107 protein-coding genes, 4 tRNA genes and 1 CRISPR repeat array (2 of these 112 cut by a window edge) are annotated in these 112,716 nt (G+C 73.8%); of the genes, 63 read left to right on the forward strand and 48 right to left on the reverse strand.

From position 1 onward, the window contains the following. The 4 genes from JOE68_RS31850 to JOE68_RS16340 all read left to right on the forward strand — a co-directional run. Positions 1–822 carry the 3' portion of a PPE domain-containing protein gene (locus JOE68_RS31850; RefSeq protein WP_204843199.1) on the forward strand. Its footprint begins 471 nt before the window's first position, so only the last 822 of its 1,293 coding nucleotides appear in the window; its start codon lies beyond the left edge, outside the window; its stop codon occupies positions 820–822. Positions 823–939: 117 nt separating this feature from the next. Then, entirely contained in the window at positions 940–1,746 is an 807-nt protein-coding gene (locus tag JOE68_RS16330) for an ESX secretion-associated protein EspG (RefSeq protein WP_204843200.1), read from the forward strand. A 29-nt stretch (positions 1,747–1,775) separates the two neighbouring features. Further along, on the forward strand, positions 1,776–2,153 hold the full coding sequence (locus JOE68_RS16335; protein WP_204843201.1) for a sterol carrier family protein: 378 nt from the start codon (positions 1,776–1,778) through the stop codon (positions 2,151–2,153). A 36-nt stretch (positions 2,154–2,189) separates the two neighbouring features. Further along, a complete protein-coding gene (locus JOE68_RS16340; protein ID WP_204843202.1) occupies positions 2,190–2,522 on the forward strand; it encodes a hypothetical protein in 333 nt (110 codons plus the stop codon). Positions 2,523–2,526: 4 nt separating this feature from the next. Here JOE68_RS16340 and JOE68_RS16345 read toward each other — a convergent pair whose 3' ends face one another. Both JOE68_RS16345 and JOE68_RS16350 read right to left on the reverse strand, forming a co-directional pair. After that, the gene (locus JOE68_RS16345) at positions 2,527–4,512 is read right to left on the reverse strand and encodes an alpha/beta hydrolase (protein ID WP_204843203.1); all 1,986 of its coding nucleotides are present in this window, start codon (positions 4,510–4,512) and stop codon (positions 2,527–2,529) included. Beyond that, a complete protein-coding gene (locus JOE68_RS16350; RefSeq protein WP_204843204.1) occupies positions 4,509–4,823 on the reverse strand; it encodes a hypothetical protein in 315 nt (104 codons plus the stop codon). Before JOE68_RS16350 ends, JOE68_RS16345 begins: the two co-directional genes overlap by 4 nt. Before the next feature lie 124 nt (positions 4,824–4,947). Here JOE68_RS16350 and JOE68_RS16355 point away from each other — a divergent pair, with 124 nt between their 5' ends. From JOE68_RS16355 to arfB, 6 genes are all read left to right on the forward strand, one after another. Continuing rightward, positions 4,948–5,679, forward strand: a complete 732-nt coding sequence (locus JOE68_RS16355) for a maleylpyruvate isomerase N-terminal domain-containing protein (RefSeq protein ID WP_204843205.1) — start codon at positions 4,948–4,950, stop codon at positions 5,677–5,679. Positions 5,680–5,828: 149 nt separating this feature from the next. After that, positions 5,829–7,352, forward strand: coding sequence for an amidophosphoribosyltransferase (gene purF, locus JOE68_RS16360; RefSeq protein ID WP_204843206.1), 1,524 nt, complete (start codon positions 5,829–5,831; stop codon positions 7,350–7,352). A gap of 19 nt (positions 7,353–7,371) precedes the next feature. Continuing rightward, entirely contained in the window at positions 7,372–8,445 is a 1,074-nt protein-coding gene (purM, locus tag JOE68_RS16365; RefSeq protein ID WP_239562264.1) for a phosphoribosylformylglycinamidine cyclo-ligase, read from the forward strand. 123 nt (positions 8,446–8,568) lie between these two features. Continuing rightward, positions 8,569–9,063: a SigE family RNA polymerase sigma factor gene (locus tag JOE68_RS16370; protein WP_204843207.1), complete on the forward strand. Its 495-nt coding sequence runs from the start codon at positions 8,569–8,571 to the stop codon at positions 9,061–9,063. Continuing rightward, positions 9,060–9,752 (forward strand): hypothetical protein, encoded by a 693-nt coding sequence (locus JOE68_RS16375; protein ID WP_204843208.1) that lies wholly within the window; start codon positions 9,060–9,062, stop codon positions 9,750–9,752. Before JOE68_RS16370 ends, JOE68_RS16375 begins: the two co-directional genes overlap by 4 nt. 9 nt (positions 9,753–9,761) lie before the next feature. Beyond that, a complete protein-coding gene (gene arfB, locus JOE68_RS16380; RefSeq protein WP_204843209.1) occupies positions 9,762–10,190 on the forward strand; it encodes an alternative ribosome rescue aminoacyl-tRNA hydrolase ArfB in 429 nt (142 codons plus the stop codon). A gap of 129 nt (positions 10,191–10,319) precedes the next feature. On the opposite strand, the gene JOE68_RS16385 is transcribed toward arfB, so the two are convergent. Then, the gene (locus tag JOE68_RS16385; RefSeq protein WP_204843210.1) at positions 10,320–11,000 is read right to left on the reverse strand and encodes a response regulator; all 681 of its coding nucleotides are present in this window, start codon (positions 10,998–11,000) and stop codon (positions 10,320–10,322) included. Next, on the reverse strand, positions 10,997–12,565 hold the full coding sequence (locus JOE68_RS16390; RefSeq protein ID WP_204843211.1) for a sensor histidine kinase: 1,569 nt from the start codon (positions 12,563–12,565) through the stop codon (positions 10,997–10,999). The genes JOE68_RS16385 and JOE68_RS16390 overlap by 4 nt, the downstream gene beginning before the upstream one ends. Positions 12,566–12,698: 133 nt before the next feature. On the opposite strand from JOE68_RS16390, the gene JOE68_RS16395 reads away from it, so the two are divergent. The 6 genes from JOE68_RS16395 (at position 12,699) to JOE68_RS16420 (ending at position 18,740) form a co-directional block, all read left to right on the forward strand. Then, entirely contained in the window at positions 12,699–13,661 is a 963-nt protein-coding gene (locus JOE68_RS16395; RefSeq protein WP_204846136.1) for a Bug family tripartite tricarboxylate transporter substrate binding protein, read from the forward strand. A 137-nt stretch (positions 13,662–13,798) separates the two neighbouring features. Beyond that, positions 13,799–14,341: a tripartite tricarboxylate transporter TctB family protein gene (locus tag JOE68_RS16400; RefSeq protein WP_307819709.1), complete on the forward strand. Its 543-nt coding sequence runs from the start codon at positions 13,799–13,801 to the stop codon at positions 14,339–14,341. A gap of 1 nt (position 14,342) precedes the next feature. Beyond that, positions 14,343–15,857, forward strand: coding sequence for a tripartite tricarboxylate transporter permease (locus tag JOE68_RS16405; RefSeq protein ID WP_204843213.1), 1,515 nt, complete (start codon positions 14,343–14,345; stop codon positions 15,855–15,857). A 113-nt stretch (positions 15,858–15,970) separates the two neighbouring features. Then, on the forward strand, positions 15,971–16,954 hold the full coding sequence (locus JOE68_RS16410) for a sugar ABC transporter substrate-binding protein (protein ID WP_204843214.1): 984 nt from the start codon (positions 15,971–15,973) through the stop codon (positions 16,952–16,954). Next, complete coding sequence (locus JOE68_RS16415) at positions 16,951–17,958, forward strand: ABC transporter permease (RefSeq protein WP_204843215.1); 1,008 nt, start codon at positions 16,951–16,953, stop codon at positions 17,956–17,958. The genes JOE68_RS16410 and JOE68_RS16415 overlap by 4 nt, the downstream gene beginning before the upstream one ends. Further along, positions 17,955–18,740 (forward strand): ATP-binding cassette domain-containing protein, encoded by a 786-nt coding sequence (locus JOE68_RS16420; RefSeq protein WP_204843216.1) that lies wholly within the window; start codon positions 17,955–17,957, stop codon positions 18,738–18,740. Before JOE68_RS16415 ends, JOE68_RS16420 begins: the two co-directional genes overlap by 4 nt. 272 nt (positions 18,741–19,012) lie before the next feature. Here JOE68_RS16420 and JOE68_RS16425 read toward each other — a convergent pair whose 3' ends face one another. Together JOE68_RS16425 and JOE68_RS16430 are read right to left on the reverse strand one after the other, a co-directional pair. After that, a complete protein-coding gene (locus tag JOE68_RS16425) occupies positions 19,013–19,828 on the reverse strand; it encodes a hypothetical protein (protein WP_204843217.1) in 816 nt (271 codons plus the stop codon). Positions 19,829–19,940: 112 nt separating this feature from the next. Next, entirely contained in the window at positions 19,941–20,627 is a 687-nt protein-coding gene (locus tag JOE68_RS16430; protein ID WP_239562265.1) for a Crp/Fnr family transcriptional regulator, read from the reverse strand. Between the two features lie 348 nt (positions 20,628–20,975). Between JOE68_RS16430 and JOE68_RS16435 the strand changes: the two genes are divergently transcribed. Beyond that, positions 20,976–22,040, forward strand: a complete 1,065-nt coding sequence (locus JOE68_RS16435; RefSeq protein WP_204843219.1) for an NADH:flavin oxidoreductase/NADH oxidase — start codon at positions 20,976–20,978, stop codon at positions 22,038–22,040. 69 nt (positions 22,041–22,109) lie between these two features. Here JOE68_RS16435 and JOE68_RS16440 read toward each other — a convergent pair whose 3' ends face one another. After that, positions 22,110–22,295 (reverse strand): DUF3073 domain-containing protein, encoded by a 186-nt coding sequence (locus JOE68_RS16440; protein ID WP_204843220.1) that lies wholly within the window; start codon positions 22,293–22,295, stop codon positions 22,110–22,112. Positions 22,296–22,457: 162 nt separating this feature from the next. Here JOE68_RS16440 and JOE68_RS16445 point away from each other — a divergent pair, with 162 nt between their 5' ends. Then, the gene (locus tag JOE68_RS16445; protein WP_204843221.1) at positions 22,458–23,339 is read left to right on the forward strand and encodes a DUF8083 family protein; all 882 of its coding nucleotides are present in this window, start codon (positions 22,458–22,460) and stop codon (positions 23,337–23,339) included. Positions 23,340–23,772: 433 nt separating this feature from the next. On the opposite strand, the gene JOE68_RS16450 is transcribed toward JOE68_RS16445, so the two are convergent. The 5 genes from JOE68_RS16450 to JOE68_RS16470 all read right to left on the reverse strand — a co-directional run bounded on the left by JOE68_RS16450 (position 23,773) and on the right by JOE68_RS16470 (position 28,342). Then, positions 23,773–24,984 carry an MFS transporter gene (locus JOE68_RS16450; protein ID WP_204843222.1) on the reverse strand — a complete coding sequence of 404 codons (1,212 nt, stop codon included), beginning with the start codon at positions 24,982–24,984 and terminating at the stop codon, positions 23,773–23,775. Positions 24,985–25,287: 303 nt separating this feature from the next. Beyond that, entirely contained in the window at positions 25,288–25,869 is a 582-nt protein-coding gene (locus JOE68_RS16455; RefSeq protein ID WP_204843223.1) for an RsiG family protein, read from the reverse strand. A 60-nt stretch (positions 25,870–25,929) separates the two neighbouring features. Next, on the reverse strand, positions 25,930–26,778 hold the full coding sequence (locus tag JOE68_RS16460; protein ID WP_204843224.1) for a beta-keto acid cleavage family enzyme: 849 nt from the start codon (positions 26,776–26,778) through the stop codon (positions 25,930–25,932). A gap of 41 nt (positions 26,779–26,819) precedes the next feature. Further along, the gene (gene ygfZ, locus JOE68_RS16465; protein ID WP_204843225.1) at positions 26,820–27,911 is read right to left on the reverse strand and encodes a CAF17-like 4Fe-4S cluster assembly/insertion protein YgfZ; all 1,092 of its coding nucleotides are present in this window, start codon (positions 27,909–27,911) and stop codon (positions 26,820–26,822) included. Next, the gene (locus JOE68_RS16470; RefSeq protein ID WP_307819710.1) at positions 27,908–28,342 is read right to left on the reverse strand and encodes a Fur family transcriptional regulator; all 435 of its coding nucleotides are present in this window, start codon (positions 28,340–28,342) and stop codon (positions 27,908–27,910) included. The genes ygfZ and JOE68_RS16470 overlap by 4 nt, the downstream gene beginning before the upstream one ends. Before the next feature lie 34 nt (positions 28,343–28,376). Here JOE68_RS16470 and JOE68_RS16475 point away from each other — a divergent pair, with 34 nt between their 5' ends. Continuing rightward, positions 28,377–29,219 (forward strand): aminodeoxychorismate lyase, encoded by an 843-nt coding sequence (locus JOE68_RS16475; RefSeq protein ID WP_204843226.1) that lies wholly within the window; start codon positions 28,377–28,379, stop codon positions 29,217–29,219. Positions 29,220–29,264: 45 nt separating this feature from the next. Here JOE68_RS16475 and JOE68_RS16480 read toward each other — a convergent pair whose 3' ends face one another. The 9 genes from JOE68_RS16480 to JOE68_RS16520 all read right to left on the reverse strand — a co-directional run bounded on the left by JOE68_RS16480 (position 29,265) and on the right by JOE68_RS16520 (position 37,413). Further along, positions 29,265–31,817 (reverse strand): glycosyl hydrolase family 18 protein, encoded by a 2,553-nt coding sequence (locus JOE68_RS16480; RefSeq protein WP_204843227.1) that lies wholly within the window; start codon positions 31,815–31,817, stop codon positions 29,265–29,267. Positions 31,818–31,926: 109 nt separating this feature from the next. Next, a complete protein-coding gene (locus tag JOE68_RS16485) occupies positions 31,927–32,790 on the reverse strand; it encodes a 5-oxoprolinase subunit C family protein (protein ID WP_204843228.1) in 864 nt (287 codons plus the stop codon). Next, on the reverse strand, positions 32,787–33,392 hold the full coding sequence (pxpB, locus tag JOE68_RS16490) for a 5-oxoprolinase subunit PxpB (protein WP_204843229.1): 606 nt from the start codon (positions 33,390–33,392) through the stop codon (positions 32,787–32,789). The genes JOE68_RS16485 and pxpB overlap by 4 nt, the downstream gene beginning before the upstream one ends. A gap of 48 nt (positions 33,393–33,440) precedes the next feature. Then, positions 33,441–34,076, reverse strand: coding sequence for a heme-binding beta-barrel domain-containing protein (locus tag JOE68_RS16495; protein ID WP_204843230.1), 636 nt, complete (start codon positions 34,074–34,076; stop codon positions 33,441–33,443). A 239-nt stretch (positions 34,077–34,315) separates the two neighbouring features. After that, entirely contained in the window at positions 34,316–34,615 is a 300-nt protein-coding gene (locus JOE68_RS16500; protein ID WP_204843231.1) for a DUF1416 domain-containing protein, read from the reverse strand. After that, positions 34,615–35,460 carry a sulfurtransferase gene (locus JOE68_RS16505; protein WP_204843232.1) on the reverse strand — a complete coding sequence of 282 codons (846 nt, stop codon included), beginning with the start codon at positions 35,458–35,460 and terminating at the stop codon, positions 34,615–34,617. Before JOE68_RS16505 ends, JOE68_RS16500 begins: the two co-directional genes overlap by 1 nt. 28 nt (positions 35,461–35,488) lie before the next feature. Further along, complete coding sequence (locus JOE68_RS16510) at positions 35,489–35,926, reverse strand: DUF4395 domain-containing protein (RefSeq protein ID WP_204843233.1); 438 nt, start codon at positions 35,924–35,926, stop codon at positions 35,489–35,491. A 251-nt stretch (positions 35,927–36,177) separates the two neighbouring features. Beyond that, complete coding sequence (locus JOE68_RS16515) at positions 36,178–36,603, reverse strand: TlpA family protein disulfide reductase (protein ID WP_204843234.1); 426 nt, start codon at positions 36,601–36,603, stop codon at positions 36,178–36,180. Positions 36,604–36,609: 6 nt separating this feature from the next. Beyond that, entirely contained in the window at positions 36,610–37,413 is an 804-nt protein-coding gene (locus tag JOE68_RS16520; protein ID WP_204843235.1) for an LmeA family phospholipid-binding protein, read from the reverse strand. A gap of 345 nt (positions 37,414–37,758) precedes the next feature. Here JOE68_RS16520 and JOE68_RS16525 point away from each other — a divergent pair, with 345 nt between their 5' ends. The 11 genes from JOE68_RS16525 to JOE68_RS16575 all read left to right on the forward strand — a co-directional run bounded on the left by JOE68_RS16525 (position 37,759) and on the right by JOE68_RS16575 (position 48,010). Continuing rightward, positions 37,759–38,502, forward strand: a complete 744-nt coding sequence (locus JOE68_RS16525) for a response regulator transcription factor (RefSeq protein ID WP_204843236.1) — start codon at positions 37,759–37,761, stop codon at positions 38,500–38,502. Between the two features lie 64 nt (positions 38,503–38,566). Then, positions 38,567–39,445 (forward strand): mycothiol synthase, encoded by an 879-nt coding sequence (gene mshD / locus JOE68_RS16530; RefSeq protein WP_204843237.1) that lies wholly within the window; start codon positions 38,567–38,569, stop codon positions 39,443–39,445. A 195-nt stretch (positions 39,446–39,640) separates the two neighbouring features. Continuing rightward, on the forward strand, positions 39,641–40,756 hold the full coding sequence (gene pstS, locus JOE68_RS16535; protein ID WP_204843238.1) for a phosphate ABC transporter substrate-binding protein PstS: 1,116 nt from the start codon (positions 39,641–39,643) through the stop codon (positions 40,754–40,756). Between the two features lie 37 nt (positions 40,757–40,793). Further along, on the forward strand, positions 40,794–41,852 hold the full coding sequence (gene pstC, locus JOE68_RS16540; protein ID WP_239562267.1) for a phosphate ABC transporter permease subunit PstC: 1,059 nt from the start codon (positions 40,794–40,796) through the stop codon (positions 41,850–41,852). Beyond that, a complete protein-coding gene (pstA, locus tag JOE68_RS16545; protein WP_204843239.1) occupies positions 41,849–42,763 on the forward strand; it encodes a phosphate ABC transporter permease PstA in 915 nt (304 codons plus the stop codon). The genes pstC and pstA overlap by 4 nt, the downstream gene beginning before the upstream one ends. Positions 42,764–42,773: 10 nt before the next feature. Next, entirely contained in the window at positions 42,774–43,550 is a 777-nt protein-coding gene (gene pstB / locus JOE68_RS16550) for a phosphate ABC transporter ATP-binding protein PstB (protein WP_204843240.1), read from the forward strand. A gap of 283 nt (positions 43,551–43,833) precedes the next feature. Further along, positions 43,834–44,397, forward strand: a complete 564-nt coding sequence (locus JOE68_RS16555) for a DUF3558 domain-containing protein (RefSeq protein WP_204843241.1) — start codon at positions 43,834–43,836, stop codon at positions 44,395–44,397. 310 nt (positions 44,398–44,707) lie between these two features. Further along, positions 44,708–45,076, forward strand: coding sequence for a hypothetical protein (locus tag JOE68_RS16560; protein ID WP_239562268.1), 369 nt, complete (start codon positions 44,708–44,710; stop codon positions 45,074–45,076). Positions 45,077–45,083: 7 nt separating this feature from the next. Beyond that, on the forward strand, positions 45,084–45,656 hold the full coding sequence (locus JOE68_RS16565) for a DUF3558 family protein (protein WP_204843243.1): 573 nt from the start codon (positions 45,084–45,086) through the stop codon (positions 45,654–45,656). Positions 45,657–45,671: 15 nt separating this feature from the next. Further along, positions 45,672–47,219 carry a hypothetical protein gene (locus tag JOE68_RS16570; RefSeq protein WP_204843244.1) on the forward strand — a complete coding sequence of 516 codons (1,548 nt, stop codon included), beginning with the start codon at positions 45,672–45,674 and terminating at the stop codon, positions 47,217–47,219. Next, positions 47,216–48,010 (forward strand): ESX secretion-associated protein EspG, encoded by a 795-nt coding sequence (locus tag JOE68_RS16575; RefSeq protein ID WP_204843245.1) that lies wholly within the window; start codon positions 47,216–47,218, stop codon positions 48,008–48,010. Before JOE68_RS16570 ends, JOE68_RS16575 begins: the two co-directional genes overlap by 4 nt. Before the next feature lie 51 nt (positions 48,011–48,061). Here JOE68_RS16575 and phoU read toward each other — a convergent pair whose 3' ends face one another. From phoU to dusB, 5 genes are all read right to left on the reverse strand, one after another. Further along, the gene (gene phoU / locus JOE68_RS16580; protein ID WP_204843246.1) at positions 48,062–48,727 is read right to left on the reverse strand and encodes a phosphate signaling complex protein PhoU; all 666 of its coding nucleotides are present in this window, start codon (positions 48,725–48,727) and stop codon (positions 48,062–48,064) included. An 87-nt stretch (positions 48,728–48,814) separates the two neighbouring features. Then, a complete protein-coding gene (locus tag JOE68_RS16585; protein ID WP_204843247.1) occupies positions 48,815–50,656 on the reverse strand; it encodes an LCP family protein in 1,842 nt (613 codons plus the stop codon). Positions 50,657–52,696: 2,040 nt separating this feature from the next. Next, positions 52,697–53,554 (reverse strand): GGDEF domain-containing protein, encoded by an 858-nt coding sequence (locus tag JOE68_RS16590; RefSeq protein WP_204843248.1) that lies wholly within the window; start codon positions 53,552–53,554, stop codon positions 52,697–52,699. Positions 53,555–53,730: 176 nt separating this feature from the next. Continuing rightward, complete coding sequence (locus tag JOE68_RS16595; RefSeq protein WP_204843249.1) at positions 53,731–54,162, reverse strand: hypothetical protein; 432 nt, start codon at positions 54,160–54,162, stop codon at positions 53,731–53,733. A gap of 19 nt (positions 54,163–54,181) precedes the next feature. Beyond that, positions 54,182–55,321, reverse strand: a complete 1,140-nt coding sequence (dusB, locus tag JOE68_RS16600) for a tRNA dihydrouridine synthase DusB (protein WP_307819711.1) — start codon at positions 55,319–55,321, stop codon at positions 54,182–54,184. 231 nt (positions 55,322–55,552) lie between these two features. Here dusB and JOE68_RS16605 point away from each other — a divergent pair. The 9 genes from JOE68_RS16605 (at position 55,553) to JOE68_RS16645 (ending at position 65,670) form a co-directional block, all read left to right on the forward strand. Beyond that, positions 55,553–55,628: transfer RNA gene (locus JOE68_RS16605), tRNA-Lys, on the forward strand. Between the two features lie 261 nt (positions 55,629–55,889). Then, positions 55,890–56,108: a hypothetical protein gene (locus tag JOE68_RS16610; protein ID WP_204843251.1), complete on the forward strand. Its 219-nt coding sequence runs from the start codon at positions 55,890–55,892 to the stop codon at positions 56,106–56,108. A 184-nt stretch (positions 56,109–56,292) separates the two neighbouring features. Continuing rightward, positions 56,293–57,714: a helix-turn-helix domain-containing protein gene (locus JOE68_RS16615; RefSeq protein ID WP_204843252.1), complete on the forward strand. Its 1,422-nt coding sequence runs from the start codon at positions 56,293–56,295 to the stop codon at positions 57,712–57,714. A 190-nt stretch (positions 57,715–57,904) separates the two neighbouring features. Further along, positions 57,905–58,168: a hypothetical protein gene (locus JOE68_RS16620; protein WP_204843253.1), complete on the forward strand. Its 264-nt coding sequence runs from the start codon at positions 57,905–57,907 to the stop codon at positions 58,166–58,168. A gap of 49 nt (positions 58,169–58,217) precedes the next feature. Then, complete coding sequence (locus JOE68_RS16625) at positions 58,218–58,508, forward strand: transcriptional regulator (RefSeq protein ID WP_239562269.1); 291 nt, start codon at positions 58,218–58,220, stop codon at positions 58,506–58,508. A 602-nt stretch (positions 58,509–59,110) separates the two neighbouring features. Continuing rightward, a CRISPR array of direct repeats spans positions 59,111–60,664; the repeat unit is 28 nt; unit sequence GTCTTCCCCGCGCGAGCGGGGGTGTTCC. A gap of 593 nt (positions 60,665–61,257) precedes the next feature. Further along, positions 61,258–61,599, forward strand: a complete 342-nt coding sequence (locus JOE68_RS16630; protein ID WP_204843254.1) for a hypothetical protein — start codon at positions 61,258–61,260, stop codon at positions 61,597–61,599. Between the two features lie 601 nt (positions 61,600–62,200). Further along, the gene (locus tag JOE68_RS16635) at positions 62,201–63,673 is read left to right on the forward strand and encodes a double winged helix-containing putative transcriptional regulator (protein ID WP_204843255.1); all 1,473 of its coding nucleotides are present in this window, start codon (positions 62,201–62,203) and stop codon (positions 63,671–63,673) included. Position 63,674: 1 nt separating this feature from the next. Beyond that, positions 63,675–64,238, forward strand: coding sequence for a hypothetical protein (locus JOE68_RS16640; protein WP_204843256.1), 564 nt, complete (start codon positions 63,675–63,677; stop codon positions 64,236–64,238). Between the two features lie 577 nt (positions 64,239–64,815). Continuing rightward, positions 64,816–65,670 carry an exodeoxyribonuclease III gene (locus JOE68_RS16645; protein WP_204843257.1) on the forward strand — a complete coding sequence of 285 codons (855 nt, stop codon included), beginning with the start codon at positions 64,816–64,818 and terminating at the stop codon, positions 65,668–65,670. Here JOE68_RS16645 and JOE68_RS16650 read toward each other — a convergent pair. Continuing rightward, positions 65,667–66,683, reverse strand: a complete 1,017-nt coding sequence (locus tag JOE68_RS16650; protein WP_204843258.1) for an FAD-dependent monooxygenase — start codon at positions 66,681–66,683, stop codon at positions 65,667–65,669. The two genes, JOE68_RS16645 and JOE68_RS16650, sit on opposite strands and share 4 nt — an antisense overlap. A 56-nt stretch (positions 66,684–66,739) precedes the next feature. Here JOE68_RS16650 and JOE68_RS16655 point away from each other — a divergent pair, with 56 nt between their 5' ends. The 4 genes from JOE68_RS16655 (at position 66,740) to JOE68_RS16670 (ending at position 74,919) form a co-directional block, all read left to right on the forward strand. Continuing rightward, positions 66,740–67,294, forward strand: coding sequence for a TetR/AcrR family transcriptional regulator (locus JOE68_RS16655; protein WP_204843259.1), 555 nt, complete (start codon positions 66,740–66,742; stop codon positions 67,292–67,294). 148 nt (positions 67,295–67,442) lie between these two features. Then, positions 67,443–68,003 (forward strand): hypothetical protein, encoded by a 561-nt coding sequence (locus tag JOE68_RS16660; protein ID WP_204843260.1) that lies wholly within the window; start codon positions 67,443–67,445, stop codon positions 68,001–68,003. Further along, positions 68,003–70,009: an SPFH domain-containing protein gene (locus JOE68_RS16665; protein WP_204843261.1), complete on the forward strand. Its 2,007-nt coding sequence runs from the start codon at positions 68,003–68,005 to the stop codon at positions 70,007–70,009. The genes JOE68_RS16660 and JOE68_RS16665 overlap by 1 nt, the downstream gene beginning before the upstream one ends. Before the next feature lie 8 nt (positions 70,010–70,017). Then, on the forward strand, positions 70,018–74,919 hold the full coding sequence (locus tag JOE68_RS16670; RefSeq protein WP_307819712.1) for a DNA repair ATPase: 4,902 nt from the start codon (positions 70,018–70,020) through the stop codon (positions 74,917–74,919). Between the two features lie 98 nt (positions 74,920–75,017). Here the strand turns inward: JOE68_RS16670 and JOE68_RS16675 are convergent, their stop codons facing one another. Next, a complete protein-coding gene (locus JOE68_RS16675; protein WP_204843262.1) occupies positions 75,018–75,542 on the reverse strand; it encodes a hypothetical protein in 525 nt (174 codons plus the stop codon). A 438-nt stretch (positions 75,543–75,980) separates the two neighbouring features. On the opposite strand from JOE68_RS16675, the gene JOE68_RS16680 reads away from it, so the two are divergent. Together JOE68_RS16680 and JOE68_RS16685 are read left to right on the forward strand one after the other, a co-directional pair. Next, a complete protein-coding gene (locus JOE68_RS16680; RefSeq protein WP_204843263.1) occupies positions 75,981–76,808 on the forward strand; it encodes a glutamate ABC transporter substrate-binding protein in 828 nt (275 codons plus the stop codon). 218 nt (positions 76,809–77,026) lie between these two features. Beyond that, complete coding sequence (locus JOE68_RS16685; protein WP_204843264.1) at positions 77,027–77,230, forward strand: cold-shock protein; 204 nt, start codon at positions 77,027–77,029, stop codon at positions 77,228–77,230. Between the two features lie 105 nt (positions 77,231–77,335). On the opposite strand, the gene JOE68_RS16690 is transcribed toward JOE68_RS16685, so the two are convergent. The 4 genes from JOE68_RS16690 to JOE68_RS16705 form a co-directional block, all read right to left on the reverse strand. Next, the gene (locus JOE68_RS16690; RefSeq protein ID WP_204843265.1) at positions 77,336–77,644 is read right to left on the reverse strand and encodes a hypothetical protein; all 309 of its coding nucleotides are present in this window, start codon (positions 77,642–77,644) and stop codon (positions 77,336–77,338) included. A gap of 199 nt (positions 77,645–77,843) precedes the next feature. Then, on the reverse strand, positions 77,844–80,048 hold the full coding sequence (locus JOE68_RS16695; protein ID WP_204843266.1) for a heavy metal translocating P-type ATPase: 2,205 nt from the start codon (positions 80,046–80,048) through the stop codon (positions 77,844–77,846). Continuing rightward, a complete protein-coding gene (locus JOE68_RS16700) occupies positions 80,048–80,257 on the reverse strand; it encodes a heavy-metal-associated domain-containing protein (RefSeq protein WP_204843267.1) in 210 nt (69 codons plus the stop codon). The genes JOE68_RS16695 and JOE68_RS16700 overlap by 1 nt, the downstream gene beginning before the upstream one ends. Before the next feature lie 40 nt (positions 80,258–80,297). Further along, positions 80,298–80,693 carry a hypothetical protein gene (locus tag JOE68_RS16705; protein ID WP_204843268.1) on the reverse strand — a complete coding sequence of 132 codons (396 nt, stop codon included), beginning with the start codon at positions 80,691–80,693 and terminating at the stop codon, positions 80,298–80,300. 165 nt (positions 80,694–80,858) lie between these two features. Between JOE68_RS16705 and JOE68_RS16710 the strand changes: the two genes are divergently transcribed. From JOE68_RS16710 to JOE68_RS16725, 4 genes are all read left to right on the forward strand, one after another. Further along, positions 80,859–81,101, forward strand: coding sequence for a hypothetical protein (locus JOE68_RS16710; protein ID WP_121010399.1), 243 nt, complete (start codon positions 80,859–80,861; stop codon positions 81,099–81,101). A 240-nt stretch (positions 81,102–81,341) separates the two neighbouring features. Continuing rightward, positions 81,342–81,414: transfer RNA gene (locus JOE68_RS16715), tRNA-Glu, on the forward strand. Between the two features lie 13 nt (positions 81,415–81,427). After that, positions 81,428–81,501 (forward strand) — tRNA-Asp (locus JOE68_RS16720). Positions 81,502–81,536: 35 nt separating this feature from the next. Continuing rightward, positions 81,537–81,613, forward strand: a tRNA-Phe gene (locus tag JOE68_RS16725). Between the two features lie 177 nt (positions 81,614–81,790). Here JOE68_RS16725 and JOE68_RS16730 read toward each other — a convergent pair. Continuing rightward, positions 81,791–82,552, reverse strand: coding sequence for a protein phosphatase 2C domain-containing protein (locus JOE68_RS16730; protein WP_204843269.1), 762 nt, complete (start codon positions 82,550–82,552; stop codon positions 81,791–81,793). A gap of 63 nt (positions 82,553–82,615) precedes the next feature. On the opposite strand from JOE68_RS16730, the gene JOE68_RS16735 reads away from it, so the two are divergent. Further along, on the forward strand, positions 82,616–82,828 hold the full coding sequence (locus JOE68_RS16735) for a helix-turn-helix domain-containing protein (protein ID WP_204843270.1): 213 nt from the start codon (positions 82,616–82,618) through the stop codon (positions 82,826–82,828). Further along, complete coding sequence (locus JOE68_RS16740) at positions 82,825–83,352, forward strand: Clp protease N-terminal domain-containing protein (protein WP_204843271.1); 528 nt, start codon at positions 82,825–82,827, stop codon at positions 83,350–83,352. Before JOE68_RS16735 ends, JOE68_RS16740 begins: the two co-directional genes overlap by 4 nt. Here the strand turns inward: JOE68_RS16740 and yczE are convergent. Continuing rightward, complete coding sequence (gene yczE, locus JOE68_RS16745; protein ID WP_204843272.1) at positions 83,321–83,950, reverse strand: membrane protein YczE; 630 nt, start codon at positions 83,948–83,950, stop codon at positions 83,321–83,323. The genes JOE68_RS16740 and yczE overlap by 32 nt on opposite strands. 61 nt (positions 83,951–84,011) lie before the next feature. Here yczE and yczR point away from each other — a divergent pair, with 61 nt between their 5' ends. Then, positions 84,012–85,472, forward strand: coding sequence for a MocR-like transcription factor YczR (gene yczR / locus JOE68_RS16750; protein ID WP_204843273.1), 1,461 nt, complete (start codon positions 84,012–84,014; stop codon positions 85,470–85,472). Positions 85,473–85,894: 422 nt separating this feature from the next. Here yczR and JOE68_RS16755 read toward each other — a convergent pair whose 3' ends face one another. Further along, positions 85,895–86,968: a hypothetical protein gene (locus JOE68_RS16755; RefSeq protein ID WP_204843274.1), complete on the reverse strand. Its 1,074-nt coding sequence runs from the start codon at positions 86,966–86,968 to the stop codon at positions 85,895–85,897. Positions 86,969–87,206: 238 nt separating this feature from the next. Here JOE68_RS16755 and JOE68_RS16760 point away from each other — a divergent pair, with 238 nt between their 5' ends. After that, positions 87,207–88,310, forward strand: a complete 1,104-nt coding sequence (locus tag JOE68_RS16760) for a S8 family peptidase (RefSeq protein WP_204843275.1) — start codon at positions 87,207–87,209, stop codon at positions 88,308–88,310. 17 nt (positions 88,311–88,327) lie between these two features. Here JOE68_RS16760 and JOE68_RS16765 read toward each other — a convergent pair whose 3' ends face one another. The 7 genes from JOE68_RS16765 to JOE68_RS16795 all read right to left on the reverse strand — a co-directional run bounded on the left by JOE68_RS16765 (position 88,328) and on the right by JOE68_RS16795 (position 98,713). Next, entirely contained in the window at positions 88,328–90,487 is a 2,160-nt protein-coding gene (locus tag JOE68_RS16765) for a CHAT domain-containing protein (protein WP_204843276.1), read from the reverse strand. After that, the gene (locus JOE68_RS16770) at positions 90,484–90,906 is read right to left on the reverse strand and encodes a hypothetical protein (protein ID WP_204843277.1); all 423 of its coding nucleotides are present in this window, start codon (positions 90,904–90,906) and stop codon (positions 90,484–90,486) included. Before JOE68_RS16770 ends, JOE68_RS16765 begins: the two co-directional genes overlap by 4 nt. Next, a complete protein-coding gene (locus tag JOE68_RS16775; RefSeq protein WP_204843278.1) occupies positions 90,903–91,448 on the reverse strand; it encodes an RNA polymerase sigma factor in 546 nt (181 codons plus the stop codon). Before JOE68_RS16775 ends, JOE68_RS16770 begins: the two co-directional genes overlap by 4 nt. 96 nt (positions 91,449–91,544) lie before the next feature. After that, positions 91,545–93,752 carry an FtsX-like permease family protein gene (locus JOE68_RS16780; RefSeq protein ID WP_204843279.1) on the reverse strand — a complete coding sequence of 736 codons (2,208 nt, stop codon included), beginning with the start codon at positions 93,750–93,752 and terminating at the stop codon, positions 91,545–91,547. 824 nt (positions 93,753–94,576) lie between these two features. Further along, positions 94,577–96,868, reverse strand: coding sequence for an ABC transporter permease (locus JOE68_RS16785; RefSeq protein WP_204843280.1), 2,292 nt, complete (start codon positions 96,866–96,868; stop codon positions 94,577–94,579). Positions 96,869–97,505: 637 nt separating this feature from the next. Then, complete coding sequence (locus JOE68_RS16790) at positions 97,506–98,183, reverse strand: ABC transporter ATP-binding protein (protein WP_204843281.1); 678 nt, start codon at positions 98,181–98,183, stop codon at positions 97,506–97,508. After that, positions 98,180–98,713: a PadR family transcriptional regulator gene (locus JOE68_RS16795; protein WP_204843282.1), complete on the reverse strand. Its 534-nt coding sequence runs from the start codon at positions 98,711–98,713 to the stop codon at positions 98,180–98,182. The genes JOE68_RS16790 and JOE68_RS16795 overlap by 4 nt, the downstream gene beginning before the upstream one ends. A gap of 141 nt (positions 98,714–98,854) precedes the next feature. Between JOE68_RS16795 and JOE68_RS16800 the strand changes: the two genes are divergently transcribed. After that, positions 98,855–99,391 carry a CGNR zinc finger domain-containing protein gene (locus JOE68_RS16800; protein WP_307819713.1) on the forward strand — a complete coding sequence of 179 codons (537 nt, stop codon included), beginning with the start codon at positions 98,855–98,857 and terminating at the stop codon, positions 99,389–99,391. Between the two features lie 55 nt (positions 99,392–99,446). On the opposite strand, the gene JOE68_RS16805 is transcribed toward JOE68_RS16800, so the two are convergent. Continuing rightward, a complete protein-coding gene (locus JOE68_RS16805) occupies positions 99,447–100,652 on the reverse strand; it encodes a DUF445 domain-containing protein (RefSeq protein ID WP_204846141.1) in 1,206 nt (401 codons plus the stop codon). Positions 100,653–100,732: 80 nt separating this feature from the next. Here JOE68_RS16805 and JOE68_RS16810 point away from each other — a divergent pair, with 80 nt between their 5' ends. Beyond that, on the forward strand, positions 100,733–101,905 hold the full coding sequence (locus JOE68_RS16810; RefSeq protein ID WP_204843283.1) for a pyridoxal phosphate-dependent aminotransferase: 1,173 nt from the start codon (positions 100,733–100,735) through the stop codon (positions 101,903–101,905). On the opposite strand, the gene JOE68_RS16815 is transcribed toward JOE68_RS16810, so the two are convergent. Continuing rightward, positions 101,894–103,789, reverse strand: a complete 1,896-nt coding sequence (locus tag JOE68_RS16815; RefSeq protein ID WP_307819714.1) for an NACHT domain-containing protein — start codon at positions 103,787–103,789, stop codon at positions 101,894–101,896. The two genes, JOE68_RS16810 and JOE68_RS16815, sit on opposite strands and share 12 nt — an antisense overlap. 85 nt (positions 103,790–103,874) lie before the next feature. Here JOE68_RS16815 and JOE68_RS16820 point away from each other — a divergent pair, with 85 nt between their 5' ends. Then, positions 103,875–104,321, forward strand: coding sequence for a TFIIB-type zinc ribbon-containing protein (locus JOE68_RS16820; protein WP_204843285.1), 447 nt, complete (start codon positions 103,875–103,877; stop codon positions 104,319–104,321). A 326-nt stretch (positions 104,322–104,647) separates the two neighbouring features. On the opposite strand, the gene JOE68_RS31855 is transcribed toward JOE68_RS16820, so the two are convergent. Next, positions 104,648–105,769, reverse strand: a complete 1,122-nt coding sequence (locus tag JOE68_RS31855) for a methyltransferase domain-containing protein (protein WP_204843286.1) — start codon at positions 105,767–105,769, stop codon at positions 104,648–104,650. Between the two features lie 122 nt (positions 105,770–105,891). Here JOE68_RS31855 and JOE68_RS16830 point away from each other — a divergent pair, with 122 nt between their 5' ends. The 5 genes from JOE68_RS16830 (at position 105,892) to JOE68_RS16850 (ending at position 108,572) form a co-directional block, all read left to right on the forward strand. Continuing rightward, on the forward strand, positions 105,892–106,290 hold the full coding sequence (locus JOE68_RS16830) for a helix-turn-helix domain-containing protein (RefSeq protein WP_204843287.1): 399 nt from the start codon (positions 105,892–105,894) through the stop codon (positions 106,288–106,290). Positions 106,291–106,295: 5 nt separating this feature from the next. Beyond that, positions 106,296–106,961 (forward strand): hypothetical protein, encoded by a 666-nt coding sequence (locus JOE68_RS16835; protein ID WP_204843288.1) that lies wholly within the window; start codon positions 106,296–106,298, stop codon positions 106,959–106,961. A 109-nt stretch (positions 106,962–107,070) separates the two neighbouring features. Beyond that, on the forward strand, positions 107,071–107,361 hold the full coding sequence (locus tag JOE68_RS16840) for a DUF2516 family protein (protein WP_307820038.1): 291 nt from the start codon (positions 107,071–107,073) through the stop codon (positions 107,359–107,361). Then, positions 107,355–108,017, forward strand: coding sequence for an alpha/beta fold hydrolase (locus JOE68_RS16845; protein ID WP_307819715.1), 663 nt, complete (start codon positions 107,355–107,357; stop codon positions 108,015–108,017). Before JOE68_RS16840 ends, JOE68_RS16845 begins: the two co-directional genes overlap by 7 nt. A 9-nt stretch (positions 108,018–108,026) precedes the next feature. Continuing rightward, a complete protein-coding gene (locus JOE68_RS16850) occupies positions 108,027–108,572 on the forward strand; it encodes a type 1 glutamine amidotransferase domain-containing protein (RefSeq protein WP_204843290.1) in 546 nt (181 codons plus the stop codon). Positions 108,573–108,665: 93 nt separating this feature from the next. Here JOE68_RS16850 and JOE68_RS32250 read toward each other — a convergent pair whose 3' ends face one another. Further along, positions 108,666–109,427 (reverse strand): MerR family transcriptional regulator, encoded by a 762-nt coding sequence (locus JOE68_RS32250; RefSeq protein ID WP_204843291.1) that lies wholly within the window; start codon positions 109,425–109,427, stop codon positions 108,666–108,668. Positions 109,428–109,498: 71 nt separating this feature from the next. On the opposite strand from JOE68_RS32250, the gene JOE68_RS16860 reads away from it, so the two are divergent. Then, positions 109,499–110,047 (forward strand): YbaK/EbsC family protein, encoded by a 549-nt coding sequence (locus JOE68_RS16860; RefSeq protein WP_204843292.1) that lies wholly within the window; start codon positions 109,499–109,501, stop codon positions 110,045–110,047. Positions 110,048–110,075: 28 nt separating this feature from the next. Here JOE68_RS16860 and JOE68_RS16865 read toward each other — a convergent pair whose 3' ends face one another. After that, complete coding sequence (locus tag JOE68_RS16865) at positions 110,076–110,576, reverse strand: TetR/AcrR family transcriptional regulator (protein ID WP_204843293.1); 501 nt, start codon at positions 110,574–110,576, stop codon at positions 110,076–110,078. 61 nt (positions 110,577–110,637) lie between these two features. Here JOE68_RS16865 and JOE68_RS16870 point away from each other — a divergent pair, with 61 nt between their 5' ends. Further along, on the forward strand, positions 110,638–112,053 hold the full coding sequence (locus tag JOE68_RS16870; RefSeq protein WP_204843294.1) for an amidase: 1,416 nt from the start codon (positions 110,638–110,640) through the stop codon (positions 112,051–112,053). Here the strand turns inward: JOE68_RS16870 and JOE68_RS16875 are convergent. Further along, a protein-coding gene (locus JOE68_RS16875) for an LOG family protein (protein WP_204843295.1) crosses the window boundary here: on the reverse strand, positions 112,010–112,716 show its 3' portion. The gene runs 388 nt beyond the window's last position; only the last 707 of its 1,095 coding nucleotides appear in the window; its start codon lies beyond the right edge, outside the window — the gene reads right to left on this strand; it ends in the stop codon at positions 112,010–112,012. The two genes, JOE68_RS16870 and JOE68_RS16875, sit on opposite strands and share 44 nt — an antisense overlap.

Consider the following 112,716-nt stretch of genomic DNA (forward strand, 5'->3'; position numbering starts at 1 on the left):
ACGCTGGGCGAGTTCGTCCCGCCGCCGCAGGTCGTGATCGACACCCCGCCGCCCGGCGGTCCCGGCAGCTACAACCAGAGCAGCGCGAACTACGTCAGCTCGCAGACGTGGACCCCGCCGGGTGACGGCGGCGCCACGCGGCCGTCCTACGCGCCGCCCACCACGCCCGCGCCGCCCGTCGCGCCGCCGCCGGCCGTCGTCCCGCCGGGCGGCAACACCACCCCGTCGTGGGCGCCGCCGACGCCCCCGCCGCCCCCGCCGGTCCACGTCCCGCCGCCCGGTCCGGGCCCCACGCCGCCGCCCGGCGGCAACCCGCCGCCGCCCGGCCTGTGGCGCCCGCCGGCCGGTCCGGGCGTGCCGCCCAGGGGCGGCTCGCACGGCCCGACCAACCCCGTGCGCCCCGGCCTGCCGCCCGGCGCCCGCCCGCCCGGCGGCCCCGGCGCGGGCCGCGGCTTCGGCCCGGGTGCGCCCGGGATGCCCGGTGGTCCCGGGATGCCCGGTGGTCCGGGCGCGCCCGGCGGCCCCGGTGGGTCCGCCGGTGGCCCCGGCGCCGCCAACCCGAGCGGCGCGCCCGGTCGCGGCGGCCTGTCCGGCGTCGGCGGCTTCGGCCCCGGCGGCCCCGGCGGGCACGGTCCCGTCGGCGGTCCGGGCGCCGGTCGCCCCGGCGGTCCGGGCGCGGGCGGCGTGGGCGCCGGTCACGGCGCGGGGCAGGGCGAGGACGACGTCGAGCACAAGACCGCCGACTACCTGGTCGAGACGGACGACGTGTTCGGCGACGACCGCCTCGTCGCGCCGCCGGTGATCGGGGAGACCCCGCGGTAGCCGCCCGGCGGGCACGCGCGTGACGTCCGGGCCGGGTCCCCTCGCGGGGCCTGGCCCGGACCGGCAAGTGGCCCCGTCGTGGGGACGGGGCCGGTCCTCGGTCGACCGGGAGCAGCAGTGACCTATTTCGGGGGGCAGGCGGAGCGGGAGCCGATCACCCTCTCCGCCGAGGAGTTCGACGTCCTGTGGGAGCGGCTCGACCTGGGCCCGATGCCGTTGGTGATCAAGGTCCCGTCCCCCGGCAGGACCCACCGGGAGCGGGCCGAGCTGGAGCGCCGGGTGTGGCAGGGCGTCGGCGCGCGCGGCCTGGGCGGGCCGACCGGCCTGCACCCGGAGCTGGACCACCTGCTGCGGATGTTCTTCCGGCCGGAGCGCGAGGTCGACGGCCGGGTGTGGGTGGGCCGGAGCGTGCGCGTGCTGGCCGTGGCGAACGGCGACCGCGGCGCGGTGGCGACGCTGGCCGACGACCGGCTGGCGTTCCGCCGCACCGCGGGCAGCGGGCTGCCGTCGGCGGTCCTGGCCGCGCTCCCGGCGCACCCGGCGGGCACCGGGCACTCGGTGACGATGCCCAGCGCCGACCTGGAGGCCGCGGTCCGCGACTCCGACGGCTCGCCGAAGGGCCTGGAGAACTCGCTGCGCTCCTACGGCGTGCGGCAGGAGGACGCGGCGGCGCTGGTGAAGATGTTCACCGGCCTCGTGCACACCGGCAACTTCGGCGCGGCGGCCCGCGACAAGTACGGCAAGCGCTGCCGCCCCGACCGCGTGGTGGCCTTCTTCGACACCGAGGAGGGCCGCTACCTGCAGCAGCGCCGCACCTCCAACGGCAGCGCGCCGTGGAGCACGTTCAGCCCCACCGACTCCCGCCGGCTGGGCCACCAGGTGGCGGAGCTGCTCGGCGAGGCCGTGCGCGCGGCCGGGGCCTGACCGGCGCGGGCCGCCGCTACCCTGGTCCGGTGCCGCCCGGACCCGTCGACCCCCACGAGCTGCGCGCCGCCGTGGCCGCCGTCCTGCCGTGGCTGGAGGGCGCCGCCGACCGGCCCGGGCGCCCCGTCCTGGCCGCGGCGGTCCGCCTCAGCCTGCGCACCCTGGAGCAGGTCGCGCCGGGCCGCAGCGTGGAGGTCCGCGTCCCGCCGTTCGCCGCCGTGCAGTGCGTCGCGGGCCCCCGCCACACCCGCGGCACGCCGCCCAACGTGGTGGAGGCCGACCCGCGGACGTGGCTGCTGCTGGCGGTCGGGCGGCTGGAGTGGGCGGCGGCGGTGGACACCGGGGCGGTGACCGCGTCGGGCAGCCGGGCGGACCTGTCGGCGCTGCTGCCGGTGCTGCGGTTCTGACCACCGGGCGGGGCCGGGCCGGCTAGGCTCGACCGGGTGAAGGCGGCGAAGGCGGTCCCCGTGCTCCTCGCGGTCGGCGCGCTCCTGGTCGGGTGCGGCGGCGACGAGTGGTCGGGCGAGGTCCGGTTCCAGGTCACCCGGCTCAACCCGGCCTCCGGCGCGCAGCCGGCGTACGCGAACCTGGAGATCGACCAGGAGGAGCCGAAGTCGATCGAACCGGTGAGCACGCGCATCGCCGACCTCGACCGGCTGCCCGCGGGGGTCGCGGTCGGCGACGCCGTCGTGTGCCGGGTGCGGCAGTCCGACGAGAGCGGCTTCGACCAGCGGGGCGTGCGCACCGAGGTCGACTCCTGCCGCCGCCCCGACTAGCGCGCTAGAACCAGGACCCGATCGTCCTGTCCCACGCGCCGCGCGCGCCCTCCACGACGTCCCGGGTGCCCTCGACCACGTCGCCGACGCCGCCCGCGACGACGTCCACCGCGTCGTTCACGGCTTCCCGGCCGGTGTCGAGCAGGCCGGTGCCGGCCGCGGACCAGTCGCCGTTCCAGGCGTGGCGGCCGGCGTCGTAGAGCCCGGCGCCCGCGTCGCCGACGAGGTCCGCCGCGCCCACCGCGACACCGCCGACCGAGTCCACCACCGGGCCCACGACGGGCAGGTGCGAGCCGGGCAGCGAGGGGCCGAGCGGCGCGTCGTGCCACTTCTGCCCGGTGACCGAGCCGCCGTCGCCGGTGGCGATCCTGGCCAGGTTGTCCACCGACTCCGAGCCGGGGCGGTAGTACTGCGAGTGGGCGCCCAGGGCGGACGCGCCGTCGGCGGTGCCGAAGGTCCGCGCCCCGAACCGCTCGTCGTACGGGCCGGTCGAGGAGCCGTCCTCGGTGAACCAGGTGGAGCTGGTCCCCTGCACGACCGGGTCGTGCTCGGTCGCGCCGACGTAGACGTGCCCGGGGCCGGCCGAGAGCTGGTCGACGTGCGAGGCGCCCACGCCCGGCGACCCCACGAACGCGATGTCGTCCGCCGCGAGGCCGTTCATGCCGGCGTAGCCGACCGTCGTGGAGCCGTAGGAGTGGCCGATGACCGTCAGGTGCTGGCCGGGCGGGCCCGCCGCGCGGTAGCCGTCGACGTCGGCGACCAGGTTCGCCCCGCCCTCGCGGGCCTGCGCCGGGTCGTCCACCTCGCCGGGCGACCAGCCGGGGGCGTCGTAGCCGAGCCACTGGATGGTCGCGTTGCCCTCGGCGCCCATCGCGTGCCGCAGGTTGCCCGCCTGGTCGACGGAGAAGCCGTCCAGGGTCGAGCCGGTGCCCGGCACGCAGACCGCGAGGTTCCCCGCCGTGTCCGGGTCGCCGTAGGCGATGGCCGTCGCCCCGTCGCCGCGCGGGCCGTACGGGTCCCACGCCAGCACCCGGACGTCCGGCTCGCCGTCCGCGCCGTACCAGCCCTTCTCCCGCGCCAGCCGCTCGGCGTCGGCGATGCTCCGCTGGACCTTCTCGGCGTTCTCGGCCTTGGTGGCGGCCTCCTGCCGCTGCTCGGACAGCTCCGCGTAGCGCGGGTCGTTGAGCAGCTCGGTCAGGTCGTCGGACTTGGCCGGGTCCAGGCCCAGCTCCCGCGCGCGGGCGTCCAGCTGCTCCTGCAGCCGGTCGCGCTCGGCGGAGAAGCGCTGCCGGTCGTCCGCGATGCGCAGCCGGTTGGCCTCGTCGAGCACGTCGGACGGCAGCCCGCGCAGCCGGCCCAGCTCCTGGAAGTTCGCGCGCAGCAGCTCGTCGCGCTGCTGCTGCGACAGCGACCGCCACCACGCGGCGACCTGCCTGGGGTCGGCGCCCGGACCGGGCACGGCCGCGGTGGTGCGCGCCTGCCGCACGGCGCCCGCCCAGCCGGCGTCCCGCCCCGCGGTCTCCTCGAAGCCGGGCCGGACCCCGGCCAGGGCCGTCGCGTAGGAGCGCAGCACCTTCTCGTAGCCGTCGCGGACGTTGGACAGCTGCTCGTTCACCCGCGCCGCCAGCTCGCGGGTCCGCGCCTCGTCCAGCGCGGGCGACCGGCCGCGCCAGAACTCGATCAGCCGGTCCGCGCTGCCGCGCATCTGCGCGTACGCGCGGGAGGCGGCCTGGACGACCTCCGCGCCGGCGCCCAGCCGCTCGGCGGCCACGGCGGCCGACCGGCTCGACAGGTCCGCGCGGGCGCCGAACCGCTCCGCCGTGCCGCCCCGCCAGGACGACGCGGCGGTGCCCCCGCCGGAGGCCACGGCGTCGCCGGCCCGGCCCACCGCGCTGATCGCGCCGGTGATCGGGTCGGTGGCGGCGGCCACGCGCCCGGCGTCGCCGGACGCCAGCCGGCCGTAGAGGACCTCGGGGTCGACGTGGCTCACGCGAGGCCGCCTTCCAGGCCGCGGAACGAGCTGGTCGAGTCGTCGTCGGCGCGCTGGTAGGCGTCGGCGTTCTCGGCCAGGCCCTCGCCCGCGTCCCGGTACCAGGCCGACCCGCGGCGCAGGTCGTCGGACTGCTCGCCGGCCCACCGGGCCAGGGCGTCGGCGAACTCGGCCGCCGCGGGAACCCGGCCGAGCGCGTCCGCGTCGAGCCTGAGCATGGAGATCAGTTCCGCCCCGTCGCCGGTCGCGTCCGCGCCGTCGTGGAACTCCTTCGACGCCGCGCGCAGCGCCTCCGGTCGCACACCGAACACGATTCCCACCCTTCGTGCCGCCAGCCGCTCCGACGGTGCGACGCGCGGGCATCGGCGCCGGTTCCCCGCCCGAACGCGCCGCGGTGCGGCACGATGACCCGGACGACGAACCAGGAGGCGGCGCGTGGCCGGAGGTTGGAACACCCAGCGGTGGGTGGGGAAGTCCGCCGAGCAGGCGGCGCTGTTCCGCGCGGCGGTCGGGCGGGCCGACCCCGCCGCGGCCGTGCCCGGCTGCCCGGGCTGGACGTTCACCGAGCTGACCCTGCACGTCGGGCGGTTCCTCCAGACCTCGCTGGAGTACCTGCGCAGCGGCAGCACCGCGCGGCTGCGACCGCCACCGCCGCCGGTGGGCGCGGCGCCGCTGGAGTACCTGGACGCGCAGCTCGCGCAGGCCGCCGAGGTGCTGCCCGCGGTGCCCGGCAACCGGCCCGCCTGGACGTTCTCGCCCGCCTCCCCGGACCTGGCGTGGGTGTGGCACCGCCGCATCGCCCACGAGCTGGACCTGCGGCGGTGGGACGCCCAGGCCGCGCTGCGCGAGCTGACCCCCGGTGACGCGGACTTCGCCGTCGACGGCATCGAGGAGTCCCTCGGCACGCTGCTGGCCGCCAAGTACGCCACCGACGTGCCGCCGACCGCGAAGGGCACGGCGCTGGTGCGGCTGACCGACGTCCCGGAGGCGTGGGTGGTGGAGCTGGAGCCCGGCGCGGTGCCCGGGGTGCGCCCGGCGTGGCCCGGCGAGGCGACCGACCTCCTGATCACCGGCGAGGCGCAGGTCATGCACTACGGGCTGTGGGGGCGGGTGCCGCTGCGGGCGGAGGGCGATCGGGACGTGCTGAGCGCCCTCGAACTGGCCTGACGCCCGGACCACCCCCTCGTCGGCGGAGCGGTCCGGCGGGCCGTCGGCGTGCGTTTGGTCACTCCCCACCCCGTCCGATGGGGGTAGTGCACCCCTCGCGCGCCTTACACTCGGGGACGCAGCCCGATCTCGTCGCTAGGGAGCACTCGGTGGTCACCGACCCGTCAGCAACCGGCCGAATCGACACCGAAGAGCAGGAGCCCCGGGAGGAATGCGGGGTGTTCGGCGTCTGGGCGCCCGGTGAAGAGGTCGCCAAGCTGACCTACTACGGCCTGTACGCGTTGCAGCACCGCGGCCAGGAGGCCGCCGGCATCTCCGTCGGCGACGGCAGCCGGGTGGTGGTCTACAAGGACCTCGGCCTGGTCAGCCAGGTGTTCGACGAGCAGGTGCTGTCCTCGCTGCGCGGCCACGTCGCCGTCGGCCACTGCCGCTACTCCACCACGGGCTCCACGACGTGGGAGAACGCGCAGCCGACGTTCCGCACCACGGCCACCGGCTCCGGCCTGTCGCTGGGCCACAACGGCAACCTGGTCAACACCGCCGAGCTGCGGGAGCGGGTCCGCGAGGTGGGCGCGGACACCCGGCACGGCGCGACCACCGACTCCGACCTGGTGTGCGGGCTGCTCGCCGCCGCCGCGGCCGACATCGGCATCGAGCAGGCCGCGACGCAGCTGCTGCCGACCCTGCGCGGCGCGTTCTGCCTGGTGTTCTCCGACGAGTCGACGCTGTACGCGGCCCGCGACCCGCAGGGCGTCCGGCCGCTGGTGCTCGGCCGGCTGGAGCGCGGCTGGGTGGTGGCCAGCGAGACCGCCGCGCTGGACATCGTGGGCGCGTCGTTCGTCCGCGAGGTCGAGCCGGGCGAGCTGATCGCGATCGACGAGAACGGCCTGCGGTCGAGCCGGTTCGCCAACCCCGAGCCCAAGGGCTGCCTGTTCGAGTACGTCTACCTGGCCCGCCCGGACACGACCATCGCCGGGCGGTCGGTGCACGCCACGCGCGTCGAGATCGGCCGCCGGCTGGCCCAGGAGCACCCGGTGGAGGCCGACCTGGTCATCCCGGTGCCCGAGTCCGGCACGCCTGCCGCCATCGGCTACGCGCAGGCCAGCGGCATCCCGTACGGGTCGGGCCTGGTCAAGAACGCCTACGTGGGCCGGACGTTCATCCAGCCCTCGCAGACCATCCGCCAGCTCGGCATCCGGCTCAAGCTCAACCCGCTCAAGGACGTCATCCGCGGCAAGCGCCTGGTCGTGGTGGACGACTCGATCGTGCGCGGCAACACCCAGCGCGCCCTGGTGCGGATGCTGCGCGAGGCGGGCGCGGTCGAGGTGCACGTCCGGATCGCGTCGCCGCCGGTCAAGTGGCCGTGCTTCTACGGCATCGACTTCGCCTCCCGCGCCGAGCTGATCGCCAACGGCCTGGACGACGACGGCATCCGCCGCTCCATCGGCGCGGACTCGCTGGGCTACGTGTCGCTGGAGCAGCTCGTCGCGGCCAGCGAGCAGCCGAAGACGCGGCTGTGCGCGGCGTGCTTCGACGGCGAGTACCCGATCCCGCTGCCCGACGACGCGCTGATCGGCAAGCACCTGCTGGAGGGCATCCGAGGCGTCTCGGGCTCGGCCGCCCCGGTCCTGGCGAACGGGTACGGTGCCGAGGACGCCCTACAACGGCCCTGAAATGGATGCCAGCAGAATCATGGAAGCCAGTGACGTGACCGACACCGCCAAGGCCACCTACGCCGCCGCCGGAGTGAGCATCACCGCGGGTGACGAGGCGGTGGAGAAGCTCAAGCCGTGGGCGGCGAAGGCGCAGCGTCCCGAGGTCCTCGGCGGCATCGGCGGCTTCGCGGGCCTGTTCAAGCTGCGCCTGGACCGCTGGAAGGAGCCCGTGCTCGCGTCGTCCACCGACGGGGTCGGCACGAAGATCGCGGTCGCCCAGGCGCTGGACAAGCACGACACGATCGGCATCGACCTGGTCGCCATGGTGGTGGACGACCTGGTGGTCTGCGGCGCCGAGCCGCTGTTCCTGCAGGACTACATCGCGGTCGGCCGCGTGGTGCCGGACCGGATCGCGGCGCTGGTCAAGGGCATCTCGGAGGGCTGCGTGCTGGCCGGGTGCGCGCTGCTGGGCGGCGAGACCGCCGAGCACCCCGGCCTGATGGGCGAGGACGACTACGACGTCTCCGGCACCGGCGTGGGCGTCGTGGAGGCGGCCGGGATGCTCGGGCCCGACCGCGTGCGCGACGGCGACGTGGTGATCGCCATGGGCTCGTCCGGGCTGCACTCGAACGGGTACTCGCTGGCGCGGCACGTGCTGCTCGACATCGCCCGGATGCCGCTGTCGGGGCACGTGGAGGAGTTCGGCCGCACCCTCGGCGAGGAGCTGCTGGAGCCGACCCGCATCTACGCCAAGGACTGCCTGGCGCTGGCGGCGGAGGCCGAGGTGCGCACGTTCGCGCACGTCACCGGCGGCGGCCTGGCGGCGAACCTGGCCCGCGTGCTGCCCGCCGGCCTGCACGCCCGGCTGGACCGCGGCACGTGGTCCCCGGCCCCGGTGTTCGCGCTGATCGCGCAGCGCGGCCGGGTGGACCGCGAGGAGATGGAGAGGACGTTCAACATGGGCGTCGGCATGGTCGCCGTCGTCTCCCCGGAGGACGTCGACCGCTCCCTGGCCGTGCTGACCGCCCGCCACGTCCCGGCGTGGGTGCTGGGCGAGGTCGGCCGCTCCGACGAGCCCACCGCCCTGGTCGGCGACCACCCCAGGTTCTGACCCCGCTCCCGGCGCCGGTCGCCCGTGACGCCACGGGCGACCCGCGTCCGGTGATCCACCCCGGGTGACGGGCAACCTCCCGCGCCGGTCGGTCCGTATGTAGCGGCGACCGAGGGAGGCGAGTTGGACCGCGATCGCGAATTCGAGGAGTTCGTGGACGCCCGGACGTCGGTGCTGCGGCGGACCGCGTACCTGCTGTGCGGTGACTGGCACCGCGCCGAGGACCTGGTGCAGACGGCGCTGGCCAAGCTGTACGTCGCGTGGCCCCGCGTGCGGCGGGACGGCGCGGTCGACGCCTACGCGCGCAAGGTGCTCGTGCGGGCGGCGATCGACGAGTCGCGGCACGGGTTCCGCCGCCGGGAGACGGTGGTCGGGTCGCTGCCGGACAACCCGACGGCCGGCGACGCGCCCGCGGACCTCGACGTGCGGGGCGCGCTGGCCGCGCTCCCGCCCGGGCAGCGCGCCGTCGTGGTCCTGCGGTACTGGGAGGACCTGAGCGTCACCGAGACCGCCCGCCTCCTCGGTCGGACCGAAGGCACCGTGAAGAGCCAGGCGGCGAAGGGCCTCGCCGCGCTCCGGCGGCTTCTCGGCAGCCCCGCACTGGAGGAGCAGGTGTGACCGACATCAGGCAGGTGCTGGAAACCGCGTTCGACGACGAACCGCCGTCGAACCTCGACAAGTCCGCGATCGTCCGGGCCGGCCGCCGCCGGCTGGGCGCGCGCCGCGCCACGACGGCCGGCGCCGTGCTCGCCGCCGTGACGGCGGTGGGCGTGCCGGTCGTGCTCGCGGCGGGCGGCGGGGCGTCGGTGGCGCCGGTGGCGTCGCAGCCCGCCACCGCCGCGCCGGCGCCGGTCGGCTCGTCCGCGCGCAGGCCGCCGACCATCCAGCGCGCCGCCGAGCTGAGCGCGCTGCTGGCGAACTCCGGCGCGCTGCCGGAGATGCAGGTCCACCGGTGGTCCTTCGGCACCCGGGAGGAGGGGTACCTGGTGCGGGCGGAGCTGGGCGGCGGGCCGGCGGGTGAGCTGAACGTCCGCCTGGCCGACGAGCCGTTCGAGTGCGGCGCCGCGCCCGCGGACGACCGGGTGGACTGCGAGACCCGGCAGTACCGCGGTGTGCCGGTCGTGGTGCGGCAGTCGGGCGACGGGGCGTCGAGGTCGTTCAAGGTCTCGGCCAGGACCGCGGACGGCGGGGTGCTCTCGGCGGAGGTCGTCACCGGTGGCGCGGTCGACGGGCGGCCCGCCCCGCCGCAGCCGCTGACCTACGAGCAGGTGGCAAAGCTCGCGACAGTGCCGGGGGTGACGTTCTAACCTGGTCGCGTGGCCGAGGACCTGATCGTGACGCGGGCGCTGGTGGTGCCGGCGGCCGAGCTGAGCGAGCGCTTCTCGCGGTCCTCCGGGCCCGGCGGGCAGGGCGTCAACACGGCGGACAGCCGGGTCGAGCTGTCGTTCGACCTGGCGTCCTCGCCGTCCGTGCCGGAGTGGCTGCGGTCGCGGATGCTCGCCCGGCTCGGGCGCCGGCTGGTCGACGGCGTGCTGACCGTCGCGGCGAGCGAGCACCGCGCCCAGCTGCAGAACCGCGCGGCGGCCCGCGAGCGCCTGGCCCGCCTGCTGCGCGACGCCGCCGCGGCCCCGCCCCCGGTCCGCCGGGCCACCAAGCCCACCAGGGGTTCGCAGGAGCGCCGCATCGCCGCCAAGAAGCGCCGCGCGCAGACCAAGCAGGGCCGCCGCGGCGGTGGCTGGGACTGACCCGCGGGGCCCGCCGAACCCGGGCCCCGGGATCGGGCTGCGGGACCCGGCTGCGGGACCCGGTCGCGGGATCCGGTCGCGGGATCCGGTCGCGGTGTCCGCCGAGCCGGGGACCGGTCGGCGGGTCCGTCAACCCGCGGGCCGGTCGAGCCACACGTACCGCCGCTCGGGCCGCCCGGTGCCGCCGTACCGCAGCCGCACCTCCGCCCGGCCGGTCGCCACGAAGTGCTCCAGGTACCGGCGCGCGGACACCCGGGCCAGCTCGGTCGCCGAGGCGCACTCGCGCGCCGACACCCCGCCCGGCCGGTCCCGCAGGACCCGCTCGACCAGGCCCGCCGTCTGCGCGGTCAACCCCTTGGGCAGCGCGGTCGACGTGCGCGGCCGGGCGCCGAAGACCTCGTCCACGTCGGCCTGGCCCGCCGACGCCAACCGGCCCAGCCTGCGGTCCAGCGCGGCGAAGTGCGCGAGCCGGTCGCGCAGCGCGGCGTACTCGAACGGCTTGATCAGGTAGTGCAGGGCGCCGCCGCGCAGGGCGCTGCGCACGGTGTCGACGTCGGTCGCCGCGGTGATCACGATGACGTCCACCTCGTCGCGCACCGCCCGCAGCTCGCTCAGCACGCCCAACCCGTCCAGGTCCGGCAGGTAGACGTCCAGCAGCACCAGGTCGGGCCGCAGGGCGCGGGTCAGCCGCAGCGCCTGCGCCCCGGTGTGCGCGACGCCGACGACCTCGAAGCCGGGCGTCCGCGCCACGTACCCGCTGTGGACCTTCGCGACCATGAAGTCGTCGTCCACCACCAGGACCCGGATCACGCCGGCACCGCCACGGGCAGCCGGGCGGTGAACACCGCGCCGTCCTCGTTGTGCACCCGCACGCACCCGCCGCGCCGCAGGCAGGTCTGCCGGGTCAGCGCCAGGCCCAGCCCGCGCCGGCCCTGCTCGGCGGCCTTGGTGGTGAACCCGTGCCGGAACACCTCCTCCGCCAGCCCCGGCGCGACACCGGGGCCGGAGTCCCGCACCACCACGCGGACCTCGCCGTCGACCAGGCGCACCGAGACCTCGACCCAGCCGCGTCCGGCCAGCGCGTCCAGCGCGTTGTCCACGAGGTTGCCCAGCACCGTCACCAGGTCCGTGGACAGCACCTCGTCCACCGGCCCGAGCGCGCTGCCCGGGTCGAGCCGCAGCCCGATGCCGCGCTCGGCGGCCAGGCTCGCCTTGGCGATCAGCAGGGCCGCCACCGCCGGGTCGGCGATCCGCGTGCCCACCTCGGCGCGCCACCGGCCCTGCGCGCCGCTGATCCGGTCGATGAACCCGCGGGCCTCGTCGTACTCGCCCAGCTCGACCAGCCCGGCGATGGTGTGCAGGCGGTTGCTGAACTCGTGGGCCTGCGCGCGCAGGGTGTCGGTGGCGTGCCGGTTCGCGTCCAGCTCCTCCTGGAGCGTCATCAGCTCCGTGCGGTCGCGCAGCGTCACCACGGCGCCGTGCACGTCGAGGGGCATCCGGTTCAGGGTGAGCACCCGCCCCCGGCCCAGCACCAGCTGGTCGGCGCCGGTGGACCGCCCGGTGAGCACGTCGCGCAGCCGCCCGTCCAGGGCCAGGCCCGGGTCGTCCACGGCCCGGCCGACGACCTCGGGCGGCAGGTCGAGCAGTTCCCGGGCGTGGTCGTTGACCAGGGTGATCCGCTGGTGCGGGTCGAGCGCGACGACGCCCTCCTTGATGCCGTGCAGCAGCGCCTCCCGGTACTCCACCAGCGCGGTGATCTCGTGCGGTTCCAGGCCCAGCGTCTGGTTCTTCACCCGCCGCGCGAGCAGCAGCGACCCGGCCACGCCGATCACCAGGGCCGCGCCGAGCAGCCGCAGCGCGTCGTCCGGCGAGTCCAGCACACCCTCCCAGAACCCCGCCGCCCGCCGCCCGGCGGCGACCACGCCGAGCACCTCGCCGCCGTCGCCGATCACCGGGACGTGCGCCACCGTCGCGCCGTCCAGCTCGCCCACCCACGACCGGCCCCGCGGCGCGGTGCTGCCGCCGGTCGCCAGCGGCTCGCCGACCCGGCGCGGGTCGGGCGAGGCGAGGATGGTCCGGTCGGCCCGCGCGATGACGACGTAGCTCGCGCCGGACAGGCTCTGGGCGCTGGTGGCGAACGGGGCCAGCCGCGCGGGCAGCGCGCAGCAGGGCGCGGCCGGGTCGGCGAGCAGCGCCCGCACGCCGGGGGTGGCGGCCACGTCCTCGGCCACCGACAGCATCCGGCGCCCCTCGGTGGTGCGGAAGTTCTCCCCGGCCTGCACCACCGACAGCGCGCCCACCGCGCACAGCAGCGCCACCACGACGAAGAGCTGCCACCCGAGCAGCTGACGGGCCAGCGAACCGCGTCCACCCATCGGCACCTCCGTGACCACAACGACCAAAAGAACCTCAAGGCGCGCAAGCGGGACTTCACTGTCTACACGAGGGCACCATGTCGAACCACGCGGAGGAGAGGCGGAGGTCGCTGTGTCCCGGTGGAGCAACTGGCTGGCGGTGGCCGGCGCGCTGGCGGTGGTCGTCCTGGTGCCGCCGCTGCTGACGTCCGGCGCGGAACCCCAGGCGGGCCTGCGCGCCCTGCGGGTGCTGGTGCCCAACGCGCCCGGCGGCGGCTACGACGTCACCGCGCGCACCGCCGCGAAGGCCATGGAGGACGCGGAGCTGATCCGCACCGCCGAGGTGTTCAACCTGCCCGGCGCGGGCGGCACCGTCGGCCTGGGGCGGACGGTCGGCGAGCGCGGCAACGGCAGGCTCGTGATGTCCATGGGCCTCGGCGTGGTCGGCAGCGTCCACACCAACCGGTCCCCGTCGTCGCTGCTGGACACGACCCCGATCGCGAAGCTGATCGAGGAGCCGGACATCGTCGTGGTCGACCGGGACTCGCCGTACCGGGCGCTGGGCGAGCTGCTGGCCGCCTGGCGCGCCGCGCCGGGCTCGGTGCCGGTGGGCGGCGGGTCGTCGCCCGGCGGGCCGGACCACCTCGCGCCCATGCTGATCGCGAAGGCGGTCGGCCTGCCGCCCCGGCAGGTCAACTACGTCCCGTTCGACGGCGGCGGCGAGCTGCTGGCGTCGGTGCTGGGCGGGAAGGTCGCCTTCGGCGTGTCCGGCGTGGGCGAGTACCGCGACCAGATCGAGGCGGGCCGGCTCCGGGTGCTGGCGGTGACCGGCGGCGAGCGGCTGCCCGGGGTGGACGCCCCGACGCTGCGCGAGGCCGGGGTGGACGTGGAGTTCACCAACTGGCGCGGCGTGGTCGCGCCGCCCGGCATCACCGACGCGGACCGCGCGCGCCTGGTGGACCTCTTCACCGACCTGCACGGCAGCCCGCAGTGGCGGGAGGCCCTGGCGCGCAACGGCTGGACCGACGCCTTCACCCCCGGCGCGGAGTTCGGGTCGTTCCTGCGGGAGGAGAACGAGCGGGTGGCGACGGTGCTGAAGGACCTGGGGCTGGCATGACGGGCGGCGGAGGTGTCGAAGGGGCCGGCCTGACCGGCGGCGGCTTGACCGGTGGTGGTCGGACGAGTGGCGGCGGTCGGACGGGTGGCGGTCTGACGGGCGGAGGTCGGACGGGTGGCGGTCGGACGGGTGGCGGCGTGACCGGTGGTGGTGGCCCGAAGGGTGGCGGCGGAGCCGGCCCGGACCGGCGGTCGTGGTGGCGGGAGCACTCCGAGTTGGGGGTCTGCGCCGTCCTGGTGGCCCTGGGCGTCCTGGTGCTCGTGGACGCCGTCCGCATCCCCACCGACTTCGCCCAGCGCGGCCCGGTCGGCCCGAAGGCCGTCCCGGTCGTCGTCGGCGCGGCGCTGCTGGTCGTCGCGGCGCTGCTGGCGCGCGACGTGCTGCGCGGCGGGCGCGGCGAGGCCGAGGGCGGCGAGGACGTCGACCCGGACGCGCCCGCCGACTGGCGCACGGTCCTGCTGCTGTGCGGGGCGTTCCTCGCCAACGCCGCGCTCATCGGCGTGGTCGGCTTCCCGATCTCCGGCGCGATCCTGTTCTGGGGCGCCGCCTACGCCCTGGGCAGCCGCCACTTCGTGCGCGACCCGCTGCTCGCCGCCGGCCTGTCGGTGCTGACCTTCGCGGTGTTCGACGTGCTGCTGGGCGTCCCGCTGCCGGGCGGCCCGCTGGTGGGGGTGCTCTGACGTGGAGGCGTTCGGGAACCTGGTCGAGGGGTTCGCCACCGCGCTGACCCCGGCGCACCTCGGGCTGGCCGCGCTGGGCGTGCTGCTCGGCACGGCGATCGGCGTGCTGCCCGGCATCGGGCCGGCGATGGCGGTGGCGCTGCTGCTGCCGGTCACCTACGGCCTGGAGCCGACCGGGGCGTTCATCATGTTCGCGGGCATCTACTACGGCGGCATGTTCGGCGGCTCCACCACGTCGATCCTGCTCAACACGCCCGGCGAGAGCGCGGCGGTGGTCGCGGCGATCGACGGCAACCCGATGGCGCGCGCGGGACGCGGTGCGCAAGCGCTTGCCGCCGCCGCGATCGGGCACTTCGTCGGCGGCCTCATCGGCACCGCCCTGCTCGTCCTGCTGGCGCCGGTGGTGGCGGCGCACGCCGTGGACATCGGCGCGCCGGACTTCTTCGCGATCATGGTGCTGGCGTTCGTCGCCGTCACCTCCGTGCTCGGCGCGTCCCGCGTGCGCGGGTTCGCCTCGCTGCTGGTCGGGCTGGCCATCGGCCTGGTCGGGCTGGACGAGATGACCGGGCAGCAGCGGCTGACGTTCGGGTCGCTGCACCTGGCGGACGGCGTCGACGTGGTCGTGGTGGCGGTGGCGCTGTTCGCGGTGGGCGAGTCGCTGTGGGTGGCGGCGCACCTGCGGCGCGCGGCGGTGCGGCCCATCCCGGTCGGCCGGCCGTGGCTGCACCGCGCCGACCTGCGGCGCGCGTGGAAGCCGTGGCTGCGCGGGCCGCTCATCGGGTTCCCGTTCGGCGCGGTGCCGGCGGGCGGCGCGGAGATCCCCACGTTCCTGTCGTACGTGGCCGAGAAGCGGCTGTCCAAGCACCGCGACGAGTTCGGCCGGGGCGCGATCGAGGGCGTGGCGGGCCCGGAGGCCACGGCGTCCGCGTCGGCGGCGGGCACGCTCGTGTCGATGCTGACGCTGGGCCTGCCGACCACGGCGGTGGCGGCGGTGCTGCTGGCCGCGTTCCAGCAGTACGGCATCCAGCCGGGACCGCTGCTGTTCCAGCGGGAGCCCGCGCTGGTGTGGGGGCTGATCGCGTCGCTGTTCGTCGGCCTGTGCCTGCTGCTGGTGCTGAACCTGCCGCTGGCCCCGGTGTGGGCGAAGCTGCTGCGCATCCCCCGGCCGTACCTGTACGCGGGCATCCTGTTCTTCGCGAGCGTCGGCGCCTACGCGGTCAACGCCGACGTGTTCGACCTGCTGGTGATGTTCGTGATCGGCCTGCTGGGCTTCGCGATGCGCCGCTACGGCCTGCCGGTGCTGCCCGCGATCATCGGCGTCATCCTCGGCCCGGCCGCCGAGCAGCAGATGCGCCGGGCCCTGCAGCTGTCGGACGGCTCGCTCACGGGCCTGGTCGACACCCCCCTGGCCGTCGCGGTGCACGGCGTGGTGGCGGTCCTGCTGGTGTGGCCGCTCGCGCGCCGGGCGCTGCGCAGGCGGTCGGGCCGGGAAGCGCGGCCGGAGGTCGACGCCTGACCCCGCGGGCGGCGGCCCGGCTGCCGCCGCCCGGCGCGTTGACGGCGGCCCGCCCCGGCCAACAGCATGGGTCCCGAGTGCTCTCCCCGCCACACCTCCCGCGAGGAGCGACGATGACAGCCACCCGGAAACCGCTCACCGCCCTCGTGCCGGCCCTCGCCCTCGCCCTGGCGGCCTGCACCGGCCCCGGCGGGGCGGACCGACCCGCCGGCGGCACGGTCCTCGACCGCGCCACCGGCGACCTGCGCGTCGCGGTGATCACGCACGGCACGGCCGGCGACGCGTTCTGGAACGTCGTGAAGAACGGCGCCACCGACGCGGGCGGGCAGCTCGGCGTCGCGGTGGACTACCACTCCGACGGCGACCCCGGCCGGCAGTCCGCGCTGGTCGACAACGCGGTGTCGCAGGGGGTCGGCGGCATCGTGGTGTCGATGGCCAACCCGGACGCGCTGCGCACGTCGGTCGGCCGGGCGGTGGCGGCGGGGATCCCGGTCGTCACCATCAACTCCGGCAGCGAGCACAGCACCGCGTTCGGGGCGCTGGCGCACATCGGCCAGGAGGAGGGCATCGCGGGGGAGCAGGCGGGCGCTCGGCTGCGGGCCGCCGGGAGGACCAGGCTGGTGTGCGTGGTCCACGAGGCCGGCAACGTGGGGCTCGACCAGCGCTGCGCCGGCGCGCGGGCCGGGTTCGGCGGCTCGGTGGTCGACCTGCGGGTCGACATCAACAACCCGACCGACGTGGCGGCCCGCATCAGGGGCGCGTTGCAGGCCGACCCCGCCGTGGACGCGGTGCTGGCGCTCAACCCGCAGGTCGCGGTCGGCGCGGTGAGCGCGGTCAAGGGCCTGTCGGCCGGGACCGCCGTGGCGACGTTCGACCTCAGCCCCGACGTCACGGACGCGATCAAGGCCGGTGACGTGCTGTTCGCCGTCGACCAGCAGCAGTACGAGCAGGGCTACCTGGCGATCGTCGCGCTCAAGCTCCACCACGACAACGCCAACACCGTCGGCGGCGGCCGGCCGGTGCTCACCGGTCCGGGCTTCGTCGACCGGTCCACCGTGGACCGGGTCGCCGAGTACGCCGCGCGGGGCACCCGGTGACCTCGCCGGGGCCGCTCCACCGGCTGGCGGCCCGGCCGGAGGTCGGCGCGCTGCTCGGCGCGGTGCTGGTGTTCGCGTTCTTCTCGGTGGCGACCGAGCGGTTCCTCAGCCCCGGCGGGGTGGCGACCTGGCTGGACGACGCGTCCGCGCTGGGCATCGTGGCGGTCGCGGTGGCCCTGCTGATGATCGGCGGCGAGTTCGACCTGTCCGCCGGGGTGATGACGGCGTCCACCGCCCTGGTCACGGCCGTGCTGTCCACCCGGCTGGGCTGGAACGCCTGGCCCGCGCTGGCCGCCTCGCTGGTGTTCGCGCTGGCGGTGGGCGCGCTCAACGGGTGGCTGGTGCTGCGGACCGGGCTGCCGAGCTTCATCGTCACACTCGGCGCGTTCCTCGCCCTCCAGGGCGTGAACCTGGGCGTCACGCGGCTGGTCACCGGCACCGTGCAGGTGTCCGGGATGCGGTCGGTTCCCGGCTACGAGTCGGCGGGGTTCGTGTTCGCGTCCACCGTCCAGGTCGGCGGCACGGCGTTCCCGGTGTCGATCGCGTGGTGGGTGCTGTGCACGGCGGTCGCCGCGACGGCCCTGGCGCGCACGCCGTTCGGCAACCGGGTGTTCGCGGTCGGCGGCGCGGTGGAGGCCGCGCGCGCGGTGGGCGTCCCGGTGCGGCGCACGAAGGTGCTGCTGTTCATGGCGACGGCGGGCGCGGCGTGGCTGGTCGGGACGATCAACATCCTGCGGTTCACCAGCGTGCAGGCCAACCAGGGGATCGGGCTGGAGTTCCAGTTCATCGTCGCGGCGGTGATCGGCGGCTGCCTGCTCACCGGCGGGTTCGGCTCGGTCGTGGGCGCGGCGCTCGGCGCGCTGGTCTTCGGCATGGCCCGGCAGGGCATCGTCCACGCGAACTGGGACAGCGACTGGTTCCAGCTGTTCCTGGGCGTGCTGCTGCTGGCCGCCGTGCTGGTCAACAACGCGCTGCGGCGGCGGGTGGAGGGGGTGCGGGGATGACCGGGGCGCCGCTGCTGGAGGCCCGGGGCATCGGCAAGAGCCACGGCGGCGTCGTCGCGCTGCGCGACGTCTCGGTGGTGGTCCGCGCGGGCGAGGTGACCTGCGTGCTGGGCGACAACGGCGCGGGCAAGTCGACGCTGATCAAGGTCTTGGCGGGCGTGCACCGGCCCGACCGGGGCGTGCTGCTGGTGGCGGGCGAGGAGACCCGGTTCGCCTCGCCGCGCGAGGCGCTGGACCGGGGCATCGCCACCGTGCACCAGGACCTGGCGGTCGTGCCGCTGATGAGCGTGTGGCGCAACTTCGTCCTCGGCTCGGAGCCCACCAGGGGCTTCGGGCCGCTCCGGCTGCTCGACCGCCGCCGGGCCCGCGAGGTCACCCGGTCCGCGCTGGCCGCGCTGGGCGTCGACCTGCGGGACGTGGAGCAGCCCGTGGGCACGCTGTCCGGCGGCGAGCGGCAGTGCGTGGCCATCGCGCGGGCCGTGCACCTCGGGGCGAAGGTGCTGATCCTGGACGAGCCGACCGCCGCGCTGGGCGTCAAGCAGGCCGGGCTGGTGCTCCGGCACGTGGCCCGGGCGCGCGACCGCGGGCTGGGCGTCGTCCTGATCACCCACAACCCGCAGCACGCCTACTCGGTGGGCGACCGCTTCCTGCTGCTCGAACGCGGCCGGGTGGTGAGCAGCCACATGAAGTCGGGGATCGGCCCGGTGGGGTCGGCCGCCGGGATGGCGGGCGGCGCGGGGGCGGCGGCGCTGGAGCGCGAACTGCGGGGCGACGCCGGGTGACCGCGCGGGGTTGGCCGCGCGGGGTCGGCAGCGCCGGGTGGTTGTGCGGGGTCGGCTGTGCGGGCCGGCCGCGCGAGGTGGCTGCACGGGTGCGCGCGGGGCCACCGCGCGGGTCGGTGGTCGTGCGAGCCGGTCCGGCCGCGGCCAGGTGGGCGCGCGCGACCGCCGACCCGCGCCGCCGTCCCGACGCGCGCACCCCTCATCGCCCACCGCCTCGACCGGCGCGTCCGCGACGACGCCGGCCGGCGGCGGGCTCCGCGCCCGCTCCCCGGCTACCCGGCCTGCCCTCCCCTGCCGCCGGTCGGGCCGAAGCTCGACCCGCGCTGGTCGTTGTGGGAGAAGTACTGGACCGAGTCGGCGTGCTGCCAGATCGGCACGTGCGCGTCGGCGCCCGCCTGGACCACCGTCGAACCCCCGGTGGCAGTGGCGCTCTGGTGCACGGTGGCCCCCTGCGGCGCGGCGAGCTCCCGCGGCGCGGCCGGTGCGCCGGGCAGGTGCAGCGCGTGGACGTCGCCGTTGGGCACCCACATCCAGCCGTGGCCGCGGAAGGTCTTCTCCACCACTTCGACCCGGCGGAAGTCGGTGGGGCGCAGGGTGGTGTGCCCGGCCAGCACCAGCGTGGAATACACGATCTCCGACAGCACGACCACCAGATCGGCCTCCGGGAATTCGTCGAGGGCGATATGCGCCGGTTTGCTGTTCAACAACCGGGAGACCAACACGGAATCCTGACCGGGGAATCCGTTCGCGCCGTCGACCACCGCGCCGTGGTGGATCGCGAGGCGCAACCGGGCGCGCGCTTCGGGCACCCGGTAGCGGTTCGCCGCCGACAGCTCCGCCGCCAGCGCGCGGACGTAGTGGTCGACGACCAGGTGCTCCGGGGCGTCGGGCGGCAGCACGGCCCACTCCTCGTCGCCCTTGGCCTGGCGGTGCCACGTCGACCGGTCCAGCCCGGCCGCCCGGCCCGCCTGGTCGAGGCTGCGGACCAGGACTTCCTGCAGGTCGCGCTGGAGCTGGTCGTCAGCCGCGCCGTAGCGCCTGAGGTCGCAGCAGACCAGCAGGCTGCGCCGGAACGTGGCAGGACTCATGGACTCGGCCTTTCGGGAAGTGGCGGTGGCGTCACCGCCGGGGCTGACCGGGGTGCAGGGCCACTGTGGAGCACCGCCCGGGAGCGGATGCCGCAGAACTGCGGCCCCGCTCTCAGATGCCCGCGAATTTCCGCAGGCCCTCCAGGTCGGGCACCAGCACGTCCCGCCGGAGGTGGCTCACGACCACCCCCGCCTTGCGCAGGTCGCTGAACGCCTTCTCCGCCGTTCTCGGCTTCATCCCGGCGATGGAGGCCAGCTCGACCTTGGTGAGCGGGATCCCCAGCGTCCAGCCCGCCGGTTCCTCCCGCCCGTAGGTCTGCACCAGCTCGACGAGCACTCGGGCCACCCGTTCGGCGGCGGGGTGGGACAGGAAGTCGCGGCGGCGCTGGTTGGCCCAGCGCAGCCGGTCGTTGATCATCCCGATCAGCTCCACGAACACGTCGTTGCGCCGGTGCAGGAAGCTCATCAGCTCACCGCTGGTGATCAGCTTCGCCACCACGTCGCCGCACGTCACGACGGTGGCCGAGCGCGGCTTCTGGTCCAGCGCCGCCATCTCGCCCACCAGGTCGCCCGCGACGCGGATCGCGAGCAGGGCCGTGTCGCCCGTCTCGTCGGTGGTCTGCACCTTCACCACGCCGTCGAGCAGCAAGAGGACGTGGGTGTCGTTCGCGTCCTGCTCGATGACCTCCCGGTCGGCCGTGTAGCGCACGACCGTGCCGATGTTCAGCAGCTCTTGTCGGGTGTTGTCGCGGAGGCGACCCAGCAGGCTGTTGCTGGGCCACCCTGGATCCTGTGTCATCGTGGTCGGCATGGGCAGCATGTGGATCCTGTTACTGTCGTGACCGGCGGGAATTGGGATTCGAGCCGACCTGCGTCGGGCGGCAAGTGATGGTCTCCCCGAACGTGGTGCGGACAGTACACCCGAATGGGCGTAACTGGTCCTGACCGGCGGTGCGTTTCGAGCCGCGCCCCCCTATTCAAGATCACGTGCTAATGTACGCGCAATACCGAATCGAATGGAATTGTGCTGCTCCCGTGCGGTGGGACGGTCGTCACGCGGGGAACAACCTGTCCGATCCGGGACCTTGGACCCGTTGAGGGGTCCGAAGGACCCGTCGTCGTACCGGAACCACCCGAGGAGACGCATGTGAGTGCGCTGTTCAGCCCGCTGATCCTCCGCTCGGTCACGCTCCCGAACCGGATCGCCGTCAGCCCGATGTGCCAGTACTCCGCTCGTGACGGCTTCCCCGACGAATGGCACCTGGTGCACCTCGGCTCGCGTGCGGTCGGTGGCGCGGGGCTGGTGCTGGCGGAGGCGACCGCCGTCCAGGCGGTGGGTCGGATCTCGCCCGAGGACACCGGCCTGTGGGACGACGCCCACGTCGAGGCGTGGCGGCCGATCACCGCGTTCATCCGGGCCCAGGGCGCGGTGCCGGGGGTGCAGCTGGCCCACGCCGGCCGCAAAGCCTCCACCTACTCGCCGTTCGCGGCCGGGCACGGCGGCGTGCCCGACGCCGAGGGCGGCTGGACGCCCGTCGCGCCGAGCGCCGTGCCGTTCGACGAGTCCTACCGGGCGCCGGTCGAGCTGGACGGGGCCGGCGTCGCGCGGGTCGTGTCCGACTTCGCCGCCGCGGCGCGCCGCGCGGTCGCCGCCGGGTTCGAGGTCGTCGAGGTCCACGCCGCCCACGGCTACCTCCTGCACCAGTTCCTGTCCCCGCTGAGCAACCGGCGGACCGACCGCCACGGCGGCTCGCTGGAGAACCGCACGCGGTTGGCGCGCGAGGTGACCGCCGCGGTGCGCGCGGCGGTGGGCGAGGACGTGCCGGTGCTGGTGCGCGTCTCGGCCACGGACTGGGTCGAGGGCGGCTGGACGCCCGAGGACACCGTCGTGCTGGCGCGCGAACTGGCCGCCGCGGGCGCGGACCTGGTCGACGTGTCGACCGGCGGCAACGTGCCGAGGGCGGAGATCCCGGTCGGGCCGGGCTACCAGGTGCCGTTCGCCGAGACCGTGCGGCGGGAGGCCGACGTGCCCGTCGGGGCAGTCGGCCTGATCACCGAAGCCCGGCAGGCGGAGCGGGTCGTCGCCGACGGCTCAGCCGACCTGGTCCTGCTCGCGCGGGAGCTGCTGCGGGACCCGTACTGGCCCCGGCGCGCGGCCGGGGAGCTCGGGGCGCAGGTCACTCCGCCGAAGCAGTACGCCAGGGCGTTCTGAGGTCCGCCTCAAAGGTTGGGCTGCCGGTGCGGAACCGGCAGCCCAACCTTCGAAGCGGGTAGTGGTGTGTCAGCGACGGTAGTCGTCGTACTCGTCGTCCGACGGCTCGTCGTAGCGGTCATCGCCGCTACGGCGCCCGCCGTCGGAATCGCCGGACAGCTCGCGTTGCAAGGCGTCAAAGTCGGTGTTGTGAGAGCTGTACTTCAGCTCCCGCGCCACCTTCGTCTGCTTGGCCTTCGCTCGGCCGCGCCCCATGGCTCGACCCCCTCGCACAGGGACGGGGGCGGCCGGGGGAACGGCGGCCCCACTCGTCTCGACAACTAGTTCCTGGTAACTACCGTACCGTGTCGAAGGGGTTCCTCGCGACGCGGTAGGCGTGACACGTGCCGCCAATTCTCCGCGTGGGAGGATGCGCGGGTGCCTCGACCGTTCGTCGCCTACCTCAGGGTGTACGAACCGCTGTCGGCTCTTGACGGACCGTTGGCCGACCGGGTGCGAAAAGCCCTGGCAGCGGGCCCGTTGAGCCGAGCGGACGCCGGAGCCCGGGAACGGGAGCTGTGGCTGCGATCACAACTGGCCCGGCCGCGCCGGCTGCTGCCGGGTGAGCTGCCGGACGGGCGTGTCGCGCCCGACGCGCCGTTCGACGTGATGACCATCAGCCCGGCGGAGGTCCCCGGCGAGGTGGGCCCCGGCCCCCTGGTGTGCCCGCTGGACCTCCGGGCGCGGTCGGCGGCGGCGCTGGTGGGGTTCCTGGCGTCGGCCGGCGGGCCGCTGCAGGACGAAGCCCTGTCGGTGGGTCCGGAGGCCATCCGGGCGCGGGCCTCGGCGGTGCTGGCCGAGCTGACCGGCGGCGCGGTCCACGTCATCTCGACCACCTGGACGGTGCCGCTGCCCTGGTTCGCCCTGGTCGACCCGGACACCCGGCGCATCGTCCCGGCCCCCCGCGACGACCCCGAGCGGCAGGTGTCGTGGCGGGTGTCCATGGCGGACGCCCGGCACCGGGTGGCGCGGGCGCACAAGGTCGTGTCCCGGTCCCTGGGTGAGGAGGGGCCGGCCAAGGTGCTGGCGGACACGGCGCGCTGGCTGGACCACTTCTCGCCCGGGTCGGCGGTGGAGCTGGACTACGGCGGCCTCGTGCAGCTGATCGAGGACCAGGACCTGCTGGAGGACACCTCCGCGCAGGACGTGAACGCGATCGTGGACGCGCTCGAAGCCGAGGACGCCGAGGAGGTCGCCCTGCGCTACGAACGCCTGCGCGAGTTCTGGGGCGAACTGGCCCGCCGCGAACGCCACGGCTAGCCGCCGGGCCGGCCATCTGGCCGGCCACCCGTGCGGGGCGCTCCCCGCAGCCACGCGCAGCCCGCGCCGCACCGCCGCCTCGCCGACAGCCGGTGACCTCCGACCCGAGGCCACCCCGCGGGAACACCGCCAACCCGAGACGACCCCGGCCCGCCTGGGACGGCCCCGGCCCGCCGGCACGACCCCGCCCAGGACGGCCCGCCCGGCAAGCCCCGCGCAGGACAGCTCTGCCCAGGACAGCCCCGGGCAGGACAGCTCTGCCCAGGACAGCTCTGCGCTGCTCGGCGTGGCCCTACCCGGTACTGGCCCAGGGGTCGGCCCCGCCCGGCTCGCGGCGCCCCGACCCAGGCGGTCGTGGTCGGTGGGCTCGGCGGGCAGCTCGCCGCCGGCGCCCCCTACCCGGCCCGGCGCCCCCTACCCGGCCCGGCGCCCCCTACCCGGCCCGACGTCCCCTACCCGCCGGCCCGGGGCGGCCGGCCGGCGGCGTGGGGGCGCCGTGGCGCGGGGTGAAGGCCGGGGCGAGCAGGAGGCGGGCCGCGGTGGCCCCGGCGGCGGCCAGGAGCAGGGCCGCCGGCCACCCCAGGGCCACCACCACCCAGCCCGCCAGCGCCGGGGTGACGGTGGCGCTGAGGTAGTTCGCCGTGTTCTGCACCCCCAGCGCCGTGCCGCTGCTGCCCTCCGGGGCGAGTTCGGCGGCGGCCGTCACCGCCACGCCGTTCCAGCACAGCGCCACCGCCGCCGTCGCGACCAGGGCCGCCGCCAGCAGGCACACCGGGGCCCGGAGCAGCGCCGCGCACCCGGCGAAGGCCACCGCCACGACGACGCTCAGGGTCCTCAGCGGCCCCACCCGGTCGCGCACCCGGTCCGACCACGCGCCCACGCCCAGCCTGCCCAGGCCGCCGAGCACTTGGGCCACCGCGAACAGCCCCGCCGCCGCGCCCGCCGTCACACCGCGGTGCGCGTGGAGCAGCTCCACCATCAGCGCGGCGGCGGTGAACTGGGGCACCACCAGCAGGCCGGTGGCCGCGCTGAGGCGGATCAGGGCGCGGTCGGTCAGGACGACGCCGCGGCCGTGCGCGGCGCGGGGCGCTCCCGGTGGTTCCCGCACCAGGACCGCCACCGCCGTGGCCACGAGCGCCGTGAACCCCGCCAGCGCCAGGAAGGCCGTCGGCACGCCGGCCGCGACCGCCACCACCGGCAGCACCGCGGCCGTGAGCGCCGCGCCGAGTGGCGTCGCGGTCTGGCGGATGCCCATGGCCAGGCCCCGCCGGTCCGCCGGGAACCACGTCATCACGGCACGGCCGCTCGCCGCGTTGACGCTCGCCCCGAACAGGCCGACACCCACCAGTGCCAGCCCGGCGACCACCGGGCCGCCCAGGGCGGCCACGGCCAGGCACGCCGCCGCACCCACGCCGCCGACGGCCATCACCAGGCGTTCGCCGCGGCGATCCGCGACCGCGCCCCAGGCGACCAGGGTGAGCATCGTGCCGAGGTTGACCGCGCCCAGCAGCAGCCCGACCTGGGGCAGCGTCAGGTCGAAGTGCTCGCGCAGCTGCGGGGTGATCGCCGGGAGCCCGAGGAACACCGCCGCATTCGTGCCTTGCGCCAGCGCGCCCACGGCCAGGACGACCCAGCGGTAACCCATACCCGCACGCTAGGGCGACCGCTCAGGATCTGGGAGTGTCATCCCAGGTGTTGGTACATCGTCCAGGGCTGATCACCTCCTCCTCGCGTCCGCGCCGCCCCGAAATGTGGCCCCTGTCATTGTCGAACAGGGGTTCGAGGTGGAGCAAGGTCACGATCGGGTGATCATGCGGAAAGACCTGCTCACCGGCCGTCCAAGGCAACACTCGAAAGGAGGAGCCGGTGCGCGTGCGGAGGGCATCCGGCGGACGGACCGCACGGCCGGCGCCTGCGGAGGACGCCGACCGGGAGGAGGGGAGCGGGATCAGTCCCGGGCGCGACCGGGGTTCGTGGGCCAGCCGCGCTCGGCGGCCAGCAGCTCGTCCACCGACGCGCTGCCGCTCTGGTACCGGCCCGCGATCTCGGCGTTCAACCGGTCCACCACCACCTGCACCTCGCGCCGCCGCGCGGACACCGAAGCCTCCTCGCTCACGAACGTCCGCAGCGCCAGGTCCAGCTTGTCGTCCGACAGCGCGCTGACGTCGGACAGGTCCACGTCCGACACCAGCGCCTCGACGTGCCGCCGGTGCGCCTCGGCCCGCGACGGCTCCTGCGTCTGGTACCGGCCCAGGCCGGTCGCCGGCCCCACCGCGTTCGAGGCCAGGATCGTCGCCAGCTGGTCGACCACCGCCGAGCCGCCGTCGGTGCGCCGCGCCTGCTCGGCCCGCACGATGTCGATCCGCGCGTGCAGCAGCCGCCGCAGGTACGACAGGTCCGTCTCCTCCTGCGCCGCTTCGTCGCGCAGCGCGCGCACCTCGGCGAGCGGGAGCTGCTCGACCCCCTCCGCGTAGTCGGGGGCGAGCACCCGGTCGATACGGCGGCGCCCGCCGGGACGCACCTCGATCACGTACTCATCCTGAGGTAGATGCTGCCCACCCGCCAACACAAACCTGCTTCCAAAGTTGTTTCAAACCTGTACCGGACTGCCCGCACCCAGCAGCTCCCGGGCCTGCGCCGGGGTCAGCGGCGGGCGCTGGGCGATCTTCGCCAGCCCCGCGGCGCGCGCGACCAGCTGCGCGTTGTCCCGGACCGGTTGGCCCTTGGCGTAGCTGAGGGTGTCCTCCATCCCGACCCGGAGGTGACCGCCGGTGCTCAGCGCGGCCAGCATCACCGGCAGCGTCGTGCGGCCGATCCCGGTGGCGGAGAACGACGCGCCCTCCGGCAGCAGCCGCAGCGCCGCCACCAGCGTCTCCGCGTCGCCCGGCATCCCGCCCGGCACGCCCGTCACCAGGTCGACGTGCACCTTCCCGCCCGCCGGCAGGCCGTGCCGGTCCAGCAGCCGGCGCAGCGAGGCGAGCTGGCCGAGGTCGAAGATCTCGTACTCGGGCGCGATCCCGCGCTCCTGCATCCCCTTGTGCAGGGCGACGACGAACTCCCACCGGTTCAGGAAGACGTCGTCGCCGAAGTTCACCGTCCCCATGGTGCAGGACGCCGAGTCGGGCAGCGCGTCCAGCACGCGCAGCCGGTCGGCCTCCGGGTCGGTGACCGCGCCGCCGGTGGACAGCTGCACGACCAGCGACGTCTGCTCGCGCAGCGCCTGCACGGCGTCCTTGAGCAGGCCGAGGTCGAGCGTCGGGCGCGCGTCCGCGTCCCGGATGTGGACGTGCACCACCGCCGCGCCGACCTGCTCGCACGCCACCGCGGTGGCGACCAGCTCGTCCAGCGTGACGGGCAGCTGGGGGACGTCGGCCTTGGCGTGCTCGGCCCCGGTGGGGGCGACGGTGAGCAGCGTGCCGTGGGAACCGGGTCGGGACATGTCGTGATCCTGGCACAGAACCCGCCCCGCCCGGGCGGTCGCTACCGCCCGAGGTTGCGGGCGGCCTCCCGGCCCAGGCCGGGGGTGTCCGGCGGCACGGAGTCGGGGTCGACCGACGCCTGCACGACCCGGTCCTCCGCCCCGACCAGCAGCTCGGCCTCCACCGGCACGGACCGCTTGACCAGCGCCAGCGCGATCGGCCCCAGCTCGTGGTGCAGGGCGACGGACCCGACGCGGCCCACCACCCGGTCGCCGGCCAGCACCGGGTCGCCGGTCTCGGGCTGGACCTCGCGCGACCCGTCCAGGTGCAGCAGCAGCAGCCGCCGCGGCGGGCGGCCGACGTTGTGCACCTTCGACACCGTCTCCTGGCCCCGGTAGCAGCCCTTGTCCAGGTGGACGGCCGCGCCGATCCAGTTCGCCTCGTGCGGGATGGTCCTCCCGTCGGTGTCCACGCCCAGCCGGGGCCGCAGCGCCTCGACCCGCAGCGCCTCGAACGCCCAGCTCCCGGCCGGCCGCGCGCCGCCGTCGGTCAGCCTGCGCCACCAGTCGGCCAGCTCCGCGCGCGGCACCACCAGGTCGGCCGCGTCCGGGCCCGGCCACGGCATCCGGCGGACGAACCCGCCGGCGGGCAGCGCCGCCACGCCCAGGACGTCCGGCAGCGGCACGTCCAGCCGGGCGAGCAGCGCCGCGGTCTCCGGCCCGACCACGGACAGCACGGCCAGCTCCGGTGTCGCGTCGCGCGGCTCGACCTTGGACCAAAACACCATCTTGGTCAGGTAGGCCAGCAGCGGCCCGGCGGTGGCGGCCTCGGTGTCGAGGTAGACCGCGCCGCCGACGTTCGCGACCACGGCGTGGTGCTCGACCCGCCCCTGCACGTCCAGGACCAGCGCCTCGCTGCCCCGGCCCTCGCCCAGCCCCTCGAAGTGCTGGCTGGTCAGCGAGTGCAGCCAGGTCAGCCGGTCCTCGCCGGGCACCGCGACCACGGCCCGGTGCGACCGGTCGACCACGACGACCGACCGCGCCGCCGACCGCTGCTCCGCGAACGGGTCTCCGAAGTGCCACGGCACGCCTTGGTCGACGGCGCCCTCGAACGGCGCGACGGCTCCGGGCACGGCCAGCAGTGGTGAGCTCACGGGTTCTCCTTCAGGCAGTCGCGGCAGCGACCGGACAGCGCGAGGTGGCTCGCATCCAGTTCGAACCCGTGCTCGGCCCGCAGTGTTCCGGCGAGGGGTGAAAGGGTTTCACACGGCACCTCGTCGACGTGGCCGCACCGGTGGCACACCAGGTGCACGTGCTCGTGCTCGCCCACCGAGTAGCTCGGCGCGCCGTGGCCGAGGTGGGTGTGCCGCACCAGGCCGAGCCGGTCGAGCAGGTCGAGGGTCCGGTAGACCGTCGTGATGTTCACCGAGGGCGCCGCGGCCTGCACCCGGCGGCAGACCTGCTCCGGCGTCGCGTGGCCCAGCTCGCGCACCGCGTCCAGCACGAGCTGGCGCTGCGGCGTCATCCTCATGCCCCGGTCGTGCAGCGTCTTGCGCAGGGCCCTGGGGCCGCTCGCGGTGTCCACGAGCCCGATGGTAGAGCGTGAGTAGGCTCACCGTATGCGCGTGCTCGCCCTGCTCGACGGAACACTGGCCGACCCGGACGCCCCGCTGATCAGGGCGGACGACCTCGGCCTGCTGCGCGGTGACGGCATCTTCGAGACGGTCCTGGTCGTGGACGGCAGGCCCCGGGAGCTGGACCCGCACCTGGACCGGCTGGCCCGCTCGGCGGCCATGCTGGACCTGCCCGAGCCGGACCGGGCCGCGTTCGAGCGGGCGGTCGGCCTGGTGGTGGACAACTGGACCGGCGGGCGGGAGATCGCCCTCAAGCTCGTCTGCACGCGGGGCGCCGAGGGCGGCGACGGCACGCCCACCGGGTTCGCCCTCGGGGTGGAGGTCCCGGCGAAGGCGATCGGCCAGCGCGTCGACGGCATCGCGGCGGTCACCCTGGAGCGGGGTGTCGAGCCGGGTCTGGCCGAGCGCGCGCCGTGGCTGCTGCTGGGCGCCAAGTCGCTGTCCTACGCGGTGAACATGGCGAGCCTGCGCGAGGCGGAGCGGCGCGGCGCGGCCGAGGTCGTGTTCACCACGTCCACCGGCTCGGTGCTGGAGGGGCCGACGTCCACGCTGGTCGCGGCGCGCGGCCGGACGCTGACCACCCCGCCCGCGACGCTGGGCGTCCTGCCCGGCACGACGCAGGCCGCGCTGTTCCGGGCCGCCGCGCGCGCCGGCTGGACCACGGAGGTCGCGCCGGTCCAGGCGGACGACCTGTACGCCGCGGACGGCGTGTTCCTGGTCTCCAGCGTCCGCAAGATCACGCGCGTGCACACGCTGGACGGCAAGGCGCTGCCCGACTCCGCGCAGCTGCACGGGGAGCTGGCGGACCTGTACGAGTCGGAGTACTAGCCGGGGGCGCCGCCCCCCGGCAGGGCGGGGGGCGGCGCGCCGGGGTTACTTCAACCCGGTGTCGACGGCGCTCATCAGGGTGCCGGTGTCACCGGACATCTCCCAGATCATCGCGCCCAGCAGGCCGCGCTGCTTCATCCACGCGGTCTTCTTCTGGATCGCCCACACGTCGTCGAACGTCCACCACTGCCCGCCGTTGCCGGTGAAGCAGGACGTCGCCACCGCGGCTTCGTCGTGGTGGACCGTGCAGTTGGGCACGCTGGCCATCAGGTTCGAGTACCCGCGCGTGCCGGCCTCCTCCGCGAACTGGCCCGGCGCGGCGCCGGTCGCGGACTGCCACTCGCCCTTCTTCCCGCCGTCCTGGACGCCCTGCCAGCCGCGGCCGTAGAACGCCAGCCCGACGGTGATCTTGCGCGGGTGCACCCCCGCTTCGAGGTAGGCGTTGACCGTGTCCTCCACGCTGAAGTGGAACGGGTACGGGTCGTCCGCGTCCTTGTACAGGTTGCCCTGGTGGCCGGTGCGGTTGGGCTCCCACGAGTTGTCGCTGCCCGAGCCGTGGAAGTCGTAGCCCTGGACGTTGAAGATGTCCATCGACTTCGCGACCTCGGCCAGCTCCCAGCCGGCGTCGATCTTCGCCCGGTCGGCCGGCGTGAACGCGGTCAGCTGGTAGCGCTTGCCGGTGGTCTTGGTCAGCTCGTCCATCTGCTTGCGGAACTCCTCGATCAGGAGGGTGTTGTTCCGCTTGTCGTCCGGACCGATGTGGTTGCCCGGGTGGCCTTCCGCGCCCGGCCACTCCCAGTCGAGGTCCACGCCGTCGAAGATGCCCGCCGCGGAACCCGGGCCGCCCGCCGCGTTGTAGGTCGGCAGGTTGCCCTTGAGGTAGATGTCGATGCAGGACGACACGAACTTCTTGCGCGCCGCGTCGGTGGCCGCGACGTCGGAGAAGTACTTCGAGTACGTCCAGCCGCCCAGCGAGATCAGGACCTTCAGGTGCGGGTGCTTGGCCTTGAGCTTCCTGAGCTGGTTGTAGTTGCCGCGCAACGGCTCCCAGCCGGTGTCCGCGACGCCGTCGACGGACTGCGCCGCGCTGAACGGCCTGCTGTAGTCGGCTTCCGCGTCACCCGCGCCGTCGCCCTGGTTGGGGTCCTGCGGGTTGGGCGAGGTGCCCTTCGTGACGCCCTGCAGGCACGTCAGGTTGACCGGGTCGATGTTGCCGAACGCGTAGTTGATGTGCGTCAGCTTCGCCGCGGCGCCGTTGGTGTCCAGGTTCTTCACGAAGAACTGGCGGCCGTAGATGCCCCACTGGACGAAGTAGCCGACCTTCGCGTAGCCGCCGACGATGTCCGCGGTGGTCACCTTGACGCTGTCGCTGTGGCCGGACTCGTTGTCGTAGATGTCGCGCGCCTTCACCGTGAACGTGTACTCGGTGGACGGTGACAGGCCGTCGATCTTCGCCGTGGTCTCGGTGACCGTGGCGCGGACCGTGGAGCCCTGGTACACGTCGTAGTTCGCGACCTTGCTGTTGTCGGTGGAGGCGTTCCACGCGAGCGTGACGCTGCCCGCGTCCTTGGCGGTGCTGCGCAGGTTGGTCGGCGTGGTCGGCGGCTGGGTGTCGTCGGCCGGGTTGTTCGTGGTGACGCTGACCGCGTTGCTGGCGGCGGACTGCGTGCCCTTGGTGTCCTTGGCCTTCACCGTGAACGAGTAGGCGGTGTTCGGGGTGAGGCCGGTGACCGTGGCGGTGGTGCCGGTGACCGTGGTGGCCAGCGCCGTCCCGTTGTAGACGTCGTAGCCCGCGACCGGCAGGGAGCCGGCGGTGGAGGCGTTCCACTGGAGCGTCACGGTCTTGGTGGTCTTCACCGGCGAGCGCAGGTCGCCCGGCGCGGTCGGCGGCACGTCCGGCGAGCCGTCGCAGTTGGCGTTGTTGATCCGGCAGGTCACCGGCTCCACCGCGCGGCTGAGCGTGAACGTCGGGCTGTACGGCTCGGTCGTCTTCCGCGGGCCCACCGACTTGTTGTAGTGGACCGGCGCCACCGTGACCGTGTTGCCGCTCTGGCTGACGGTGCCGTTGTTCGCGTTGCTCGCCGTGACGCCCGCGGGCAGGGTGAAGGTGATCGCCCAGTCGGACAGGGTGGCGTCGGTGTTGTTGGCGACGATGAACTTGCCGGTGCTGCCGGACAGGCTGAAGTCGGCCGTGACCGGCGCGGGCGGCGGCGGTTCGGGGCCGGTGCCGTCGCAGTTCGCGCCGTTGAGCGTGCAGGAGGTCGGGTCGGCCTCCTGGCTGAGCGTGAACGTCGGGCTGAACGGGTCGGTGTTGCGGCCCGCCTGGATCGTGTTGATGTAGTAGGCCGGGGTGAGCGTGACCCTGGTCCCGTTCTGGGTGGTCGACGCGTTCTGCGCCCCGCTCACCGTGACGCCGGGCGGCACGTCGAACTTGATCGACCAGCCGGTGATGGCGGCCGACGTCGGGTTGGACACCACGAACTTGCCCGTGGTCCCGGTCCTGCTGAACGTCGCGGTCAGGCCCGCGGCGGCGGATGCCGGCGTGACGGTGGTGGCGATGGTGGCGAGTGCCACCAGCGCGATGGCTAGTCGGCGCATGTCGGTTGTGCCTCTCGATTGACAGGGACAGTCGAGAACCACGGCGGCCAAGTCCGAACGTAGGTCGTGCCACCTTGAATGACAATGGGTCTAGACCATTTGCGTCCGTTCAGCCCTGCGGGCGGAAGCGGACCGGTGTCCCCGGGCACGCCTGGCCCAGCAGCGGCAGCGCCGCCGGCGGCACCACGCCGACCACCGGGTAGCCGCCCGTCGTGGGGTGGTCGGCGAGGAAGACCACCGGTCGGCCGTCCGCGGGCACCTGGACGGCGCCGGTGACGAGGCCCTCGCTGGGCAGCTCCCGGCCCCGGTGGCGGTCGGTCCGGTCGAGCGCGGGGCCGGTCAGCCGGACCCCCACGCGGTTGCTCCGCTCGGACACCACCCACCGGCCGGCGCGCAGCCGGGCCGCGGGGTCGGCGAACCAGTCGTCGCGGGGGCCGAGGTGGACGGGGACGCTCAGCTCGGCCCCGACCCGCACGGGCGGCAGGACGTCCGCGCCGACCGGGATCCCGGTCGGCGGGCCGAGCGGCAGGACGTCGCCGGGCGCGAGCGGGGCCGGCCCGATGCCGGAGAGCAGGTCGGTGGCGCGGCTGCCCAGCGCCGGCGGGACGGCGATGCCGCCGGAGACGGCCAGGTAGCAGCGCAGCCCGCCGGTCGGGGCGCCGACGGCCAGCTCGTCGCCGGGCCGCAGGTGGCACGGCGAGTCGCGGTGCACGCCGTTGACCAGCACCGGCGCGCTGGGGCCGGTGACGGCCGCGGTGCACGGGGCCGAGGCGCGCACGACGAGGCCGCCGAGCAGGACCTCCAGGCCGGCGGCCCCCTCGGGGTTGCCCACCAGGCGGTTGGCCAGGCGCAGGGACGGCTGGTCGAGCGCGCCCGACGGCGGCACGCCCAGGTGCGCGTGGCCGGGCCTGCCCAGGTCCTGGACCAGCGCCTGCGGCCCGGTGCGCAGGACGGTCAGCGACCGGCGGGTCATCCCACCGCCTCGAACCGGACCCGGTCGCCGGGCGCGAGCAGGGCGGGCGCGTCCCGGGCCGGGTCGAACAGCGGGGCGTCGGTGCGGCCGATCAGCCGCCAGCCGCCGGGCGTCGACCTCGGGTACGCGGCGGTGTACTCGCCGGCCACGCCGACCGAGCCCGCCGGCACGCTGGTGCGGGGGGAGTCCAGGCGCGGCTGGCGCAGCGGTCCGGGCAGCCCCGCCAGGTAGGCGAAGCCGGGCGCGAAGCCGCAGAACGCCACCGAGTACGTCGCGCCGGAGTGCAGCCGGACCACCTCGTCGGCGGTGAGGCCCGCGGTCCGCGCGACCAGCTCCAGGTCCGGCCCGTCGTAGACGACCGGGAGCACCACCTCGTGGGACGGGACGCCCGCGCGGTGCGCCGGGTCGACGTCCTCCAGAACCCCGAGCACGGCCGGCAGCCCACCGGGGCGGGTCGCGACCAGCACCGTGCGCGCCGCCGGGACGACCTCGACCACCTCGGGCAGCGCGGCGGCCCGGACCGCCGCGCGCACGGCCTCGACCTCGCCGAGCGAGTCGACCTCGACCAGCACCGCGTCGGTACCGCAACGCCGCAGCCGCATGGCTGGAGGATAGGGGCTCGGGCGACCGCGCCGGGCGACGGCGCGCCCTCAGCCGACGACGCGCTTGAGGTGGGCCGAGGTGTGCGGCTGGAGCGGTTGGCCGACCATCGCGCGCTCCTCGACGTAGGCCAGGTCGCCGTTGTTGACGATGCCGTAGAGCCGCTGCGCGCCGGTGACCTCCTTGGCGGTCGCCGTGCGGATCACCGCGTCGGTGCCGAACTCCCAGGACGTCTGCGTGCGCGGCTTGCCGTAGTACAGCTCCACGATCCCGGTGTTGTGCGTCAGCAGCACCTCGATCGTGTCGTCCGCCTGGGGCCGCCAGAAGCCCGTCTCGCGGGCCGCCGGGCGGATCACCGCGCCGTCGGCGTCCAGCAGCCACGACCGGGCCTCGTAGTACAGGAACGGGCGGCCGTCGTGCGCGAACGTGACCTGCTGGCCGAACCGGTACGGGCCCTCGATCGTCGGGTACACGACCTCGCCCTCGCCGCGCCACACGCCGACCAGCGGCAGCAGCGCCAGGCACGCGTCGTGCAGCGACGGGCCCTCCCGCAGGTTCGCCGTGTCCGCCGGGACCGGCAGGTCGTCGAACTGCGGCAGGTTGCGGGAGCCGGTCACCCGGGCGCGCGAGGCGGCGGCCTGCACGGCCGCGTCACCGCTGCCCGGCCGGGGCGGGGTGTCGGTCATCAGCGCTGGTCGGAGTACAGCCGGTACACCACGTAGCCGGCGAACCACACCACGAGCAGCGCCACCACGACCAGGAGCCCTGTGAAGAAGTGTTCCACCCGCCGATCCTATCGCCCGGACCGCGCCCGGGCCGGGCCGCCGTGGTCAACGCCACCGAACGCGCGGAACCCCGGCGCCCGCCGGGCGCCGGGGTTCCGCGCGGGTGGCGCCGGGTCGACCCCGTGCGCCCCCGCGGTCCGTCAGGCCACCGCCACCGACACCGGGTGCACGCCCGGGCCGTCGGCGGACACCGACGCCTGGCCGTTGCCCGACCGGTGCAGCGCCCGGATCGTCCACGTGCCGGGCGCGGCGTAGAAGCGGAAGTCGCCCTCGGGCGAGGACACGACCTCGGCGGTGAACTCGCCGGTCGAGTCGAGCAGCCGCACGAACGCGCCGCCCACCGGGCCGTCGGCCGCGCTGACCTTGCCGGTCAGCACCACCTCGTCCGCGCCCACCGGGATGTCCACGCCCTGCACCGGGGCGCCGCAACCGTCGCTCATCAGTCCTCCTCGCCGTTGCCGAGCGCGATCGGCACGCCGATGAGCGAGCCGTACTCGGTCCAGGAACCGTCGTAGTTCTTCGCGTCCTCGTGCCCGAGGAGCTCGTGCAGCACGAACCAGGTGTGGGACGAGCGCTCGCCGATGCGGCAGTAGGCGATGGTCTTGCGGGAGCCGTCGAACCCGGCCTCCCGGTAGATCTCGGCCAGCTCCTCGTCGGACTTGAACGTGCCGTCCTCGTTGGCCGCCTTGCTCCACGGCACGTTGATCGCGGACGGGATGTGGCCGCCGCGCTGCGCCTGCTCCTGCGGCAGGTGCGCGGGCGCGAGCAGCTTGCCGGAGAACTCGTCGGGCGACCGGACGTCGACCAGGTTCTTGTTGCCGATCGCGTCCACGACCTCGTCGCGGAACGCGCGGATCGACAGGTCCTGCTCCTGCGCCTGGTACGACGTGGCCTCGCGGGTGACGGTCTCCTTGTCCAGCGGGCGGCCGTCGAGCTCCCACTTCTTGCGGCCACCGTCGAGCAGCTTGACCGAGTCGTGGCCGTACAGCTTGAAGTACCAGTAGGCGTAGGCGGCGAACCAGTTGTTGTTGCCGCCGTAGAGGATCACGGTGTCGTCGTTGGAGATCCCCTTGGCGGACAGGAGCTTCTCGAAGCCGGCCCGGTCCACGAAGTCGCGGCGGACCGGGTCCTGCAGCTCGGTCCTCCAGTCGATGCGCACCGCGCCGGGGATGTGGCCCCCCTCGTAGGCGGTGGTGTCCTCGTCGACCTCCACGAACACCACACCGGGGGTGCCGAGGTTCTCCTCGGACCAAGCGGCCGAGACCAGGACGTCTTCACGGCTCATCGAGCTGCTCCTGTTGGTAGTATCCGACTTACTGCGGGCGGGCGAGGGCGGGGGCGAAGCGGCGCAGGAGCAGGAACATCTCGCAGCCCAGGCACAGGCCGACCGCTGCGTTGAGCAGCGCGGCGACCAGTGCGGCGGACGTGGCGACCACTCCGAGCGCGGGGAGACCGGCGGCGTACCCGACGGTGCCCACCAGGGCGAAGACGAACCCGACGCCCTGCGCGAACCGCAGCGGGGCGGCCTCCTCGCGCTCGGCCGCGGGCTCGATCCTCGGCTGGACGGCGTGCCGGTAGAACTGCCCCCAGGGGTTGAGCCTGAGCGAGACGAAAGCGCACAGGCCGAACAGCACCGTCTGCGCCGCGAGCAACCGCCACGACCCGGTCACCAGCACGACCGCGAGGACCGCGGTGGTGAACCAGGCGCTGAAGCGCGGACCTCGCGGGTCCACGGGGGCATCTTTCGGCACGACGACCTCCTGACGGTGACATGACGGGGCAGTCCGTCTTCAGGCGGTGTTAGGGCAGCCGCGCGCGCCCGTCAAGGGCACCCGGCCGCCGGGTCGGTCCGCCCGGTCAGCTCGCCGCGCGACACAGGCTGCTGCGGACGCGGCAGAGGTCCACCGCGAGTCGCTTCGTCAGCAGCGCGTTCATGGCGTCGAGGGTAGCCGGTCGTCCCCCCTGTCGGGAGTGGTGTCCAGGAAGTGGGAGTTCCCCGATTTCACCCGTTCGGTTCCGGCAGGTGCGGGCGCAGCGCGGCCAGCAGGGCGTCCCGCCTCGGCACGCCCCCGACGCGCAGGAGCTCGGCCCCCGAGGCGTCCAGCGCGAGCGTCGTCGGGGTGCGCAGGACGCCCAGCCCGGTGGCCACCTCGGGCCGGTCCGTCACGTCCAGCTCGACGTGGCGCAGGCCCTCCGTGCGGTCCGCGAGGTCCGCCAGCAGCGCGCGGGCGTGCCGGCAGGGCGCGCAGAAGGCGGTGGACAGCTGCACCAGCGTCACCGGCGCCGGCGGGTCGAGCAGCTCGCGCACCGGCTCGGGCAGCTCGACGGCCCGGCCGGTGACCCGGACCCGGCCGGCGCGCACCCGCAGCACCACCCCGATGACCGCCGCCAGCGCGACCGAGCCCAGCAGCGCCCACGTCCCGGCCACGGCGGCTCAGCCCTCGTCGAGCGGGATGTCGTTGATCGTCCCCTCCACCGTCAGGGCGCCGCTCTCCACCCGGACGGCCGTCGGCGTCACCGTGAAGGGCAGCGCGCCGGGGTCGATGGTCACGCTCAGCGCCTGCTTCACCACGCCCAGCGCCTCGTTGAGGCCCGCCAGGGAGGTGTCGTCCAGCTCCACGTCGTTCACCGACACCAGGACCTGCCCGTCGACCAGCGCGACCGCCCCGTACGCGGCGATGCGGATCTCGCGGCCGGCCACCGTGGTCCTGCCGCTGAGCTTCACCGCGGCCCTGGTCGGGTCCGGCTTCACCAGGGCCGGGTCCGGGGTCGCCACCGGCCGGGTGTCCGGCTCGATCGCCATGTCGGTGAACGGGGTGACCGAGTTGACCAGCCGGTTCAGGTCGTTGGCCTTGATCTTGACGCTGCCGGTCACCTGGTCGATCCGCGCGTCGCGGGTGTTGCCCGCGAGCAGGTCGGACAGGCCGATGCGGGTGTGCCGCAGGTTGGCCCGGATCTCCAGGTCGCGCAGCGAGTCCCGCACCGGCACGCCGGTCGCGGCGATCTCGATGTCCCGGTAGTCCCCGGCCAGCGCCTGCGTGATGAACGGGAACCCGTTGATCCGGACCGTCGGGTCGTCGGCGAGCTGGAACTTGGCCCGCATCTTCTGCGCGACCTGGTACTCACCGGCCGCCGCGAGCCCGAAGTCGGCCGCGACCAGCAGGCCGACCACCACCAGTCCGGCGACGATCAGCTTGCGGCCCCTGGTCGGGCGGCGTTTGGCGGTCGTGGTGGTCATCGCAGTCCTCAGTGTTCGGGGCCGGTGGTCGAGCGGGTCGGCCAGGTCGCGGTCCGGTCTACCAGAGCCGGCGCCCCCGCGGGCCGCGCGGCGCGGTCCGGGTCGCGGCGACGGGGCGGTCCCGGCGCCCGGTGCGCCCCGCGCCCGCCGGGCCCCGCGGCCCGGCGCCCGCCGCGCCGGTGGGGCAGCGCCGCGGGGCCGAGTGTGACCCTGCCCTGCTGACCTGGGTCTTTCCTGGCGCCCACCGGTATCGTCTCCGTCATCCGCAGGCAACGGGGCCCGGTCACCGTACTCGCGCCCGGCTGGTCCGGTGACCCGGACACCGGCCGAACAGGAGGGCCCGCGATGAGCATCGACGTGCTGCTGCTGACCACCGACCCCGATCCCGAGGCGGTGCTGCCCGCGCTGGCGCTGCTCCCGCACGACGTCCACCCGCTGCGCCCGGAGGTCTCCGCGCTGCTCGACGCCGGCCCGCACGACGTCGTCCTGGTCGACGCCCGCACCGACCTGGCCGCCGCGCGCGGCCTGTGCCGGCTGCTGGCGGCCGGCGGCGTGGACGTGCCCGTGGTGGCGGTGGTCACCGAGGGCGGCCTGGTCGCGGTGACCGGCGACTGGAGCGTGGACGAGATCCTGCTGCCCGGGGCCGGTCCGACCGAGGTGGACGCCCGGCTGCGGCTGGTGCGGTCCCGGCGCGGCGCGACCCGGCCCGACGGCGACGGCTCGGTGCAGCTCGGCGAGCTGGTCATCGACGAGAACACCTACACCGCCCGCCTGCGCGGCCGGCCGCTCGACCTGACCTACAAGGAGTTCGAGCTGCTGAAGTACCTGGCGCAGCACGCGGGCCGGGTGTTCACCCGCGCGCAGCTGCTCCAGGAGGTCTGGGGCTACGACTTCTTCGGCGGCACCCGCACGGTGGACGTGCACGTGCGGCGCCTGCGCGCCAAGCTCGGCCCCGAGCACGAGTCCCTGATCGGCACCGTCCGCAACGTCGGCTACAAGCTCGTCCGCCCGCCCCGCCGCGTCGACCCGGCCGCGACCGCGGAGCGGTCCGACGACGACCGGCCGGCCCGCGCGGGGTCGCCCCGGTAGGGGGCCGCCGCCCCGGCGATCACCGCCCGCGCGCCCGCGACCGCGGGCGCAGTAGGTTTGCGGTGTGGAATCGACTTGGTCCGAGGAGCTGTCGCCCGAGCAGGCCGACGAAGTGAGGGCGCTGCTGTCGGCCGCCGAGGCCGCCGACGGCGTGGCCCCGGTGGGTGAGCAGGTGGTCCTGCGGCTCCGGCCGGGCGCCCGCGGCAGCGGTCACCTGCTGGCGCGCGAGGGCGGCGCGCTGGTCGGCTACCTCCACCTGGACCTGTTCGGCGACGCCGAGGACAACAAGGTGGCCGAGCTGGCCGTCCACCCCGACCACCGCCGGCGCGGCGTGGGCGCGGCGCTGGTCGAGGCCGCCGCCGGGCGCGCCGAGCCGCTGCGGATCTGGTCGCACGGCGGGCACCCCGGCGCGCGGGCGCTGGCCGCGAAGCTGGGCTACCGCAAGGTGCGCGAGCTGCTGCGGCTGCGCCGGCCGCTGGACGGGGAGCTGCCCGGTCCGCGGCTGCCCGAGGGCGTCCGGCTGCGGGCGTTCGAGCCCGGTCGCGACGAGGCGGCCGTCGTCTACGTCAACCACCGGGCGTTCTCCTGGCACCCCGAGCAGGGCGCGATGAGCATCGAGGACGTGCGGGAGAAGGAGCAGGAGCCCTGGTTCGACGCGAGCGGCTTCCTGCTCGCCGTGGACGCCGAGGAGCGGCTGCTCGGCTTCCACTGGACCAAGGTCCACACGCCCCGGCTGGGCGAGGTCTACGTCGTGGGCGTCGACCCGGACGCGCAGGGCGGCGGCCTGGGCAAGGCGCTCACCCTCGCCGGGCTGGCCCACCTGCGCGAGTCCGGTCTCTCCGAGGTGATGCTCTACGTCGAGGCCGACAACGCTGCGGCACTGGCCGTTTACACTCGGTTGGGGTTCACCCGGTGGGACTCGGACGCCCAGTACGCCAAGTAGTGACAAACCTGTCACGCCACGCAAACGTGCAGGTCACGGGATCACTCGAAGGGCGGTGTCCCTAGTCACCTCCCGTGTGGAGTTCACCCCTCGTTCACCTACTCCTGGGCACCTGTCCACCATCGCTGCCTACCGTCCGTGCCGAGCGGCGAGGTCCGTCGCGTCAATCCCGCTTCCGTTAGGTGGAGGACCCAGGTGAAGACCAAGCGGCACGGCGCCGTCGTCGGCCTGATCGCGGCCGGTGCGCTTCTGCTCACCGCATGTGGCAGCGACAACAACACCGGCTCGAACACCCCGGCGTCCAACGCGTCCGGCGTGCCCGTCGAGTGCGGCGGCAAGACCAAGCTGAACGCAGAGGGCTCCTCCGCGCAGAAGAACGCGATCGACACCTTCATCCAGGCGTACCAGCAGCGCTGCCCCGGCGTCGACGTCGCGTACAACGCGTCCGGCTCCGGCACGGGCGTGAAGAACTTCAACGCCGGCCAGGTCGACTTCGGCGGTTCGGACTCGGCGCTGTCCAAGGACAAGGGCGAGGTCGAGGCCGCCGCCAAGCGCTGCCAGACCAACCCGGCCTGGCACCTCCCGCTGGTCTTCGGCCCGGTCGCCATCGGCTACAAGCTCGAGGGCGTCGACGGCCTGGTGCTCAACGGCGACGTCACCGCCAAGATCTTCAACGGCACCGTCAAGAAGTGGAACGCCCCGGAGATCCAGGCGCTCAACTCCGGCGCCTCCCTGCCGGACAAGGACATCACGGTCGTCTACCGGTCCGACGAGTCCGGCACCACCGACAACTTCCAGAAGTACCTGAAGATCGCGTCCAAGGGCTCCTGGACCCAGGGCGACGGCAAGCAGTTCAAGGGCGGTGTCGGCGAGGGCAAGGAGAAGTCCGCCGGCGTCGCGCAGGCCACCGGCTCGGTCGACGGCGCCATCACCTACGTCGAGCTGTCGTTCGCGCAGGAGAACAAGCTGTCGCTGGCCAAGATCGACAACGGCGCCGGCCCGGTCGAGCTGACCAACGAGACCGTCGGCAAGGCCATCGACGCCGCGAAGATCAAGGGCGAGGGCAACGACCTGGTCCTCGACCTCGACTCCATCTACGGCACCACGACCGCGGGCGCCTACCCGCTGCTGCTGGCCACCTACGAGATCGTGTGCTCCAAGGGCTACGACGCCGAGACCGCGCAGGCCATCCGCGCGTTCCTGACGGTCGCGGCGACCGACGGCCAGGCCGGCCTCGCCGACGCGGGCTACGCCCCGCTGCCCAAGGCATTCCAGGACAAGCTGCTGACCGCCATCAAGGCGATCGCCTGACCCGGCCGGCCGACACCCCGCCGACGCCGTAGCAGCGATGAACGACCGCACTGTGGCCCAGCGCCCCGCGGGCACCGGAACCCCCGGCGCCCGCCGGGGCGTTCCGGCTGCTCGACCCGACTCGGAGGCTCCGATTCCCCCGACCACGGAAGCCGATCAGAAAGCACCACACGTCCGGCCGGGTGACCGGATCTTCCGCGGCCTCGCCACCGGCTCGGGCGTCTTCATCGTCGTCCTCATCGGGGCCATCGGGCTCTTCCTGCTGTTGCAGGCCGTCCCGTCCCTCGCGCTGGACCAGGTCAACTTCCTGACCAGCCGCGAGTGGTCCACCGGCGACGTGAGCAACATGCGGTACGGCATCCTCGACCTCCTCCTGGTCACCGTGGTGTCGTCCGCGTTCGCCCTGGTCATCGCGATGCCCATCGCCCTGGGCATCGCCCTGTTCCTCACCCAGTACGCGCCGCGCCGGCTCGCCCGGCCGTTCGCCTACGTCGTCGACCTGCTCTCGGCCGTGCCGTCGATCATCTACGGCCTGTGGGGCCTGCTGGTGCTCGCGCCCGTGCTGACGCCGGTCGGCGAGTGGCTGACCGGCGCGCTGGGCTTCATCCCGCTGTTCGCCGAGGGCAACGTCAGCATCGCGCTGGGCGGCACCATCTTCACCGCCGGCATCGTGCTCGCCGTGATGATCCTGCCGATCATCACCGCGGTCAGCCGCGAGGTCTTCGAGCGCACGCCGCCCGCGCACGTCGAGGGCGCCATCGCGCTGGGCGCCACCAAGTGGGAGGTCGTGCGGACCACCGTCCTGCCGTTCGGCAAGGCGGGCTACGTCAGCGCCTCCATGCTCGGCCTCGGCCGCGCCCTCGGCGAGACCATCGCGCTGATGATCATCCTGAGCGCCACCAACTCGGCGTTCGGCTGGAGCCTGTTCGACGGCGGCGCGACCTTCGCGTCCAAGATCGCGCTGGCCGCGCCGGAGTTCAACGACCCGCGCTCGGCGGGCGCGTACATCGCCGCCGGCCTGGTGCTGTTCCTGTTGACCTTCGTGGTCAACGCCATCGCCCGGGCCATCGTCGCCGGCCACAAGGAGTACGAATGAAGACGGCGACGGCGGACCTGAACCGCCTCGCGACGCCGCCGACGTTCCAGAGCGTCAGCGCCGCGCGCAAGGTCAAGAACGGCATCGCGACCGCACTGGTGTACCTGGCCTTCGCCGTCGCGATCGTGCCGCTGGCGTGGGTGCTCTACACCGTCGTGCAGCGCGGCCTGCCGGTCGCCCTGGACCTCGACTGGTGGCAGAAGTCGCTGTCCGGCCTGCTGTCCAAGCAGGAGGGCGGCGGCGTCTACCACGCCATCTACGGCACCCTGACGCAGGGCCTGGTGTGCGGCCTGATCTCCGTGCCGATCGGCCTGTTCGTGGCGATCTACCTGGTCGAGTACGGCGGCCGGTCCCGGCTGGCGAAGGCCACCACGTTCATGGTCGACATCCTGACCGGTGTGCCGTCCATCGTGGCCGCGCTGTTCGTCTACACGCTGTGGATCACCACGTTCGGCTTCGGCCGCAGCGGGTTCGCGGTGTCGCTGGCGCTGGTGCTGCTGATGGTGCCGGTGATCGTGCGCACCACCGAGGAGATGCTCAAGATCGTCCCGGACGAGCTGCGCGAGGCGTCCTACGCGCTGGGCATCCCGAAGTGGAAGACCATCGTCAAGATCGTCATCCCGACGGCGCTGTCCGGCATCCTGACCGGCGTCATGCTCGCCCTGGCCCGCGTCATGGGCGAGACCGCGCCGGTGCTGGTCCTGGCCGCGTACGCGCCGTTCATCAACTACAACCTGTTCGACGGGCCGATGGCGTCGCTCCCGCTGCTGATGGCCAACGAGCGCAACAACCCGACCCAGGCGGGTTTCGAGCGGATCTGGGGTGCGGCGATCACCCTGGTCCTGATCATCACGCTGTTCAACCTGCTGGCGACCGCGATCTCGCGGTGGCTGGCCCCGAAGACCAAGTGAGCGGGCGGTTATGGCCAAGCGCATCGACGTGAAGGACCTCAACCTGTACTACGGCAAGTTCCACGCCGTGGACGGGGTTTCGCTCGCCGTGCCGCCGAAGAACGTGACCGCGTTCATCGGCCCGTCGGGTTGCGGCAAGTCCACCGTGCTGCGGTCGCTGAACCGGATGCACGAGGTGGCGCCCGGCGCCCGCGTCGAGGGCAACGTGCTGCTGGACGGCGAGGACATCTACGCCTCCGCGGTCGACCCCGTGCAGGTGCGGCGGACCATCGGCATGGTGTTCCAGCGCCCCAACCCGTTCCCCACGATGTCCATCCGCGACAACGTGGTGGCGGGCCTGAAGCTCGCGGGTGAGCGCAGCAAGAAGAAGCTCGACGAGGTGGCCGAGCGGTCGCTGCGCGGGGCGAACCTGTGGAACGAGGTGAAGGACCGCCTCGACCGGCCCGGCGGCGGCCTGTCCGGTGGTCAGCAGCAGCGCCTGTGCATCGCGCGGGCCATCGCCGTGCAGCCCGACGTGCTGCTGATGGACGAGCCGTGCTCCGCGCTGGACCCGATCTCCACGCTGGCGATCGAGGACCTGATCACGGAGTTGAAGAAGGAGTACACGATCGTCATCGTGACCCACAACATGCAGCAGGCGGCGCGGGTCAGCGACCAGACCGCGTTCTTCAACCTGCTCGGCGTGGGCCAGCCCGGTCGGCTGATCGAGGTGGACGACACGGAGAAGATCTTCTCCAACCCCAGCCAGAAGGCCACCGAGGACTACATCTCGGGTCGTTTCGGCTGAGTCGTTGCCGGTCTTGCAGGGGCCTTCCCGCCGTGGCGGGAAGGCCCCTGTGTGTTGTGGTTCTGGTCACGTCATCACCCGGCCGGGTGTGCTGCCGCTACGTGTCGCGTGGCCGTCGAGGCACCGGTCTGATTCGGCGGCCGTCGTAGTCGAGACGGGTTCTGGGCTGCGCGGTACCGTTCTCGACTTGCCGACGCGAGGGTCGCTCTCCAGAAAGCGATCGGGAACTATCGCGAAGTTGGCGACGCGGCCGCCGGCGGTCTGAAGCGTTACTGAGGTGGGGATGCAGTTGACCAGGGATTTAGCGACCCGTTCCATCCTGCTGATCCTGGTGGCAGGGTTGGTGCTGACGGGGTGCACGACGACGGATCCAGGCAACGCCACGGCGGGTCGTGACAGCACCTTTACGACGGAGACCTCGGAGGGGACCACCACCACGTCAGCGCCTGCGGGTGGAGGGGACGAGTTGGCCAAGTTCGACGCGTGCGCCGAGTTGAACGCCGTCGCGGGCCAGTTCGCGCTGTCTCGGATCGAGAAGGTCGGCGCCAAGGGGTGCCAGGCACGCTGGGGGCAGACGACGACCGCCGTCACGATCGTCGCAGTCCCGGAGCTGCCCATCGGGGAGGCCACCGGCGGGCCCGACGCCCGGTACTCCGATGTCATGATCGGTGCGCGCAAGGCCAAGCGCGTCGAGGCCGGTCTCACCGACGTCTCGTGCCTGGTGGCGGTCGAGGTCACTGCCGAGTCCCGAGTCGACTTCTACGGTGCGGCCACCACGTCCGTCGACGAGTCCTGCGCTGCTGCGACCAAGCTCGCCGAAGCCGTCGAACCCAAGCTGCCGAAGTAGGGCTGGAGCGGAATCTGAAGCAGGTGGTCGAGGGCTACGTCTCGGGTGGTCGTTCCGGCTGAGTCGTTGCCGGTCTTGCAGGGGCCTTCCCGCCATGGTGGGAAGGCCCCTGTGTGTTGTGGTTCTGATCACGTCATCACCCGGTCAGGTGTGCTGCCGCTGCGTGGCACGTGGCCGTCGGGGAACCCGTCTGATTCGGTCGTCGTCATAGTTGGGACAGGTTCTGGGCTGCGCGGTACCGTGCTGGGCGGGAATCGCGTGATCGCGGGGGGTAGTGGTGTCGGCACAGGGAGCGTGGAGCGCGCAGTCCATGCAGGCGATGACGGCCGGCATGCAGGGGCTCAAGCAGGCGGCGGAGTCCGGCTCGTTCGCCATCAGCCAGGCCGGTGCCGAGGCTTACATCAAGGCCATCGAAGACGCCGAGGGTGAGATCAACAACCTGGACCTCAACCTCCTCGACCTCGCGCAGGAGACCAAGCTCGGCACCAGCCCTGATGCCCAGGCGATGAGTCGCTACAACATGGAGAACGTGCACGGCGGCGGGGGCACCACCGGCATCATGCCCGCGATCGACCAGCTGAAGGCCGCGCTGTCGGAGGCCAAGGCGGCGTTGCGAAAGGCGATCGAGAACTACCGCGAAGTCGACGACGCGGCGGCGAGCGGTCTCAAGAGCTACTGAGATGGGGATGCAGTTGTCCAGGAAGCTGGCGGTCCGTTCGGTCCTGCCGATCGCAGTGGTCGGCCTGGTGCTGGCGGGGTGCACGACGAAGGACCCCGGGAACCCCACGTCGAGTGGTGACAGCACCACTACCGGCGCCACGACCGGGACGTCGGAGGAGTCGACCACCACTTCGGCTCCTACCGGCGGTGGCGCGGACCTGGCGAAGTTCGATCCATGCGCGGAGATGAACGCCGTCGCGGGTCAGCTCTCGCTGACCGGCATCGAGGAGGACGGCAAGCAGGCGTGCATGGCCAAGTGGGGCAACTCGACGACCAGGGTGCGTATCAGGGTGTACCCGGAGCTCGGCATCGCCGACGTGGTGGCGAAGCCTGACGCGCAGATCACCGAGACCACCATCGGTTCGCACAAAGCCAAGATTGCCAAAGCCGCGCTGAGCAAGACCGACTGCGATGTGTCCGTCGAGATCACCGCCAAGTCCAGGGTCGACTTCTTCGGCGCGGCCACCGCCTCCGCCGACGAGGCGTGCGACGCGGCCAAGGAGCTCGCCGAAGCCGTCGAACCCAAGCTGCCGAAGTAGGACAGGAGCAGAGCCGTGGCACCGCCGGACCCGCAGAACCCCAACGCGACCAAGGTCGACTACGTCGGTCAGACCGAGGCGGAGCTGCGTGCCGAGTACGACCGGAAGGTCCAGGAGAACCCGGGCTTCGGCAACGTGGTTCCCAACTTCCTGGCCTACCTCGACTACAAGTCGGAGTCGGCGCGGCACCAGGCCCAGCAGGAGCGGCAGCTGGAGCAGGTGGTCGAGGACTACCGGCCGCCGATGTCGACGGCCGGGTCGTTCTACCTGGGCTACCCGCACGACCAGCTCAAGTCCATGGTCACCGACAACATGGCGCCCAGCACGGCCGACGAGCAGGGCGAGGCGTGGACGAAGATCGGCAACACGCTGGTCGACCTGCAGGACAACCTGACCAAGGCGACCGAGGCCAGCAAGGGCGCGTGGCAGGGCGCCGCGGCGAGCGCCGCGCAGGGCTACTTCACCGACATGGCCGCCTGGTCGGGCAACGCCGCCCAGGGCGCGCAGCTGACCGGCAACAAGCTCTACGAGCAGAGCCAGGCCGCCGAGACGGCCAAGTCGGCGATGCCCGAGCCGGTGCAGTTCAGCACGGCCGACGCCTACAAGATGTTCTTCTCCGAGCCGAACCCGTTCAAGTGGGCGGAGACGATCGACAAGATCGAGCAGAAGTTCGAGGAGAAGCAGCAGGCGCACGAGCGGGCGGCCGAGGTCATGACGACCATGTCGACCTCGTTCCAGGAGACCGGTTCCACGATGCCCGCGTTCGCGCCGCCCCCCACCATGGAGGGCTCCGGCGGCACGGGTGACTCGACCAACCCGAACCAGACCGGTGTCGGCGGCCGACCGACGGTCCCGGACGCCCCCGGCGGCGGTACGGGGGTCACCGGCATCCCCGGCCCCGGTGGTGGCGGCAAGGGCGGTGGCAACACCAACCAGTCCGGCTGGACCCCGGGCGGTGGTCCCGGTGGCGGGCCGGGCGGCATCCCCGGTCCGGGTCCCGGTCCCGGTGGCGGCGGTTGGCAACCCGGCCCCGCACCCATCCCGGGACCCGTCCCGGGACCGGGTCCCGGCCCCAGGCCCGGTCCGGGCAACCGGCCGCCCACGGGCCCGCGCCCGCCCGGCGTGCCGATCGGCCGCCCGGGCCCCGGTGGCGGTCCGGGCGGACGGGGCCTGCCCGGTGGTGGCGGCCCCGGTGGTGGCTCCGGCGGCGGTCGCGGCGGGCTGGGCGGGGGCCCTGGTGGCCTCGGTGGTCTCGGTGGCCCGGGCGGGTCGGCGGCGGCCGGTCGCGGCGGCTTCGGGCCCGGCGGGTCCTCGGGGATGCTGGGCGAGGCCGGGCGGTCCGGCGCGGGCGGCTTCGGCCCGTCCGGCAGCGGCGGTCCCGGTGGCGCGGCGGCCGGCCGCGGTGGCGCCGCCGCCGGGATGGGCATGGGCGGCATGGGCGCCGGGGCCGGTCGGGGTCAGGGCGAGGAGGACAAGGAGCACAAGGCCGCCTCGTACCTGGTCGAGACCGAGGACGTCTTCGGCGACGGCACGATGGTCGCGCCCCCGGTCATCGGCGGGTGAGCGTGTTCTCGTTCGCCCTGTCGCACGCGGCGGCCGACGTGCTCTGGGAGGACCTGGAGCTGGGCAGCAGGCCGTACCCGTTCGACTTCCCCTACCTGGGGCAGACCCTCGACGAGCGGCGCGGCATCCGCAACGCCGTCTACCAGGACCTGGAAGCCCGCGGCCTGGCCCACCGCGGGCGGGTCGCCGCGGAGGTCGAGGAGGCGCTGACCCTGCTGGTGCGCTTCGAGCACTCGTTCACCGCGATCGCCTCGCTGGACCCGAAGAACGTGGAGCGCCAGCTGCTGGTCCGCAGCGGCGCGCAGGGCGAGCTGGCGGCGGTGGCGGTGCTGGACGAGCGCCGGCTGAAGGTCGACACCGTGCGGTCGTCGGCACTGCTGCGCGCGGTGGTGGACCGGATCCCGCCGGAGCGTCCCGGTCCGGGGCAGTCGCTGACGGTGCCGGTGCCGTCGTCCGCCCCGCCACCGCCGCGCCGCGACGAGGACTTCGCCGACGCCGGCTTCACCCGGGCGATGACGCCCCGGTCGACGGCGGCCTCGCAGGTGCGCGCCCTGGAAGCGGTGTTCGAGCGGCCCCGGCTGCGCGCCGGTCAGTTCGGCGTCACGGTCCGCGGCCGGCACGGCCGGGAGCAGCGCGCGCCCCAGGTCGCCTGGTTCGACAACGACCAGGGCCGCTACATGACGCAGACGCGGCAGGGGCAGGACGGCCGGAAGTGGCTGACCCACGCCCCCGCCGACAACGCGCGCATCGCCGCGCAGCTCGCCCAGGAGCTGAACGGACTGCTCAACTAGCCGCACCGCCCGCGAACTGCTCGACCGCCGCACCCGCCCGGGCGCGGCTGGTCAGTCGTCCATTTCGGTGCTGTAGCCGGGCATCCGGCCGGTGACCACGAAGACGGTGCGCTTGGCCACCGACACGGCGTGGTCGGCGAACCGCTCGTAGAAGCGGCCCAGCAGCGTGGTGTCCACGGCCGAGGGCACGCCGTGCGGCCACTCCTTGTCCATGATCACCGTGAACAGGTGGCGGTGCAGGTCGTCCATCGCGTCGTCCGCGTCCTCCAGCGAACGCGCCCGCTCGACGTCCTGGGTGCGGATGATGTCGGTGGCCTCCCGCGCGAGCTCGACCGCGATGCGGCCCATCTCGGCGAAGTACGGCTGCACCGTGTCGGACAGCACGTGGTTGGGGTGCCTGCGCCGCGCGGCCTTCGCCACGTGCAGCGCGAGGTCGCCCATGCGCTCGACGCTCTCCGCGGCGTGGATCACCGCGAGGACGATCCGCAGGTCGGTCGCGACCGGCGCCTGCAGGGCGAGCAGCGCGTACGCCTGCTCCTCGATGCTGGCGCGGACGTCGTCGATCTTGACGTCGTCGCCGATCACCTGCTCGGCCAAGCCGAGGTCGGCTTGGAGCAGCGCGGAGGTCGCGCGCTGCATGGCCTCACCGGCCATGCCGCACATGTCGGCGAGCTGGTCGGCGAGTTGTCCGAGCTGGTCGTGGTAAGCCTCACGCATGGCAGCCAGCGTACGTGCAGGTTGTCGCCGTAGCGACATACCCCGGTGAACCCGAGGTGAACCCGTGACGGCCAGATGGCCCAACGGCTAGCTGCACGGGTCGGCGCCCGCGTTCACATAGGACAGATCCTCCGGCGGCGCCGCCTTGCCCTGCTCGGGGGCGGCCCCCTCCCCCTTCGGGGCGACGACCTGCTCGTCCCAGCCGGGCCCGATGAGCAGCGTCACCGCGCCGCCCTGGCTCGCGTCGACCTCGAGCACGGCGCCGGGAACGGCTTTCGCGAGCGTGAACGCGGCGTCCTCGCCGCCCGCGCCGTACCGGATGACGGTCTTCGCGGCGGGCGGCGCGGTGCCGCTGTTGACGACGACGAAACCCAGTTGCGACAAGGCGTTCTTGGCCCGCCCGGCCGCGCCGTCGTTGTCCGCGTCGCCGTTGAACACCTGGATCTTCAACCCCTTGGGGTCGACCACCTTGCCCTGCTTGGGTTCCGCGGCCTTGTCGGCGGTGGCGGGCGGCTGCGCCGCGTCCGCCTCCGGCGCCTCGCCCGGCAGCGGCGTGCCGTCGATGATCGCCTGGAACAGCGCCCGGGTCTCGTCGACCTTCAGCATCTCGATGTTGTCGTCGTTGGACGTCGTGGGGCCCTCGTCCGTCGCGTGCGGCACGGTGACGAAGCTGACCCGGCCGGCCTCGATGCCCTGCAGCGACTGCGCCAGCGTCAGCATGTCCTTGACGCCGATGTTCTGGCCGACGGTGGACGCGGCGAACGCGTTGAGGAAGTTGTTGAGCTTGCCCGGGTTGAGCAGCATCTCGCTGGACAGCGCCGTGCGCAGCAGGGAGGACATGAACTTCTGCTGCCGCGTGACCCGGTCGTAGTCGCCGAACTCCTCGGTCTTCACGTGCCGGGCCCGCACGTAGTCCAGCGCCTTCTGACCGTCCACGTCGTACCTGCCGGGCTTGTCGAAGATCATGCCCAGCTCGCCGTCGTCCATCACCTTCGGCACGCAGATGTTGATCTTGCCGATGGCGTCGACCATCCCCTTGAAACCGTTGAAGTCCACGGACACGAAGTGGTTGATGGTCAAGCCGGTCAGCTCGGTCATGAACGTGCTGACGCACTTGGGCCCGCCGTCGGCGTAAGCCTGGTTGGCCTTCACGCCCTTGGCGGCCGGCAGGACCTCGCCGGTGTACTCCCCGGTCTCGGAGTCCCACTTCTCGCACTCGGGCCGGGTGATCTGCAGGTCGCGCGGCACCGACACCACTACGACCCGCTTCCGGTCGGCCGGGATGTGGGCCAGCATCAGCACGTCCGACCGCGCGCCCCGCTCCTTGGCGGCGTCGCCGACGCCGTCCTCGGGCTTCGCGCCCGCGCGGGTGTCCGACCCGACGATGAGGAAGTTCTCGTCGCCCAACTGCTTCTCGGCCTCGTGCACGGCCGCCGAGTTGGTGTTCAGCGCGTCGATCTCGGTGAACTTGCTGTCCACGTAGAGCATCGCGCCCCACCCGAGGCCGGTCGCGACGAACACGATGACGGCGGCGGTCAGCGACAGCGCCTTGACGGCGCGGACGACCTGGACGTGCTTGGGCGTGCGGACCCGCCGGCGCGGGGCCTCGGGGTCGTCCCCGTCCTCGACGGCCGGGGTGAACACGGTCGCCTCTTCGTCGTGCTCGACCTTCCACGGCATGAGCTTCTGCCGGCGCTCCTTGCGCTGGCGCTCCTGCTCGGCGAGTTCGTCGTGCACCGCGGAGAACCTGGCCAGCGTGTGGTCGACCTCGCGGCGCTTCTTGACGTCGTCGCTGATGGCCTCCATCTCCGTGGTGAGGCTCGCCGGGTCGACCTGGTCGCGCCTCTCGGGCGCCGGCGCGCCGAGCCGGCCGGCGATGCCGTCCCGGCCCGCGTCGCCCCCGGCTTCCGCTGGCCGCCGGTCGACCACGGGCCGCGGTCCGCTGCCGTCGGGGCCGCCGGCCGGTCGGCGCGGCCCGTCGGGCGCGCCCTCAACCGGTCGGCGCGGGCCGTCGGGCGCCCCCTCGACCGGCCGGCGCGGCCCGTCCGGCGCGCCTTCGACCGGTCGGCGCGGGCCGTCCGGCGCGCCTTCCGCGCCGCGTCGTGGTCCGTCGGCCGGTCCGTCGGCCGGTCGCCGCGGCCCGTCCGGCGCGCCTTCGGGGTGCCGGCGCGGGCCGTCCGGTCCGCTGTCGGCCAACCGGCGCGGCCCGGAGCCGTCCGGTCCGCCTTCCGCGAGCCGGCGCGGTCCGTCCGGCGCGCCCTCGGCGAGGCGTCGTGGTCCGTCGGCCGGCCCGTCGGCGAGCCTGCGCGGTCCGCTGCCGTCCGGTCCGCCCGGCGCGAGCCTGCGCGGTCCGCCGTCGGGACCGCCGTCACCGGGGCGCCGCGCGCCGGGTCCGCCCTCGACGGGGCGCCGCGGCCCACCGGCGTTCGGCGCGCCCTCGGCGAGCCGGCGCGGCCCGGAGCCGTCCGGTCCGCCCGCGAGCCGGCGAGGTCCACCGCCGTCCACGGGACCGCGTGGTCCGCCGGGCTCCGCCGGTCCGTCCGGTGCGAGCCTGCGCGGTCCGCCGTCGGGCTCGCCGGCGAGCCGTCGGGGGCCGCTGCCGTCCGGGCCGCCCGCGGGCCGCTGCGGGCCGTCCACGTCGGGCCGGGGCCGCCGGCCGGTGGCGTCGGGCCGGCGCGGGTCGTCGGGGGCGAACCGCTGGCCGGGTGCGCCGTTCGCGGGGGGCCGGCGCCTGTCCTCGGGGGGCGCGGCCGGGTGCGGCCGTCGTCCGGTCGCGTCCGGGCCGCCCAGGCGCTGGGCGACGTCGTCGGCCGGGGGCGGGAGGGCCCGCCGACCGGTCTCCGCGGGCGGGCGGGACCTGCGACCGGCGCCCTCCGACGGCGGCCCGAACGCGTCGGCCGGCCGTGCGCGCCGACCGGCGTCCTCGGGCGGCGTCGCGCCGTTGGCGGGGTGCGGCCGTCGGCCGGTGTCCTCCGGCGCAGGCGGTCGTGCGCGGCGGCCGGTGTCCTCGTGGGAGGGAGCGCCGTCGGGTCGTGCGCGCCGACCGGCGTCCTCAGGGGCGAACGTCTCGGTCGGCACGGCCGCGGCGGCGCGTGCGCGTCGGCCGGCGTCCTCGGCGGGGGGGCGTGCGCGGCGGCCGGTGTCCTCAGGGGCGGAGTGTCCTGGGGAGCGGCCGAGGTCTTCGGGTGCGGAGGGTCGTGCGCGGCGGCCGGTCCCGTCAGGGGCGGAGTGCCCCGGGAGGCCGCCGGGGTCTTCGGGGGCGGGCGGTCGCGCTCGCCGGCCGGCGTCCTCGGGCGCGTGCGGACGCGCTCGTCGGCCGGTGTCCTCGGCGGGCGGGGCCGAGCCGTTCGGCGGGGGCGGGGCGGGGCGCGCCCGGCGGCCGGTCTCCTCGGGGGCCGGGCGCCCCGCGGACGGCGTGAAGTGGTCGGGCGGCGCGCCGTTCGGCCGGCGGACGCCCTCGGGAGGCGGCAGGCCCGGGCCGCGGTCGGCCCGGGGCTGCCGGGCGTCACCGGGTTCCGGGGCCGCGCGCCGCCCGGTCGGCTGCGGCGCGCCGGCCGGCGGACCCGACGGCTCGGGTCTGCGCTCGTCCGGCGGCACGGGCCGCGGGATGTTCGACCGGCTGTGCTGCTCCAGCAACTCGGAGACGCTCAGACCGCCGCCGCCCTCCAGCGAGCGGCGTCGGCGGCCGGTCGGCTGGTCGTCCTGCGGGGCCTGGTCACCTCGGGGTCCGGGGCCGCCACGGCGGGGCTCGTCGGGCACCCGGTCTCCCTTCAACCTTCGGTCAGTAGCGGGTCGTCATCACGAGTTGACGACATCAAGGACACATTGGTTGCACCAACGGCGTGTCACTTGCCTTGGCGATACTACGGATGACCGCCAGTCCTGACGACCACTCCCGGTGATACAGGGGTGGTGGGTACTCGATTGCGCGCAGCATGGTACGCCCGAGCGGGTGATCTACCTAGCAAATCAGTAACCAGCTACCCGCGATTCGGCTATCCCGCGCCGCCCCGCCGCCGCACCGGCCAGCCGCACCCGACCGTTCTCGCGGTAGGCGACGGCGTTGCGTCCTGACTGCTTGGCGGTGTAGAGCAGGCTGTCGGCCCGCAGCAGCTGCTGCTCCGGGGCGACCGGGGGACGCGTCGGCGAGTCCCCCGCGGGAGGTTCGTAAGCCAACCCGATGCTGACGGTCACCCGCAAACCGGGCGCCAGCGAAGCCCAGGCGTGACGCTCGACACGCGTCCGGGCCGACTCGGCGATCCCCACGCCCGCCGCCGCGTCCACTCCGGGCAGCACGAGCACGAACTCCTCCCCGCCGTACCGGGCGCAGAACCCGTTGCGCGGCAGCTCCTCCTGGAGCAGCTCGACGACGCGCTGGAGGACCCGGTCGCCCAACAGGTGCCCGAAGGTGTCATTGACCTGCTTGAACCAGTCCAGGTCGATCAACGCGATGGCCAGCCCGTCGTCGGTGTCGTGCTCCGTCACCATGTCGAGCAACCGCTGGTCCAGGTACCTGCGGTTGTAGCTGTCGGTCAGGCTGTCCCGCATGCTCTGCTCGCGCGCCTCCGCGTGCTCGCGGCGCAGCCGGTCCACCTCGCGGCGCAGCTGCTCGGGCACCTGCGGCTGGACGTCCTGGTCGGCGGAGACCAGGTCGAAGGCCGAGCGCAGGTGCTGGTAAGCCTGCCGCCACTGACCGCGGGAGGCGAGCAGCGTCGCGATCGACTCGTGCAGCTGCACCAGGCCGGCGCCCTCCGACGCGTCCCGGCCGCGGTCGCCCGGCCCGCCGTCGTGGCCGACGCCGGCGACCTCCGGTCGCAGTGCGGTCATCGCGCTCACCTCCCTCCTTGCCAAGGTGTCGTCCCCTAGGAGGCGGCGCTTGAGCCGGCGGGACGCGTCACTCCGGGATTTCCCTCTACTGGTTGACCGTGCACTGCTCCGAACCGGTGACGTTCAGAGATCGACATGGCGGAGCGTGTGCCGCACGAGGCCGCCGCACCACCGGTTCAGTTCGCGCACGGCGCGAAGCCGTACGCCTTGCCGTTGAGCAGGACGATGTGCTGGGAGCCGATCTGGCTGCCCACCTCGGCGCCCTCCTGCACGACGGTGAGCGTCACGGCGACGACCAGCACGACGCCGCGCGGGTGCGCGTCCTCGCCGGGCGGCGTCCAGTCCGGGTCCAGCCGCAGCGTGGACATGGTGGGGTGCACCTCGATGGTCCCGCCGGGCAGCTCGCAGTCGCCGTCGCGGAAGTCCGGGTGCTGCGTGTCGGCGAGCAGCTCGCGCTGCGCGGCGACGCCCTGCCCGCCCGCCTCGTTCATCGCGGTGAAGTAGCTGGCCACCAGCTCGCGGTCGAGGTCGGTGATCCGCAGCGGGCGCGCCGTGCCGGTCACCCCCGAACCGCACGCGGTCAGCGCCACCAGGCACAGGGCGGTCACCGCGGCACGTGTCACCCGCTCAGCCACCGGAGTGCATCAGGTCGGCGCCCACCGGCACGGTGGCGTCCTCCGGGTCGTCCAGCCAGCCCTCCGGCAGCACGACCTTCGCCGGCGACCCCTGCCGCCCGCGCGGGCCCTCGGCGTCGTGCGGGAACCCGGCGTCGGCGTCGAGCCGGCCGAGCAGGTCGTCGAGCTCGGCGGGCGTGGACACCATCGCCAGGGAGCGCCGCAGCTCCGCGCCGACCGGGAACCCCTTCAGGTACCAGGCCATGTGCTTGCGCAGGTCGCGCATCCCCTTGTCGGCGCCGAGGTGGTCGGCCAGCAGCCGCCCGTGCCGCCCGAGGATCTCGGCGACCCGCCCCAGCGAGGGCCCCGGCGGGATCGGCTCGCCCCGGAACGCGGCCTGCAGCTCGCCGAACAACCACGGCCGCCCCAGGCAGCCGCGGCCGACGACCACGCCGTCGCAGCCGGTCCGGGCGACCATGTCCAGCGCGTCGCCGGCGCTGAAGACGTCACCGTTGCCCAGCACCGGGATCGACGTCACCGCCTCCTTGAGCCGCGCGATCGCCGACCAGTCGGCCTGCCCGGAGTACCGCTGGGCGGCGGTGCGGGCGTGCAGGGCTACGGCCTGCGCGCCCTCGTCCTCGGCGATCCGCCCGGCGTCCAGGTAGGTGAGGTGGTCGTCGTCGATGCCGATCCGGAACTTGACGGTCACCGGCACCCCGGCGGGCTCCGCGGCGCGCACGGCGGCCCGCACGATCCGCCGGAACAGCTGCCGCTTGTACGGCAGCGCCGCCCCGCCGCCCTTGCGCGTCACCTTCGGCACCGGGCAGCCGAAGTTCATGTCGACGTGGTCGGCCCGCCCCTCGCCCACGATGATCCTGGTGGCCTCGGCCATCGAGGCGGGGTCGACGCCGTAGAGCTGGAGGGACCTCGGGTGCTCGTCCGCGCCGAAGGTGATCATCTCCATCGTCTTGGCGTCGCGCTCCACGATGGCGCGGGCGGTGATCATCTCGCACACGTAGAGCGACGTGGGGCTGCCGAACTCCCGGCAGAGCTGCCGGAAGGCCACGTTCGTGATGCCCGCCATGGGGGCGAGCACGACCGGGGGATCGACGTCGTACGGGCCAATCTTCAGCGAGGGCAGAGCAGGGGCCACGTACAACAGGCTAACCGCGCCGCGCAGCCCACCGCGCCGGTCGAACCCCCGGGAGCACTTCGACAGGTGCCGCAGCCCCGCCGGGGACCACCCCTTGCCCTCCTGCGCCTCGGCCGCCTGCGTGCGCATGGGGGAGCGACGCGCCCACGGCAACGACCAGTCACCTGCGTCACACACCACGTGCATCCCCACCATCGAACCCCGGGGCGGTCTTCCACTAGCCTTGATGGCGGGCCGCTAGCTCAACTGGCAGAGCAGCGGACTTTTAATCCGCGGGTTCAGGGTTCGATCCCCTGGCGGCCCACCAAAGCCCCAGGTCAGCGGCCTGGGGCTGCTGCATTTCAAGATCGCCGCCATACCTTTGCCGCACTTAAGGTCCCGGACTCTCCGACCTGCGGCGCCCCTCACGAGGTGGACCAGGGGCGGATCAGCCCTCGCCGTCCCCCTGGTCTTGTCCATCATCCTGTCCATCGGTCGGCTCGCCGAAGGCCCCTTCGAGCGCGCTGGCGACCCGCCGGTCAACCACCTTCCGGCCCGGGTGCAGGTCCTGGGTCATTGACAGCCGGGAGTGACCGAGCTGGTCGGCGATATCTCCACGGCTCATGAGGGCGGCGGCAACGTCCGTTCGCCGGCTTCGGTCTTGGTCGACTTCCTGATCAAACCGACGCCCTTGACCTTGATCACGGTAGTCGATGGACGTGGTCCTGATCTCCAAGTCAACGTCAACAGCATCAACGAGGGACGCCCCTGCACGTGCTCGACCAACTGCATTCGCGTCCTTCCCTAGTCGCCGCCCACCCGCAATCCAGTTCCGTAGTCGTCGGGTTACCCTCCGGAATAGGGGCAGTGTGAAGGGGGAGCGGGTGTACACGGGCAGGCGTCGCTGTCGGACGTGTGACACCTGGCTGGCCACCGACAACCGGGGTGCCCAGTGCGGGCGCTGCGCCGCAGCTCAGGCCGTGCGGGCTCCTGTGCTGCCCGCCGAGTTCTGGAACCAGCCGGCGATCCGTCAGGCGTTCGAGTCCCGCAACATCGGTCAGGTCTTCCGCGCCTACCGCCAAGCTCAGAGCCCCACGCTGCCGCAAACCACGCTCGCCGCCTGGTTGGACCTCACCCAGGGGCGCGTGAGCAAGATTGAGTGCTTCCGCCGCTCGGTCACCGACCTCGAACGCCTCGAACGGTGGTGCAACGCTCTCCATGTGCCGCACCACCTTCGGTGGTTCAACGCCGGAGCCGGCTGGATCCCCGACGCGAGAACCCAAGGGGCGCAAGAAAAGTCACTGACGGACCTCGGGCTCTCCTACGCGGCCTCGCTTTTGGTCACGGTGGAAGTGGTTGCCGAACTCGGGAGGCACGACATGGAGCGCAGGACCTTCCTGACGGGCGCGTTGTTCAGCGTCGCCGCGTCGGTCGCCCCCAGCCGTGACTGGCTGCTCGCCACGCTGGATGAGGCGGGTGCGGCCCGGAGCAAGGTCAGCAGTGAGCAGGTGGCCGCGATCCGGCGCACGTTCGGTGTGTTCCAGGAGCTGGACGTCATGCGCGGCGGTGGCCACGCCCGCGAGCAGCTCTCCGCATACCTGACCTCGCAGGTCGTTCCGCTGCTGCGCAGCAACGATCCCTCCACCGAGACCGGCCGCGCGCTGTTCGAGGCCGCCGCGGAACAGCTTTACCTGTTGGGGTGGATGGCCTTCGACAACGGTGAGCACTCCCTGGCCCAGCGCTACCTCATCCAGTCCCTGCGCCTGGCCCAGGCCGCCGGCAGCCCCGAGCTGGGCGCCCACGTGCTGGCCGGCCTGTCCGACCAGGCCACCCTCACCGGCAACCCCGACCACGCCGTACAGCTGGCCAAGGCCGGCCGTGCCGGACTCGCCCAAGGTCACTCGGATGCCTGCCTGGCCGACCTGTGGGCGTTGCAGGCCCGCGCCGAGGCCGCGATGGGCGAGGCCAAGGCCGCAGCCCGTAGCGTGCACCGGTCCGAAGCCGCGTTCGCCGCCGTCGGCCCGGACGACGAGCCCGAGTGGGCACGCTTCATCGACCCGGCCTACCTCAACGGCGAGTACGCCCACACCTTCCGCGACCTCCAACGCCCCGAGGAAGCCGCCCACTTCGCGGGTCTGTCCATCGCCGAGTCCGAACGCCAAAACCGCGCCCGCCGGGGTTCGATGGCCCAGGCCGCCCTGTCCCGCTCGGCCCTCGACAACCACGACCTGGAGGCCGCCGCCTCCGCCGGCATGGCCGCCGCCAAACTCGCCGCGACCGTCAAGTCCTCCCGCTCCGTCGAAGCCGTCGCCGACCTGCGCACCCGCCTGCGCGACCACCGCGACTCACCGGCCGTCCGCGACTTCCTGGACGTTTCCGGCGCCCTACTCCCCACCATGGGACCACGCACGTAGACGAACTGGCCTCTGGGTCCTTACCTCTTCACAGGTCCACCGGTCATGGCCAGTACATGATCAGACGGACCACCGGCTGGTCTGCGAGTAGTGGCACCTCCGATAGGTCATCGGTAATTGGTATGGAATCACCCTCCTTATGTCTACGAGTGTGATTGCACCACCCGAGGCACACACGGAGGAACTCTCTATGGAGACGCTCGCCCACACGCTCGCCCACGACGCGCCCATTGTCTACGCGGTGGTGGACGAGGAAGGGGCGGTCGCGGCCTGGATCATCGAACTGCGCCCTGATGACGTCCTAACCGCCTTCTTCGACGGGTCCACGACGTACACCACCGACAGCACGCAATGCGCACTCGAATTCGTCAACCTGACCGAGGGCATCAACGGCCAACTTATCAACGCCACCGCCGCCCGCCACTCCACCAGCGAAGACCCGACGGCGCTGTGAGCAGCCTTGGTACAGCACCCGGCAGCCACAACACCATGACGAGGTCAGGATGGCACTCACCATCAGGCTCAAGGTCGGCACCTTCCGAAGAGCCTCGGAAATGGCAGGCTTCCAAAGCGTCTACGCCTTGGCCAAGGTCATGGAAGTCAACCGGTCGACCCTCAAGCGCGTACTGGAAGGCGACCTAAGCCCAGGCTCAGCATTCATCGCAGGAGCAGTCACCGCCCTGAAGCCGTTCACCTTCGACGACCTCTTCGAGGTGGTCACACGAGCCGCCCCACAAGAACCACAGGTTCAAGCCACGCCGAAGCCACCAGCCCACAGCCACCGGCGCCGCTGAACATCGGGTCAGCCGGGACACGCTGTATGCGTGTGTTCAAAGTTTCTTTTCTTCATCAAGGCGGCCCCCTCCGGGGGCCGCTGGCCGTTGGTGTCCAACCGACGCCGAAGGACCGACGCCCCTGTGGTGCGGCACGCCCAAGCGGGCCTGGCGGCCCGCGGGCGTGCCGCGCGAGGAAGGGCGCTGGTCCCGACGTCGGCGAGGAACGGCCAGCGACCCCCGGAGGCGACCGCAAAAGGATTACAAGAAGCGCTCGCCGCGCGGCAGGCCAGCAGGATGACCGGGACGGCACCGCCGGTTCGGCTACCGACGTGGACCGGGGCTTCGTGTCATCCCGCCGACCTCCCCGAGGGCAACCACACGCGTCAAGGGGGCAGACCCAGCCCAACGTGCCGGTACTGGCGAAAGGTGCCCCCTTGACACGCGTGGTTGGGGCGAGCCAAGTCGGCGGGATGACACGAAGCCCCTCGTCTGGCGAAGATCGGGCGGTGGAGGGTTGGCGTCGTAGGGTTCCGGCCTGGGTACTTGCCCGTACTTTCCGAGACTCAAGTGAACCGAATCAAAAACGCGATGGGCGTGGGTATAGTCGCAGGTCATGAAGTGTCTTCCCCGCGCGAGCGGGGGTGTTCCGGCGGTCTTGAGCCAGATGGCCACGTCCTCCACGTCTTCCCCGCGCGAGCGGGGGTGTTCCCCGCCGGGTGCTGATCAACCCCGCGTGGACGGAGTCTTCCCCGCGCGAGCGGGGGTGTTCCGAACGCCCAGACGGACCTGGACGTGTCCGTGATGTCTTCCCCGCGCGAGCGGGGGTGTTCCGAAGGCCGCCCGCGCCGGCGAGCTTTCGGTGATGTCTTCCCCGCGCGAGCGGGGGTGTTCCTTCTGTTCCGCCGGTACACGGCCTACCGCCCAGGTCTTCCCCGCGCGAGCGGGGGTGTTCCTGGTCTCCAGGACGACCCGGTGCAGCAGCCCGTTGTCTTCCCCGCGCGAGCGGGGGTGTTCCGCCGAGATCCACGTACGCCGGATGAACCCGTCCGGTCTTCCCCGCGCGAGCGGGGGTGTTCCCCCACGCGCTGCTCCGTGTGCTGCTGCTGGCCAGTCTTCCCCGCGCGAGCGGGGGTGTTCCGGGCTCGCGCGGACTCGGGACGGTGCAGTACGAGTCTTCCCCGCGCGAGCGGGGGTGTTCCGGTCGGCACGGTCACGCAGACCGTGACCGTGTTGTCTTCCCCGCGCGAGCGGGGGTGTTCCTGCATCACGAGGTCGGGCCGATGATCGTCCGTCGTCTTCCCCGCGCGAGCGGGGGTGTTCCGCGCCGGCACAACTCCCGTAGGCGTCTATCCACGTCTTCCCCGCGCGAGCGGGGGTGTTCCGCCTGGACGGGCGCGAGGCCCCGAGGGTCAGACGTCTTCCCCGCGCGAGCGGGGGTGTTCCTTCTGCGGTGACGGGGGAGTGATGGGCCTTTCCGTCTTCCCCGCGCGAGCGGGGGTGTTCCCGTGCACCGGGGCCACGCCGGGGGTGTGGACGAGTCTTCCCCGCGCGAGCGGGGGTGTTCCCCACACCACCAGGCCCCCGACCGCGGCGGCCGCGTCTTCCCCGCGCGAGCGGGGGTGTTCCGAGGTCCCCCACGAGGACCCGAAGCCCGCGAAGGTCTTCCCCGCGCGAGCGGGGGTGTTCCTGGCGGCCACGAGTCCATGAAACGAATCCGGGGGTCTTCCCCGCGCGAGCGGGGGTGTTCCAATGCCGAGTCGCGGGTCACCCTCCCCGGTCTCGTCTTCCCCGCGCGAGCGGGGGTGTTCCGTTGCGCAGGTTCCGCAGCAGCGCCATGTACCCGTCTTCCCCGCGCGAGCGGGGGTGTTCCCACGTGGCCGCTGGAGGAGTACGAGCAGCGCGCGTCTTCCCCGCGCGAGCGGGGGTGTTCCGGCCAAGGGTCGCAAGGCGCGGCGCAAGGCCGCGTCTTCCCCGCGCGAGCGGGGTGTTCCCGTCTCGAACGTCTCACTCCGCTAGTTCGTCTTGTCTTCCTCCCGCGAGCGGGGGTGTTCCGCAGTCGACCGCCACCAGCTCGGCGCTGCCGGGGTCTTCCCCGCGCGAGCGGGGGTGTTCCATCGGGTCTCGCTAGGAACCTGGTTCCGGATACGTCTTCCCCGCGCGAGCGGGGGTGTTTCCGAGGGTGGCCTGGTCCCCAGGACCGGCCCGGAGTACTTCTTCGCACAAGCGGGGGTGTTCCGCGCAGCGCCGTGAACGCCGAGCCCATCACCGGGTCTTCCCCGCGCAAGCGGGGCAGGTTGACCGGAACCCTGACCGCAACGACCGCTACCAGCGGCACCTATCAGCACAACGCACGATGCAGGACGACCTCGACTGACGCGGACGGTGATGAGTCTGCGGGTTGCTGGCAGTGTGAGGCCCGGTGCAGACAGAGGGTCAACTGAGAGTTGTCGGTTAGGCACACACGGCAACCAGCTAACGAATTGGCAGTTGCTTGCGATACCGAACCAATTGGAGGTTGGTCCCTATGCGCGCTCGCCTTGTTCTCGCGGTTCTACTGTTGGTCTCGCTCACCGGATGTTCTGAAGGTGATCATGCCTCAGTTATCTCTTCAACTGGAACACAGACCACGACTACTGCTACAACAACCCGGACCGCGACACCATCGCCTACGGCGACTGTTCCCAAGACGAGCCTGTTCCGGTTAGCAGAGCAGGCAAGCGGCGGCTGCTCGGGGGCTGAGTGTGCCCTCAAATTCACCATCAGCAAGATGACGGACTGCACAGGTGGCTACGCGGGTGATCCACCGCCCGCCGGGACTACTCGCAAACTACTGTGGATCGAGGTCCAAACAGGTAGTGCATACGACGTCTCGGATCTGCCCTCGGGCCTCTTCACCCAGTTCACGGCGATCAGTGAGAGCGGTGTCACTAGTGGGACAATCAATCCATCCCTGTCTTGGAGGTGTGCACCGGAGGGGAGCCGTATAGGATTTGGCGACGAGGATTGGCTGCCAGGTAAGAAGTACGCTGGAGCCGTCGAGGTCTACCTTCCTGACGACGCGAACAAGGTGTCCAACGCCCAGGGTTACTGGGAGTGGCTCGTACGTTGAGCCTCTGTAGGGCTGTGGAGCTCCACGTAGCCACAGTTCGACGCTTGACGGCACCGACCAGCTCATAAACTAACTCTCGATGCAGAGGCAAGATCATCTCTATGCCTTACCCCTGGGAAACGTCGGCAAACGACCGTAGGCGACGGTTGCCGACGTTGGACCGCTACAAGCCATCAGCCCAGGCGAGGAGCGACATCCAGGGATCACGGCTGACGATGACAGGTGTCTCGCCCTAATCCCGAGGTAGCAGGTTGGAAGGAGCGCTGAGTCGCGGGCCGGGTCGGTGATTGGTGCGCTCGATTGCCGCACCTATTGGCAGCTCAATGCTCTGACGGTGTCGACCAGTCCGCAGGCTTATTGTGGAGTGAGGTGCAAGCGAACGCAGAGGGCATGGCTGATCGCAGCCCTGAGCGTCACGATCACTACAGGCGATACCAGTTACCACCTTAAACGATGAGTACTGACTCAGCCTATTTAGGTGTTCACGCAGGTGTAATGGTTACCGACGGTCGCTCAGCCAGAAATCGAGGATCGTTCCCACCGTCTCCTCAAACAAGACTGCGATTGGCTGACAGTCTCCGGCACGTCTAGAATAGCTCCCATGAAGTCAGTTGATTCGCATGCTGCAGCTCCTCAACTTGCAGCGCAGAGGGCGCTCTCTCGTGAGCAGGCCAGTTCAATACCTTCGCTTCCCGGCGGCAAGGCAGTTTGGCTTCCGCTTGTACTCGAACTCGTCCGACAAGTCGGCGACGGCCGCGCAGTTGACCTCGACGCGAACGCAGAGTTGTCATTCGATATCGGAGAGATTGAACCTCGCCAGGGTGGCGCAGCACCGAAACTGAAGCCAGCGACGTGGCGGGACTACTACAGCTTTCTAAGGGGGCTGAGACTGGCGGAGAGCACTGCGGGCAAGATTCATCTTACCGCGACCGGCTTGAAGCTCCAGTCTGATCCCACGCCAGAACGTCTCTCAGTGATCCTCGCTGATCGCATTAGGCTGTTCGCAGAGGTTCTATCATTAATATCAGAAGAGCCGCTGACCGTAGACGAGGTTAATGACCGTATTCAAACACGTTACGGGCAGTCGTGGCGAAGTAAGGGAAACACTCGCAGTCGAATGGACTGGCAGGATGTTCTCGGCTTGATTGAAGCCGTTGGGAACCGACGCTGGCAGATAACGCAGGCCGGACGCACCCTGCTTGACGGCCGCATGATTGTCACGCCGCAAGCTTTTAACGGTGAACATGAGCAGATAGTCGAGATCTCGGAGCCTCCTGTGGAGATAGCCGCGATGCTCGACGATTTTTCGACATCAAACCGCACGCATGAGTCGCGCAGCACCTACAATATCTGGGTTCCGAGTCCATCATCGGATCCCAATAAGGTTGAAAATCTAAGAACAATTATCAATGCGGCGTTTGAAAGGATCGAGCGGGACGAATTGTTCTCGTTCATTTCTCGGAGATTCAACCTGAAGCGCAGTAGTGTGGAATCTATGCTGCCATTCATGCGCGCATCGGGGGTTCTTGTTGAGGTCGGCCGTGGAGTATTCGAGGCTACACCCGCAGCAAGAGCCTGGATTGAGTCGGGGGATGATCTGAACTTCATACGGATCCTTCATGCGAATATGCGATTCGTTGGCGAGTTGATCCGGGCTGTTGAAAACGATGTTACCCGGAACGAGATGTACTCAGAAGCGGCACTATTCGGCCTAAACACTGAAAAATGCCGATGGATTGCCAGTTTCCTCCTCGATACAGGGCTTATCGAGGAACCGCGTTATGGGAGCCTGAAGGCTACGCCACGCGGAGCTGCACTGGCCGCCGAGCTTCCCCTCGCAGATGTTCCGAATTTGCAGATTGCCCATAGGGATCAGGCCGTAAGCGATCAGCCTGTCAAAGAGGAACAGCATCTAGGGCTGAGGGAGGTCTTGGTCCGGCTGTCGCGAGAACCGCTTGCTGGAGGCGAAAGTTCAGGTCGCGCATTCGAGAATGCAATCCGGGACACCTTCCTAGCGCTGGGATTCGAAGCACGTGCAGTAGGCTGGCCATATTACGCATACCGATGTCAGTGACGTGGCGATTGAAACACACAAGAACCGTCATCAGGCGAGCCTTGTGGCGATTGTGGGTCCTGCCTTCAGCGGCGACACGATCAAAAACATGGCCGAACAAAAAGGTTGGGCCCTACTAGATGCCGAACGATTGGGAGCCCTTGCTGAAGCTTCGATTGCGCTCGGGCTTCGACCTTGTGAGGTGGGGGCACTCTTTCAGGTACCTGACGGAGTCTCGGATCTTGAGGGCCTGATTGGGGCTCGAGAGAGGGAGTTGGAGATTGTTTCGTTCCTGCTCACCAAACTAGTGGAAGAAGCGAGCGAATCCGGAGAGGCGATTTCGGCGCGCGATATCTCCAGAGACGGTCGGCGGACTGAACTGTCTCCCAGCGTCGACGAAGTCGTTGTGGCAATCAATACTATCCTGCGATTGCAGGTCGAAGCACTGCGACTAGTTGATGCGGCTGACGATCCAAAATTTGCAACGTATGTCCTGGGTGATGCATTGGCTGGGGCGGGGCAACTTCTTGCACTTGCAGGGGCAATTAAACGTGGGGTGGGCTATGTCATTAGGTCTGGCCGATAGGTGGCAAACGGAGTATTGCATTGCGTGGTCCAGATTGACATCGGGCATGTTGACTGCTTTCGTCGGAGCTTGACTTCCTACGACGATCGCTCGCCCACCCATCCTCTTTTCAAAAACCTTGACTGCCCTGCGTTCCGCTGGTTCGATGGGACGTGGGGCACTGTCTAGGGCAGTTAGGCCACGCAATCAGCGTGCAATAAGTGTAGTTAGATAGCGGTTAGGGCCGGTGCTCCCTGGTGGGTTCGAGGCAAGCTCGCCGGAGAGGGCTAGGGCTGTAGGTGAACAAGATCAAACCCCCGACTTACCCCCGACAAACGACGAGAAGTGTCCAGGCCGGGTAGCTCACGACGGTCATTCGCGTTTGAGGGGTGCGCAGGTGGCGATAGGCGGCCAAAGATACTGGCAGACAATAACCAAGCAAGATCCGCGATCTGCGGGTTCAGGGTTCGATCCCCTGGTCGCCCACCAAAGCCCCAGGTCCTCCGCCTGGGGCTGTGGCGCCTCGAGGGCGGGGTGTGGTGACCGCCGGGCGGTGCGTCGTCCGGAGGGGGCGGTGGGTTGGGGTTACCGTGGCCGGATGCGGGTGGTTACGTGGAACGTCAACTCGGCCAAGCAGCGGATGGCGCGGCTGTTGCCGTGGTTGGACCAGCGGGCCCCTGACGTGGTCTGCCTGCAGGAGACGAAGCTCGCCGACGACGCGTTCGTCGCGCTGCTGGGCGATGCCCTGGCCGAGCGCGGCTACCAGGCCGCCGTCCACGGCGAAGGCCGGTGGAACGGGGTCGCGGTGTTGTCCAGGGTGGGGTTGGACGACGTGGTGACGGGGCTCGCGGGCGCGCCCGGGTTCCCGCACCCCGAAGCGCGTGCCGTGGCGGCCACCTGCGGCGGTGTTCGCGTCTACTCGGTTTACGTGCCCAACGGGCGCGAGCCCGGTTCCGACCACTACCACTACAAGCTGCGCTGGCTGGCGGCGCTCGAGGACGCCGTCGCCCGGGAAGGCGATGACGTGGTCGTCTGCGGGGACATCAACATCGCCCCCGCCGACGCCGACGTGTTCGACCCCGCCGCCTTCGCGGGCCACACCCACGTCACCGGCCCGGAGCGGGACGCGTTGGCGCGGTTGCAGGCGCTCGGGCTGCGCGACGTCGTCCGCGACCGGTGGCCCGACGAGCGGGTGTTCACCTTCTGGGACTACCGGGCCGGCATGTTCCACCAGGACCTCGGGATGCGGATCGACCTGGTGCTGGCCTCCGCGCCGGTCGCCGGGCGGGTCCGCGCCGCCTGGGTGGACCGGCACGCCCGCAAGGGCACGGGCCCCAGCGACCACGCCCCGGTCGTCGTCGACCTCGACACCGCGCCGGACGGGGACATCGGGCCCGTGGTGCCGCCGCCGTCCGCTCCCCGCGCCCGGCGGGCCGCCGGGGTGCCCCGCTAGCCCGCCTGCTCGGGGTCGGCGCTCCGCGACTCCCCGCGGCCCGGTCGCGGGGCCAGGGCGAGGGCGACCCGCAGGGCGGTGTCCCGCACGCCGGTGAGGCGCCTCGTCCTCGCCAGGCGGTTGAGCAGCAGGGACCGCCGCGCCATGCGCTGGGTCTTCCGGCGGCGCAGCCGGTCGTAGGCGGCCAGGCCGCCGGGGACGTCGTGGGTCTTCAGGCACCCGGCCAGGGTCACGGCGTCGATGATCGCCTGGCAGGCGCCCTGCCCCAGGTCCGGTGTCATGGCGTGCGCGGCGTCGCCCAGCAGCACCACCCGGCCCCGGTGGTAGGCGGGCAGCGGGGGCAGGTGGTCCAGCGAGTGGCGCAGGACCTCGCCGGCTTCGGCCAGCACGCGCGGGATCGGGTCGTGCCAGCCCCCGAACGCCTCGCGCAGGTCCGCGTCCGGCCCGGTCATGGCGTACCAGTTGGTGCGCCCGTCGGCCCGCGGGGTCAGGCCGAACTTCACGCCCCTGCCCCACGTCTCGCCGCCGGCCCCGACCGCGAAGTCCGCGGTGCCCCGCCAGGCGATCGCCCCCGAGGGGCGGGCCCGCACGCCGAACAGCGAGAGCCTGGCGCCGCTGTGGACGCCGTCCGCCGCCACGACGAGGTCGTGGTCGCAGTCCTGCCACGCCACCGGCGCGCCGAACCGGATCGCGCCGTCCGGCAGGGCGTCGGCCAGCAGGCCCAGCAGCGCCGGCCTGGTCAGCAGGTGCACGTCCGCCCTGAGCACGCCCAGCAGCGAGCCGTCCGGCCGGCGCAGGGCGCCGTCCGGCTGCCTGCGCCCGGCGCGCCGGGCGGCCTCGCCCAGCCCCAGTTCGTCCAGCGCGCCGAGGGCGTCGCGCCAGATGCCCAGCCCGGTGCCGGTGCGGGGCAGGGCCGGCGACCGCTCGAAGACGGTGACGTCCCAACCCGACGCGCGCAGGCCGATGGCCGCGGTGAGCCCGCCGACCCCTCCGCCGATCACCGCTGCTCTCATGCCGGCGAGCGTACTACGGATGTAGTGCCGAGCACTACGGGTGTAGTGTGATCGGCGTGACGAGGCGGCAGCGGGTGCTCGACGCGGCGATCGGCGTGCTGGGCACGGCGGGGCCGCGCGGCCTCACGCACCGCGCCGTGGACGCCGCCGCCGGGCTGCCGCAGGGGTCCACCTCCAACCACTTCCGCACGCGCGACGCCCTGGTCGACGGGGTGGTGGACCGGCTGCTGGAACGCGAGGCCGAGCTGTGGGGCCGGCTGGCCGGCGACGTGTCGACACCCGACGCCCTGGCCGACGCCGTGGGGAGGGTGGTGGCGGAGCTGGCCCGCGAGCGGCTGCTCACCCTGGCCCGCCACGCGGTCTTCGTGGAAGCCTCCGTCCGCCCCGGGCTGGGCGGGCGGATCGCGGACGCCCACCGGCGGATCGCCGGGTGGGCCGTGCCGCTGGTGGCCGCGCTGGGGTCGCGCGACCCGGTGCGGGACTTCTGGTTGCTGCTGGCCGTGATCGACGGGCTGCTGACCAACCAGCTGGCCGACCCGCAGCCCGATTTCGCGCCCACCGAAGCGATTCGCACCGTTCTGCGAGGGATGCTCGGAACGCGGGACGGCTGACGGCGCGGGGGTCCGCCGGTCGCGTCGACGGGCAGCCGAAACTCCGCAACCGCTCGTCCACTTGCGCGACGACCGCGATGCGTTCGGTCATTTCCCAGGTACGGAGCTATTTCGCCGGTTACAGTCCTTCTCGACACGAGGGGGGTGCATGGGGGAGTTCTTCACAGCCGCGCTCGCTTTCCCGACTGTCGTCCTGACCATCCTCTTGGCCGCCGTGGTGCTGTTCTGGGTCCTCGCGGCGTTCGGCGTCGACCTCGACGCCGGTGTGGAACTCGCCTACGGGCTCGGCGGTGTGCCGTTCAGCGTGGTGCTCTCCCTGCTGGTGCCCATCGCGTGGTTCCTGTGCCTGTCCGCCGCCAGCCTCGTCGACGGGTTCGACGTCGCGATCCTCGTCGGGTCGCTGGTGGTCGGCTACCTCGCCGCGCGGGTGGCCGTGCTCCCGCTGCGGCGCCTGTACCCCACGTTGCCGCCCGCGTCGCGCAACGACTTCGTCGGCCGGGTCTGCGTGATCCGCACCGGCACGGTGACCGCGCACTTCGGGCAGGCCGAGGTCACCGCCGACGACGGCTCGTCGGCGATCGTGCAGGTCCGCCAGGCGGGCCGGGACGACCTCACCGTGGGCACCACCGCGCTGATCTTCGACTACGACCGGGACGGCGAGTTCTTCTGGGTCGCACCGATCCCCACCTACCCGCTGCGGGAGCACTGATGGATGTCATCACCACCGGCTTCGGCATTCTCATCGCCGTCGCCCTCGTCGTCCTGGTCGCGTTGCTGATCATGATCAGCCGGTTGTTCCGCAAGATCGAGCAGGGCAAGGCGCTGATCATCTCCAAGGTGCGCAAGGTGGACGTGACGTTCACCGGCGCGATCGTGCTGCCGGTGCTGCACCGGGCCGAGATCATGGACATCTCGGTGAAGACGATCGAGATCCGCCGCTCCGGGGTCGAGGGCCTGATCTGCCGGGACAACATCCGCGCCGACATCCGCATCACGTTCTTCGTGCGGGTCAACAAGACCGTCGAGGACGTCATCAAGGTCGCCCAGGCCATCGGCACCGCGCGCGCCAGCGACGAGGCGACGCTGCAGGAGCTGTTCAACGCCAAGTTCTCCGAGGCGCTCAAGACCGTCGGCAAGCAGCTCGACTTCGTCGACCTCTACACCAAGCGCAACGAGTTCCGCGACCAGATCATCGAGGTGATCGGCACCGACCTCAACGGCTACAGCCTGGAGGACGCGGCGATCGACTACCTGGAGCAGACGCCGATGGCGCAGCTCAACCCGTCGAACATCCTGGACGCGCAGGGCATCCGCAAGATCACCGAGCTGACCGCCATCGAGCACGTGCGCACCAACGAGTACCAGCGCGGCGAGGAGAAGGAGATCACGCGCCAGAACGTGGAGGCGCGCGAGGCGATCCTGGAGCTGGAGCGCCGCCGGGCCGACGCGGAGATCAAGCAGAAGCGCGAGGTCGAGACCATGCGCGCCCGCGAGGAGGCCGAGATCGCCAAGGTGCAGGCGGAGGAGCGGCTCAAGGCCCACACCGCCAACATCCGCACCGACGAGCAGCTGGGCATCCAGCACGAGAACAAGAACCGCGAGATCGCGGTGGCGGAGAAGAACCGCGAGCGCGTGATCGCGATCGAGACCGAGCGCATCGAGAAGGACCGCCAGCTGGAGGTCATCGGCCGCGAGCGGGAGACCGAGCTGTCCCGCATCTCCGCCGACAAGGAGGTCGAGGGCGAGAAGCGGGCCATCGCCGAGGTCGTCCGCGAGCGCATCGCGGTGGAGAAGACCGTGGCCGAGCAGGAGGAGAACATCAAGCGGCTGCGGGCGGTCGAGGAGGCCGAGCGGCTGCGCCAGACCACCGTCATCGCGGCCGAGGCCGAGGCGCAGGAGGGCCTGGTCAAGGACATCAAGGCGGCCGAGGCCGCGGAGGCCGCGGCGAAGTTCAAGGCCCGCGAGGAGCTGCTGCTCGCCGAGGCGCGCCAGCAGGCCGCCGAGCTGGACACCCGGGCGATGATCCGGCTGGCCGAGGGCAAGCAGGCCGACGCGGCGGCGGCCGGCCTGGCCGACGTGCAGGTTCGGGAGCGCGACGCCGAGGCCGTCGAGAAGGTCGGCCGCGCGGAAGCCGTGGTGCAGCGGGAGAAGGCGCTGGTCGCCGCCGAGGCGATCCGCGAGAAGCTCAAGGGCGAGGCGGAGGGCCTGGCGGACAAGGCGAACGCCATGGCCGCGTTGGACGGCGCGACCCGCGAGCACGAGGAGTACCGGCTGCGCCTGGAGGCCGAGAAGGAGGTCCGGCTGGCCGGCATCGACGTGCAGCGGCAGGTGGCCGAGGCGCAGGCCCGCGTGCTGGCGACGGGGCTGGAGAACGCCGACATCGACATCGTGGGCGGCGACGGCATGTTCTTCGACCGGGTTGTCGGCGCGATCTCGGCCGGCAAGAGCCTCGACGGGTTCGTCGACCACTCCGACGTCGCGCGGACCCTCGGCGCCTCGTGGTTGAACGGCTCGGCCGACTTCACCCAGGACATCAGCCGCGTCCTGGGCTCGTTCGGCACCGGCGACCTGAAGGACCTCACCGTGTCGGCGCTGCTGCTCAAGCTGATCAACTCGGGCGGCCCGGACCAGGACAAGCTGCGCGAGCTGCTGGCCGCCGCGCAACGCCTCGGTGTCGCCGAGCGGCCGGTGGCCGCGCTCGCCACCCAGTCGTGACCGCTTCCGTGACCGCTTCAGCGACCACTCCCGCGACCGCTCCGGCGCCCGCGACCGCGGCAGCGACCGGGCCGGCGCCCGTCGCGCTGGACGCGGGCACCTACGAGGTGCTCCGGGCCCGGCTCGCCGACCAGGCGGCCGGGCTCGCCCGGCGGGCCGAGGCCCTCAACGCGCGCCGGCTGGAGGTGTTCGGCAGCGCCGAGCTGACCCTCGTCGGCACGGAGCGGATCCGCACCGCCGACAACTGCGTCCCGCGCGACTGCGTGCCGGTCTCCGCCACCCGGACGAGCGGGTCGCGGGTCTCGGGGCTGATGCTGTTCGGCTACAACGCCCTCGCCGGCCTCAAGCCGGGGACGACGGTCGACGACGTGTTCTCGCTGCACCGCTTCACGCGCGACGGCGACGCGTTCCGGTTCGAGGACGCCGGCGACGAGCTGCCCGGCCTGCTGCGGGACCCGCAGTTCCTGCGCGACTTCGCCGAGCTGTACCGGTACTACCGCGACACCCGGCTGGTGCGGCTGCGGCGGGTGGAGGGCAGGCTGCTCGCGGTGTTCCAGACCGGCGCGGGCGTCGGGGACACCAGGGTGCTGCGCTGGCAGGTCGGGCCCGACGGGACCGTGCGGTACCTGGACAACCGGGGCGAGCGCGACCACGCCTTCCCGCCCTCGCACGACTTCGAGTGGACGCCGGTCGGCCGCGAGCACCACGTGCTGGGCCGCCACCCGCACATCTCCGTCGAGGGCGAGGTCTTCGTCGAGACGGTCGGCGGCGACCTGACCGTCAAGGTGGAGAACGACACCGAGACCGGCGAGGGGATCTACCGCGAGCCGGTGGACGAGCCGCTGCAGTCGCTGGCCGACGCGGACGTGCAGTACGCGCGGGTCGGTCCGCTGGTCCTGCTGCGCATCCGCCCGTACAACGAGACCGCGTGGCGGCACCTGGTGTTCAACACCCGCACCAAGGACGTGGTGCGGCTGGACGGCATCGGCCAGGCGTGCCAACGGCTCCCCGAGGACCAGGGCCTGATCTTCCCCGGCGGCTACCACCTCGCCACCGGGGCGGGCCGGACGTTCGACACCGAGGTGGACGAGCTGGAGTTCGAGCGGGTCATCCGCTCCACCAACGGCGAGGACGTGCTCTACGTCTTCCACGCCCGCCGGGACGGCCGCTCGCTCCTGCTGCCCTACAACGTGATCCGCAAGGAGGTCGCGACCCCGCTGACGTGCCACGGGTACTCGCTGTTCGACGACGGCACGATGGTGGTCTTCCGCGTGCTCGGCGACGAGCCGACCCGCGTGCACCCGATGCAGGTGTGGCAGACGCCGTACCTGTCCGACGCCTACGCCGCCGCGCAGCCGGTCGGCACCGGGCCGCTGGAGCGGGTCGGCAACGCCGACCTGGTGCGCGGCATCTCGGACTGCCTGTCGGTGAGCCGGCTGGCCGGCGGGATGACGCCCTCCGCGCCCGTCTTCGAGGACCTGATCGCCTCGTGCGCCAGGGTGTTCGACTCCTACCACTGGCTGGGCGACCCGGAGCTGGGCGACCTGCGCACCCCGCTGACCGAGGTGCGCGCGACCGCCGAGCAGGTGCTCGACGAGTTCGAGACCGTCCAGGCGCTGACCGACCAGGCCGCGGCGGAGCTGGCCGAGGCGGCGGAGCGGATCGCGTCGACCGTCCGCCTCGCCCGCGGCGAGGCGCCCGCCGGCGCGGACGGGTGGGTGCGGCTGCTGGCCGACCTCCGCGCCGAGCAGGGCCACCTGGTCACCCTCCGGGAGCTGCGCTACGCCGACCTGGCCCGCATCGACGCGCTGGCGGACGAGCTGGCCGCCGAACTCGGCTCCGCGGCCCGGCGCGCGGTCGAGCACCTGCGGCGGGACGACGCGTTCGCCGGCTACCACGAGCAGGTGGCGGCGCTGGTGGACCGGGCCGGGGCGATCCGCACGGTCGCCGAGGCCGAGCCGGTCACCGCGGAACTGGCCGAGCGCCAGCGGGGGATCGAGGTGCTGGCCGAGGTCGTCGGCACGCTCGACATCGCCGACGCCACCGTGCGCACGTCGATCCTGGAGCGCATCGGCGAGGTCCTGGGCGGGTTCAACCGCGCACGGGCCACTGTGGACGGTCGGCGGCGCGACCTCGCGGCCACCGAGGGCCGCGCCGAGTTCGCCGCCGAGTTCGCGCTGCTGGGGCAGGCCGTCACGGGCGCGCTCGCGGTCGCCGACACCCCCCAGCGCTGCGACGAGCAGCTCGGCCGGTTGCTGCTGCACCTGGAGGGCCTGGAGACGCGGTTCGGGGAGTTCGACGACTTCCTGGCGCGGCTGGTGGACCGGCGGGCCGACGTCTACGAGGCGTTCTCCTCGCGCAAGCAGGCGCTGCTGGACGACCGCGCCCGCCGCGCGGACCGGCTCGCCGAGTCGGCCGAGCGCATCCTGGCCGGCATCGCGCGGCGGGCCGCGGCGCTCGGGTCGCTGGACGAGGTCAACACCTACTTCGCGTCCGACCCGATGGTCGTCAAGGTCCGGGCCGTGGCCGGGGAGCTGCGCGACCTGGGCGACCAGGTGCGCGCCGAGGAGCTGGACGGGCGGGTGCTGGCCGCCCGGCAGGAGGCGGGCCGCGCGCTGCGCGACCGGCTCGACCTGTTCGACGGCGAGACGATCAGGCTGGGCAGGCACCGGTTCGCGGTCAACACCCAGCCGCTGGACCTGACCCTCGTGCCGGGGGGCGACGGGCTGTCGTTCGCCATCACCGGCACGGACTTCCGCGCCCCGGTGCAGGACCCGGGTTTCGCGGCCACCAGGCCGTTCTGGGACCAGCTGCTGGTGTCCGAGACCGCCGAGGTCTACCGGGCGGAGCACCTGGCCGCGGCGGTCCTCGCCGAGCGGCCGGCGGCCGAGCTGCACGCCGCCGCGGCCGGGGGCACGCTGCCCGACCTGGTCCGCCGGGCCGCCGAGGCCCGGCTCGACGAGGGCTACGAGCGCGGCGTGCACGACCACGACGCCGCGAGGATCCTCGACGCGCTGCTGCCCCTGCACGCGGGCGCGGGCGTGCTGCGCTACCCGCCGTCCGCGCGGGCCGCCGCGCAGCTGCTGTGGGCGCGGTCCGACGAGGGGACCAGGGCCCGCTGGTCGCGCCGGGCCGCGTCGCTGGGCCGCGCGCGGGCGAAGTTCGGGCACACCGCGGCGATCGACGGGCTGTGCGCGGAACTGGCCGGGCACGCCGGCGACCCGCTGGCCGGCGAGTACCTGTTCGAGGAGCTGTGCGGCACGCCGTTCGGGTTCGCCACCAGCGCCGCCGCGCGGGCGCTGACCGGGGCGTTCCACCGGGCCCTGGGCGACCGCGCGGAGTTCGAGGAGGACCTGCGCGCGTTCCCGGACCTGGACGACCGCCGCGCGCTGGTGGAGGGCTGGTACGAGGCGTTCCTGGCCGGCCGCGACGACCCGGACCTGCCCGAGGCGGTCGCCCTCGAGCTGTGCGGCGACCTGCCGCGGCGCGAGTCGTCCGCGCAGCTGCGGGCCACTGTGGACGGTCTGCTCGGCGCGCACCCCCGGATCACCGACCGCCGGCTGGACTTCCGGCTGGACGAGCTGCTGGCCCGCACCCGGCGGTTCCGCGAGGAGCGCGCACCCGCGTTCCGCGCCTACCAGAAGCTGCGCAACGACCTGGTGGCGCGGGAGAGGCAGCGGCTGCGGCTGGACGAGTACCGGCCGCGGGTGATGAGCGCGTTCGTGCGCAACCGGTTGCTCGACGAGGTCTACCTGCCGCTGATCGGCGACAACCTGGCCAAGCAGCTCGGCGCGGCGGGCGAGGGCAAGCGCACCGACCAGATGGGCCTGCTGCTGCTGATCTCCCCGCCCGGCTACGGCAAGACGACGCTGGTGGAGTACGTCGCCAACCGGCTCGGGCTGGTGTTCGTCAAGGTCAACGGACCGGCGCTGGGCCACGACGTGACCAGCGTCGACCCGGCCGACGCGCCGAACGCCACCGCGCGGCAGGAGGTGGAGAAGATCTCCTTCGCCCTGGAGAGCGGCAACAACGTGCTGCTCTACCTGGACGACATCCAGCACACGTCGCCGGAGCTGCTCCAGAAGTTCATCTCCCTGTGCGACGCCCAGCGCCGCATGGAAGGCGTGTGGAACGGCCGCACCCGCACCTACGACCTGCGCGGCAAGCGGTTCGCGGTGTGCATGGCGGGCAACCCGTACACCGAGTCGGGGCAGCGGTTCCGGGTGCCCGACATGCTGGCCAACCGCGCCGACGTGTGGAACCTGGGCGACGTGCTGTCCGGCCGCGAGGACCTGTTCGCGCTGAGCTACGTCGAGAACGCGCTGACCTCCAACGCCGTGCTGGCCCCGCTGTCCACCAGGGACCGGGGCGACGTGGAGCTGCTGGTCCGGATGGCCCGGGGCGAGCAGGTCCGCGCGGACCTGCTGAGCCACCCGTACACCCCGGTCGAGCTGGAGCAGGTGCTCTCCGTGCTGCGCAAGCTGCTGCGCGTGCAGGAGGTCGTGCTGGCCAACAACCAGGCTTACATCGCCTCCGCCGCGCAGTCGGAGGAGTCCCGCGTCGAACCGCCGTTCCGCCTCCAGGGCTCCTACCGCAACATGAACAAGCTGGCGGAGAGGATCGTGCCGGTGATGAACGACGCGGAGCTGGCGGCCGTCGTCGACGACCACTACCTCGGCGAGGCGCAGGCGCTGACGACCGGCGCGGAGGCGAACCTGTTGAAGCTGGCCGAGTTGCGCGGCACGCTGACCGCCGAGCAGGCCCGGCGGTGGGACGAGGTCAAGGCCGCCTACCGGCGCGCCCGGGCCCTGGGCGGCGCGGACGGCGACCCGGTGAGCCGGGCCGTGGGCGCGGTGGGGCTGCTGGCGGACCGGGTGGGCGGGGCGATCGACCGCCTGGCGCAGCGCTAGGAGCGCTGCCGGGGGCCGGGGCCGGCGCGGTGCCGTGACCGGCTCGTGCGCGGCGCCGGTATCCGGTTCCGGTGCGGTGTCGGTTCCGGGGACCGGCGCTAGGACCGACCCCGGCCGCGGCGGGGCCGGTCCTCGTCCGGCTCGCAGGCGATGCCGTCCCGGTCCGGGTCCAGCCGGTGCCGGTCCCGGCCGCGGACCTCGATGCGGGTCAGGCCGTGCTCGCGCAGCCACTCGCAGGCTTGCCGGACGCCCAGCGGGAGCAGCCACGGGACGCAGCCGCCGTCGGTGGCGTAGTTGCGGTCGCAGTGGTCCGGGCGCGGGCGGGTCGGCGGCGCGCTCGGCCTGCCCGGCGCGGCGGGCGTCGTCGTCACCTGCGGTGGACCGGGCGGCGGGTCGGCCGACGTCGCCGTGCCGGTCGCGACCTGCTGCGCGGGTGGCGGCGGCGGTGGCGGCGCCAGGACCGCCGTCGTGGACTGGTGGATCCCGATGGTGGTCGTGTGGGTGGCGCTCAGCTCACCCGGCGGCGCGGGGGCCAGGTCCACCCGCCGCACGTCCACCGGGCGCGGTCCGCCCATCGTGAGCACCATCGCCAGCGAAGCGCCGAGCACCAGCACCCCTGCCATCCCGGCTAACGTGACACGCCTGCCCCTGCTCATCCCTGCACCCGCTCCAGACGGCACACCACGGTGGTCACGTGGAATCGCTCCACCGCCCGAAGGCGTTACGCGCCATGGTGTTCGGGCAGGTGAGCGATCTCCGTCCACTCTTCACACCACACCCACCGGCGGTGGAATCCCCGGCCTGCCAAGGTGATCCGCCGACTCGACCGCCCGACGGCGGAGGGGGAGCCGGAGACCGCGGCACCGGGCCCGCGGGCGCCGCGGGGGACCCCGGTATAGGCGATCGCCCGACATCACACCCGTCGTTGCTCCGTTCGGAACGCGCGGTTGGGCCGATGAGACCTTTGTCGCATCGGGGACGCCGATGGCGGTGCCTAGCATGAGGAACGTTCGGTGCGTCGATCCGCACCGCGTACCCGAGCACCGAGAGGTTCACAGCCCATGCTGTTGCGACGACTGCTGCCCGCGACCGCGGTGGTGGCAGCGCTCACGCTCGTCTCCGCCTGCGGTGGAGCCGGCGACGACACGCTCGAAGGCAAGGCCGACGACGGCAACCTGACCATCGGCATCCGGTTCGACCAGCCCGGCATGGCGCAGCGCAGGCTCGACGGCAAGTACGTCGGGTTCGACGTGGACGTCGCCAAGTACGTGGCGGAGCAGCTCGGCGTGCCCGAGTCCGGCATCACCTGGAAGGAAGCCCGCTCCGCCAACCGGGAGGACATGATCACCAGCGGCGACGTGGACTTCGTCGTCGCCACCTACTCGATCACCGACAAGCGCAAGGAGCAGGTCTCCTTCGCCGGGCCGTACTTCCAGACCGGCCAGGGCCTGCTGGTGCGCTACACCGAGGCCGACATCACCGGCCCGCAGACGTTGAACGGCAAGAAGCTCTGCTCGGTGACCGCCTCGACGTCCGCGCAGAAGGTCAAGACGGAGTTCGCGCAGGGCGTGCAGCTGGTGGAGTACGGCCAGTACTCCGACTGCGTCACGGGGCTGCTGGCGGGCAACGTCGACGCCGTCACGACCGACGAGGCGATCCTCGCGGGCTACGTCGCGGAGAACCCGGAGCTGCTGAAGCTGGTGGGCGAGGCGTTCACCACCGAGCGGTACGGCGTGGGCCTGGCCAAGGCCGACTCCGAGGGGCGGGCGAAGGTCAACGCCGCCCTGGAGAAGATGGTCCGGTCCGGCGAGTGGCGCCGGGCGCTGGAGCGCAACATCGGCCGCTCCGGCGTGAAGCTGCCGGAACCCCCGCAGGTCACCGAGAAGTAGGGGCGGGGGCCGTTCACCGGCCGGTGTTCGGTGGTAGTGCTGGGCGTGGCCAACCGTTACGCTCGCCAGCGCAGGCCGTGGTTTCTGTGTTCGTGTCTCACGCTCGCGGAACGACGCGCGGGCGTGCGCTCCCCGCTCCTCCGGGGCGGGGTGGACGCCCCGGGACGGCCGGGGCTGCACGGTGCAGCCCCAAGCTTTCCTGCGATGGAGGCAGGTACATGGCACTGGGCACTGTCAAGTGGTTCAACTCCGAGAAGGGCTTCGGCTTCATCGCCCAGGAGAACGGCGGGCCGGACGTGTTCGTCCACTACTCGGAGATCCAGGGTCAGGGGTTCCGGACGCTGGAGGAGAACGAGCGGGTCGAGTTCGAGATCGGCCAGGGCACCAAGGGTCCGCAGGCCCAGAACGTGCGGAAGGTCTGATCCCCTTCACGACGACAGGCCCCCGACCGGTTCCCCGGTCGGGGGCCTGTCGCGTGATCGGGCGCCGCGACCGGGGTCGGCGAGGACCTCCGGGGCCGGCGGCGGTCACAGGCCGCGCTGGCGGGCCTCCCACTCCAGGCGCTGCATGACCCACTCCGTGGCCAGCGCCTGCGGCGAGGTCTGCCGCTCGGCGGCCAGCTCCTTCAGCTGCTCGTTCGCCACCAGCTGGAGGCGGAGCTGGTAGACCTGCGCGTTGCCGAAGCTGTTGCCGGTCGTCGTCTCGGCGTCCGCGGTCTCCGGCGCGAGCGCCGCCAGGTACGAGGTCAGCTCCTCGTCGGGCAGGAGTTCCTCCTGCTCCTTGGCCGGCGGGCGGTGGCGGCCGGACCTGTTGCGTCCTAGCGATCCAAGTGGCACCGCGCCACGATAACGGTTGCGTTGCGGAACGGTCCGAACTGTGGCTCTGCTCACAGGTCTGTGCCTGGAGAGGCCCCCGCGCCAGGGGGAGGAACGCGGGGGCCGGAGGGGATCTCCACAGGCGCTGACCGGGGGTGTGTCAGCAATTCGGATTGTTGCACGTGCACGTGGGCCTGGGGAGTGGGTTGACCGTAAATCTTCAGCTTGTCGATGGCTGGAACCCGCGCAGCCGCAGGCTGTTGGTCACCACGAAGATGCTCGAACCGGCCATCGCGGCCCCCGCGAGCATGGGATTCAACAATCCCAGCGCCGCGAGCGGCAAACCCGCCACGTTGTAGGCGAACGCCCAGAAAAGATTTCCCTTGATGGTGCGCAGGGTCCGGCGGGACAGCCGGATCGCGTCCGCCGCCGCCCGCAGGTCGCCCCGCACCAGGGTCAGGTCGCCCGCCTCGATCGCGACGTCCGTGCCGGTGCCCATCGCCAGCCCGAGGTCGGCCGCCGCCAGCGCCGGCGCGTCGTTCACCCCGTCGCCGACCATCGCCACCACGCGGCCCTCCGCCTGCAGGTGCCGCACCACGTCCACCTTCCCGGCGGGCAGCACGCCGGCGATCACCTCGTCGACGCCCACCTCGGCCGCCACGGCGCGGGCGACGACCTCGTGGTCGCCGGTCAGCAACACCGGGCGCAGGCCCAGCGCCCGCAGCTCGCGCACCGCCCGCGCGCTGGTGGGCTTCACGCCGTCGGTGACCGACAGCAGCCCCAGCGGCTCGTCGTCGGCGGCCACCGCGACCACCGTGCGCCCCAGCTCCCGCAACCGCTCGGCCTCGGCCAGCAGCGCGTCCGGCAGCTCGACCAGGCTCGGCCGCCCGGCGGTCACCCGGCGGCCGGCCAGCACCGCCGTGACGCCCAGGCCCTCGCGGTTGGCGAAGTCGGAGACCTCGGGCAGCCGGTCGACCTCGGCCAGCGCGCCGCGCACGACCGCCGCCGCGATGGGGTGCTCCGAGCCGTGCTCGACCGCGCCCGCGGCGGTCAGCAGCTCCTCGCGCGTGACGCCGTCCGCCGGCACCACGTCGACCAGCTCCAGCCGGCCCGTGGTCACCGTGCCGGTCTTGTCCAGCACCACGGTGTCCACCCGCCGGGTCGACTCCAGCACCTCCGGGCCCTTCACCAGGATGCCCAGCTGCGCGCCCCGGCCCGTGCCGACCAGCAGCGCCGTCGGCGTCGCCAGGCCCAGCGCGCACGGGCACGCGATGACCAGCACCGCGACCGCCGCCGTGACCGCGAACTCCAGCGGGCGCCCGGCCAGCAGCCACCCGGCCAGCGTCAGCACCGCGATGCCCAGGACGACCGGCACGAACACCGCCGAGACCCGGTCGGCCAGCCGCTGCACCCGCGCCTTGCCCGACTGCGCCTGCTCGACCATCCGCGCCATGCGGGCCAGCTGGGTGCCCTGGCCGACCTCGGTGGCCTCCACGACCAGCCGCCCGCCCGCGTTGACCGTGCCGCCGACCACCGGGTCGCCCGCGCGGACCTCCTCGGGCACCGACTCGCCGGTCACCATCGAGCGGTCCACCGCCGAGGAGCCCTCGACCACCACGCCGTCGGTGGCGATGCGCTCGCCCGGGCGGACGACGAACCGCCGGCCCACCCCGAGCCGCGCGATCGGGACGCGGGTCTCGCGGCCGTCCTCCAGGACGCTGACGTCCTTGGCGCCCAGCTCCAGCAGCGCGCGCAGCGCCGAGCCCGCCCGGCGCTTGGACCGCGCCTCCAGCCACCGGCCGAGCAGCAGGAACACCGTGACGCCGACCGCGACCTCCAGGTAGATGTCCCCGGTCGTGGACGGGCGCGGCACGAGGCTGAACCCGTGCCGCATCCCCAGGGCGCCCGCCTCCCCGAACACCAGCGCGTAGAGCGACCACAGGAAGGCCACGACCACGCCCATCGACACCAGCGTGTCCATGGTGCTCGCGCCGTGCCGGGCGTTGACGGCCGCGGCCCGGTGGAACGGCCACCCGCACACCCACACCACGACAGCGGCCAGCGCCAGCGAGAACCACTGCCAGCCGGGGAACTGCCAGGCGGGCACCATGCTCAGGACGACGACCGGCGCGCCCAGGAGCGCCGCGATCGCGACCCGCTCGCCCAGCTCGCCCGCCTCGCCCGCCTCGTCCTGCGCGGGCTGCTCCGGGCTCGCCGCGTACCCGGCGGCCTCCACCGCGGAGACCAGGTCCGCCACCGCCGTGCCCGGCGCGAACTCGACGCTGGCCTTCTCGGTCGCGTAGTTGACCGACGCGGTGACCCCGTCGAGCTTGTTCAGCTTGCGCTCGATCCGGTTCGCGCACGACGCGCACGTCATGCCGGTGATGGCCAGCTCGACGCGGCCGGTGGTCTCCGCGGCGGTCATCAGCCGACCAGCTCGTAGCCCGCTTCGGTGACGGCCGCGCCGACCTCGTCCCTGGTCAGCTCGCGCGTGCTGGTCACGGTGACCTCGCCGCTGGCGAGCTGGACGTCGACGCCGGTGACGCCGTCCACCGCGGTCAGCTCCTCGGTGACGGAGTTCGCGCAGTGGCCGCAGGTCATGCCGCTGACGGTGTACGTGGTGGTGACGGACATGGGCCCCTCGTTCCTGTTGGCTGGTCCGCCCAGGATACCCCTAGGGGGTAGGGCTATCATCCGGTGGGGCCTCCAGCTGGGTCAGCTCGCCCTCCAGCTTCACCACCAGCTCCTCCAGGCCGGCGAGCATCCCGTCCAGCTCGGTCATCTTGTCGTTCATCATCGCGTCGATGTCGGCCTCGATCGCCGCCAGCGAGAGGCTGCCGAACAGCTCCTGGGGGTCCGCGGGGGCCGTCGGGGCGGCCTGCTCGGGCGCGGCCTGCCCGGAAGCGGCCTGTTCCGGTGCGCTCGCGGGGCGGCCCGGGTCCCCGGTCGGGTCGGGCGCGGGCGGGCCCCCGGCGGCGTCGGCCACCGCTTCGGACACTGCTTCGGGGGAGTCGTCCGGGGGGGTCGGCGTGGCGCCCGCGGGCTGCGGGCCGGGGTCCGGGTTGGTCATGGGTCCACCCTCTCGTTGTTCGCGCCAAGCACATCACGTGCTGCTTGACACTGGATCACCTGCACGGAAAGTGACACTGCGTTGCCTTGGAATCACTCTGCGGGGGGCTGCGGTGGTTCGACGGGCTCGCTTAGCCTCGCGCCAACCTCAAGTCGGGGAGGCGTCATGAGCGGGTCGCTAGAAGTACGTCAGTTCCTGTGGAACCAGGACGACATCATGTCCAGGCCGGGCGGTGGGGTGCCCGCGCAGCGAACCGGCGAACCATCGCGGATCTCGGACGAGCAGGTCCACCGCGCACGGCTGTCCGTGGCCCGCGGCGCGACCAGCGCCGAGGACTGCCGGCTGCTGCTCGACATGCTCGGGCTGTCACCGGGCGAGGACGGGGGCGCGCCACCCGTCCAGCGGTAGGACCCGTCGGGTGGGCGGCCCGCCCGCGGCGCGCTCCCCGGGGTGCGTCGCGGGCCGGCCGCGAGGGGGTGCGCGCACCGGCCCCGGTGACCGTGAACGGGCGTGGAATCGCAGGTCAAACACTTGTGCCACCCCCGTTTTGGAGTAGATGGCACTCGTGCCCTATGCTTACGATGCTTCCACCGGACAGCGTGGAGGGCCTGGGACGAAGGTGGCCCAAGAGGCTTCCGGAGGAACCGGGTCCCCATCGTCTAGCGGCCTAGGACCCCGCCCTTTCAAGGCGGTAGCGCGGGTTCGAATCCCGTTGGGGGCACGTAGTAGAGCAAGGCCCAGTGGCGCAGTTGGTTAGCGCGTCGCCCTGTCACGGCGAAGGTCGCGGGTTCGAGTCCCGTCTGGGTCGCAAGGCTGTTCGGCTGCATGGCCGGGCCGCTACCTGGCCAGGTAGCTCAGTTGGTACGAGCGACCGCCTGAAAAGCGGTAGGTCGGCGGTTCGACCCCGCCCCTGGCCACCACGCTTGGAGACGCCGAAAAGGCCCCCGTCGTCGACGGGGGCCTTTCGCGTTCCGGTCCCCGATTCCCGTCCGGCGCCGCGCGGGCCACCGCGTTCCGCCGGGCTTCACTCACCCGGTCGGGGAAACCGGCGCCGGTGTGCGTTCCGCCACGGGGGAAAAATCCCGGCGATCCGGGTCTCACCGGCGCGCGTCGCGGAATCGCAGCACGGCCAGCGCCTGGTCGTCGTGCACCTTGGGCCGCGGCCACCGGACGCGGTCCGGGTCGTCGGCCTCCGCCGCCCGGATCCGGTCCAGCACGGCCTCCGGGCCTTCCCCGGTCGTGATGTCCAACACGCTTCGCCAATCCGCGAAGAGCCCGTACTCGTCCACCCCGCACGAGACGCCGTCGGTGGCGATCAGGGCGGTGTGGACGGCGTCGCGCGGCCACGACCGCCGCACCGCCCGGTACGCGGCGGCCGGGTCGGCCTCGGCGACCCAGAAGCCGCCCTCGCGGTTGCGCCAGTCGGTCACCCGGTCGACCCGGCCGCGCAGGTCCCGCAGCCGGTCGTCGGACACCACCTCCACCGCCGGGTCCCCGAACACCACCACGGGGCTGTCCGCGAGCACCAGGGCGTCGACCGAGTCCCCGGTCCAGCGCACGATCGCGACCGTGCTGGACGGCGAGTCGCCGGGCGCCAGACCGTGCCCGGTCGCGAGCCGGTCGATGGCGCCGGCCAGCTCGTCGGCCAGGTCGCCGCGCAGGCCCCGGGACCCGCCGGCCAGGAACTCGGCGGCCAGGGCGCGCGAGTGCCAGCCGCCGTCGCGCTCCCTCGGTGTCGGGGAGGTGGCCCCGTCGAGCACGACCACGGCGTTGGGGAGGACGACGATCCGGTCTTCGGTGGGCCGGGGCCGGCCGTCGTTGCCGACCCCGGCGCGCTCGGCGGTGCTGATCTCGGGCATCGACTCCGAGCCTATCGTCAACCAGGGTTGACAAGGCGGCGTTTGTCAACCATGGTTGACGTCATGACGGAGGCAACGCGACTCGCCTCGGCGGCGGGCGACCAGGACCCCCGGGTCGGGCTGCGGGCGGTCAGCGCACTGCGCCGGCTGCTCGAGCAGCTCGAAGCGGCCCAGGTGCGCAACGCCCGCGTCCGGGGCTGGTCCTGGCAGGAGATCGCGGCCGAGCTGGGCGTCAGCAGGCAGGCGGTCCACAAGAAGCACGGGGGAAGCCGATGATCGGGGAGCGGTTCACCAGGGAGGCCCGCACGGCGGTGCAGGGCGCCGTCGAGGAGGCCCGGCGGGCGGCGGCGACCGAGGTCGCGCCGGAGCACCTGCTGCTGGCGGTGCTGGACGCGCCCGTGCTGGCGTCGTTCGGCGTGCGGCGGGACGAGGTCGAGGCGGACCTCCGCTCAGCCCGCCGCAGGGGCGGGCTGAGCGGGGCCGACGCGGCGGCGCTGCAGGGGCTGGGCATCGACGTCGACGAGGTCGTGGCCTCGGTCGAGCGGTCGCTCGGCGAGGGCGCGCTGGCCGCGGGCCCCGCGCCGAAGCGGCGGTGGTTCGGGCCGCCGTTCACCGCGGCGGTCAAGCGGGTGGTGGCCCGCGGCCTCGTCGAGGCCCGCGACCTCGGCCACGGCACGCTCGGCGAGGAGCACCTGGTGCTGGCGCTGCTGTCCGGGCCCGGCCTCGCGGCCGAGGTCCTCGGGGCCCGCGGCGTCGACTACCCCGGGGTCAGGCGGCGGGTCGCGGGCTCACCCAGGTGACCAGCGGCAGGAACGCCTGCGTGAGCGGGCCGATGGCCAGGGCGTACAGGACGGTGCCGACGCCGACCGTGCCGCCCAGCAGCCAGCCGCCGGCCAGCACCGCCAGCTCCACCGCGGTCCGCACCAGGCGCAGCGACGTCCCGGTCCGCGCGCAGAAACCGGTCGTGAGGCCGTCGCGCGGGCCGGGGCCGAGCCGCGCCCCGATGTAGACGGCGGCGGCCAGCCCGTTGAGCACGATGCCCGCCACCAGCAGCAGGACGCGCGGCAGCAGCTCCGCGGGGGCGGGGACGAGGGCGAGGGTCACGTCGACCGCGATGCCGATCAGGAAGACGTTGCTGACCGTGCCGACGCCGGGGCGCTGCCGCAGGGGGATCCAGCAGAGCAGGACCAGCGCGCCGACGAGGATGGTGACCGTGCCGAAGCTCAGGCCGGTGCGCCTGGTCAGGCCCTCGTGCAGCACGTCCCACGGGTCCAGGCCCAGCGTCGCGCGGATCTGCAGCGCCATGCTCGCGCCGTAGAGCCAGAGCCCCGCGAACAGCTGGGGCAGGCGGCGGACGGGGGAGACGGACACCGGGACGGGTGTGAGGGCGGCGAGCATGCGGCCATCCTGGGCGTTGATTGGCTTTGTCCTCCAGATCCAATGCTGAATAATTGGACTGGTGAACCAGGACGTCCCACCAGGTGGTCGCATATCGGGGTTCCGGCTGGCCCGCCAGCTCGGCGAGTGGCGGCGGCGCGGCGCCCGGCAGGGCTCGGCCGACCTCGCGGCGGCCATCCGGCTGCTCGTCCTCGACGGCCGCCTGCCCGCCGGCACCCGCCTGCCCGCCGAGCGCGAGCTGGCCGACGCGCTGCCCGTCAGCCGCACCATGATCACCGCGGCCCTCGACCAGCTGCGGTCCGAGGGCCTGGTGGCCAGCCGGCGGGGCGCGGGGTCCTGGATCAGCCTGCCGACCGGGGCGCTGGGCATCGTCCCCGACACCCCGCTGGTGGGCCCGAGCATGGTCGACTTCGCCCGCGCCGCGCCGCCCGCGGTCCCCGGCACGGCGGCGGCGTTCGACGCCGTCCGGCTGCGCCTGACCGAGCACCTGGGCAGCCACGGCTACTACGAGCAGGGCCTGCCCGAGCTGCGCCGGCGCATCGCGCAGCGGTACGAGGCGCGCGGCCTGCCGACGTCGCCGGACCAGATCGTCGTCACCAGCGGCGCGCAGCACGCGCTGGCCCTCGCGCTGCGCCTGCTCACCGGGCCCGGTGACCGGGTGCTGGTGGAGCAGCCGAGCTACCCCAACGCGCTGGACGCGATCAAGGCGGTGTCCGCGATCCCGGTGCCGGTGGCCATGACCCCGACCGGCTGGGACCTGCCGGGGATCGCGGCGGCCTTCCGCCAGGCCGCGCCGCGCCTGGCCTACCTGGTGCCGGACTTCCACAACCCCACCGGCCACCGGCTGGACGCCGAGGGCCGGGCGGAGCTGGTCGACACCGCCCGCCGCGCCCGCACCCCGCTGGTCGTCGACGAGACGGTGGTGGAGCTGGACCTCGACGGCGACCCGCTGGACGGCCCGCCGCCGGTGGCGTCCTACGCGGAGGACCTGGTCGTGACGCTGGGGTCGGCGAGCAAGGCGTACTGGGGCGGGCTGCGCATCGGCTGGATCCGGGCGTCGGCCGAGGTGGTGCACCGCCTGGTCTCCACGCGGACGGCGCTGGACCTCGGGTCGGCGGTGGTCGAGCAGATGGTGCTGGCCGAGCTGATGACCGACCCGGACCGCAGCCTGGCCGGGCGGCGCGCGCAGCTGGCGGCCCAGCGCGACGTGCTGATGGCCGACCTGCGCGAGCACTGCCCGCGGTGGCGGTTCCGCCGGCCGTCGGGCGGGCTGAGCGTGTGGTGCGAGCTGGACGCGCCGATCAGCACGCGGGTGGCCGTCGTGGCGCAGAACCACGGCATCCGCCTGGCCCCGGGTTCCCGCTTCGGCGCCCACGGCGGCTTCGAGCGCTGGCTGCGCCTGCCCTACGTCCTGCCGCCCGACGTGCTCCGCGACGCGGTCCGCCGCCTGGGCCTGGTGGCCGCGTCCGTCACCGGCGCCGGCCTGGCCGACCAAGCCGACACCACGCTGCCCGTCGCCTGACCCCTCCGCCCTGATCGCGACGCTCCGCATCCCGGCGGCTCCGGGACCACCTGGGTGGGGGTCGTCCGGGCGGGGGGTGGTGTCACCGTCGGGCTCCGGCGCAGCCCCTCGATGAGCCGGAGTCCGACGGTGGTCGTGGACCTGCGGCGGGGACGTTCCAGGGATGGCGTCCCCCGCCGCAGGTTCCCGTGCGACCCCGTCGGCACAGGGGCAGTGTGGCGACGGGATCATGCCCGTTCCTACCGGGGCGCGGTCGGTAGGAACGGGGAGCTTCGCGCGGGGCGGGTGCGGTGGGTCGAGAGCGGGGAGGGTGGGGATACAAGGGTCCGGGAAACGCGTTCCCGCGGTGGTGAGGAGAATTCAGGAACTCGACCGGGTCAGGGGTCGGCGCGCCTGCGGTGGGCAGACGGGTGCCGTCCTGTTCAGTCGGGTGACGTGCTCGGCAGGCCCGGGGTGCTGCCGGGGGAACGCCAGTCGTCCCGCCGCTCGACCGACCGGGCGGTCGGGGGCGTCAGGTGGTGCTGGCTCGCCGTGCACCCGGGAACGCCACCTCGGTGGCCGTTCGAGCTGTCCTGCGCACCCGAGGACGCCGTGGTCGGCGCGGCGGGCGCGGGGGCCTGGCCCGGGGTCGGCGCGGGGGCCGTCGGGCCGGGCTTCTCCCAGGTCGGACCGGTCGCGAGGAGCGCTTCCGCGGGCGCCTCGGCCGGCTCGGGAGCCGGGGGGACCGGCAGGTCGTCGGCCACCGGCGCGGGCTCGGCGGCGGGCGCCGCGACCGGTGGGGTCGCGGGTTCCGGGGCCGGCTGCCCGGTGGCCGGCGCCGCCCGGGGGGCGGCGGGCTCGGCCGCGGCCCCCGCCTCGCGCGGCTCGACCGGCGCCTTGTTCGCCACCGCGGCGGAGTGGCTGTAGCCGGTGCGCCCCGCGCCGCCGGAGTGGTGGAACTCCTCTTCCACCAGGTCGGCCATGTGCTCGCCGGTGGACGTCGCGGCCACCATCCCGACGGGGGGCACGACGGGCGCCTCCGCCGAGGTCAGCACCTCCGCCGGGACCAGCACGTCGACCGGCAGCGGGACCGCCGCGGGCAGCGCGGTCACGGCCGGCAGGCGGACCGCCTGGGAGAGGGCCGCGGGGAGCGCGATCGCGTGGTCGGGCAGCGCGGAGCCGGTGGGCATGGCCTCAGGCAGCGCGGAGCCGGTGAACGCGGAGCCGGTGGGCACGGCCTCGGGCAGCGCGGAGCCGGTGAACGCGGGGCCGGTGAGCGCGGGGCCGGTGAGCGCGGAGTCGGGCAGCGCGGCGCTCGGCAGGCCGGTCGCCGTGTGCTGCTGGTGCAGCACGACGTTCACCGGGTCGAGCGTTTTTGGCCCCTCGTCCGAGTGGTCTTGCGGTTGGGCCGAGGCCGAACCGCCGCAGCACAGCCACGCGACCGCCGCCAGACCGCCCGCGGCCAGCGCCCGGAGCAGCAGCGATCCGCTGCGGCGCACCGCGTCGGAGCCTGCCACTGGAGATCACCACCGTTCCGGTTGCGGCGAACGGGACGGACCGTTCGAGGTCTGCGTTTCGCTATGTCTAGCACTGGGCACCGCATTTGCGAACGTTTCGGCGCGGAACCCACTCGGAAGGGCGGTGTCGTGCGGCTGTCCGGGGCGTCGCGCCCGTCCGTGAACACCGTCCGTCGTGTTCAGCGCATCGGGTGACCACAACAAGCGTCCGGTGTGGACACCGGGCACTGTGTCCACCATGGACAGCGTCGACGTCATCTCACTGGCCGAACTCGCCGACCGCTGGCGGGCGGAGCACCCCGGCCTGACCGTGCACGACCCCGGCGGACCGCAGGAGTGCCTGATACGTTCGGGTGAACTCCTGATTCGGTCGGACGGCGTAACGGCGGCGGTGGACCGGTTGCGCCGTTGGGTGGACCGGGTGGAGGAGGCGCCGGAGACGAAATTCGCTCGCATCCACCTGCGGCCCGGCGAGCAGCCCGTGCGGATCGCCGCGGACTGCGGCCTGGCCGTCGCGCCGCACCACGTCCACGTCGGCAGCCCCATCATGATCGGCACCGCCCGCCCCCTGCCGCGCTCGGCCCCGCCGCCGCCCGCGCCCGCCGACGAGACGTGGTCGGTCACCGCCGCGGTGCTCGACACCGGTCTGGACCCGCACCCGTGGTTCGCCGGGCGGCCGTGGTTCGCGGCGTCGGAGCACTCGCCCGAGGTGCTCGACGCCGACGGGCGGCCCGGCCAGGACCGGCAGGCCGGGCACGGCACGTTCGTGGCCGGCGTGCTGCTGCAGCACGCGCCGGGCGTGCAGGTCCGGCACCGGCGGGTGCTGTCGTCGCTCGGGCTGACCGACGACGCCACCGTCGCGCGCGGCCTGCGGTCGGTGCGCGGGGCGGCCGACGTCGTCGTGCTCACGTCGGGCTGCCACACGGCCGACGACACCTGCCCGCCCGTGCTGCGGCACGAGGTCGAGCGGTCCGGGGCGGTGGTCGTGGCCGCCGCCGGCAACGGCGCGACGTCGCGCCCGGTGTGGCCGGCGGCGCTGCCCGGGGTGGTGGCGGTCGGCGCCGACGCGCCGTTCTCCAACCACGGGCCGTGGGTCGACGCGCTCGCGCCCGCCGTGGACGTGACCAGCAGCCACGTGCGCCTGACGCCCTCGGCGGACGCCGCGCCGGGCACCGAGACGCGCGAGTACGGCTACGCCCGGTGGAGCGGCACGTCCTTCGCCGCGCCGCGCGTCGCCGCCGACATCGCCCGCCTGCTGCACCTCGGCGTGCCGCCGGCGGAGGCGGTCCGGCAGATCACCCGGCACCCCGACGGGCCGCCGGCCGCGCTGCAGCCGACCTGACGGCCGCCGGGCCGGCGTCACCCCGCGCCGAAGCACACGAACGAGAGGTCGCCGTGCTCCAGCTGCGCCGCGGCCAGTGCCCGCGCGGGTGCGCCCAGGTCCGCGTGCAGGTCCGCCATGAGCCCGACCACCCGGTCGTCCGGCACCGCCCGCACGCCGGCGACCACCGCCCGCACCCCTCGGCGCAGCAGGGCCGGCGCGAGCCCGGAGTCGCACGCCGACAGCACGACGACCGACGGCGCGTTCCCGACGCGGTCGAAGTCGTAGCCGTGCAGCGGGCCGTCGTCCAGCACCAGGTGGGAGAACAGGGGCAGGTCGGTCCGCCGGACGCCGTGCGCGGCGATGTGGACGACGTCCGCGGTTTCCATGGCGTGCAGGGCCTCCGCCACCGTCGAGAGCCGCTGACCGCCGTGGATCCGTTGCAGCGCTTGCACTTCCTGCTCCGCACAGCGCAGCGACGGCCCGGCGAACCACACCCGCCGATCCACCGACAGCGGCCTGCGGGCGGCCGACAGCCAGCACCCCGCCGACGGCGCGACGGAGACCTCGCGACCGCGGCAGGACGGCAGCGCCGCCCACGGCACGCGTTCCAGCTCGGCGCTGGGCACGACCACCAGCGGGCGGTCGCCGGCCGGGGCGGTGAGCCGGTCCAGCGCGGCGAGCGCGCCCGGGTCGTCGGCCAGCTCCAGCCGCTCGGCCTGCCGGGCGAGGGCGGCGGCGTCGCCGAGGTCGTGCAGCCGCACCCCGCCCGCCGCCGCGCACACCGCCGCCAGCCGCCCGCCGTGGTTGGTGAAGCTGAGCATCGCCTTGTCCGCCAACGCTTCCAGCAGGTCGGGCAACGCGAACGCCGGTCGGCGCGAGGTGCCGGCGGCCAACGACAGGCGGCGGATCTCCCGCTCCAGGGACACGACCCGCCGGTGGTCGTCGCGGGCGCGGGCCAGGCGCAGCTCGGTCAGCGCCGCGGCCGTCTCCCGGGTCGGCGCCGGCGGGTCGGCGCGCCGCCGCTCGCCCCACCGCAGGGCGGCGGCGGCGTCACCGCGGCGCAGGGCGTGGCCCAGGGCGATGTCGACCAGTTCGGTGCCGGGCCACGTGGTCGGCTCGTGCAGGCGCAGCCCCGCCGAGCAGGCGGCCACCGCCGCCCGCCGGCTGGTGGCCGCCCTGGCGCGGGCCAGCCAGCCGATCGCCCGCGACCGCGTGGTCCCGCGATCGCGGCGGGCGGTGTGCGGCGCGGCCACCAGGCGCAGCTCGGCCGCGTCGTCGTGGTGGCCCTGGCGCTCGCACGCGGCGGCGATCGCGGTCGGCGAACCCGGCGCGCCCGCCCGCACCGCCACCGCCCGCGCGGCCGGGACCCAGCGCAGCCGGCGCTGCCGGCGGAACAGCGCCCCGGCGCGCTCGGCCAACCCGCGGGCCGCGGCGGGGTCGCCGTCCCGCAAGGCGCAGCGGGCGGCCAGGAGCAGCGCCTCGGGCAGCCGGGAGCCCCGGTCGCACCGGTCGAGCAGCGCCACCGCCGGGTCCAGCACGGCGCGGGCCTCCCGCACCAGGCCCGCGCCGAGCAGGGCTTCCGCCCGGTCGACCAGCGCCTCCGGGCGGCGGGTGGTGCGCAGGCCCTGCCGGGCCGCGTGCTCGTAGTGACGCAGGGCGGTCGGGAGGTCGCCCGCGAGCATGGCGACGAAACCCCTGTTGTGCAGGCACATCGCCGCGCGGTCCGGCTCGCCCAGGGAGGTCAGGGCGGTGTGCGCGGCGGCGAAGTCCGCGTCGGCCCCGGGCAGGCGCAGGGCGTAGGCGCGGGCGATCCCGCGGCCGGTCAGCGCGTTGGCGAGCCAGCGGCGGTCGTCCCGGCGGCGCAGGGCCCGGATCGTCCGGGACAGGCTGCTGATCGCCAGCCGCGGGTCGGCCTGCTGGCACAGCGCGAGGCCGCGCAGGCACCGGGCGCGGACCCGGTCCGGGCCGGTGAACGCCGTCGCGTCCAGGTGCCGCGCGCACGCCTCGGCGTCGCCCCGGTCGAGCGCGATCCACGCCAGGGTGAGCCGGAACCTCGGGTCGCCCGTCCTGGCCAGGGCGCGCTCCGCGAGGCGCCGCGCCTCGGCCAGGCGGCCCAGCTCGACCAGCGCGAGGGCGCGCTCGTGGGCGTCCCGGCCGCGGGCCGGCGTGCGGTGCGGCGCGGTGGTGGGCGTCATGCGACGAACCAGCGGGTCGCGAGGTCGGGGCGGCCCGGCCGGCGCAGCACGAACCGGACCGGTCCCGGCGGGACGCCGTCCACGTGGAACCAGCCGGCCGGGTCGATGCCGGTCGTCCTGGCGCCGCCCGGCCAGCGGGTGACGGCGTGCGTGCCGGTGCGGGCCAGGCCGGTGACGCGCAGGCCCGTCGCGGTGAGCTCCAGGCGCAGGTCGAGGTCGGCGAAGCGCAGCACGCGGACGTGGCCCGCGCCGCGCAGCCCGGGTTCGGCGGTGTGGGCGGAGTCGGTGAGCAGGCGCGACAGCTCGGCCCCGGACCGCTCGGCCAGCGCGGCCCGGGCGCGCGCGGCGAGGTCGGCCGGCGGCGGGTCCAGGCGGTCGACCAGGTCGGCCAGCGAGCGCAGGAGGTCTTCGTCGGTCATCCGGCGCTCCCCGTGACCAGGCGGCGGCGCAGGACTTCCAGGCACCGGCCGCGGGTGGGGCCCAGGCTGTTCGGCGGGATGCCCACCGCCTCGGCCACCTGCGCGAACGACAGCTCGGGCGCGAACGCGACCAGGTGCAGGATCCGGCGGCACCGCTCGGTGAGGGTGGTGTAGGCGCGCCACAGGCGGGACCGGGTGTCGCCGGCGAGGGCGCGGTCCTCGGGGGTGGGGTCCTCGGCCTCCGGCTCCCACAGGTCGAGCGGCTCCTCCCGGCCGCGCACGCGCAGCACGGCCAGCGCCTCGCGGCGGGTCGTCGTGGTCAGCCACGCGGCCAGCCGCTCGGGGCGGCGGATCCGGGTCAGGTTCTCGGCCAGGACCAGCCACGTCGCCTGGTGGACGTCCGCCGCGTCGTCGGGGCTCAGCCGGTGCGACCGGGCGACCGTCCACACCAGCCGGGAGTACCGGTGGACGATCTCCTGCCACGCGCCCCGGTCACCCCGGTGCGCCCGCGCCAGCAGCTCTGCGTTGCCTTGATCGTGCATGCCCGATGTGAGGGTCGCTCGGTCTTCCCGGCTCCCGGCGCCGCCCGATGGTGTGGCGTGGGGAACGCCGCCGCCGGTCCGCGCGTCCACTGGCGGCTACTCGGTGCGCAGCCCTCCCGGGCGGAGCGCCTGGCGCAGCGCGGGCAGCGTGCACAGGGCCAGGACCAGCACGACGACGGCGGCCGTCGCCACGGTGGTGGCCAGCTCGGTCCAGGCCACGCGGAAGCGCTCGGCCGGCACCACCAGCCACGCCGTGCCGAGGCCGACCGGGACGGCGAGCGCGATGCCCAGCGCCGTGGGGATCGCCGACTGCCACAGCGCAGCCGACGTGAGGACGTTGCGCGGGACGCCGTTCGCGGTGAGCACGGCCGTCTGCCGGCGGCGCTCCCACACCTGGTCGACGGCCGCGGCGGCGAGGCCGACCACGGCCAGCAGGGTGAGCAGCACCGAACCGCCGATCACGCCGCTGCGCAGGGACGTGAACAGCTCCACCTGCCCCGCCTGGAACGTCGACCGCAGCGCCACGCCCCGGTCGACGCGCCCGGTCGCGGCCAGCAGGCTGTCGCCGAACGCCGGGTCCGGGGCGCCGACCACGACCAGCTCGGCCGGCGGGACGGCGTCGAGCACCGGGTCGGTCCCGCTCGCGACGAACAGGCCGGGCGCGCTGCCCGGCACGGTCCGGGGCTCGGGCGCCGTCCACGGGCGCCCGCCGACGACGAGGCTCGTGCCGGCCGGCGGCACGCGGGTGCCGCCGGCCGTCCGGTAGGCCGAGCCGGGCGCGCAGTCCGTGACCCGCAGGCGCTCGGCCAGTTCCGCGCAGTCGGTGCTGACCACCAGCGCAGGCGCCGCGCCGCCCGTGCGGTGCGCCCGCACCTCGCTGACCCGCCGCACGCCGCCGACCAGCGCGATCGCCTCCTCCAGGGACCGGACCGGGGTGTGCTCGGAGACGTCGAGCACCCAGCGGTCGGCCTCGGACCGGGCGTCGAGCGCGGACTCGGCGGTGACCCGCGCGGCCACGCCCAGCACCACCTGCAGCGCCAGCGAGCCGGCCAGCACCACGACCACCCCGGACAGCACGCGCGGCACCCCCGAGTCGGACCGCAGCCCGCGCACCGCGAGCATCGGCGCGACCCCCTCCGGGTGCAGGCGGTCGGCGACCAGCCCCACCAGCCACGGCAGCACCGCGCCGGTCCCGGCGAGCACCAGCCCGATGCCCGCGCCGACCGCGAGGGCCGTGGCCGAGTCCACCATCACCCGCCAGGAACTGCCCGCCACCGAGGTCGCCACGAGGACCACCGCGCCCGCGCCGACCAGCGCGAACCGCCACCACGCCCGGCGGCGCACCGGCGCGGGGCCCGCGGTCGCCCGCCCCAGCGGCCCCGCGTCGTCGGTGCGCAGCGCGAGCAGCGCGGACACCACCGCGACCACCGGCACGCCCACCGCGATCACCGCGCCCAGCAGCGGGTCGGGCAGCAGGTCGGTGGGGAAGAACCCGACCCCCTCGACCTCGATGAACCGCGCCAGCGGGCGGGCGGCGAAGAACAGCGCCACCCCGACGAACAGCCCCAGCACCGCGCCGGTCAGCGTCTCGCCGCCGGCGATCCACCGGACCTGGGCGCGGCTCGCGCCGACGAGGCGGATCGCGGCCAGCCGCCGGCCCCGGCCGGTCGCGCCGAGCCGGGTGGCGACCAGCACGAAGATCCCGAGGGGCACCAGCAGCGCGCCGATCGCGGCCACCACCAGCAGCCGGTAGGCGGGCAGCAGCGTCGACCGGGGCTCGTCGGCGCCGAAGCCGGCGACCGGGACGGCGCCGCCGGCGTTGCGGTCGGACAGCCCCGCGTAGAACAGCAGGGACTTGGGCCTGGGCAGCCCGGCGTCGGCGATGACCCCGATGACGCGCTCGGGGAACCGCGCGCGCACCGAGTCGTCGGTCTCGATCAGGTGCAGCAGCTCCGGCGAGACCACCACCTCGCCCCGCTCGGGCAGCCGGCCGACACCGGGCGGCGCGGGCCGGTCCGCCCCGGTGGCCGCCAGCTCCACGCCGAGGATGCGGCGGCCCTGCCAGGACACGGCCACCTCGCGCGCGCGAAGCGGCCCGCCCTCCTCGGCCGGGTGCAGCGCGGCGGCCCGGACGCGCTCGGACTTGGCCTCCCGCGCCGGGCCGACCGACGCGGCGAGCAGCAGCACCACCACGCCGAGGCCGACGCCGGCGGCCGTCAGCGCCAACCTGGCCCACGAGGTCCGGCTGCCCCCGACAGCCAGTCGGACCCCGAGGACCAGGTCGGCGACCCACCTGCGGTTCACCGGAGCCCGCCCCGGACGGGACGGACCACGGCCATCACCCTCCGCGCCGCCCCGGTGGGGGCGGGGTGGAGGGAGCTTCGGTTGGGGGAGCGATCGCGGAGCACACCCCTAAAGACGCCGCAGGGGGCCGTTTCGTGGTCCCCGCGGACCAATTCGCCGGCGATCGGTTCGGCAAACCCCCGGCCGCCCGGACGACCGGCCCGTGCGCCGCGCCGCCCACCCGCCCTCGGCCGACCCGCTCCCGGCACGCCCGCCCCTGGCTCGCCCGCTCCCGGTTCGCCCGCCCCTGGCCACCCGCTCCCGGTTCGCCCGCCCCTGGCCGACCCGCTCCCGGCTCGCCCGCTCCCGGTTCGCCCGCCCTCGGCCCACCCGCTCCCGGCTTGCCCGCCCCCGGCCCACCCGCTCCCGGTTCGCCCGCTCCCGGTGCGCCTGCCCTCGGCACGCGCTGCCCGGCCCGTGCGGCGCACCGCACGCCCACCCCCGGTACGCGCTACCCGGCCCCGCGCCCACTCCCGGCACGCGCCGCCCGCCCCGCCGGTTGTGGTGTGGCTCGCTGCCGGTGGGTGTTGTCCGGTTCGTCGGTTGCGGCGGCCTGCTTTGGGTGGGTGTTGTCGGGTCTGTGCGGTTGCGGTGCGGCTTGCTCTCGGCGGGTGTTGTCGGGCCCGCGGGGAGCTGCGGCCTGCTCTCGGCGGGTGTTGTCGGGCTCGTGCGGCTGCCGGTGGCAAGCGCTCTCCGGTGCGCCGGCCGCGGACCGGGGCGGTCGTGGCCGGGCGGGCGCGGCGCGCCGCCGCCCCGGCGGGCGGCGGCGCACGCGAGCGGCACGGTCATTCCGAGCGCAGCCCCAAGGCCCCGGTCGCCCGGTGCAGCGACGGCAGGGTCAGCAGGGTCACCACCGCGACCAGGGCGGTTGCCGCCGTGCTGAGCACGGTGATGCCCGACCAGTCCAGCACGATGGGCTGCTCGACGATGCGCAGCAGCAGCACGGCCAATCCGGAGCCGACGGACACGGCCACCGCCAGGGACAGCAGCAGCGGCACGGCGTTCTGCCAGAGCAGCGAACGGCCCAGCGTCGCCCTCGGCACCCCGCTCGCGGCCAGCACCGCCAGCGGGCGCCGGCGCTCCCGCACCTGCTCCAGCGCCAGGACCAGCAGGCTGCTCCCCGCGAGCAGCAGGGTGATCAGGGAGCCCGCGAGGAGGGCTTGGCGGATGCTCCGGAACTCCTTGACGCTCTGGCTCACGTCCGCCTCGCCGTAGTTGTACGAGAACGTGCGCCAGGTCAGGGGCGCGATGGCGTTGCGCACGTGCTCGCCGACGTCCGGCCGGCCGGTGTCGACCTGGACCAGGAGGTTCGACCGGTGCAGCGGCACGTCGACGCCCTTGAGCGCCCCCGGCGTGAGGACGAGGCCGTGCTGGGTGTGCGCCGGAGCGGTGACCTCGGTGAACTCCGGGACCACCCACTGCGCGCCGAGGAGCTGCTCCTCGCCCTCCTGCTCGTAGAACACGACCCGCGTCCCGGGTCGGATCTCCTCGTCCGCAGGCGTGATCCGGTCCGAGTCGCGGACGAAGAACGCGTCGCCGTCCCGGCAGTCGGACAGGCCGGTCTGCAGGCGCAGGACCTCGCAGCCGGCCACGGTCGCGCCGTGGACGTTCTGCTCGTCGCGCATGAACTGGACGTACGACACGGGGTGGACCCCCTGGACGCCCGGCGAGCGCTCCAGCATCGCGGCGGCCCGGTCGGCGACCTCGGCGGTGGACCTGGACAGGTGCACCATCACCCGGCCCGGGTCGGACTGGCTGGGGCGGTCCACGAGCTTGGACTCCGCGCTGGCCATCACCGACTGCAGGGCGATGCCGCCGGCCAGGACGACCGCCACGCCGCCGACCACGCGGGCCGCCGTGCCGCTCTCCAGCTGCAGCCGGCGGATGGCCAGCTGCCACGACGGCGCGCCGCCGCGCAGCCTGCCGACCGCGCGCTCCACGACCCACGGCAGCAGCAGCGGGATGCCCAGCAGCACCATCAGGATGCCGCCGATGATGGCCGGCGTCGACGCGTCGTCCCTGCTGCCGCCCAGCGCGCCCGACTGCGACACCAGCGCCGGCGCGCCGATGAAGATCGGCACCGCCCGCCACCACAGCACCCGGCGCACCGGCTTGGACCGGCGCACCACGCCCAGCGGCTCGACCACCGTGCGGCGCATGGCGACCACCGACGTCACCACCGCCAGCACGGGCACCAGCACGGCGATCAGCGCCGCCAACAGCGGCGCCGGGGTCAGGTCGTCGACGAACACGCTCAGGCCCGCCAGCCGGACTTCCTCCACGAACGCCCGGGCCGCCAGGAACAGCGCCGCGCCGACGGCCAGCCCCGTCACCGCGCCGAGCAGCGCCTCGCCCGCCGCGATCAGCCGCACCCGCTGCGCGCCCGCGCCGACCAGCCGCAACGCCGCCAGCCGCCGGTCGCGCTCCGCGCCCGCCAGCCGCGTCGTGATGCCCACGAACACCAGGACGGGGAACAGCAGCGCGACCACCCCGACCAGGATCAGCAGGGTCAGCACCTGGTCGAGGACGCGCCCGGGCGCGGTCCCGCCGTAGGAGACCACGGCCGTCGTGCGGCTGCGCTCGACCGACGGGTCACCGGCGACGAAGGTCAGGTCGTGCGGGGAGGTCAGGCCCGCCTGGCTGATCACGCCCACCCGCTGCTGGGGGAAGCGCGCGCGCAGCAGCTCCCCCTCCGGGGAGTCGAGCAGGTCCGCGAGCGCGGGGGAGAGGACGATCTCGCCGGCGCCGGGCACCCCCGACAGGCCCGGCGGCACCGGCGAGCCCGGCCCGCTCGCGTGGACGAACCGGCCGGCGATCGGCCGGCCGCGGAACTCCGAGGTCCACGAGTTGGCGTAGAGCACGTCGCCGCTCGTCTCCGGGTCCGCGGTGACCGCCTGCGCGGCGGCGGTGCGCTCGGCTCGGGAGGAGATCACGGTCGGCAGCGAGGACGCCACGAGCAGCACCGCGACCCCGATGCCGATGCCCACGCCGGTCAGCGTGAGCCGGACCCACGACGTGCGACCGCCGCCCAGCGCCAGCCGGACGCCCAGGAGCAGGTCGGACAGCACGCGCTTCATCGGCCGCCCTCCGCTCCGCGCGCGCCGGGCCGGCGCGCCAGGACCCGGCGCTCGGCTCGGGCGCGACCGAGGACCGCGGCGCGGCGCCGGGTCGGCACGCCGCCCGCAGACGATCCGCGGCTCTCGGGCAGCACAGGACCCCCGTGCAGCACGTGGCCTCCGTGCAGCGCGTGGCTCCCGGTCGGCGCGTGTCCCCTGAGCGGCACGCGGCTCCCGGACAGCGTGTGTCCCCCGAGTGGCACGCGGCTCCCGGACAGCGTGTGTCCCCCGAGTGGCACGTGAGTTCCGGACAGCACGTGACCCCCGAGCGGCGCGTGGCTCCGCGGGAGCACGTGGCTTCCGGGTGGCACGGGGCCTCCTGCCCGGATCCGGTGCGCGGTCGGGGCGAGGTCGCGGAGCGAGGCGTGGCGGGCAGCCACGACCGGGCACGGGAGCGCGGTCGAGCGCGGTGAGCCGAGGTCGTGGTGGACCCGGCACCGGACCCGGCGCGGCGAACCGCCGACACGTGAACCGCCGACACGCGGCCGGCGCACGTGCCGACCGCCGACACGCGGCCGGGCCTCGTGGCGTTCGGCCGGCCCGTGGGCGGAGCCGGAGCGGGCGGCCCGCAGCGCGCCCGGCGGGGTGGTGCGAGGAGTCATCGGACCGGCTCGACTTCCCGCGAGCGGCCGTCGCGGACCACCACCTCGCGATCGGAGTAGGCCGCGACGCGCGCCTCGTGCGTCACGAGGACCACCGCGGCGTTGGTCTCCCTCGCGGCGGTGGTGAGCAGCTGCATCACGCGTTCGCCGTTCAGGGAGTCGAGCGCGCCGGTCGGCTCGTCGGCGAACACCACCCGCGGGCCCGTCACCAGGGCGCGCGCCACCGCGACCCGCTGGCCCTGGCCGCCGGAGGTCTCGCCGGGGCGCTTGTCGCGGACGTCGGAGACCTCCAGCCGCTCCAGCCAGCCGGCGGCCCGCGCCTCGGCCTCGCGGCGCTTCATGCCGCCCAGCCGCAGCGGCAGGGCCACGTTCTCCAGGCAGCTCAGCTCCGGCACCAGCTGGCCGAACTGGAACACGAACCCGAAGTCGGTGCGCCGCAGCTCGCTGCGCTCGCCGTCGGGCATCGCGCTCAGCTCGACGTCCCGGTACCGCACGGTGCCCGAGTCCGGCGTCAGGATGCCGGCCAGGCAGTGCAGCAGCGTGGACTTGCCCGAGCCGGACGGGCCCATCACCGCCACGACCTCGCCGGCGCGCACGCCCAGGCCCGCGCCGGCCAGCGCCGGGGTCGGGCCGAACGCCTTGTGCAGGTCCACGGCCTCCAGCAGGGCGCTCACCGGGCCACCTCCGCCAGCCGGGCCGACAGCTGCCCCAGGCGCGCGGCGGTCAGCTCCAGCCAGCGCAGGTCCGCCTCCAGGTGGAACAGCGCGTGGTCGCAGATCAGCTGGTCGGCCAGGTCGCCGGCGGCCTTGCGCCTGGTCAGCTCGCGCATGGTGCGCAGGTGGGCGGACCGCTGCACGTCGAGCACCTCGTCGGCGCTGCGACCGGACAGCAGCGCCAGCACGACCTTCGCGTACAGCGTGTTCTGCAGGTAGGGCTCGGGCTTCTCCGGCGTGCCCAGCCAGGTCTCGACGTCGGTCACACCCGCGTCCGTGATCGCGTACCGCTTCCGCTCCGGACCGTCACCGGCCTCGACCCCGGCCTCCTCGACGAGGCCGTTGCGCAGCAGGCGCGACAGCGTCGTGTAGACCTGCCCGTAGTGCAGCGGCCGGTCCTGGCCGAAGCGCTCGTCGTAGGCCCTCTTCAGGTCGTATCCGTGCCGGGGCCCCTTCTCCAGCAGGCCCAGCAGGGTGTGTCCGATCGACATGGGTGCGACTATACACAGGGTGTATACACCGGATGAATACCCTGATCGGGGGTCCGCTGAACGGGGAGTAGGGCTAACCCTTGAAAAGGGCTTGACGGTTACTTCGCCACATCGCGACTCTCCGACGCCTACAGTGGTGGTGTGACTGGTCTGGCGGCCGGCTGGGACCACGCGGCTCTCGCGCAGGGTCGAGCCGGCGATGCGGAACACGATGTGGAGCTGCTGCTCGCTTTCCTCAACACCCGAGACCTCGAACTCGGCACGGACGTCCTGGACAGCGCCGCCGCCTGGCGGGCGTGGGTCACCGAGCGCGGCCTAGGCGGCGTCGGCGACCTGGCCGAGGTCCGCGCCGTGCGCACCTCGCTGCGGGCCTCGCTGGGCGAGGGGCACGACGGGCCCGACCCCACCCCGGCGGCGGGGCTGATCCGCGTCGACCTCAGCCACGGGGTGCCCCTGATGTCCAGCGAGGACGCCCTGGGCGCGGTGCTGGGCGCGGCGGCCCGGCTGGCGGTGCTCGGGTCGTGGGAGCGGTTCAAGATCTGCCAGGCGGACGGCTGCCTGTGGGCGTTCTTCGACCGCTCGCGCAACCGCTCGCGCACGTGGTGCTCGATGCAGGTGTGCGGCAACCGGGAGAAGGCGCGCAACTTCCGGGAGCGGCGCGCGCTCAGCGTGTCCTGAGGCGTGCTCGGGGCGTGCCCGGGAAGCGTTCACGAGGGGCGTTCCCGGGGGCGGCTCACACCACCCACTGGCCGACCGCGTAGATCGCCAGGCCCGCCAGGGCGCCCACCACCGTGCCGTTGATCCGGATGAACTGCAGGTCGCGGCCGACCTGCAGCTCGATCTTGCGCGCGGTCTCCTCGGCGTCCCAGCGCTCGACGGTGTCGGTGATCAGCGTGGTGATCTCGTCGCGGTAGTTGCCCACGACGTGCCCCGCCGCGCCTTCGAGCCACCCGTCGACCTTGGCGCGCATGGACTCGTCGGACACCAGCCGCCGCCCGAACGAGACCAGCCCCTCGCGGATGCGCTTGCGCAGCTCGGAGGACGGGTCCTCGGCGGCGGCCAGCAGCATCCCCTTGGCCGTGCCCCACGCCGACCCGATCAGGCGCTGCACGTCCGGGTGCTCGACCACCTGCTGCTTGACCGCCTCGGCGCGCCCCATGGTCACCGGGTCGTGCTGGAGGTCGCCCGCGAACGAGATCAGGAAGTGGTCGACCGCCTGGCGCATCGGGTGGTCGGCCTCGGTCTTCACCGCCCACGCGAAGTTCAGCAGCTCGTTGTAGACCTTGTCGCCGAGCAGCGAGTCCATGAACTTCGGCGACCACACCGGCGACCGCTCGCTGACCAGCCCGGCGATCCGGTCGTGGTTGTCCCGCACCCAGTCGTAGGCGCGGTCGCACATCAGGTCCACCAGCTTGTGGTGCGCCCCGTCGGTGAGCACCTGCCCCAGCAGCCTGCCCAGCGGCGGGCCCCACGGCTGGTCGGTCAGCCGCCGCACCACCGCCTGCTCCACGATCGCCTGCACGTCGTCGTCCCGCAGCACGGTGATCGCGCCCTTGACCACGTTCGCCAGCTCGGACGTCACCCGCTCGGCGTTGTCCGGCTGGACGACCCACGCGCCGACCCGCTGCGCGATGCCGACCCGCCGCAGCTTGTCGCGCACCACGTCCTCGGACAGGAAGTTGGCGCCGACGAACGACCCCAGCGCGTCACCGAAGGTGTCCTTGCGGGTCGGGATGATCGCCGTGTGCGGGATGGGCAGCCCCAGCGGCCGGCGGAACAGCGCGGTCACGGCGAACCAGTCGGCCAGCGCGCCCACCATGCCCGCCTCCGCCGCCGCCCGCACGTACCCGACCCACGCCGGGCCGCCCTCCTCGAACGCCAGCGCCACCAGGAAGACCGCCGTCGCGGCCAGGAACAGCCCGGTGGCGACGACCTTCATCCTGCGCAGGCCCCGGCGCTTGAGCTGGTCGGCCGCCGTCAGTTGCTCCACGGGACCATTGTCCGTGAAGATTCGGAGTCGTGCGGGTACCAGCGCTTGTCCCCAGGATGCGGCCGTTCGCCTCGACGATCTTCGCGGAGATGACCGCGTTGGCGACGCGCACCGGGGCGGTGAACCTCGGTCAGGGCTTCCCGGACACCGACGGGCCGGCCGGGATGCTCGCCGTGGCCAAGGAATCCATCGACGGCGGCCTCAACCAGTACCCGCCCGGCCCCGGGATGCCGGTGCTGCGCGAGGCCGTCGCCGAGCACCGGGCGCGGTACGGGACGCGCTACGACCCGGACACCGAGATCCTCGTCACGGTGGGCGCCACCGAAGCCGTCGCGGCCACCCTGCTGGCGCTGGTCGAGCCCGGCGACGAGGTCGTGCTGATCGAGCCGTACTACGACTCGTACGCGGCGTCGGTCGCGCTGGCGGGCGCGACCCGGCGCACCGTCGGCCTGGTCGAGGAGCCCGGCACCGGCCGGCTGGGGCTGGACGCCGGGGCGCTGCGCGCCGCGATCGGCCCGCGCACCAGGGCCGTGCTGGTCAACTCGCCGCACAACCCGACCGGCACGGTGCTCACCCGCGCGGAGCTGGGCGAGATCGCCCGGCTGTGCGTCGAGCACGACCTGGTCGCGATCACCGACGAGGTCTACGAGCACCTGGTGTTCGACGGCTCCGAGCACCTGCCGCTGGCGGCGCTGCCGGGCATGGCCGAGCGCACGGTCACCATCTCCAGCGCGGGCAAGACGTTCAACTGCACCGGCTGGAAGATCGGCTGGGTGTGCGGGCCCGCCGACCTGGTCGGCGCGGTCCGGGCCGCCAAGCAGTTCCTCACCTTCGTGGGCGGCGCGCCGTTCCAGCCCGCCGTGGCGCACGCGCTGCGCGCCGAGCTGCCGTGGGTCGAGCGGCTGCGGGCGTCGTTGCAGGACAAGCGCTCCCGGCTGGCCGAGGGTCTGACCCGGGCCGGGTTCGCGGTGCGGCCCAGCGAGGGCACGTACTTCATCACCGCCGACGTCCGCCCGCTGGGCTTCGACGACGGCGAGCAGCTGTGCCGCGAGCTGCCCGGGCGGATCGGCGTGGCGGGCGTGCCGGTCCAGGTGTTCACCGACCACCCCGACCGGTGGCGGCACCTCGTGCGGTTCGCGTTCTGCAAGCGGGACGAGGTCCTGGACGAGGCGATCCGCCGGCTGCACCGGCTAGGCGCCTGACCGCACCGCCGGCCGGGCGCCCGCGAGCCGCTCCTGCACCAGCGCGTGCCGGAACTGGTGGCAGGCGCCCGCCTGGCGCAGCACGCCGAGCTTGCGCGCGTCGTCCAGGAACACCATCAGCTCCCACGGCAGCCTGCCCCGCAGCGCCAGCCAGACCCGCGCGACGGTGAACCACCACCACCGCAGGTGCAGCACCGACAGCGCGAACCCGAGCATCAGCCCGCAGGCCAGCCCCAGCCCGACCATGCCGGTCTGGTTCGGCCCGAACACCAGCCCGCCCGCCGCGCCGAACACCACGGCCAGCACCAGCGACCCGGTCCACACCGCGACCCGGTCCCGCGCCATCGTCCACTGAGGACCGGACGGGTGGCTCAGCTCGGCGTCGCTGCCCAGCGCGAACCGCAGCGCCACGGCCACGGCCAGCCCGAGGCCGACCACCAGCCCGGCGGAGAGCCCGTACAGCGCGCCGAAGACCAGCCCGACGGCCGTGCCCAGCACACCGCTGACGACCACCACGCTGCGCCACACCCCCAACCGGGGCTTGGGCTCGCGCTCCCGCGAGGCGTGCAGGGCGGCCACCGCCACGGCGACCCCGGCGACCAGCCCCGTGACGGGGGCGAACCGGGGCGTGCTCGCGTAGGCCATCAGCCACCCCACCCCGAACCCGCCGACGGACCCGAGCACCACCGCGCCCAGCACCGCCAGCCACCGCTCGCCGACCGAGCGCCGCAGCTCCCACCAGGCCAGGTCGGTGATCCCGCGGGCGCGCATCTCCCGGGCCAGGAACGCCAGCCAGCGGGCGGCCTTCTCCCGCGGCCACACCTGGCTGGCCCGCGCCTGGTGGGCGGCCCCGCGGTCGCCGAACGCGCCGGCCACCAGCGAGTCGACCAGGTGGTCCTCGACCGACCGCCGGTCCGGGAACCGGGTGCGGTCCAGCAGCTCGCTGGGCTCGCCGTACGCGTAGACGACCCCGGCCAGCCCCACCGCCAGCGGCGTGGACAGGGCGTCGGCCAGCCGCCCGTCCGGTTCGGCGCGCAGGTGCAGGAAGATCGGCTCCCAGCGGGCCGCCGCCACCGGGTCGGCGTGCGCGCGCAGGTAGCCGGCGATCTCCTCGTGGTCCAGCGGGTGCAGCCGCACGACGTCGGCGGCGACGACCTCGACGCCCGCCTCGTCGAACTCGTCCGCCCGGCAGGTGAGCACCAGCGGCACCGACGCCGGGAACGCCCGGTTGATCCGCCCGAGCGCCTCGGCGCGGTGCTCGCGGGGGATCCGGTCGAGCCCGTCCAGCACGGGGAACACGCGCCGCTGCTCCACCAGCAGGTCGCCGGCGTAGCTGCCGTACAGCTCGGTGTTGCGCAGCGCCGGGTGCTCCTCGTAGAGGCGGCGGGTCAGCCACGTGCGGACGTCCTCGGCGTGGGGGTCCCAGGTGGACAGCGAGACGGGGAACGGCACCGGCCCGCCTTCGTAGCGGTCCAGCAGGCCGATGGTGAGCAGCATGGCGATGGTGCTCTTCCCCGCGCCCGCCTCCCCGAGGAACACCATGCGGGGGTGCCGCTCGAACGCGCCCACCACGGCGTCGCTGCGCCCCGGGCGACCGCTGGAGGAACTCCAGTGCAGGTCGAGCATGTCCTCGCCGAGGCCCCGCGCCCGGCACTCCTCCGCCCACTGGCCGTGCAGGGCGACGGCCAGCGCGCGGGTGGCGGCGTCGAGGCTGTCGTCGGTGGCGAGCCCGGCCGCCCGCCGCCGCTGCAACCAGGGGTCGAACGCGGCGAGGAACGCCAGGAAGCCGACCGCGAGCCCGGACAGCCACAGGTCGGGCGGGATGCCGTAGTCGGTGACGAACAACCCGGCCACCGCGAGCAGGGCGGCCAGGACACACCCCACGAGCACGGCACGCTGACGAAAACGGGACACGAGGGCATAATGTCCCACCGATCACGCCAAGTGGTGACGCGGTCACCTTCGTGTCGTGCGTACTCTCGAGTACGTGATCTGCCCCAAGTGCCAGGACCTCATGCGCACCATCACGCGCGGAGCCGTCCACATCGAGCAGTGCGACAACTGCAAGGGCGTCTTCCTGGACGGCGGCGAACTGGACCAGATCGTCGCGGCCGAGCGCGAGCACTACGCCACCGCGCCGCCGTACGCCGACCAGCCGGCGGGCCCGCCGCCCCCCTACGCGGACCAGTCGGCCGGTTCCCCGCCGCCTTCGGCCGACCAGCCGGCGGGCTCGCCGCCGCCCTACCAGCCCCCGCCCGGCACGACGCCGCCCCCGGCCGCGTACCCGCCGGCCGCTCACCCGGCGGCCTACCCGCCGGGCGCCCCGCACCCGGCCGCCTACCCGCCGGGGCACTACGACCAGGGCTACTACGGCCGGCCGCGCAGGCGCAGCTTCCTGGAGGAGCTGTTCGACTAGCCGAGGCGCGCGGACGCGGGCGTCCCTCCGGGTTGAACGCCCCCGGCACGTACTCAACCAGCCGGGTACGACAATTCGCCCCGGCCGGTCCGGCGCCACGCTCCACCAGCCCGGCGCCAGGCCCCGGTCGGCTCGGCGCCAGGCCCCGGCCGGTCCGGTGCCAGGCCCGGCCGGCCCGGTGTCGCGTCCCGGTCGGTCCCGGCGGCCCGGCTCCACGCCCCGTCGGATCGCGCCGCCGCTCGGGGCGGTGGGGCGGGCGCTCGGAGGAGCGGCTGGGTCGGGCTGCCCGGAGCGCCGGGTCGGAGCGCCGGGTCGGAGCGGCCGGGTCAGAGCGGCCAGGTCAGCTCGGTGCCGGCCAGGCCGAAGTGCTGCCCGTCCGCCGAAGCGGTGAACGTGAAGTGCTGCCGCCGCGGCCTGCCCAGCGCGCGCCACTCCCGGTGGCCCCGCTCCACCGCCGTCCACAGCTCCCGGGGCCCGCCCTGCTCGACCACCGCGCCGAGGTGCCGCACCCAGGACCCGTCCGGGTGGACCAGGCGCACGGGGTCGAAGGCCAGGGCCGCCCCCTCCAGCACCAGCCCCGCGAAGAACTCGAACGGCGACGACGAGTCCACGACCGCCCGCGCCGGCAGCAGCGTCGTGCGGCTGCTCGCGGACGTGGCGTCCGCCGCGGCGTCCAGCGCCGCGTCGGCCCACGCCTGCCGGTGCGCCCGCAGCGGCATGAAGCGGCCGTCCTCCCGCAGCACCCGGCCGCGGGCGACGCCGTCGCGGACCACCAGCCGGACCAGCCCGGCCCCGATGACCCGGTTGAACGTGGTGACGACCAGCCCGTCCGGCTCGACCTGGCGCAGCCACGGCTCCGGGACGCGCGACACCGCGCACGTCCCGAGGATCCGCGAGTACGGCGCCCGCGGCGGGTGGCCCCGCTCGCCGTCGCCCGCCACGCAGTGCGGCGCGTACCCGGCCGAGCGCAGCAGCCGCACGGCGCGCGCGTGGACGCCCGGGTCGACGTCGACCGACGTCACCGCCCGCTCGCCGAGCACGTGGCTGAGCAGGGCCGCGTTGTACCCGGTGCCCGTGCCGACCTCCAGCACCGTCGAGCCGGGGCGCGCGTCGAGCGCCTCCAGCATGATCGCCATGATCGTCGGCATGCTCGACGAGCTGGTGGGCACCCCGTGCACCGGACCGGTGGTGAGTGCTTGCTGCCAGGCGTCGTCGGACCCGTTCAGCTGGGTCACGCACACCTGGTTGCGGTAGACGGTCGACAGGTGGTCGGGGTGGTCGGACGTGATCGCCGCCCACCGGCCGTCCTCCTGCTGCACGAAGCAGCCCGGTACGAAGACGTGGCGCGGGACCTGGCGAAACGCCTCCACCCACCGCGGGTCGGCGAGCACGCCCGAGGCCCGCAGCGAGTCGGCCAGCTGCGCGCGCAGGTCGGTGGCGGGGTCCACACCCCCACCGTAGCGCTGTGGGCGGGCCCACGTCCGGGTTGCTAGCACAGCGCTTGCAGGAGCTAGCACCCGCGCGTACCGTCGGAGGTGCCCGGACCGGTGACCGAGGAGGTGCCCCGCCGGTGGACAAGTCCCTCGACGAAGCGGTGGCCGACCTCGGCCGCGGCATCGGCGACTACATCCGCCAGCAGCGCAACACCGCGAAGATCTCGCTGCGCCAGCTGGCCAGGCTCGCCGGGGTCTCCAACCCCTACCTGAGCCAGATCGAGCGGGGCCTGCGCAAGCCCAGCGCGGAGATCCTCCAGCAGATCGCCAGGGGGCTGCGGATCTCGGCGGAGGCGCTGTACGTCGAGGCCGGGATCCTGGAGCAGCGCGAGGGCGGCGCGCTGGCCGACGCCATCGTCGCCGCGCCCGACCTGACCGAGCGGCAGAAGCAGGTGCTGCTCGACGTCTACGAGTCGTTCCGGCGGGAGAACACCGCCGACCGCAACACCGCCGACCAACCCGAGCCCGAGGAGTGATCCGCATGCCGAACCTGCCCACCACCGAGGAGCTGCGCAAGGCGGGCGAGCAGGTCGCCGCCGCCGCCCGCACGCCGCTGCTGGCCGCCCTGGGCGCCGGCGACCTGGCCGCCAAGGCCGTGGTCGAGGCGCTGAACAAGGCCCGGGAGCGGGCCGAGGCCGCCAGGTCCGCCGCCGAGTCGGCCGACCTCAAGGACCTCCGCGACCGGTTCGACCCGGCCGAGCTGCGCAAGGTCGTGGACGCCTACACCCAGTCCGCGCTGAACCTCTACCAGTTCCTGGCCGAGCACGGCCAGGAGGCGCTGGACAAGCTCAAGTCCCAGCCGCACGTCCAGAAGGCCCTGCACCAGGTCGAGGAGGCCGTCGAGACCGCGCAGAAGCGCACCGAGGCCGCCGCGGGCGACGCCCGCGACCTGGCCGACGACGTGCTCGGCAAGGTCAGCCGCCGCACCCGCGCGACCGGGGAGAAGGTGGCCCGCGGCCTGGACGACGTGAGCGAGGAGCTGGCCGGCGCCGTCGTCGAGGCCGGCGGCGAAGCGGCGCACGAGGTGCGCAGCACCACGCGCAAGGCCGCCGACCGCGCCGCCTCCGCCCGCTCGACCGGCGCCGCGCGCAAGCCGGCCGCGTCCCGCGGCGCCACGGCGAAGAAGCCGGCCGACTCCGCCGAGTGAGGCGGTCGTCACGGGGCGTCCCGCGGGGGCGCCCCGTTCCGGGTATCCCCGGGGCGCGGTCCGCACGTACTCTGGTGGGGTGTTCCTTCCGTTCCCGTCCCCGGACCTGATCCGCCTCGACGAGTGGATCTTGTTCCTGGCGTACTGCGTCGGGCTGATCATGGGGGTCTTCGCCTTCGCACACGCCCTGTCGCAGCGCGCCGACGCCTACACCGCGGCGGAGCGGCTCACCAAGCCCGCCTGGCTGGGCATCACCGGCGGTGGCGCGTTCGCGCTGCTGCTGTTCAGCCTCTCCGGCCCCGGCGGGATGTTCTGGCTCGCGGGGCTGGTCGCCGTCACCGTCTACCTGGTCGACGTGCGGCCCCGCCTGATCGAGGTCCAGCGCGGCCCGCGGTGGTGACCTACCGGAGCCACGGCTCCGGCACGCCGGTCACCCTGATCGGGCACGGCCTGGGCGCCACGCCCGGTGAGGCCCGCCTGCCCGCGACCGGCGTGCCCGGCACCCGGGTCGTGGTCACCCTCCCCTCGCACGGCGACGCCCCCGACGCGCCCGCCGGGTACTGGGACTACCGGCGCATCGCGGCCGACCTGCGCGCGGTCGCCCGCGAGGTGGGCGCCACGCGGGCCGTCGGCGTCTCGCTGACCTCCGGCGCGCTGCTGTCGCTGCTGGCCGACGAGCCCGACGCGTTCGAGCGGGTCGCGCTGCTGCTGCCCGCCGTCCTGGACGAGCCGCGCGCGCTGCTGAGCCGCGAGCGCGCCGTCAGCGTCGTCGGCGGGCCGCCCGAGTACCTGGCCGAGCGGCGCGCGGCGTTCCGCCGGCTCGACGGCGCGCTCGCCGAACTGCCCGGCCGGACCCCCGTGCCCGACCGGTCGGTGCTGCGGGCGGTGCGCGCCCCGGTGCTGGTGGTGGGCGCGACGGAGGACCCGCTGCACCCCCGGGAGGTCGCCGAGGCGACCGCCGCCGCGCTGCCCGCGGGCCGGTTGGAGCTCGTGCCGACCTGGCTGTCGCACCGGGGTGACGTGCGCGGGTGGTTGGGCGATTTCCTGCGCGGGTAGCCGGAGGGCATGCCCGAACCGAAGAAGATCGCATTCCTGGTCGGTGCGGAAGGGGTCGAGCAGGTCGAGCTGACCGACCCCTGGCAGCACGTCGAGAAGGCGGGCGCGGTCCCGCGGCTGCTCGCCCCGCGGCTCGGCCGGGTCCAGGCTTTCGACCACCTCACCCCGGCGGACACCTTCGACGTGGACCTGCCGTTCTCCCAGGCCGACCCCGCCGACTACGACGGCGTGGTGATCCCCGGCGGCGTCGCGGGCGCGGACTTCCTCCGCATGGACCGCGACGCGGTGGCGTTCGTGCGGGCGCACGTCGACCAGGGCAAGCCGGTCGCGTCGATCTGCCACGGGCCGTGGCTGCTGGTCGAGGCCGACGTCGTGCGCGGCAAGGCGCTGACCTCCTTCCCGAGCCTGGCCACCGACATCCGCAACGCCGGCGGGCGGTGGGACGACCTGGAGGTCCAGGTCTGCGACGGGAACGGCTGGACGCTGGTGACCAGCCGGAAGCCCGACGACCTGCCCGCGTTCGACCGCGAGGCGCTCAGGGCGTTCGGCCTGTAGGCCCGGTTCCGGCGCGCCTGGCCCCACCCGGGACCGGGCGCCCGGGCCGCGCCCGACCTGCGGGGATGTGCACCTCCCCGCAAGCCGCCCGGCTCAGAGCCGCGCCACCGCGTAGGCCGCGATCGCGTCGCGCACCCACTCGGCGAAGCCCTCGCCGTGGTCGTCGAACTGGACCTTGAAGTCCGGCGCGTCGACGTAGAGCCGGCCCAGCCCCGTGTAGGACTCGCGGTTCGGCGTCCAGCTCAGGCAGATCCACGCGTAGTGCCGGTCGGTGACCGCCAGCGCCTCCGGCGCGTCGGCCGCGACGCCCGCGTCGAACAGCCCGGCGTAGGCTTCCCTGATCGCCCGCCACTCGGCCATGAAGTCGTCCGCGTCGGCGCGGGTCCAGTCCCGCATCCGGCGCTTGCCCTCTTCGATGTGCGTGCGGGCGCCCTCGCCGAAGCGCTCCACCAGCTCGTCCTCGTAGCGGGCCTGCCGGTCGGCGTCGAAGCCGTCGAACAGCTCTTCCATCTTCATGTCGTGCTCATCCCCCTCCAGTTCCCGGATCGTCCTGGCGACGGTGTCCGCCAGCCTGTCCAGCCGCTCCCGCTCGCCGCGCAGCCACCGCTGGTGGTTGCGCAGCACGTCCACCGCGCGGTGGCGGCCGTCGAGCACCTCGGACACGGCGTCCAGGCCGAGGCCGAGGTCGCGCAGCAGGAGGATCTGCTGGAGCCGCAGCAACTGCTCCCGCTCGTAGTAGCGGTAGCCGTTGCCGCCGACCCACGCCGGCGGCAGCAGACCTATCGCGTCGTAGTGCCGCAACGTCCGCGAAGTCACCTTGGACATGCGCGCCACCTGTGCGATCGACCAGGCCACGACCCCTCACCTCCCGTGCGCCGACCACGCTAGGGGTTGACGTTGCGTCAACGTCAAGGCGAGCCGGCAGGATGGCGGGCGTGTGGAGCATCGCAGGATCCCTGTCCCCGGCGCCCGTGCTCGACCGGCTTGACCTGGTGGCCGGACCGGTGGCCACCGCGCTGCGGGCGATGGCCGACGCGGACCGGCTCGCCGTCAGCGCGATCGACCCGGCGCTGGCCGACACGGCCGAGTTCTGCGCGCACTACGGCTCGCCGCTCGGCGCGTCCGCCAACTGCGTGATCGTGGCCGGGAAGCGCGGTGACGCGGTGCGCTACGCGGCGTGCGTCGTGCTCGCCACGACCCGGGCCGACGTGAACGGCGTGGTGCGGCGGCGGCTGGACGCGCGGCGGGCGTCGTTCGCGCCGATGGACGACGCCGTGGCGCTGACCGGCATGGAGCACGGCGGCATCACGCCCGTGGGGCTGCCCGCCGACTGGCCGGTGCTGCTGGCGCCCGAGGTCGCCGCCGCGCCGGAGCTGGTGGTCGGCAGCGGGGTCCGGGGCAGCAAGCTGCTGGTGCCCGGCGAGGTGCTGGCGAAGCTGCCCGGCGCGGAGGTGCTGGAGGGGCTGGCCCGCTGACCCGGGCGGGCGCGGCTCGGCGGTCGGGTCAGTCCGCGAGCTGGGCCGCCAGCACCTCGTGCGCCTGGCGCGCGGTGAGGTGCCCGATCAGCACGTGCGTGGTCAGGCCGTCGGCCAGGGCCAGCACGGTGCGCGCCTTCAGCGGGTCGCCGAGCAGCCGCGCGAACATCGCGTGCAGCTCGGCGTAGTTCGCGCGCAGCACGGGCGCCAGGTCCGGGCTCACCACGGCCTGCGCGACGAACGCCAGCCACACCTTCGCCTCCGCCCGCTCCGGCAGGGCGACGGCCCGCACCGCGTCTTCGGCGCGGTCGCCGACGCGGCCGAGGATGCGCCGGCCGACCTCCTCCAGCGCGAACCTCAGCATCTCGTCCTTGGTGCGGAAGCACCGCTGCACCGCGCCGAGCGACACGCCCGCGCGGGCGGCGACGTCGCGCATGGTCACGCCCTCCAGGCCGCGCTCGTCGGCGAGCAGGCGCACGGCGTCCGCGATCCGCCTGCGCCTGCCGTCCCGGTCCACCGCTCTGGGCACCGCCCGAGCCTATGCGATACGTTCGTAACGATACAAACGTATCGAATGTTGGGGGTGGGCGATGTGGGAGTGGGCGGCCGTCGAGCAGGCGGCGGCGGTGCGGTCGGGCCGGGTGTCGGCCGTCGAGCTGGTGCGGGCGCACCTGGACCGGATCGCGGAGGTGAACCCGCGGGTCAACGCGGTGACGCAACTGCTGGCGGAGCAGGCCGTCGAGCAGGCGCGGGCGCTGGACCGCAGGCGGGCGGCCGGTGAGGACGTCGGGCCGCTCGCGGGCGTGCCGTTCACCGTCAAGGAGAGCATCGCCGTGCGCGGTGTGCCGACCACGCACGGCGCGGTGCGGCTGAAGGACTTCGTGGCGCCCGACGACGCGCCGCCGGTGGCCCGGCTGCGGGCGGCGGGCGCGATCCCCGTGGGGCACACCAACATGCCGACCCTGACGCTGGCCGGTGTGCACACCCGCAGCGAGCTGTTCGGCGACACGCTGAACCCCTGGGACGCCACCGTCACGCCCGGCGGCAGCAGCGGCGGCGACGGCGTCGCGGTGGCCACCGGCATGGCGGGGCTGGGGCTGGGCAACGACGCCGGCGGCTCGGTGCGCCTGCCGGCGTCGTTCTGCGGCGTCGCCGCGCTCAAGCCCACCTGCGGCCGGTTCGCCGCCGACCACCGGCTGCGCCCCGAGGACGAGCCGCCGCTGGGCGCGCAGCTGTTCGTCGTGGACGGGCCGCTGGCGCGCACGGTCGCCGACCTGCGGGCGGCGTTCGAGGTGCTCGCGGGCGCGTCACCGCGCGACCCGCGCGCGGTGCCCGTCCCGGTGCGCGGCGAACCGGCGCCGCGCCGGGTCGCGGTGGTCGCCGACCCCGGTGGGCGGGGCGTGCACCCGACCGTGCGGGCGGCGGTGGGACGGGCCGCCGGCGCGCTGTCCGACGCCGGGTACGAGGTGGCGGAGGTGCCGGACGTGCCCGCGCTGGACGAGGCGCTCTCGGCGTACGGGCGCCTGCTGATGACCGAGTTCACGCCCGCGTGGCCGGTGGTGCGCACCCTGCTCGGCGAGGGCGGGCACCGGTACGTCGAGCAGTCGATGGCCGAGTCGCCGCCGGTGGACGTGACCGAGTACGTGCGGCTGACCGGCGTGGTGCTGGGCGTGAAGCGGGCGTGGGCGGAGTTCCTGGACCGCTACCCGCTGCTGCTCGGGCCGGTGTTCACCGAGCCGCCGGTGGCCCCCGGCGTGGAGAGCCGCGACGCCGCGGGGCACGCCCTGGTGGGGTCGGCGCTGCGGCTGTGCACCGCGACCAGCCTCGCGGGGCTGCCGGCGGTGGCGGTGCCGACGGGGCTGGCGGAGGGGCTGCCGACGGGGGTGCAGCTGGTGGGCCGCGCCTTCCGGGAGGACCTGTGCCTGGCGGGTGCGTCGGTGGTGGAGGAGCGGTTCGGCGTCCTCACGCCGGTGGGCGGGCCCGCGCGTACTCCCGCAGGAAGCTGACCGCCTCGGCCACGTCGTCGGTCACCAGGATCCAGCGCTCGGCCTCCCGCCCGCGCGCCAGCCGCCGGACCAGCGGCGCCGCCGGCACCTCGTCGACCCAGAAGTCCTCGCCCAGGAACACCATCGGCGCGGCCGGGCCGACCGAGCCGTAGTGGTTCTGGGTGTAGTCCTGGAACACCTCCTGCACGGTGCCCGCGCTGCCCGGCGTGTAGACGATGCCGCCCGTCGCGACGGTCAGCAGGCCCTCCTCGCGGACCGAGTTGGCGAAGTACTTGGCGTGCAGCTCGCACGCCGGGTTCGGCGGCTCGTGGCCGTAGAACCAGGTGGGGATGCCGATCGTGCGCGGCCGGTCGAACCCGGGCAGGTCGGGCGGGAACGCCGCGAGCCACCGCCCGATCGACTCCGCGTCGCCGCCGAACCCCGGCGCCCGGGCCAGGTCGCGCAGCACGCCGGCGTCCTCGCCGACCCGCACGCCCAGCGGCACGGCCTCCATCGCGCCCGGACCGCCGCCGGTCAGCACCGTGAACCCGGCCTCGCCGAGCGCCGCGCCCAGCCGCACGGCCCGCCGGTAGCCCGGCGTGTCGCGGCCCAGCGCGTGCCCGCCCATCACGGCCACCGGCGCGTCGCCCGGGGCGCCGCCCAGGGCCTCCCCCAGGGCTTCGG

Origin of the sequence: Saccharothrix algeriensis, from assembly GCF_016907655.1 — a bacterium.
Lineage (GTDB): Bacteria > Actinomycetota > Actinomycetes > Mycobacteriales > Pseudonocardiaceae > Actinosynnema > Actinosynnema algeriense.

Excerpts from the sequence above, each read along its gene's own strand:
- JOE68_RS16695 (WP_204843266.1), bottom strand. The coding sequence starts at position 80,048 with ATGACCGCCGCGGAGACCACCGGCCGCGTCGAGCTGGCCATCACCGGC.
- pxpB (WP_204843229.1), bottom strand. The coding sequence starts at position 33,392 with ATGCGGCTGCGGCGTTGCGGTACCGACGCGGTGCTGGTCGAGGTCGAC.
- JOE68_RS16635 (WP_204843255.1), top strand. The coding sequence starts at position 62,201 with ATGAAGTCAGTTGATTCGCATGCTGCAGCTCCTCAACTTGCAGCGCAG.
- purM (WP_239562264.1), top strand. The coding sequence starts at position 7,372 with ATGGAAGCCAGTGACGTGACCGACACCGCCAAGGCCACCTACGCCGCC.
- JOE68_RS16560 (WP_239562268.1), top strand. The coding sequence starts at position 44,708 with ATGCAGGCGATGACGGCCGGCATGCAGGGGCTCAAGCAGGCGGCGGAG.
- JOE68_RS16710 (WP_121010399.1), top strand. The coding sequence starts at position 80,859 with ATGAGCGGGTCGCTAGAAGTACGTCAGTTCCTGTGGAACCAGGACGAC.
- JOE68_RS16765 (WP_204843276.1), bottom strand. The coding sequence starts at position 90,487 with ATGACGCCCACCACCGCGCCGCACCGCACGCCGGCCCGCGGCCGGGAC.
- JOE68_RS16675 (WP_204843262.1), bottom strand. The coding sequence starts at position 75,542 with ATGGCAGGGGTGCTGGTGCTCGGCGCTTCGCTGGCGATGGTGCTCACG.
- JOE68_RS16420 (WP_204843216.1), top strand. The coding sequence starts at position 17,955 with ATGACCGGGGCGCCGCTGCTGGAGGCCCGGGGCATCGGCAAGAGCCAC.
- JOE68_RS16850 (WP_204843290.1), top strand. The coding sequence starts at position 108,027 with ATGCCCGAACCGAAGAAGATCGCATTCCTGGTCGGTGCGGAAGGGGTC.
- JOE68_RS16785 (WP_204843280.1), bottom strand. The coding sequence starts at position 96,868 with ATGAAGCGCGTGCTGTCCGACCTGCTCCTGGGCGTCCGGCTGGCGCTG.
- JOE68_RS16760 (WP_204843275.1), top strand. The coding sequence starts at position 87,207 with ATGGACAGCGTCGACGTCATCTCACTGGCCGAACTCGCCGACCGCTGG.
- JOE68_RS16505 (WP_204843232.1), bottom strand. The coding sequence starts at position 35,460 with ATGAGCCGTGAAGACGTCCTGGTCTCGGCCGCTTGGTCCGAGGAGAAC.
- JOE68_RS16860 (WP_204843292.1), top strand. The coding sequence starts at position 109,499 with ATGGCGGGCGTGTGGAGCATCGCAGGATCCCTGTCCCCGGCGCCCGTG.
- JOE68_RS16475 (WP_204843226.1), top strand. The coding sequence starts at position 28,377 with ATGCGCGTGCTCGCCCTGCTCGACGGAACACTGGCCGACCCGGACGCC.
- JOE68_RS16645 (WP_204843257.1), top strand. The coding sequence starts at position 64,816 with ATGCGGGTGGTTACGTGGAACGTCAACTCGGCCAAGCAGCGGATGGCG.
- phoU (WP_204843246.1), bottom strand. The coding sequence starts at position 48,727 with ATGCGTGAGGCTTACCACGACCAGCTCGGACAACTCGCCGACCAGCTC.
- JOE68_RS16525 (WP_204843236.1), top strand. The coding sequence starts at position 37,759 with ATGAGCATCGACGTGCTGCTGCTGACCACCGACCCCGATCCCGAGGCG.
- JOE68_RS16520 (WP_204843235.1), bottom strand. The coding sequence starts at position 37,413 with ATGACCACCACGACCGCCAAACGCCGCCCGACCAGGGGCCGCAAGCTG.
- JOE68_RS16450 (WP_204843222.1), bottom strand. The coding sequence starts at position 24,984 with ATGGGTTACCGCTGGGTCGTCCTGGCCGTGGGCGCGCTGGCGCAAGGC.
- JOE68_RS16700 (WP_204843267.1), bottom strand. The coding sequence starts at position 80,257 with ATGTCCGTCACCACCACGTACACCGTCAGCGGCATGACCTGCGGCCAC.
- JOE68_RS16485 (WP_204843228.1), bottom strand. The coding sequence starts at position 32,790 with ATGACCCGCCGGTCGCTGACCGTCCTGCGCACCGGGCCGCAGGCGCTG.
- JOE68_RS16740 (WP_204843271.1), top strand. The coding sequence starts at position 82,825 with ATGATCGGGGAGCGGTTCACCAGGGAGGCCCGCACGGCGGTGCAGGGC.
- JOE68_RS16805 (WP_204846141.1), bottom strand. The coding sequence starts at position 100,652 with ATGAAGGTCGTCGCCACCGGGCTGTTCCTGGCCGCGACGGCGGTCTTC.
- JOE68_RS16390 (WP_204843211.1), bottom strand. The coding sequence starts at position 12,565 with ATGGGTGGACGCGGTTCGCTGGCCCGTCAGCTGCTCGGGTGGCAGCTC.
- JOE68_RS16625 (WP_239562269.1), top strand. The coding sequence starts at position 58,218 with ATGGCACTCACCATCAGGCTCAAGGTCGGCACCTTCCGAAGAGCCTCG.
- JOE68_RS16870 (WP_204843294.1), top strand. The coding sequence starts at position 110,638 with ATGTGGGAGTGGGCGGCCGTCGAGCAGGCGGCGGCGGTGCGGTCGGGC.
- JOE68_RS16460 (WP_204843224.1), bottom strand. The coding sequence starts at position 26,778 with ATGTCCCGACCCGGTTCCCACGGCACGCTGCTCACCGTCGCCCCCACC.
- JOE68_RS16660 (WP_204843260.1), top strand. The coding sequence starts at position 67,443 with ATGGGGGAGTTCTTCACAGCCGCGCTCGCTTTCCCGACTGTCGTCCTG.
- JOE68_RS16590 (WP_204843248.1), bottom strand. The coding sequence starts at position 53,554 with ATGACCGCACTGCGACCGGAGGTCGCCGGCGTCGGCCACGACGGCGGG.
- pstB (WP_204843240.1), top strand. The coding sequence starts at position 42,774 with ATGGCCAAGCGCATCGACGTGAAGGACCTCAACCTGTACTACGGCAAG.
- pstA (WP_204843239.1), top strand. The coding sequence starts at position 41,849 with ATGAAGACGGCGACGGCGGACCTGAACCGCCTCGCGACGCCGCCGACG.
- JOE68_RS16555 (WP_204843241.1), top strand. The coding sequence starts at position 43,834 with ATGCAGTTGACCAGGGATTTAGCGACCCGTTCCATCCTGCTGATCCTG.
- JOE68_RS16665 (WP_204843261.1), top strand. The coding sequence starts at position 68,003 with ATGGATGTCATCACCACCGGCTTCGGCATTCTCATCGCCGTCGCCCTC.
- JOE68_RS16730 (WP_204843269.1), bottom strand. The coding sequence starts at position 82,552 with ATGCCCGAGATCAGCACCGCCGAGCGCGCCGGGGTCGGCAACGACGGC.
- JOE68_RS16565 (WP_204843243.1), top strand. The coding sequence starts at position 45,084 with ATGCAGTTGTCCAGGAAGCTGGCGGTCCGTTCGGTCCTGCCGATCGCA.
- JOE68_RS16835 (WP_204843288.1), top strand. The coding sequence starts at position 106,296 with ATGCCGAACCTGCCCACCACCGAGGAGCTGCGCAAGGCGGGCGAGCAG.
- JOE68_RS16770 (WP_204843277.1), bottom strand. The coding sequence starts at position 90,906 with ATGACCGACGAAGACCTCCTGCGCTCGCTGGCCGACCTGGTCGACCGC.
- JOE68_RS16430 (WP_239562265.1), bottom strand. The coding sequence starts at position 20,627 with ATGACACAGGATCCAGGGTGGCCCAGCAACAGCCTGCTGGGTCGCCTC.
- JOE68_RS16705 (WP_204843268.1), bottom strand. The coding sequence starts at position 80,693 with ATGACCAACCCGGACCCCGGCCCGCAGCCCGCGGGCGCCACGCCGACC.
- JOE68_RS16680 (WP_204843263.1), top strand. The coding sequence starts at position 75,981 with ATGCTGTTGCGACGACTGCTGCCCGCGACCGCGGTGGTGGCAGCGCTC.
- JOE68_RS16410 (WP_204843214.1), top strand. The coding sequence starts at position 15,971 with ATGACAGCCACCCGGAAACCGCTCACCGCCCTCGTGCCGGCCCTCGCC.
- JOE68_RS16620 (WP_204843253.1), top strand. The coding sequence starts at position 57,905 with ATGGAGACGCTCGCCCACACGCTCGCCCACGACGCGCCCATTGTCTAC.
- JOE68_RS16685 (WP_204843264.1), top strand. The coding sequence starts at position 77,027 with ATGGCACTGGGCACTGTCAAGTGGTTCAACTCCGAGAAGGGCTTCGGC.
- JOE68_RS16650 (WP_204843258.1), bottom strand. The coding sequence starts at position 66,683 with ATGAGAGCAGCGGTGATCGGCGGAGGGGTCGGCGGGCTCACCGCGGCC.
- yczE (WP_204843272.1), bottom strand. The coding sequence starts at position 83,950 with ATGCTCGCCGCCCTCACACCCGTCCCGGTGTCCGTCTCCCCCGTCCGC.
- JOE68_RS16425 (WP_204843217.1), bottom strand. The coding sequence starts at position 19,828 with ATGAGTCCTGCCACGTTCCGGCGCAGCCTGCTGGTCTGCTGCGACCTC.
- JOE68_RS16795 (WP_204843282.1), bottom strand. The coding sequence starts at position 98,713 with ATGTCGATCGGACACACCCTGCTGGGCCTGCTGGAGAAGGGGCCCCGG.
- JOE68_RS16440 (WP_204843220.1), bottom strand. The coding sequence starts at position 22,295 with ATGGGGCGCGGCCGAGCGAAGGCCAAGCAGACGAAGGTGGCGCGGGAG.
- JOE68_RS16775 (WP_204843278.1), bottom strand. The coding sequence starts at position 91,448 with ATGCACGATCAAGGCAACGCAGAGCTGCTGGCGCGGGCGCACCGGGGT.
- JOE68_RS16500 (WP_204843231.1), bottom strand. The coding sequence starts at position 34,615 with ATGAGCGACGGTTGCGGCGCCCCGGTGCAGGGCGTGGACATCCCGGTG.
- JOE68_RS16480 (WP_204843227.1), bottom strand. The coding sequence starts at position 31,817 with ATGCGCCGACTAGCCATCGCGCTGGTGGCACTCGCCACCATCGCCACC.
- JOE68_RS16630 (WP_204843254.1), top strand. The coding sequence starts at position 61,258 with ATGACGGACTGCACAGGTGGCTACGCGGGTGATCCACCGCCCGCCGGG.
- JOE68_RS16735 (WP_204843270.1), top strand. The coding sequence starts at position 82,616 with ATGACGGAGGCAACGCGACTCGCCTCGGCGGCGGGCGACCAGGACCCC.
- JOE68_RS16495 (WP_204843230.1), bottom strand. The coding sequence starts at position 34,076 with ATGACCGACACCCCGCCCCGGCCGGGCAGCGGTGACGCGGCCGTGCAG.
- pstC (WP_239562267.1), top strand. The coding sequence starts at position 40,794 with ATGAACGACCGCACTGTGGCCCAGCGCCCCGCGGGCACCGGAACCCCC.